Origin of the sequence: Levilactobacillus humaensis (genome assembly GCF_024345185.1) — a bacterium.
In the GTDB taxonomy this organism is placed as follows: domain Bacteria; phylum Bacillota; class Bacilli; order Lactobacillales; family Lactobacillaceae; genus Levilactobacillus; species Levilactobacillus humaensis.
In genome coordinates this window covers 1-115,343 of record NZ_BROB01000003.1, presented here as the reverse complement: position 1 = coordinate 115,343, position 115,343 = coordinate 1, and the positions used below count along the sequence as shown (strand labels likewise).

The window sequence follows — 115,343 nt, the reverse complement described above, 5'->3', positions numbered from 1 at the left end:
AAGATGACCTTTTTCCCTGCTACAGAAAAGTCGATGCTCTCACCACTTACCTGGGGATCACCCTGTGCATCGTGGTCAATGTCATCGCGATACGGCGTCACATCGAGGTCACCCACCGGTACCGTGACATTTTCAAGCTGTTGCAAGCGACTGGCAATCCGCCGCGCCAAATAGACACCGCGCGTCTTAATTCCGAGAATGACCAAGTCATCCACGCCCTTGTTGCGTTCGATTATTTCGTATGTGATTCGGGTCAGGGCCCGTTGCATTGCCATTGCGTCCACAACTACCTTTGCCATCTTTATTTCCTCCTTAAAATTCCCCGGCGTCCGCCTATGTAGAAGGCGGGCGAGTCTCTTCGGCAATACTGGTGAAGAAACCCGCCCGCCGGAACACCGGTAAACCCGCTATTCTCGTACGTTTAGCATAAAAAAACTAGATTGGTTTGTCAACTGGCAAACCGGCCTGTAACCGCAGGTGCTTAACCGCTGCGGCGAAGTTATCTGGAACCGGTGCCGTGAAGACGAGTTGCTCGCCAGTCGTTGGCTGCTTGAAGCCCAGCTCTCTGGCATGTAAGAATTGGCCCGCACCCTTTAAGGTCTTCTTGGGACCGTATAAGGGATCGCCAGCAACGGGATGCTTGATGTAGGCCAAATGAACCCGAATCTGATGGGTCCGTCCCGTTTCCAAGCGACAGGCAATCAACGTGTAATTCCCATAGCGTTCCAAAACTCTAAAGTGCGTGACAGCGGGCCGACCATCGGCGACGACCGCCTGTTTCTTGCGGTCCTTGGGTGAACGCCCTAGTGGGGCACGAATGACCCCTTCTTCTTCTTTAAAGTTACCGTGAACAATCGCCACATATTCCCGCAGGTTGGTCTTAGCCTGGAGCTGTGCCGACAGACTCTGATGTGCGTGGTCGTTCTTGGCGACCATCAAGAGTCCCGAGGTATCCTTGTCAATTCGGTGAACGATTCCTGGTCGCAACGTGCCGTTAATACTGGAGAGTGGACTGTGATACAGGAGCGCGTTCACTAAGGTCTTGTCGGGATGACCCGGTGCAGGATGGACCACCATCCCCTGGGGCTTATTCACGACAATCACATCGTCATCCTCATAAACAATGTCTAGGGGAATATTTTCGGCAACGAGATCCAGCGGTTGTGGATCAGGTAGGCTAATGGTCACCGTGGCCCCGACCGCTGGCTTGTCCTTTGGTCGAGCATCCTGGCCGTCAACCTTAATCTGACCGGCTTCGATGGCACCCTTAGCCTGCGACCGTGAAATTGTCGGCACCGTCTCGGCAACTAATTTGTCTAGCCGGGCACTCGCCGTGACTTTAAATTCTTCATTTTGCATTACTGGGCCTCCCGGCGATCGGCGAGAAAAACCCCGACCGCAATTAGAATCACGCCAACCGTTAAGCAGCTGTCGGCGAAGTTAAAGATTGGAAAATTAATAAAGGTGAGTTGGAACATATCAACCACGTAACCATTCAGCAACCGGTCAATAAAGTTCCCGATCGTCCCGGCCATCATCAAGGCCAGCCCGAGTTCCTCCACCCAGTGTTCCCGCTGGTTGCGGTATTGCCAGAAGAAGAAGCCCATGATCCCTAGGGCAATCACGGCGATGACCGCAAAGAACCACATCTGCCCCTGCAAGATACTCCAGGCCGCCCCGTCATTACGCAGGTGCGTCAGAGACATGATCCCAGGGATAAAGGGCTTCTCACCACCTAACGCGATGTTTAAGACCACCGCGTGCTTGATCCACTGATCGATTCCGACCAGGACCACTATTAAAATAATATTGGCAATCAGCATAAGTTTATGAAACACCTTTCCTATAAGTCGTTGTTGAAAAGTATACCAGAAAACCGGCTGGTTCGGCGGCTTCTGGCCCAGAAAAGTTCGGGAAAAGGACCGATTGGGAAAGTTAGTCGTCAGGCCACCCATTTGTCGGCTGATGCATCCCCGCCGAATACCGGTTTAACGCCGTTTCACCCGATCAAAAATGACGAAACCCTTTTCAGGCCTCGTCATTTATTTTAATCGTTTTGAAAGGTTGGTTAAAAGACTAGAACAACCCGGTAATTTTCCCTTCAGCATCGATATCCATATCGAGAGCCGCGGGATGACTCGGTAGTCCAGGCATCGTCAGGACGTTCCCCGTCATGGCGACGATGAAGCCGGCCCCTAAACGTGGGGCAAACTCACGCACATGAATCGTGAAGTCCGTGGGTGCGCCTAATTGATGGGCGTCATCCGTCAGTGAGTACTGGGTTTTAGCCATGCAGACTGGCAACTTGTCCCAGCCCTGCTTGGCCAACGTCTTCAACTGACGCTGCGCCTTCCCGGACAATTCGACCTTGGCTCCCCCATAAATTTTCTGGGTAATGGCCGTCATCTGCGTCATCAGATCGGCACCTTCTGGCACCAAACGATGGAAGTCCTTGGCCTGTTGTGTGGCCGTGACGACCTTTTCCGCTAAATCAGCGGCACCAGCCCCACCATCGGCCCAAACGGTCGTGGTGGCCACCGGAACGGCCAATGCGGCCACCTCAGCGGTCAGGGCGGCCACTTCAGCATCGGTATCACTGGTGAACCGGTTGATGGCGACGACCACCGGCACACCATACTGCTGCATGCTCGTGATATGACGTTTCAGGTTGGCACTGCCTCGTTTCAAGGCCGTGACATCCTCTTGTTCGAGATCAGCGCGTTTAACGCCACCGTTGTACTTCAAGGCTCTGATCGTCGCCACGATCACTACGGCATCGGGGGTCTTCCCCAACACCGGGGTCTTAATGTCCATAAACTTCTCGCCACCCAGGTCGGCCCCAAAGCCGGCTTCGGTCACCGCAAAATCCCCGAGTTGCAGGGCCGTTTGCGTGGCTAACACGGAGTTACACCCGTGGGCAATGTTGGCAAATGGTCCCCCGTGGATAATGGCAGGATTATGTTCCAACGTCTGGACCAGATTGGGTTTGATGGCATCCTTTAAGAGTAACGTGATGGCGCCACCGACCTGCAGATCGGCCACCGTGACGGGTTCACGGTCATAGGTATACCCAATGAGAATCCGATTCACGCGCCGTTTCAGGTCCGTCAGGTCTTCACTAAGACACAGCACCGCCATCAGTTCACTCGCGACGGTAATGTCAAAGCCGTCTTGACGTGGTGTGCCGGAGGTCCGGCCACCCAAGCCAACGACGGTCTGCCGCAACTCACGGTCATTGATATCCAAGACCCGTTTCCAGACAATCTGGCGGGGATCCAGGTTCAACGCGTTGCCGTGGTGAATGTGGTTGTCGATCAAGGCAGCCAGGGTGTCATGGGCCTCGGTTAAGGCGTGCATGTCCCCAGTAAAGTGCAGGTTAATGTCTTCCATTGGGACAACCTGGGCGTAACCACCCCCGGTGGCGCCCCCCTTCATCCCCATGACGGGCCCCATTGAGGGTTCACGCAGGGCTAAAACAGTCTGGTGACCAGCCCGGTTCAGGGCATCCCCCAAACCGACCACCACCGTGGACTTGCCTTCCCCGGCTGGTGTAGGGTTAATGGACGTCACGAGCACCAGTTTACCCAGATCATGCTTTTCAGGGAGTGGCAAGGTAATCTTGGCCTTGGTGTGGCCGTATGGTTCAATATCGGCAGGACTGAGCCCCACCTTGGCCGCAATCTTTTCGATCGGTTCCAGCGGCGTGGCCTGTGAAATTTCAATATCTTTCAAATTAGTCATCCTCTCGTTCGGCTTGTTCGGGCATGGCCGCACGAATCAAGGCGGCTAACTCGATCACTGAGTTTTGTGGTAATAAGAATTGATAGATCCGCCCTTGGGCCACGATTCCCAAACGAAAACGGGCTACGCGAACCCCCTTAACGTCCGCCAAGGGGATCACCAAGTGATGGTGATTGAGCACCCGACTGACGGTTAACATCCCGTCAGCCATGGTGATATTCCGAAAGTGGATCTCGATCCAGCTGAGTAAGGCAAAGGCCACAAAGAAGGCCAGTGTCATCCAGTTAAAATGCGTCACTTCTAGCCAGAAGATGACCCCGAGTAGAAAAACAATCAGCGTCCAGCTCCAGTTGATGATGCTCCCCAGTGGATAGGGTTGATACAAAAAGCGTCGTTGTTGCGTTATCATTAGCTTCAACACCTCACGAAAAAATTGGAGTGATTCTTGTGTATTCATTATATACGGATGCGGCCACCCAGCCACAAAGTGGACTGAGTGCCGGCGGCATCCTCATCATCCACGATCATCACCAGACACAATTGAAGGTCCCCCTGCTGGCCAAGACCAACCACGCGGCTGAGTTTGAAGTCGCGCGGCTGGGATTTGAAAAACTCAGCCAACTATTGGGACCCGCAAGTGCGTCGACTACCGTTTTATTTTACACCGATAGTCAGATCGTTAACGACAGTTTAACCAAACATTATGCAAAACATTACCAAGACCAGGTCGACCGCTTATTAGCGGCCCAGGCACCCTTTCAACTGGTGCTGACCCAGTGGGTTCCCGAGAAAAAAAACCAGGGCGCCCATACCTTAGCCAATCAGGCGCTTCACTCCGCAGAGGTGGCCAAGTAGGTCGTGAGCGGCTTCTCATAGTCACTCCAGTCGGGGGTCCCGCCATACAGGGCAGATCCGGCGAGTAAGCGACCGATCTGAACCCCGGTTGTCAGGCCCGAAGACCCCAGTCCAGAAGCCACTAAGACGGCTTCATGTTCAGGCACTGGCCCGAAGAATGGGGCGAAGTCCCGCGTATAGGCCCGCGTGCCGACTCGCGTTGCCGCGACGCTTTCGGCGGTTAGCCCACTCATTAGCCGTTGCGCACTGCCCAACAGATCGGCAGTTACTTCTGGCGTCGCCTTCAAATCAAATTTGCCTTCGTCATCATGGGTCGCCCCTACGAGGAGCTTGCCGTGACCGAATGGAATAAAGTCCCGTTCACCCTCGGGCATCACAACCGGCATCCGTTCTTGAGACTCAAAGTCCTTGACGGCCAGTTCAATCAGTTGGCCCTTCTGCGGCCGGACGTCAGCAATCACGCCCAGTGGTGCCAGGAGTTCCTTGACCCAGGCCCCAGCGGCCACGATGACCCGATCAAATTGCTTGAGGCCCACCGAAGTCATGACATTGCCTTGACCATCGAGGGTGACCCGTTCGCGCCGAATCGTTAAGTTCTGTGACGTGGCTTGTTTTAACAACCCATCCACCAGTGCGGCACCATCAACACGGGCACCGCCACTGATAAAGACGCCAGGGTGACTCGTCGTTAACAGCGGCACCTTCGCTTGCACCTCGGCGGCACTGAGCGCACTGACATCCCCCATGGTTGCGGCATCTTGCCGTCGTTCTTGGGCTAGGGCAAACAACGCTTCGAGATCACTGTCATCCGATCGGGTCACGATAGTTCCCGTTTGCTGGTAAACGTCCGTCCCCAACTTAGCATCGTGGATAAGTTCTGGGTAGAGGTCGGCCCCTGCCTTGGCTAAGCGGTACCATTGCTGGTTACGACGCTTAGAAAGCCATGGCGAAATGATGCCGGCGGCGGCACTGGTGGCTTGGCCCACGCCGTCGTCAAACAGCGTCACTTTCACGTTCTGCCCGCCTGGTAACTGACTGAGATAATAAGCTGCGGTGGCGCCGACAATGCCGCCGCCAATAATGGCAATTCGTTTTTGCATGCTGACCTTGACCTCCGATAATTAAAAGATTCTGTTCTAGCCCTCATTTTAGCATACTTGCCCTCAAAACACGTGACCGTCCCTCGACGATTGCCTCAGGAAAAGGGAGCCTGCCCAACACCAAAACGGTGTGGACAGACTCCCTTATTTAACGTGCTTATTTAAAGATTAAGAAGCGTTCATCGTCAGACATGTAATCCTTGTCATCGGCCGGTGCTTCGATGGACCCAAAGTCCATTTCGGCCCGCAAACGCCAGCTAGCTGGAATGTTGAAGGTGCTCCGAACGTCGTCATCGATCAAGGGATTGTAGTGTTGCAGGTTGGCACCAACGCCGTTTTCCGCCAGCGCCGTCCAAACCGCATACTGGGCATTCCCTTGGGATTGTTCTGACCAATCCTGGAAGTTAGCCGCATAAAGTGGGAAGTCGTGTTCGAACTTGGCAACCGTCTTGGTTTCGGTAAAGAACAAGACCGTCCCATAGGCCGCCTTGAAGCCGTTAATCTTGGCTTCGGTCCGCTTGAAGGCGTCCGCGTCGGGCACCTCTTGCTTCAGACGATTGATTACGATGTCCCAAAGTTCTTCGTGTGAATCGCCGAATAGGATGGCGACCCGCGTCGTCTGGTTGTTAAAGGATGATGGCCCCTGCTTTACACTGTTTTTAATCAGCGTGACCAGGTCGTCTTGGCTGAGCTTCATATCGCGACCCAAGGCATAGATGCTACGCCGTTTCTTGGCAAGTTCTACGAATTTAGTTTCCATAATTTAATGACCTCATTTCAAATCCCGGATACCGGGCGTTTAGTTATCGTAACAATGGGCTTTAGTTTATCACTTACTTTTTGAAAGTAAAGTATTTTCCACTGGTCGTTTCGGTTAATTTTCTAGTAAGTGGGTCAACTGTGTGGTCATCCACGCCGCCGTTAGGGTCTGGTCATGAACCAACAAGATCCCCAACAGAAACAACCAGCAGGCCTGGGCTGGGTTCTGAGTGGCCGTCATAGCAGGGTGTTGCGCCGTATAGAGGGTGACGACCGTTTGCAAGCTCTGTGGGACCCCTAATGGCGTTGTGAGGATGAAAGCAATTGCTTGGGGATGTTGAGCCGCATAGGCCAATAGATTGGTCACCATCCGCGTCAACATAGCCGTGGCATCCGCCGAATCCAAGACACCCTCACGTAAAGTTGCCGTCAATTCATCTGTAATCGTCACTCTGAGTTGCGTCAATAGACTCGCCTTATCCGGGTAATGCCGATAAACGGCAGCCGGCGTCACGTCCAGGAAACGTGCAATTTGGCGCAAAGAAAGTTGTCCCGCCCCGTCTTCCTCCAATTGAATTCGGGCTTGTTGTGCGATTGCCGCCGCTAAATTTTCTCGATGATAGGGTCGTTCCGCCATCTGAGTCATCCTCCTTTAAAATCCCGTTAAAACACCGTTCACACTTCATGTTAACACTGATTACTTTAAATGTATACACTGATTACATCACTTATCATCAGTGATCCTTACCTAAACTTTACAGTCAATCCGGTCAAAGTGTTCTACAATATGAGTAAACCTTTATTCTAGAAAAGAGTGTCGCCCATGTCGCGTTCAATTACCTCTCGACGATTGGCCCTCAACCTCATTGGCTTTTGGCTAGTGTGGTTAATCGTTCAGATCGTCCTCAATGTCCCTGTCGAAAATCATCTTGCCGGTTGGCCACAGGAACTCATCTTAGATGCCATCAAACTTTTCGTCTGGTTAGGTGCTGGGGCTTGGTTCCTGCATCAAGCAGCACCCAGCGACCTGTATTTAGCCAACCGTGATCAATGGCGCCCTAACTGGCGATTCATACCTGGTTATCTCGTCTTAGCCTTGGTCATTGTCTACCTGATTGGACAATTCATTCTCGCCCACCACGGCCTACGCATCAGCCACAGCTTTCGCCCCGAATTCTGGGGCCGCTACTTTCTGGTAGTCGGGATCAGTGAAGAATTCGTCTTCCGGGGCTACTTCCTAAACGTTCTGTTGACTCGCTACTCCTTGGCCACGGCCAATACGATTCAGGCTCTGGCCTTCGCCAGTCTACACATCCCCCGTTACCTCACGACGGTCCCCGCCATGAGTCCAATGGCTTGGATCAGCAATTTGGTCTCCGTTGCCGCCCTCGGTGCCCTCTTCGGCTGGCTCTATGCTCGAAGTAAATCGCTCTGGCCCGGAATTGTCGTTCACATGACCTGGGATATTCTGGTGACCCTGTTCGCTTAATTTCAGCAAACCGCCAGTACCTGCCATTAATTAACTACAGTCAAAAAGCGTCGAACAATTATCTTCAAAATAATTGTCGGACGCTTTTATTTTTTATTTACGAATTAAAATGATGACACCTGCTTAAACAAGTGTTAGCCGGAGACACAGGTAACATACAGCTTAAACAAGTCTAGATCAACCGACGCAGGTAGCCCAGAAGCACCACCAAGAATGTCAGTGGCAACAGGAATTCGAGGAAGGTCAGGAACAACGCTGGTGTCATGAGGGCTACGACCAAGTCCAGAAGAATCAGTCCACCACCCACAACAACCAGTGCCAGCCACCAGCCTCGGGCCAATCGGGATTGATAACTAATCCCATAGGCCACTAAGGTTACCGCGGTCGTCAAAATCAAAGCACGTTCCACTAAGGTTAACGGTAGCAGTCCTGCCAAGATCAGGGCAAGCACGCTCAAACCAATGAAGAAATAGCCATACCACCGTTGGGTCTGTCTCGTTGTTTTCATCATCATCGCTTCCTTTACCTCAATTATACACGTTTCCAATAATTGAGAGGTTCAGGGTGCCTGAAAAATTCAGCCTAGGCGTGCCACCCAGCATCCACCGACAGTTCACCATTCCACTCATCACTGACGACCGCTGGGAGTTCGTGGTTAAAGACGCGTAGTAGGGCCATCAGACCAGTCGCACTGTTGCCCGCCGTCAATGCCGCCAAAGGTAGCCACGAGTTAGGGCCCTCGTTACTGTCCCGTAGCTCCCCCGTGAAATCATCACTGCGGTACAACAGACCCAGCTTGCGTTTTTGACGCGTCGGGTCGAACCATTCACAGGTACCGCAGAAGCTCAAACTATGTAAGTGTAGACCCGTTTCTTCGGCCACCTCCCGCATCGCCGCCGTGGCACAGCTTTCACCGACCTCCACGTGACCCCCGGGAAAACTGTGACCAGCCTTCCAGGGAACATTTAATTTGTCTTCCACCAAGACGTGCTTAGTGACAGGATCGGTCACGAGAATCATTGTCACCAGTTCTACCGGTTGCGTTCTGTCCATGGTTGTTTCCTCCATTTAATTAAATCAATACTCTGGGCGATCAAGGCGCTAAAACTAAACGAAACGATCCAGGTCAATCCATAACACACGAGGATGCCCAGACCTAAGTGTGCTCGCGTCAAGGCAGCCCCACCACCTCGCCAGATAAGCTGTAGCCAAAATACATTGGCAAGATACGAGGGATAGGCTAACTGTGCGAGACCATGAACGACTCCCAACGACCGGGATCGCCGCCGTATTTGGTAACCGGCAAACGCCAGAACCAATCCGATAACGCTTAAATCAAAAACAACGGTTGCCGGCAAATAGTAACTCGTATGTGCAAGATCGATCGTCGTTCCCCACTGCCGTAGCGTCCAATTCTGAACCACCCACGCCACACAGGCCATTAGGACCAACAAGCTCCAGTAGCGCGACAACCAGCGTTGCCAGGCCGGCCAATATCGCCAGCACAACACACCTAATATCGCGTACAAGAGAAAGCCCGGGAAAACCCGATCTAAGAGATACCAGTGGGCAAAGTGATCGTTTGGATAGACCCACCGGGTAAAGCCGACTATTGCCAAAACATAGAGGCCCCCGATGCTCCATCCCCAGCGTTTCGCCGCTTGTGGGCGGTTCACCCGACCACGTAGCCACCAGAAAATGGGCATCAACAGGATGAATTGGAGCATCATGGTGTTGTACCACAGATGGGGTGCCGCATTACCACTCACGCCCTGCCAGATAAACGATCCCCAACTGTGAGCCGTCCCATGCTGCTGAACACCAGGCATCAACCACAGGTAGAACACCGTCCAGATCGCCGTCGGTAAAAACAACGTCGGTGTCTGGCGTTTCAGGTAGGTCCCATAGCTAGGAGCTGGATAAGTGGTCCGGCTGGTCGTGAAGAGAATTCCCCAGATAAAGGCCGGGGCGGTGAACTTCACTGCCAAATAAATACCGGCCATCACAGCTTGAAGCTTGACTGTGGGCTGAGCCGTCAGGGCAAGGCTCAACACCGATTGTCCCATGACTGCTGTACAGGCGGCCACCTTCAGGTAGTCGCCGGCATCTACTTTGTCTCCTTGCCAATTCACATCGCGTCATCATCCTTTACTCGTTCATTTTACCAAGTCGCTCGGATAACGTAAACCACGAAAAAAGAGGCTCACTGGCCTCTTTATTTTTACGATTAAGCTTTGCGCTCACTGCGCTGTAATTTTTTGTTTTCGATAATTCCCTCTACGCCGTAACAGACGGCACCCAGAGCGGCAAACGCCAGCGGGAATGCCAGCCATAATGGTGACTTCATTAAAACGAGCACCAGGCTTAAGAACATCACTGCAAAAACGACTAAGGTCGTTAAGACAATCCGATCTTTTTTCATTTTAAACTCCCCCTTAGCTTAATTAAACTCATGTGGCCCCTAACCACAAAGCTAGCTTATCAGTTTACCGTCAAAATAACCACTACTTCGGGGAACCTTAAGAAAGTCACTAACTTTAGTGACCATGCAAACCAGATCGAGTGGCATCATGCGGTGTCAGATGCTGGAGTTGTCCCCGAAACTCGGGTTCGAAACGTTCCTGTTCGGGACGGAAGGCGGCCAACTGGGCCTGACGGGCCACCGTTGAGTCCACCCGTTCGCCGTGCTCACCCAGGTCGAGCCCCGCTTCTTCCTCAGCAATGTCAACGCGCATTGGACAAACCTGTCGGAGGCCCCATACCAAGAGACTGACCCCGGCGGCCACCAACACAATGGTGAAGAGCGTTGCCCCAACCTGAATGCCTAGTAAACGACCGCCACCGCCATATAGAAGGCCATTGGTCGTGACCACCGGATTGACGGTCTTCGTGGCGAAGACTCCTACGAGGACACTGCCAACAATCCCACTCACCCCGTGACAACCGAAGGCATCTAGCGCATCGTCAATTCCCAAACGTGGCTTGATCCGGGTCACAAAGACATAGCTGGTCAAGGTAGCAATGGCGCCAATAGCCACGGCACCCATGATCGTCACGTATCCAGCTCCCGGCGTGATGCCCACCAACCCACAGAGGGTCCCGGTACAGACACCCACCAAGGTTGGTTTCCCGTGACGCCAGATGTCGAGTCCCATCCACACGACCATCGCAGTGGCTGTGGCCACGGTACTGGTCAAGGCTGCCTGTAAGGCAACGTCATTGACCGCCAGCGCACTCCCGGCATTGAAGCCATACCAACCGATCCATAGAATCGCGGTTCCCAGCAGGACCCAGGGTAAATTGTAGTGGGGATTGCCGGTATTACTCTTCAACCGTGGCCCTAACCAGGCCGACAAGACCAAGGCGGTGACCCCGGCATTGATGTGAACCACCGTCCCACCGGCGAAATCCAGCACCCCCCAATGAGCTAGCCAACCGACTGGACTCCACACCAGGTGAACCAGCGGGTAGTACAGGAGTAACGACCACCCGACCAGAAAGAGTAGCAGAAATTTAAAACGAATTCGACCAACCACGGCCCCCACGAATAAAGCAGGAGTAATAATGGCAAACATCATTTGAAATAGGGCATAGGCGCCCACGGGAATCTGCCCCGTCGTCAAGGTTGACAACCGCACGCCGTGGAAAAAGGCCTCTCGCAGATTCCCAATCACTCCGGCAACGTCACCCGAGAAGCTTAGCGAATACCCCACAAATACCCAGAGGAGAATGGCCATCCCCGTCATGATAAACACCGACAACATGGTATTAACCACGTTTTTCTCCGAAACCAGACCCCCGTAAAAGAATGCCAAACCAGGAGTCATGAATAAAACCAAGATACTTGCCACTAACACAAAGGCCGTGTTGGCTAAATTCATTTGCGTCGCCCTCTTCATCTTTTAATGTTATAAATCCTAACACTAAACACTAAATATGTCGATGAAATATGAGTAAATTCGTCAATTAACCTTTTTATCAGAGAATTTCGCCACTAATTGTCCATTTTTACGTCAGATTTTCTAACATGTGCACTATAAAAAAAGAGCCTCAGCAAATTTACTGAGACTCTCATGCGTTTATTTCAGAAGACGTTTGACGGCTGCGGGGATGAGTTTGCGAACCCCACCACGAGGATCAGGTACGTCACCCGTATACCTTGGAATCAAGTGAACATGGGCATGCATGACTGTTTGACCAGCCGCCGCTCCGACATTAATCCCAATGTTATAGCCAGCCGGCTGATAAGTCTGGTCCAATAAGACCTTACCTTCAGCCAACAAGGCATCCATGGCCTGTTTGGTTGGACCAGGGATATCAAAGTACGTGGCATAGTGCTGCTTAGGAACGATCAGCAGATGACCCTTGCGCACTGGATGTAAATCCCAGAAGGCCTTCGCCAGGTCATTTTCCAGAACGATTTCGCTTTTTTGACAGAAAATGCAATCCGCCTTAATCACGTGACCTACTCCTTTGAACGCCGTGGTTGTCGTTGTGCCCAGAACTGGAAGTAATCTGTCCGGAGGGCTCCATTATAGAGTTTCCGCGTCTTCGTGGCCTTCTTGCCATAGAAGTGTTCGAATTCCAAGTCGGCCGTCAGCACATAGGTTGACCAGTCCGTCATTGGCCGGAAGACGTCACCCATTTGCTTGTAAAGTTCCCGGACACTGGCCTGGTCACTCAACCGTTCCCCATAAGGTGGGTTGGCGACGATGACCCCATGCTTGAGGTCAGTTTCAAAGTCTTGAACCGCTAACTGACGGAAGGTAATGTCTTGCGACAACCCAGCCTCTTGCGCGTTCTTCTTGGCAATGGCGACCATGTTCTCGTCGATATCACTCCCAAAAATCTGTAAGGGCGTGTCATAGTCGGCCTTGGCATCGGCCTCGTCACGGACTTGGTCACTCAGTTCTTGTGGCACCCAGTCCCAACTCTCACAGGTAAAGTCCCGGTTGAAGCCAGGCGCCAAATTACGGCCAATCAGAGCGGCTTCAATTGGAATAGTTCCGGACCCACAGACGGGATCCCAGAATGGCATATCCTTGTGCCAGCTCGTCAGGGCAATCAGTGCCGCCGCCATGTTTTCCTTGATGGGCGCGCCACCCTTACCGACCCGGTAGCCACGCTTAAACAAGCTAGGACCAGTGGTATCAAGCGTTAACATGACATGATCTTTGTCGATCATGACTTCCAAAGGATACGTCGCACCCGTTTCTGGCATCCGCGTCCGACGGTGATAGACGGCGGCTAACTTGGTCGCCACGGCCTTCTTCACGATCGCTTGGGCATCGGGCACACTATGTAGCTGAGACTTCTTGGAGCGACCTTCAACGGGGAAAGCGGCATCCATTGGCAATAATTCATCCCAAGCCACGGCCTTGGTGGCTTCGAACAATTCGTCAAACGTCATGGCATCGAATTCAGCCACGATGATCCGAACCCGGTCGGCCGTTCTGAGCCAGAGGTTCGTCCGTAAGATATCTTCGATCGTCCCGTCAAAACGAACCCGACCATTTTCGACTTGGGTCTCATAACCCAGGTCTCGTAATTCGCGCCCAGCGATGGCTTCGATACCACTCGCAGTGGCGGCGTATAAATGAAATTTTTTCATAACATCCTCCTTGTTTCCGACTCAACGGTACAACGCTTTTGTTGGCGAACGCTGTCGACCGCTACCGCGACGAGTCGACTTTACCCTCAGTGTACCACCGAAGGCCTTTCACCCCTTAAATTCGTCCCACTTGAAAATATCTATCTGTTAATTTTTTTAAAAAACCTTTACTAAAATTCCACTCGTGAGATGTGTCAAGTACTAATACCACCTGAATAAGTTTATCTCTAAACTGATCTCTTAAATTAAATAATGTATTTTCAAGAGTTGATTTTCCTGCACTTACAATAATCACCGAAACCTTGTTATTATCGCCCAGCTCCATCATATTTTTTAAGTCCTTTCTTCCAAAAAAAACGGTCAATACAAACAAATACAATAACAAGTAACCAGGTCATAAAGAAATACTGTAAACTCATTTTGCCGGTTATTGCTAATGCACTTGGAGTTGCAATCAAACCTAATGGAATAATTGCCATAAATACAACTTTGCCCACTCCTTTATAGATACTAGAAGGGTATCTACCAACCTGAATTACACTCATGAACAGGTCCGTTCTACCGAAGTTTGATGGAAACCAAAAGGTGGTAATTGTCCATAAAAACCAAATTGAATAGTACAAAACACATCCACCAACTATCATCACAAGAAAAAGTAATAAATTTATGAGCGAGATCGAGCTTTTAGTGCTTGCGTAGAGTACAACCAGAACCCCAAGAAGCGAATTCAACAATTGCGTTGTATCTACTGAACGAAAAATATAAAAAAGCTGAGCATCAATTGGTTTCATCAGTACCATATCAAGATTGCCTTCTCGTATATCATGTTCTAACTTGGGTAAGTTTTGAACTAACAATGACATCATCAAGCCATCGATTGTTGTATAGACGCCCAAAAGCATCAACGTTTCACTCCAGGTCCAGCCTGCAATGGTATCCACATTTAAAAAAATTATCTTAAAAAATAATATTAGAATACCAATCCAAAGACCTGACGAAATAATTCCAAATAGAACATCAGAACTAAAAGAAAGAGTTTCAGTTATTCCTGATTTAAGTAACGCCAGAATAATCCTTTTTTGCTTATTTAATTTAACCCAAGACATCCGAATAATGCCTCAACCCTTTCCTGTTAACATACTCTGAGAACAATAAGAAAATGAAACACCATATTAATTCCGTTAAAAGTCCTTGCTCCCATGAAACTCCCGTCTTATTTCCCAATACTATTTGAACTGGAAAATAATTAAAATATTGAAATGGCAAATACTTTAATAGCTCTTTTGCAACAAATGGAAAAGTTGAAATAGGCAAATAATATCCGGATAAAAATGATACAACGATTTCCTTCACCAATAAGACAAAAAACAGATTCTCAAACCAGTATGCCAAACACCCCACACTATAGGAAAAAAAGAACCATAATAAGGCGGAAACAATAATAACGAGAACGTTTTTTACTAAACCAGTATTGAAATTGATTGATTTCCAATTAGCAAGCAACAATAGCAACAATATTGGCAGAATAACTAAGATGTTAGCAAGTCTATCGCCGACCATTTTAGATATATAATAAAGCATCATATTAATTGGTTTCCTAATAATATTGGCCAATTTCCCTGAATGAATATCATCATTCAGTTCCCAATCTACCGCGTACCAAACGAAAAAGTTTACGACGTTCACTCCAACATAATAGTGAATCATATCTACGGAGTTCATTCCTGAAATTGTACGTCCATTTGCCAGCACATTCGTCCATAAATACCCCATTACCACTGTAGGAATAGTTGCCTGCAGTAAAAGTATCCAAGCACTACTTTTGCTCGATAAAATCGATTTTGCCGTAGCTTTTAAAAATGCGTAGTATACCTTCATTTTCTACCCACTTTCATTTTTCAAAAATTTCCAAAATAATATCATTGAGTTGCAAATCATGAATAGAGAAGTTCGTTCCTATTTTCTCTTTGCTTAACAAGGTTAACAGCCTTTCTACATCGTCTCTGGGTACCTTAAGAGTTATTGAACTATCATCAACATCGACCACTTTTCCAGAAAGAAGCCTTGGATCATACCCCGTTCCCTTTTGAAATTGAACATACTGAAAGCCTGAAAACCTATCCGTTAACTCGCTAACTGTACCATCCCAGATAATCTGCCCATTATCTATCAAAATTATTTGATTACATAATGCTGCAATGTCATCCATATCATGACTCGTTAGTAGGATTGTGATATCTTTTTTTGAAACTAAACTATTCAGAAATTTTCTTATATCACGTTTTGCAAGCACATCCAATCCAATTGTTGGCTCATCCAAAAATAATAGTTTTGGCTCTGTTGCAACAGCAGCTACAAATTCAACCTTCATCCTTTCACCTAAAGAGAGCTTTCTAGCCTGAACATCAATTCTATCGCTTACATTCAACAACGAGCACATTTCAGCCACATTAGTTTCAAACGCAACTTTGTCAACATCGTACATAACCTGAATAAGCTCAAAATAGTCCTTCGGCGTAAGATCAAGCATAATTTGCGGCTTATTGCCCATCACCACTGAAATTTCTTTTCTGAAGACTAATTTTCTTTCCTGAGGAACAAATCCTAATACTCGCACTTCCCCAGAAGTTGGAAACAATGTTCCTGTAAGCATCTTTATCGTTGTCGTCTTCCCGGCCCCATTTTTACCTATAAAACCCGTGATCGTATTATCATGAACAGAGAAGCTAATTCCATTGACGGCCGTGATAGTTTTCTTTTGAGGCCTTATTAACGATCTTAGCGCGGCCGAAATTCCACTTTCACGAGTGGTCACTCGAAACTCTTTTTTTAAATCTTTGACCACAATTACGTCCTTCATACACCAACTAAACTTCCTCTCTGTTTTAACTGCTCTAAAACTTGTGACGGACTTTTTGCGAATAGTAAATCTAAGATTGAATCTCTATCGTACAATGTGGAAAAATTAAACTTAACTTCCTTTAGTGTTGCACTTCAATTGTAAATTCATCCTATAAAAAAAGGCGGGAGCAAGCTCCCACCGACCTGACATGGTGTAAATCCCTGTAAGCCATGTTTTGTACCACCCAACCGTTTCAGGCAAACGATTGACTGGCAGTAATCATCTATCTCGAGAGTTTCCTCTCCCCCCACATTTCGTTCATTTCCATATGTGAAGCGCCCCTACCAAAAGTTTGGGTTGCCCGCTCGAGGGGTTTACCGCGTTCCACCGCCTAGGTTTTCCTAGACGTATCGTCACTGTGGCACTTTTCAGGGATACTCAAGCATAGCCGAAGCCTTAGCCGTTTTTTCCCGCCGTAACGTTATTGCTAACGCTCCCCGGCTTATTTTTTCACCGAGCACGAACACTACAGACATCTCAGTCTGTGCGAGCATGGACTTTCCTCAGCCGACATAAGCCGACCGCGATTACTCAGGATTTACACCAGTCTTTATAATTCTACAAACGATGTGACTCGTTTGGATCATTATCTAATTGTGAACCGAAAACGTGACGTTCCAAGTTGGATAAACGCTTGAGAATATCCATGTTGGTGACACTGGACGTCGGTTGGCTAGTTGTGGAAGCTTGCGGCTGGCTCACGCCAACTTGTACTTGCTTCGTTAATTCATCAACTTTCGCTAACAACCGTTCGTTTTCATCTTGCAGGCGTTGATTTTCCTTAACAAAAGTGTCGTAGTCCTTGATCACGTTGTCTAAGAAAGTATCAACGTCATCTGGATCGTAACCACGCATCTTTTGTCGAAATTGCTTTTGCAAAATTTCTTTTGGAGTGAACTTAATGTTTTCCATCGATTATTTACACCTCGTTGTCATATCAAACCGGCAATATTAATAATACCAGTTTTCATTCAAATTGGGAACCATTATTTAAATTTTCTTGATATTCGTTGGCACTTTCTTGCAACCACTCCATATCAACCATCGTCAGGGGATAAGTATGTTGCTCCTGAAACTTTTCAATCGCTCGGTAATCATACTTAGGTTTGCCTTCAACCTCTAAATCATAAACCATCACGGCTTCATCTGTATGGGTCAACATAAATTCTTGATAGTTTCTTAACTGTTGGGGGTTGTGATAAGGTTGCGCACTGACTGGTTCATGGAAGTCCGTTCGGCTCATGATGCTGGCTAATTGCGCCTGATTGGCCTCATTCCAGTTGTTGCCGAACTCTGCAAACGGCGTCATCATCGCAATCTTCAGCTCTGGGTAGTCGTCCTTTAAGGTCAGGGCTACCTCAATGACCCATTGTTCAACCCCCAGTTGGCCGCCAGTAATCAACCAATCGGTCCCATTTTCAATTTTACCAATGAGAACCTTCTTCAGCGCGTCCTTTAGGACCAGAAGTTTCTTGTCCTCGTTACCGAAGACCCCGAGTTCATAGTTTCGATAACCCGTCACCCACAGTCGACTCACCAGAATTCCCCCTTTGTTCTTCCTATAGTTTAGCGAAGATTTTCGGTGGGAGCAATGAAAAGACGTTAAATTATTGGAAAAGTCTGACGTCCGGTCTGCTTGGGAGTTTTTATTTCTGCCCCACCTTGGTATAATGTCAATAACTGGGCCACAAATGCGAGCCAGCTTTTGACAAGGAGTGTGAGGAGTCGATGACTATTCGGTATCCCAATGGGAATGCCTATCAAACACCAGCGACACCGTCCGGGCCCAAGTTTCCCAGTTCCTATACTAATTACGGGAAACGGGGCATGACGCTAGAGGAAGAGCTCAACCAGAGTAACACGTACTATGAGACCCGTGGCATGGCGGTCGTTCACAAGAAGCCGACCCCCATCCAGATCGTCAAGGTCGATTATCCGAAACGCAGTGCGGCAGTCATTAAGGAAGCCTACTTTAGCACCGCGTCCACGACCGATTACAACGGGGTCTATCGGGGCCATTACCTCGACTTCGACGCGAAGGAAACCAAGAACAAGTCCTCCTTCCCGTTGAAAAACTTTCATCAACACCAGATCGATCACATGCGGGCCTGCACGGCCCAGGGTGGCATTTGTTTTGCTATTATTAAGTTTGTCAATCGTCACGAAACCTACCTGTACCGTGCCGAAGACCTCTTTACCTTCTGGGATCAACAAATTCAAGGTGGCCGTAAGTCCGTGCCCTATGCGGACATCGCTGCCAAGGGAATCCTTTTACCTGCGCAATTGCAGTTACCGGTTCCCTATCTCAAAGCCGTGGATCAGCTGCTTTAGCAGCGAACACGTTTAAAACGCAAAGGAGATTAACATGTCTAGTAACAATTCTACCGGTGGTACGCGGATGAGTCGCCACAGTACGTCCACCCCCGGCCCCAAACGACCGCACAACGGCTGGCGTACCTTCCGCCGAGTGCTGTTCGTTATCGTGGCAATCGGTGTCCTAGGAATCTTGGCTGGTGCCGGGCTTTTCTTCTTCTACGCCCAGAGCGCCCCGAAGATTACCCAGTCCGCCCTGTCCAGTGACACCTCAACACGCGTTTATGACGCCAATGGTAAGGTCATCTCACGGTTGGGTGCCCAAAACCGAAACTACGTTAAGAATAATGGCATTCCCACGACCCTGAAACAAGCCGTGGTTTCCACCGAAGACCGGCGTTTCTACAAGAATAACGGGGTTGACCCCATCCGAATCCTCGGTGCTGCATTTGCTAATGTCACGGGGTCTTCCTTGGGGATGCAAGGTGGGAGTACCTTAACCCAGCAATTGGTTAAGCTGTCCGTCTTCTCGACGGCCGCTGCCGACCGAACCCTGAAACGTAAGGCCCAAGAAGCCTGGTTGGCCCTCAAGGTCGATCACAACTACTCCAAGGACCAGATCCTGGAATACTACATTAACAAGGTTTACATGGGTAACGGGGTCTACGGGATGCAAACGGCCGCAGAATACTACTACGGTAAAGATCTGAAAGACCTTGAATTACCACAGTTGGCCCTCCTTGCCGGGATGCCTCAAGCACCCAACGACTACGACCCAACGACTTATCCCCAATATGCTGAGAAGCGACGCAACCTGGTGTTAGACGCCATGGCTAAGAACAACGCCATCACGTCCGCCCAGGCCGCGCAAGCTAAGGCCACGAACATCAAGACTGGTTTAGTTAAGACGCACCGTTCAACCACGACCGATGCCAAGACCACCAAGGTCATCGACGCCTACCTGAAACAGGTTTACGCCGAGCTTAAGGCCAAGGGTTACAACACCACTACCGGTGGGCTGAAAGTTTACACCAACCTCGATATGGGTGCCCAGAAGAAGCTTTACAGCATCGTCAACTCGGGTAACTACGTCAACTTCCCTTCTAGCAAATTCCAAGTTGGGTCCACGATTGTGAATCCCAACAACGGTCAAGTGGTCGCCATGATTGGTGGCCGGAAGACCGGGAATGTGACTTTCGGGTTAAACCGAGCCGTCCAAAAGGACCGTTCTAGTGCCTCAACGGCTAAGCCTCTGATGGATTATGGGCCCGCCATTGAACACCTCTACTATCCAACTTACGAACCCGTGAAGGATACGGCATTTACGTACCCCGGGACCGACAAGAGCCTCTATGACTGGGATAAGCAATACCAAGGAACCATCACCATGCGTAAGGCTCTCTACGAGTCTCGCAATATTCCGGCCGTTCGGACCTTACAAAACGTCGGGATCTCTAAGGCTACCAAGTTCCTCGAAGGCTTGGGAATGACGTTTGATAAGACGTTGACCTTACAAAACGGGATCGGGTTGTATATCTCCTCCGAACAAGAAGCCGCTGCCTATGCAGCCTTCGCCAACGGTGGGACCTACTACAAGCCTTACCTGGTCTCCAAAGTGGTCACTCAGGATGGTAAGAAGCACAACTACGCCTCTACCGGTAAACGCGCCATGAGCGCCGCTACGGCCTTCATGTTGACCGATATGATGAAGGATGTCATTACCAACGAAAGTGGTTCAGGCCGCTCAGCCGCCATCTCCGGGCTTTACCAAGCCGGGAAGACTGGGACCGACTCCTACCCTGACGACTACGCCGATAAGGTACCAGATGGCGCGACGATGGACTCCTGGTTCACGGGTTACACCAAGAACTACGCGGTCTCCGTCTGGACGGGTTACGATAAACAATTCCAGACCGGCCACTATGTCAGTGAGTCACAAACCACGATTGCCCAAGAGATCTACAAGTACGAAATGAGCTATCTCGCTGGTAAGAGCACCAATACCGACTGGACCGCCCCAAGTACCGTCACGCGTACCACGCAAAATGGAAAGACGGAATACTACGTCACTGGTCACCCTGGTACCGTCACGGATACCACGGCTACTAGCCAATATGGGTCGACGAACAACACAAACTCTTCGGCTTACAGCAGTAATAACCAGGCGACAACCAGTTCCAGCACCTCCAAGACGGAATCCTCAACGACTGAGTCCAGTACCAGTAAGGAATCCTCGAGCACGGAACAAAAGCCTAGCGGTAATGGTAATGGCAACGACGATGATAACAGCACGCAGACGTCATCCACGACTAACACTGACGATAACAAGAATTAACGAGATCATCTAAACCTCCCCGATTCAACCGCTTTGGTTGCTTTGGGGAGGTTTTTTGTAACCTCCTAATTTTAGTGATAACAGGCCACCTGCGGCTGCCAGGGATTACGCCTGCTGTGGGGACGCTTCAGCCCCTTGGGCTTCTCGCTCGACTTTAAGCCCCGCCAGGAGCGCGGGTCTTAAAGGTCGCCCGTACTGTAAGGCCGAGAAAAACACTCGGTCTAACAGTACCACCACGGCCGGCTCCATCCCTGGCCTCCTCCGGCTAAATTGGCTTTTATTGGCCACCTTGACGGAAGCAAAATGGTTCTGAAACATTCAGATTGATAATAATATCGACATGAATCAACAGATCGAATAGGAATTTTCTGTTTAACTTTTTCAAATTGGCAACCATCCATACGTATTTTTCCTAAGAACATACCTCACAACTCGTCACGATAACCTTGTAAGCACACCGCTATACCAGTTAATCCGGTCAGAACACTCAACGTTAGTGCAGTAATCAACAAAAAAATCCCCACCACTCGTCAATTAGAACGATCGATGGGGATTCCTTTAGTCTATCTAATTATCCGTCAGCTTAAAGATTGGCACGTCGGGTACCTCACCACCGGGTGTCGTCGGTTTGGCACTTCGCCGTGGTTGTTGACGTTCCTTGTCGCGCTGGACCTGGACCGCCGTCGTCAGGTTCTTCTTTTCCCAATTCAATAGGATCCGGTCCATATACTTGAGATTGTAGACCTGGTTGAGGACGGCTTCCTTCAAGGCTAACTGAATCAGCTCGGGTTTATAATGGTCGTCATCTAACCAATGGTTGATGCTCTCCATTTCCAAAGGCGAAAGTGGTCGGCCAAATTCGGTTTCGATCTGGCCAAACACGGTCGCCCGATCGGTAGTTTCGGCCTGTTTAGTAGCCTTAGCCACGACCGTCTTCTCCCGGACTGACAATTGACTGAGCTTCTCCACCAACAGTCGGAAGTCATAGGCATCCTGACTCTGACCTTGAGCCGTGGTGACACTCTCAATCGTCATCAGTTTACTTTCAATCATCTCGTGTAACACCTGATAGACACGTTGCTGATTCCAGCCTAGTTTCTTGGCGAGTTCGTCGGCATCAGGCATGAGTACGCCGCGATCCATCTCCCGGCGTAACTGAATATAAACCAACAATTGATCTGTGGTCATCCCCACCGCTCGAAAATTATCGAGGAGGTAATTAGCCACGCTCGTCTGGCCATCCTGAATATAGCGTCGCATAAAATCATCCATTTTTCATGACCCCCTGTCACTGACACATTACGGCTCGCAAGTGGCCGTATAAATGAAACGACCGAACGCCAAAAGGCAGTCCGGTCGTGTGATCCGTTAATTTCTATGGGTAAATACGGTTCAACAACCGTGGGAATGGAATTGCCTCACGGACGTGTTCCTCACCGGTAATCCAGGTCAGGAACCGTTCGAGACCCATCCCGAAGCCAGAGTGAGGCACGGACCCGTACTTCCGCAAGTCAAGGTACCAGCTGTATTCCTCTGGATCGAGACCAGCCTTCTTAACTTGTTCGAGTAACTTGTCGTAGTCCACTTCACGTTCGGACCCACCGATGATTTCCCCGTAGCCTTCTGGAGCTAAGAGGTCGGCACAGATGTACACATCGTCACGTGTTGGATGTGGCTTCATGTAGAATGGCTTGATAGCCTTCGGGTAGTTCAACACAAAGACCGGCTTGTCAAAGTGGTCGGCCAGGAAGGTCTCTTCTGGTGAGCCGAAGTCGACACCCCAGTCCACGTCAAAGCCGTTCCCCTTCAACAGTTCGATGGCTTCATCGTAACTGATACGTGGGTAAGGCAGGTGGGTATACTTCTTCAGCACTTCAACGTCACGATCCAGGGTCTTCAAGTCAGCGGCACAGTTGTCGATAACATTTTGAACCAAGAAAGCCACGTATTGTTCTTGAACTTCAAGGCTTTGTTCTTGGTGCATGAAAGCCATTTCGGGTTCAATCATCCAGAATTCGATCAAGTGACGACGCGTCTTGGACTTTTCAGCCCGGAACGTTGGGCCAAAGGTGAAGACCTTGTTAAAGGCCATGGCCCCAGCCTCGGCGTACAGCTGACCGGATTGTGACAAGTAGGCGTCGCGATCGAAATATTCCGTGTGGAACAAGTCAGTCGTTCCTTCAGGCGCACTCCCAGTCAAAATTGGGGAATCAATCTTGGTGAAGCCTTCCTTATTGTAGAATTCGTAAGTGGCCCGGATGACCTCGTTACGAATCCGCATCAGAGCATGTGGCTTGGATGAACGCAACCAAAGGTGACGGTGGTCCATTAAGAAGTCAACCCCATGTTCCTTAGGCGTAATTGGGTAGTCTTCACTTTCGCCAATAACTTCGATCGTTTCAACTTCGATTTCATAACCAAAGTGTGAGCGATCATCCTGGTGAATGATCCCCGTGATCCACATACTGGTTTCTTGACGAATTTCCTTCGCTAATTCAAAGGTCGCTTCGTCAACGGCTTTTTTAAGAACGACACCTTGGAAAAAGGCAGTTCCGTCTCGTAATTGTAGGAAAGCAATCTTCCCACTGGAACGCTTATTGGTGAGCCAGACACCAATTTTTACTTTTTCATCGACGTGCTTGCTGGCATCAATAATGTTGATCTGTTCCACAATCATTCCTCCATCTCACAATAAATTTTTAATCTTGCATAAACTGTTTTAAGCGGTCCATCGCCGTCAAAAGCACAGGCAGACTGGACGCGTAGCTGAGGCGGATGTGCCCCGGCATACCGAAGGCTTCCCCGGCAACCACCGCCACGTGGGCCTCCTCTAACACCTTAGCGACGAATTCATGGGACGTGGCCACCTGCTTGATGGCCATCGCCGCCGTGACGTCTGGAAAGAAGTAGAAGGCCCCCTGCGGTTTGCCCGCTAAATGAAACCCGGGCAAGGCCGTCAGCAGTGGGTAAATTGCATCACGTCGCTGCTTGAAATCAGCACGCATGCTAGCTACCGAGGCTTGGTCCATGGTCAGTGCCGCCTGGGCAGCCACCTGACTCACGGCCGCCGTATTCCCCGTCATATGGGATAACACGGTCTTCATCGCCTGAATCAAGGCGGGTTGCCCAATCGCATAGCCAATCCGCCAGCCGGTCATCGCGTAGGTCTTGGAGACCCCACCGATCAACACGGTCTGCGCCGTGATGGCCGGGGTAATGCCCACGATTGACGGTGCCACTGCCGAGCCGTCGTAGACGAGTTCGCCATAAATGTCATCGGCAATGACCAGAACATCTCTGGCAACCGCCCATTCGCCAATCGCCTGCAATTCCGCTTGGGTGTAGACCACCCCGCTAGGATTTTGTGGCGAATTGAGAATCAGTGCCCGGGTGCGCGGCGTATAGGCTTGCGCCAGTTGTGCCGGTGTCACCTTCAGATTAGCCTGCGGATCGACCGTCACCGGCCGACCACCCGCTAACCCCACCTGTTCAGCATAACTGACCCAGTAGGGTTTTGGCAAGAGGACTTCGTCGCCAGGATCCAATAAAACCTGACAAAGCGCGTACAGTGCTAATTTGGCCCCAGTCGTCACGACCACCTGATCGGCAGACACGGTAACCCCGTGTAGCCGCTGAACCTGTTGGCTGACGGCCTCGCGCAGCGGCAGAATTCCCGCCGTATCCGTGTAACCGTCGACCGTGCCAGCGTTAATGGCCGCCACGGCCTGGGCCTTGATGGGCGCTGGGGTCGGAAAGTCCGGCTGACCCACGCTCAGGTTGATCACGTCGACCCCCACTGCTTGAAGTTCCCTGGCCCGTTGGCCGGTTGCTAAAGTTGCTGAGGGACGGACTGCTTGTGCTCGCTTAGAAAGTCGCATCGTCATCCTCCTTGCTAAATATTGGCGATCTGCTGGAGAACCTTCCCATTACTGTACTGGAAGGTCACGTAGCAGAGCTTCCCACTCTGATTGAGGTAACCCACCTGCCAGGCTGGCTTGCCGTTAAAGATCCGCAAAGCGGCCGACAACACCTTCTTAGGATTACGTTTCCAGACCTGCTGGAGCGCCGTATTCCGTGACATCCCCGCGCTTTGTTTCAGCACGGTGACATCCTTGCCTGACTCGGAGATAACCGCATAAACAGCCTGTTTCTGCTTGTTTTTACCGGCTACCGTGTAATAGGTGGAATTTAAATTTGTCCAGTAAAAATCACTGGTACTCGTCAGATGACCTGATTTCTTGGCGATTCGTTCCGCCCGAATCTGGTCCTGACTGAGCGGCTTAGTGGCCCGTCGGATCACATAGCCCGCGCTGATTAACAGCACCAGCACAATGACCAGAATGCTCAGGAGCACCCAGTGGCGTGGCCGCCGACGCCGTTGATATTGTTGTCTCATCAATTCTCTTCGTACTCCCTTGTCAGAATTCAATCTTTTCCAATTATATCAAACTTCCGGGGGTGTCACCGGATTGTCCGGCTTTTTTTCAAAAAATTTAACCAAGCCTTGTGAAATGGTGGTAATGTCGCCATCCGTGCGGCTGAGATCGGCAGGTAGGGCCCGTAAGATGCTCTTGCCGTACTGCCGTTCGAGTAACCGTTGATCGAGGATGACGATAGCCCCGCGATCGGTGGGTGTTCGAATCAGTCGACCCACCCCTTGACGCAAGCGTAAGGTGGCTGCCGGCAGTGCCGCATTGTAAAACGGATTCTTCCCTGCGGCCTCCAATCGGGCGTAATTGGCCTTCACAAAGACGCGATCGGGCGAATCGAATGGCAGGCGCGTCACAATCAGGAGTTCCAGCTGTTCTGCGGGCAGGTCAATGCCTTCCCAAAAACTAGCTGCGCCTAACAAGATGGCGCCATGACTGGTTGCGAACCGTTTAGCAATTCGTTCACGGCTCCCACTGATGCCTTGCGCGAAGATCTCCCGATTGGCAAATTCTGGTTGTTTGACCAGTTGCTGGTAGACCTGTTCAATCACACTTAACGAGTTGAAAAGCACCAGCGTTTGTTTGTTCACAGCCCCCGCCAATTGGGTTATTGCAGTAGACAAATAAACAATATAGTCGCGTGTTGACACCTTACTTAGATCTGGACCATCGTCTGCCACAAACAATTCAGCCTGCTCGCTGTAGTCGAAGCTTGACCGCATGCGATGCGTGGTCGTTTCGTCCCGTTCGAGATCGAACTGGTCGAGAATATATTGCGAACGTCCCGAGGAGAATAACGTCGCCCCGGTTAACAGAACCGGCTGGAAATGCGTGTAAATCTGTCGGCGCAAGAAACCTTCCGTCGCCAACAGCCCACTGGCCAGTTGTAGACTATTCCGATCCCCAACGTGGTTGATCGTCAGCCAGAACAGACTAGCCGGCCCCTGTTGGGTCACCTGATCAAAGATATCGACCAGCTGGGCCACGTTCTCATCAATCACGTGAACCCGGGTGTCGACCTGTTCGAAGATGTAGCGTTCCGAAGGGGCAAACCGATCACGGTGCTGTTCAAACTGTTGACGCAACCGCCCCAGCTGAATCAGTAAGGTCGTATTATCCTTCTGAATCGTATCCAAGAGTGGCTGGGTCTGTTGATTCATGGCCGCTAATTTTGCGGTCGGAATGAGTTGTTCGATAACCTGGTTCTGGGTATTCCCCCGTTGACCCGCCAAGAACGTCAAGAAGAGTTGATTTACCAACTGATGAAGCGTCTTCTCTAAGTTTTGACTGGTGACCAACAGGCTATTGAGACTCCGAACCGCCGCAGTATTCCCGCGGAACAACCGCAGAAGACTTGTCCCCATCTCACGACTGATCTCGCGTTGAATATGGTGAAGCTCATTGACGATATTAGCAAATTTCACCTGAGTCCGTCGTTGACGTAGCGTACTGTCGGCCAAGTGTTGGGCCTCATCGATGACCAGGTATGGCCGCGAAAGCTCCTGTCCCAAGTCACTAGCATGTTCGCTCAGATAGGCATGGTTCACAATAATGATCTGTGCCTGAGCGACCCGCTGATCCCGGCGACGCACAAAGTCGTCCTCGTAGAAAGGATTATCGCTAGCCACGGCACCCTCATGGACGATCTCTTGGAAGTATGGCGCACGATACGTTGCCAGATGCAACTCATCAAGATCACCTGTGATTGTCATGGTCAGCCAGACCAACAGTCTCAACTTTAGAAGTTGCGTCTGTTTGGAGCTTTCGGACACCTTGAGGGTCGTCGCAAACCGTTGTAGATCTAGGTAGTGCCGACCACCCTTAACCAGCACGGCATTCATGGTGAAAGGCACGATTTGATTAAGCAGTGGTACCGTTTGGGTCAGTAATTGTTCTTGGAGCAACGTCGTGGCCGTGCTAATCACGACTGGTCGGTTACCCTGCGTCAGGTAAGCCATCGGTAAGAGATACCCGAGACTCTTCCCAATTCCCGTTGGGGCCTCCACGATCATCTGTTTAACTGGGTGAAGGTCGCTATGGGCGTAGTTATTGTAAATGTAATTCATCATCTTGGCTTGTTCCGGACGCCATTCCAGGTTATCCGGCATCAACCGTTGCTTTTGTTTTTTGGTCTTCGGATACGTGCTAGGTTCAGCCAGTGTCGCCGTTGGTAACGGCTGCGTCTGACGCAAAGCCAAGCCGTTCTTCACATAAAGGTAGTCTGGTAACCTACGTGGTGTCGCCGTATTGAGCCGTAACGCCACGTCAAAAAGAGCCGCCGTTTGGAGCGGTAGTTCTGGTCGTAAATCAATCATCTGCTGAAGTGTCACCAGTGGCAAGCCACGTAGTCGACGGAAGAGGAAGATAAATAGTTCCGCCGTCGCCCCAGCATCACTGTCCGCCGAGTGGGGATTGTCGTGTTCGATGTTGAAGTAACTACTCAGATCCCGTAAGCGAAAGCTTGGCGCCGTCGGCAAGAGAATCTGACTGAGAGAAACGGTATCCACCGCCGCAATATTTAATTCTGGATAACCCACTCGCGCGAATTCCGAGTTAATGAAGGGCAAATCAAAATTAACGTTATGGGCCACAAACACCGTATCCGTCAACAGGCTATACAGGGTCCCGGCCACGTCGTCAAAGAGTGGCGCGTGTCGGACCCGTTTGTTGGTGATTCCCGTTAGCCTTGAGATAGCTGCGGGGATCTCTCGAATGGGATTCACATCCGTTTCAAAGTGATTGATCACCTGATTATGCTGGACGAAGACGCACCCAATTTGGATAATGCGGTCGCCATCTTTCACACTGGTCCCGGTAGTTTCGATATCCACCACCGCATAAACCGTGTCTTTATCCATAATATGCTCACCAATTTCTGCACAATTGCGATTATAACTGGCACTATGATACACCACTTAGCCAGGCAACGCTATCGTCGCGTTGCCTCGATCGAACGGTAATTCTATAGAAAGGGTTAATTTTTGACAGATTGGCAGTTTTTCAGGGGCAAAGCTAGCGCAATAGTTATCAGTAGAGTATGATATTCTGGTAGATAATTTCATGAAGAAAGCGAGCGAGTAGACGTGGCTAGAACCGTTACCGGGCAAAGTAATGCCAAAATTATTCTTATTGGTGATCACAGCGTTGTTTATGGACAACCGGCCATTGCCTTACCCCTGCCCTCGGTCCAAACCAATGTGACGATGCGGGCAACCACTACCGGTCAGACGATCTCGAGCCGCTACTTTGACGGTCCGATCGACGAACTAGGACAGAACCTAGCCGGCGTCGCAAAGTTAATTCAGACGCTCTTAGACCGGTTCAACGGCCAGCAAATCCCATTTGCCATGCGGATCGAAAGTGACTTGCCTGCCGAACGTGGCATGGGATCTTCGGCCGCTGTAGCCGTGGCGATCACACGCGCGATGACTGCTTTTTTTGATCGATCAATGACCCGCGACCAACTGTTGGCTACCGCCGCCATTGCCGAGAAAATCACCCACGGGAATCCGAGTGGGATTGACGCGGCCACGGTCAGCTCGGCCGTACCCATTTGGTTCGTGCCACACCAAGCGATTACGCAGATTCCTTTTGCCTTAAATGGCACCTTGGTCATCGCGGACAGCGGTATCAAGGGCCAGACGGGTAAGGCCGTGGCCGCCGTGGCTCAACGAAAAGCCCTATTTCCACAAGAGACTAATCAACAGATCACCACGCTAGGTCGGCTCGCGCAAGAAGCCAGAGTGGCCTTGGCTCAGCCAGACCTCCTGGCACTCGGACACATCATGAGTGCCGCTCAGGAGCAGCTCAGAGGCCTAGGCGTCAGTTCTCCGGAACTGGACCAGCTCACGGCCATCGCCACCGCTAACGGCGCCTTAGGGGCCAAATTAACCGGTGGCGGCATGGGGGGCTGTCTGATTGCCCTGTGTGCCGACCTACCAACCGCTAAACACGTCCAACAAGAATTGACGGCCGCCGGAGCCACGCAGACCTGGCTGGAAAGCTTTAATTTAGAGGAGGAACCCGAATGATGCCCGCTGTTACAGCTCGTGCTCACACCAACATCGCCCTCGTTAAGTATTGGGGGAAAGCCGATACCGAGTTCATCTTGCCCCAGACCAGCAGTCTTTCCCTGACTCTCGACCAGTTTTATACCGACACAACCGTCGAATTTGACGAGCGCCTGGCTGCCGATGAGGTCACGTTAAATAACCAGCGGCTCTCAGAAAAAGCCAGTCAAAAAGTTCATATGTTTCTTAACTTGGTGCGCCAAATGACTGCGGGCACCTCTTTTGCGCGAGTATCCTCAACGAATCACGTGCCAACCGCGGCTGGCCTTGCGTCCTCGGCCTCAGCTTTTGCGGCCTTGGCCGGTGCGGCCAGTAAGGCTGCCGGCCTCAACTTGGATAAACCCGCCCTGTCACGCCTCGCGCGTCGTGGATCCGGATCGGCAACGCGGTCCATTTATGGCGGCTTCGTCGAATGGCAGGCGGGTCACGATGACACCGACTCCTACGCCGTGCCCATTGCCGAACAGGTTGATTGGCCCTTAGCGGTCGTCGCTCTCGTCTTGGACCCGCACCACAAGAAAGTCAGCTCGCGACAAGGGATGCAGAGTAGTGTGACCACGTCGCCCTACTACGCAGCCTGGCGTGACGTGGTGGCCCAGGACCTGGCCGCCATCAAACCGGCCATCCACGACCATGATTTCCAAGCGCTCGGCGAAATTCTCGAGAGCAATGCCATGCGGATGCATGCACTGACTCTGAGTGCCCAGCCACCTTATACTTATTTCAATGGAGACACACTGACGGCCATGGATGCCGTCCGAGAACTACGCGACCAGGGAGTTCCTTGCTATTACACCCTGGATGCCGGCCCTAACCTCAAGATTTTTTGTGAGGAACCGGCCGTCCCCGCCATCAAGCAGCGCTTCGGTGAGCTCTTTGGCACTGACAACGTCATCGTCGCCCACCCGGGCCCCGGTCTGAAATTCTTAGCCTAAACCAACAAATTTATTGAACAGTAACAGAAGGGACCTGATCTTTTGATTTCCGCGCAAGCACCCGGAAAACTTTATATTGCCGGTGAATATGCCGTCGTTGAACCCGGTTACCCGGCAATTATTGTCGCACTTAACCAGTTCGTTACGGTAACCATCACGCCCAGCCACGACTACGGGCGAATTGCCTCCAAGCAGTACCAAGAAAACTCACTCTACTGGCAACGCCAAGGGAACGAGTTAGTCTTTGACAACCGAGACAATCCCTTTCACTACATCTTATCGGCCATCCGACTCACGGAGCAGTACGCCCAATCTCTGGGTAAGCCGTTGGCCATTTATCATTTAAACGTCAACAGTGATCTCGACAGCGCCGATGGTAAAAAGTACGGTCTGGGTTCTTCGGCCGCCGTTACCGTTGCCACGATCAAGGCCCTCTGCCAATTCTACGGTCTCGAGATGAGTAAGGACCGGCTATTTAAGCTGGCCGCCATCGCCCACCTCGACGTTCAAGGCAACGGATCACTGGGTGACATCGCCGCCTCCGTTTATGGCGGCTGGATTGCCTACCAGGCCTTTGACCGCGATTGGTTGGCTTCCGCTCGGCGTGAACTCAGCCTCACGGACCTCTTGAATACCGACTGGCCAGGTCTCCAGATTGAACTGTTGACCCCACCAGAATCGCTACGTTTGATGATTGGGTGGACCGGGACACCGGCCTCCACCTCCCATCTCGTCGACAAGGTCGCCCTCTTCAAGGCCACCCAGCGACACGAGTACCATACCTTCCTGCGGGAAAGTAAGGCTTGCTTGCAACGCATGATTGACGGGTTCCATGACCAGGATCTTCAGGCTATCCAACGTGAGATTGCGGTTAACCGTAACTTGTTGGATCACCTGGCCACCCTGAGTCACGTCACTATTGAAACCAAGTTACTCAAGACGATGTGTGACATCGCCGTGGGTATCGGTGGGGCCGCCAAGTCCTCTGGTGCCGGTGGTGGTGACTGTGGTATCGTCATCATCAATGCCGCTCAAGACCTCGCCAGTCTCCTTCATGAATGGGAACAACGCGGGATCGAACCTTTGAAGTTAAACGTCCATCACGTGATCGAATAAGGAGTTTTATCATGGAAATCTCACGCCACGCCCACCGCAAGGACGAACACCTGTCGCTGGCGGAAAAATTTTATACGCCAGTAGCTGCGAGCCAATTTGACGATCTCCGGTTCATCCACCAGAGTCTCCCAGAAATGGCCGTGGCAGATGTCGACCTGACGACGCACCTCGGCCCCCTGTCCCTGCCAGTGCCCCTGCTGATCGAAGCCATGACCGGTGGTTCACCACGTACGGGCAAGGTTAATGCCAGTCTGGGACGGCTTGCTGCCCAAACCGGTATGGCCGTGGCCAGTGGTTCCCAGAGTATCGCGCTCAAGGATTCGCAAGCCATCGCCACCTTCACACCCTTACGAGAGAACAATCCCGATGGCCTGGTCTTCGCCAATATCGGTGCCGGCCACGGATCACAAGATGCCCGGACCGTGGTGGATATGCTGGCGGCTGACGCCCTAGAAATTCATATCAATACGGCCCAGGAGCTGGTCATGCCCGAGGGTGACCGGACCTTTCATTGGTTAGACAACATTGGTGAGGCCGTGGCGCGCCTCGATGTGCCAGTCATCGTCAAGGAAGTTGGTTTCGGCATGGCCCATGAAACCCTGCAACAATTAGCCGCGGTCGGTGTGACCTTAGTCGACCTGGGTGGTCGTGGCGGCACCAATTTCGCACAGATCGAAAACTTCCGCCGACCAGGCAAGGATCTCGATTATCTGGCCGGTTGGGGCCAGACAACCGTGGAATCCCTGCTAGAAGCGCGACAACAACCTGAGTTACAGGTGATCGCCACCGGCGGGATTCGTCAACCTCTGGATGTTGCTAAGGCATTAGCACTCGGAGCAAACGTGGTCGGCAGCGCGGGACAAATTCTCCACCACCTGATCAAGACGGATGAGGCCGCCACGACCCAGTTCCTCTTGGACTGGCAAACCGGTCTCAAAACCATTATGACGTTGTTGGGAACGACGTCCATCGCCGATCTTCAGCAACAACGCCTCCTGCTCTCTCGAGACCTTCGGGACTATTGTGAGCAACGGCAACTGACTTATTAATCAAAAATCAATCGCTATTATACGAAAAAAGCGTGAACACAATGACTGTGTTCACGCTTTTTGTTAGTTGCAATTAATCATCATAGACCATGAAGCGCAAGCCCTTAGGGAAGAAATTCTTTACCGTACTCCCCACGACCTTACCGAAGCCTACCGGTTGTTCCTGACAGGTCAAGAGGTACCAACCTTTAGCAGGAGCCGTCTCGAGACTAAAGGTATCGCCGTGAACCCATTTGCGCCACTGTTGGTCATCAATAGCCAAAGTGTGAGCCGTGTGCCGTGGATCACTGGCCAAGGCTAAGGCATAAGCCGGTTCGAAGCGATTCTTCTTGAAGGTCCCGAGGTGCAGGCCTGGTCGGAAGACGTGACACCGTTTGAGATCGGGCAGATTAGCCGGCACCGCAAAGAGCTGGTCCTTCACCGTGACAAGATCGGTAAAGTCAGTGTTTCCCAAGACATTCTGGGCAAAATCATCCCACAAATGCCGTTGGTCGGCGGTGAGTGGCGTGCCTAGTTTGGCCTTGCCCCGTGGTTGCCGACTCTCGCCGGCCTCACGTTCAAGCTTAGCGACGAAGTGCCCTTCACCCTTCATCAAGTGTGGGAACAGGCGCGCGGCCTTCTTCAATTCGGGATTGCCGTCGGCCCATTCGGGGATGGCATCAATGACTCCGGCCGTCTTGTCGATGGGCACCAGATGGAAGTCCGGATAGTTGTCCAGTACCCAGGCCATCATCTGTTCATCCTCTTCGGGGGCAAAGGTACAAGTCGAGTAGATCAATTGACCACCCGGTTTAACCATCTTTAACGCCTCCGTAAGGATTTGATGCTGCCGGTCCGCACACTCCTGAACATAAGCCAAGGACCAGTAGTCCATGGCGCCTGGATCCTTCCGGAACATGCCTTCACCGGAACAAGGCGCATCGACGAGTACCTTATCGAAGAAATCCGGGAAAACGGGGCTGAGCTGTTCAGGCGCATTGTTTAAGATCAAGGCGTTCTTGACACCAAAGCGTTCAACATTTTCGGCCAAGACGCTGACTCGTTTGCGATTGATTTCATTGGTAACCAGTAAACCGGTCCCTTCCAGGTAGCTTGCTAGATGCGTGGTCTTACCGCCGGGCGCGGCACACAGATCGAGAACCCGTTCGCCACGCTGAGGCGCAGCGGTTGCACCGACAAACATGGCACTGGGTTCCTGACTGTAGACGGCGCCACTCTGGTGAGCGAGGCTCCGGCCACTGACCGGGCCATAGTAGCCAAACTTGGCATAGGGTACGGCCGGGGCGGCAGTCAATTCTGGCATCTCGGGACGTGACGGATTAACCCGGTAGCCTCCTTCGCTGGTTTCATCGAAACTTGCAAAAAATGCCGGGGCATCTGGTCCCAAGAGGCGCTGATATTTCGTTATAAAATCTTTTGGTAAATCCACCGTTATTCCTCCATCTTGTAGCTTACAAATTGTTATTTTTAAGGGCCAAACTGTCTGTCTTTTCAAACTTCTCCAATCATTATACGCGTTTCACCGGCGATCGACTACCCCCTGGTAAAGAGGTGTTCCGGTCGCTTATTTTCGTCGAATATGATACATTGAATGGGCTAGCTTAATTATCGGTCAACAACCAAAAATATCAATTTACTGTGAGGTGTCCTTTGATGGAACGAAAATTAATTGCGATTGATCTCGACGGTACAACGCTCAATGCGGCCGCTCAAGTCTCGGCCAAAACCAAGGCTGTCCTAACCCAGGCTCGTGAAGCCGGCCATATCGTCAGCATTGTGACGGGGCGGCCCAACCGGATCTCCGCCGACATTTACGATGAACTCAACCTTGACGGCCCCATGATTAACTTCAACGGGAGCCTCGGCCACATTCCCCACCACCAATGGGCAGACGAATATCAGTATACCTTTAATCGGGAGGTCGCCTTCGACCTGTTGGCTCACCGTGAAGAACTGGGTATCAACATGTTAGCGGCGGAAGGTAAGAATCTCTTCTTAGCCGTCCGTGACCACCCCGTTGAACTGGGCTTTTTCCCCTCAATTCTTCAGACGAACCAGATTCTCAATCAAAAAACGTTAACGCAAAATCCCACTAGTCTGACCGTGGCTGTCGACCGGTCACACCAAGAACACCTGTTGAGCTACATTCAGCACCAGTTCAGTGACGAGATCGACGCCGCACCTTGGGGTGGTCCCAACGCCGTGGTTGAACTTGGCGTCAAGGGTGTGCAGAAGGCAACGGGTGTGGAAGTCCTCGCCCATCACTACAATATCAAACGGGAAAACATCATCGCCTTTGGTGACGAACACAATGACACCGCCATGATTGACTACGCCGGCTGGGGAGTCGCCATGCAAAATGCCACCCCACAGATTAAGGCACTCGCCAGTGATGTGACGCCGATGGATAACGATCACGATGGCCTCGCCAATTATCTCAAGGATTATCTAAAATTAGCTGAATAAATCCAAACGAAAACGCCGATCATTACGATCGACGTTTTTTAGTTTACTGGAGATAAGCTTCCAATAGCTGTTCATAAAGCGTGGTAAAGTTCAAATACATCTGGCGGTCAACATGTTCATCGATCTGGTGCGCCGTTTCGTTACCTGGCCCAAAAACGATGAATGGGAACTGGTTGCCCTTTTTCTTTAAGAAATTTGAGGCATCCGTCACCGCTGGCAAGGCCAGACGTGGAATGGCCTGCCCAGAGAAGGTTTCGCCGACCCGGGCGGCGACTCGGCTTAGTGGATTGTCACGCGGTTCTACGACGGGTGACTGGGACATGTAGATGTCCATCACCACGTGACCCCCTTGATCATTTTGCTGGGTCACTAATTGTTGTAACGTCTGAATGACGAGCTGATTGTTAAATTCTGGAATCGTGCGGACGTTAATCTCGGCTACGGCCTGACCCGGAATCGAGTTGACCTGGTCCCCGGCGTTGAAGACCGTCGTGTTGAAGGTCAGGTCACCCAGGAGGTCGTTGTGATGATCCGTGTCTCTGAATGCCACATTAGCCCGACTCAACAACGTCAGCAATGGGTCAATCGCATTGGAACCCAGTTCTGGCATGGAACTGTGGGCGGTCTTCCCCGTTGACGTCAATTTGATATCCATCGACCCCTTGTGCGCGGAGAAGATCCGATAGCCGGTCGGTTCCCCAATTAGTAAGGCATCCACATCGTCCATGTCACCGGCTTCAAAGAAGGCCTCGGAACCCAGTTCCCCGACTTCCTCACCGACAGTGGCCATCAACCGAATGGTCCCATGGGCTGGTTTACCAGCCGCATGGAGCTCGATCATGGCAATCACCAATGCGGCTAGACCGGCTTTCATATCGGTGACCCCGCGACCATACAGACTGCCGTCTTGTTCAGTCAGCCTAAATGGGTCGCTATGCCACGTTGAGACATCACCCGGAGCCACGACATCCATATGCCCGGAAATCCCCAGAACGGGACTTCCTTGGCCAATTTCTGCGATGAGGTTCGAACGAGTAGCGCTTAACGGAATTAACCGTGCCGCAATCCCATGTTCACCCAAGACCCGCTGTAAATATTGGGCGACATCCAACTCGTGATCGTTCACCGATTGAATGGCGACCAGATCTGACAATAACTGTACTTTTTGTTCATCTGTAAACACTGCCATCGTTGATTCCTCCTTCTAAAATAATTGTACCGCTTTTAGGAAGAAAGCTCATTTATTGCGTTTGACTTGGCAAGCAATTATCGGGACCTCATTAAGTCTATTGCTATATACAATAAGCTGATATCATAGGAATATAATTGAACAAAATCATACTCAAAATGACATCATTTTATCCTGTAAGCGCTTAATAGATCGCTAAACTTGTCAGGTTCGACGTCATCACATGATTTTGGCTTAAATTCAGTCAATTTGCATTATACAAAAACCATTTTACTAACAAAAATCGCATCTCAGAATTATTCGAGATGCGATTTTTGTTACAGATTTTATTCAGTTTGGAAAGCTTGCGTTGCCTTGATGGCTGCTTGCCAACCGGCGTAGCACTTCTCCCGACGATCCGCCGCCATGTTTGGCGTGAACTCATCGCGTAAGGCGTGCATCTTCCGAATGGCATCCATATCAGGCCAGAAGCCAACGGCTAGTCCGGCGAGATAAGCCGCCCCGAGCGCCGTGGTTTCATTAATTGCGGCCCGCTTGATTGGCGTGTTCAAAATATCCGCCTGGAATTGCATGAGGAAGTTGTTGTTCGCAGCCCCGCCATCGACACTAAGTGATTGGATGTCCAACCCCGTTTCGTTGGTCATGGTATCCACCACGTCCCGCGTCTGGTAGGCAATGGCCTCCACCGTAGCCCGCACGAATTGTTCTCGTGTCGTCCCCCGGGTCAGACCGAAGACGGCCCCACGAGTTTCTTGGTTCCAGTAAGGCGCCCCGAGTCCCGTAAAGGCTGGGACCACATAGACATTCCCAGTCGTCTTGGCATCGACGGCCATCTTTTCAGATTCGCTGGCGTGTTCGAAGAAACGCATCCCATCACGGAGCCACTGAACGGCAGAACCGGCAACGAAGATCGAGCCTTCCAGCGCGTAGGTTACCTTGCCGTTTAAGCCATAGGCAATGGTGGTTAATAAGCCATTGTGCGACAGCGTTGGTTCTTCCCCGGTATTCATCACGATGAACGCCCCGGTCCCATACGTGTTCTTCACCATCCCTTTGTCAAAGGCCGTTTGCCCGAACAAGGCCGCCTGTTGGTCCCCGGCGATTCCGGCGATGGGTACCTGAACCCCAGAGAACGTGTAGCCTGCGGTGTAACCGTAAATTTCGGATGATGACCGGACGTCTGGCAACATTGCGGCTGGGATATTTAGCCAGCTCAAGATGTCATCGTCCCACTTCAAGTCATGAATGTTGTACAGCATGGTCCGACTGGCATTGGTGTAGTCAGTGGCATGTACTCGGCCGCCCGTAAGCTTCCAGAGGATCCAGGTGTCAATGGTCCCAAAGAGGAGTTCACCGCGTTCAGCGCGTTCCTGGGCCCCATCCACGTGGTCCAGAATCCAACGAATCTTAGTGGCGGAGAAGTAGGAGTCGATGACTAACCCCGTCTTGTCGTGAATGGCGTCGGTGTACCCGTCAGCCTTCAACTGATCCGCAATTTCACTGGTTTGCTTGGATTGCCAAACGATGGCGTGATAGATAGGTTCCCCCGTCTTTTTATCCCAAATAATGGCGGTTTCCCGTTGGTTGGTGATCCCGATCCCACGTACCTTGTAAGGTTGGACGTCGGAATCAATCAGGGCATCGGAAATCACAGATTGAACCGCATTCCAGATCTCGTCTGCGTCATGTTCGACCCAGCCTGGTTGGGGGAAGTATTGGTGAAATTCCCGTTGTGCCTGCCCCGCAATTTGGCCGTGCCGGTCGAATAAAATAGCTCGGGTACTCGTCGTCCCTTCGTCAATTGCCATCATGTATTGTTGATCATTCATTGTCATAGACTCTCCATTCATTCGTTGTTAGCAACGGCCTAAAAACACCGTGATGTTGCACATGGGTCTAGTATACCGAAAAGTGTGCCCCACGCCAAACATTTTTATAAATGAAACCGCCACCAAGCCCGACTTGACGAGCATGGTGGCGGTTTATAAGATTTCGGAAATGTTTTTTACTTTTCGTCGCTCTTTAAAACACCCGCAACCCCGTAACGGTTGGGTTGCATCTCACGTAAGATGACGTGAACGTGTTCGGCTGGGGCTCCGGTATTCTTGGTGACCGCGGCGGTAACGTCCTGTACTAAGGCCTTGAGTTGGTCCTGTGAACGGCCGGCGATTAAGTCGATATTAACGATTGGCATGGTTGGTCCATTCCCTTCTGTTTTTGGATAGGGCTATTATACCGATAACGCCCTGCTAGAACAAGCCTGTCCTATTGTTTGTCTTTCGTGGCTTTCAACGAGGTGGCCTGCTTCAACTTCAGCTGTTCCGTCTCATTATAGAAGTTCCCCTCAATATCCACGGTATTCACCAAGTTCACGAAGGCTTGCGGATCGACGTCCTTCACGGCATGTTCCAATGTATAAAGTTCATAGCGCGAAATGACCGTCATGAGGACGGTACTGGCCTTGCCAGTGTAGGCTCCAAAGGATGGGATCGCCGTGATTCCCCGGATTAATGTCCGGTTTAACTCGGCAATGACCGCTTCTTGATGAGCGGTCACGATAAATGCCGTCAGCTTCTGATGCCGCGTGTGGATGCTGTCCACGACCCTTGACATTGCATAAATTGAAATAATCGTGTATAAAGCACTCTCCCAGCCGAAGAGAAAACCGGCAACTAACACGATACCAAAATTTATCATCAACATCAGCGTCCCAATGGTTCGACCCGTGGTCTTCTCTAAGACGACGGCGATGATGTCCATCCCCCCGGTAGAGAACCCATTCTTCAACGGGTAGGCCACGCCGACTCCGGTCAAAATGCCCCCAAATAAGGCTGCCAACAGTGGATTGTTGGCAATATTATGAACCGGAATCACGATTGCTAAAACGGAGGTCAGAATCGCCACCAGGATAGAATACAGGGTAAACCCACGGCCCACCTTGAACCACCCCAGCAACCCAATCGGCACATTGAACAGCAGGATAAACCAACCGGTACTGAGGTTAATCCCCACGCCCTGTAACAGCATGGCAATAATCTGGGAGATCCCATTGATCCCCGCACTAAATATTTTCCCCGGAACCAAAAATTCATTCAGGGCAATGGCACTAATGACGGCGGATCCCACCATAATTAAGAGGTGCGTCACAACCTCACGGCGATTCTCTAACAGGCTTCTCATCTTGGTACCCCTTTTCTGGCCAATTTCTTTCATCATTTAACCACATCTAGCCGTCATTAGCTAGCCCCAAATAGCCGCCAAACCGCGCATGATGTCGCGGGTCAAGGCAAATTCACCGACAGACAGGCATACAGTGGAATGTATAAATATTTATTTTTATGAGAATTCCCGAGAAAATAATTAAAGTTCCCCGGAAAGACAACCGGTTCGATTATAAAAATGATAAAATAGGATCGTTAATTTATTCAACTTGCGAAAGGAGCGCTCCCATGAATTATTCTGCATGTACCAGTATTTTAATTGGGCCGCGGGCCACCATGGATGGCTCAGTCATCATCGGTCGAAACGAAGATTCCAAGGCTGCTTGGCCAAAGCACTTCGTCGTCCACCCAGCCACCACGGCAACTACCCCGCAGACCTTTGTCAGCAAGGATAAAGATAATGGCTTCACCATGCCTCTACCCCTGCATGCGGCAAAATACACCGCCACACCCGAATGGACCGATGAATACGGCCTGTTTGAAGAGGATGGTTTTAATGAATACGGTGTCGCCATGAGTGCCACCGAAAGTACCTACTCCAACGAACGCGTCCTAGGCGCCGATCCCCTCGTCAAGAACGGCATCGGTGAGGAAGCCATGGTTACCGTGGTCTTACCTTACGTCAAGACTGCTCGTGAAGGGGTCGCCCTACTGGGGAAAATCGTTGAGCTCTATGGAACCAGCGAGTCCAGTGGGATTCTCTTCGCCGACCAGAAGGAAGCTTGGTACCTCGAAACGGGGGCCGGTCATAACTGGGTTGCCCAACGCATCCCCGATAATGGCTATGCCGTCATCGCCAACCAAATGGCCATTCAGACCATCGACTTCAACGATCCCGACAACTTCATGTTTGCCCGTAACCTGCAATCCTTCGTTGCCGAAAACCACTTGAACCCGCATTCCGATCGGTTTAATTGGCGTGAAATCTTCGGGACGCAAGACCAATCGGACCTGTACTACAACACCCCACGGGTCTGGTACGGTCAGAAACAATTTACCCCGGCCGTCGAAGCGCAACCGCAATCATTTGATTTACCATTTATTCAGTACGCCGACCGGCTCTTATCCGTAGACGACGCCCAGGATTACCTGAGCAGTCACTACCAAGAAACCCCTTATGATCCCGTTGGTTCCGGCACCAAGGAACAACGGACCAAGTTCCGGCCAATCAGCTTGGCTAAGACGCAGGAATCTCATGTCTTACAGGTTCGGCCCGACATGGACCCAGCCTTGGCTGGAATTCAGTGGCTCGCCATGGGCGTGGCCGCTGAGAGTGTCTACGTGCCGTTCTACGCCGGTATTGAGAGTACGCCGACCGCCTACCACTCTGGTAAGGTCACCTACGACAGCGAGTCAGCCTACTGGGTTTACAAGCACGTCGGGGTTCTCCTCGATGCCCACTACCACGATGCCCTGCCCGCCGTATCAGCCGTGCAAAAGGAACTACGGATCGCCTTCAAGCAATCCGTCAAGCACACCGATGCCGTTGGGCGGCAACTGTCCGGCCCCGAACTGAACCATTTCTTAACGCAACAAGCCAACGAGAACGCCGCATTGGGAATTCGGCGTTACCGCGAGCTAGCGGCGACCTTGATTACGCAGGCCACCGACCTGGGTCCTCTGAACTATCATCAGGACCTCAACTTATAACACGGTCGGGACTGGTCTGTGACTAGCCCTCACCATTAATGGGAGATTAAATAATGGAAAATCAAAAAAAGATTAAATTATCGAATTTAATCTTGATGATCTTTACGGCCATTTACGGCTTCGCCAACACGACGGTTGCCTATGACCAAATGGGATACGCAAGTATTATTTGGTACGTTTTAGCTGCTTTACTGTTCTTCTTACCGAGTGCCCTGATGCTGGCCGAATACGGGTCAACATTTAAAGAAGCCAAAGGGGGAATCTACTCCTGGTTGGCCGGTTCCATCGGTGAAAAGTGGGCCTTTATTGGGACCTTCATCTGGTTGTCATCCTGGATTATCTGGATGGTTTCCACGTCAACGAAGGTTTGGATTCCACTTTCAACGTTGCTATCCGGTGGCGACAAGACACAGACCTGGAGTTTCTTGGGCCTGTCCTCCACCCAAACGGTGGGTCTCTTAGGGATCTTCTGGATCCTTGCCGTGACCTTCTTCGCCACTCGGGGGATGAATTCCATCGCCAAGATTTCTTCATTGGGGGGAATCTTCGTGATGTTCCTGACTGGCCTGTTCCTGGTGGCCAGTGTCATTATCTTCTTCTTAAACGGTGGTCAACTCGCTGAACCAATCAACGGCGCCCACAGTTTCATCGCCTCACCAAATCCACAATTCTCCTCACCGATGGCCCTGCTCTCCTTCGTCACGTATGCGGTCTTCGCCTACGCGGGGATGGAATCCATGGGGGGGATTACCGATAGTATGGACAAGCCCGAGAAGACCTTCCCTAAGGGATTAATCATCTCAACCATTGCCATCACCATCATGTACTCCCTGTCCATCTTCCTCTGGGGGATCAGTGCCAACTGGCACAGTGTCCTGGGTAAGAGCCAAGTGAACTTGGGGAACATCACCTACGTCTTAATGAACAACCTCGGGGTGGTTTTAGGTCATGGGATGAACCTATCAACAGCTTCTTCCATTGGCTTGGGTCACTTGTTAGCCCGGTTAACTGGACTGAGCATGTTCATGGCCTACTTAGGGTCCTTCTTCGTTCTGGTATACTCCCCATTGAAGTCCTTTATCTTAGGGTCATCACCAAAACTGTGGCCTAAGAAGATGACGCAACTCAACAAGGTGGGCATGCCTGCTTACTCGATGTGGATTCAAGCCATTGTCGTGGCCGTCTTCATCTTCCTCGTTGCCTTCGGGGGCTCGGCCGCTAACGAATTTTACTTAATCTTGACCGACATGGGGAACGTCTCCACGTCCTTCCCTTACCTGTTCTTGATTGGGGCCTTCCCATTCTTCAAGCGTCGTCAAGACTTGGAACGGCCATTCGTTATCTTTAAGAGCCGTCTCTGGACCAACGTTATCGTTGGCCTGGTACTGGTTATCTTGGTCGGTGGGATTGGCTTCACCTGTCTCCAACCAATCTTGGATCACGACTACATGACGGCCTTCTGGACCATCATCGGCCCAATCTTCTTCGGGGCTGTCGCTTGGATCTTCTACTACAACGGTCAGAAGCGGACCGCTGCGGATACGAGCACTAACGAAAACTAATTGCAGCTATTTGAAAAGGTGGTTTACCGAGAGATCGGTGAACCACCTTTTTTTGATTTCTGAAATTTTTCTGGAGAAATCTGCGCGTTAATTTTATCTGGCCGAAACGTGCGCCCAAGGGCAGTCAGCTCCGCTTAACAAAAATAGCCAAATAATCCAAGACCAGGATTATCTGGCTATTTCCGTTAATGCTCACTGACTAACCGCCCTTGGTCACACTCTTCTCTTCAGTGTCCGATCAGGCGCCTGACCAATAAACAATGGCACCCGTTCCTCAACGACATCACTGAAGCCCAGTCCATACCACCGCTGTGGGGACAGACTGATCCGTTGCAACAAAAGTCGCCCACCGATCAGGATCAGGTCGCCGATTGGGATGTTTTCCTGGGCGCCCAGATCCTGGAACTGTTGATTCAACATGATGAATTTGAAGTTGCCGACCTGGCGATTGGGCATACTAGAATACCGTGGCGTCTGGTCTGTCAGGACGCCTTCCTCCAGGAGATCATTAACGATCTGGCGGAGATAAACGTTCAGGCGTTGGGGCTTCTTGAAGCCCAGGTAGAGTTGGACGTCCATAACGTTGTGCGTGCCCAACGTATTGACCGAGTAGGAACACTCATAAGGTGTATCGGTCTCGTTCACCGTCACGAACCAATAGACCGCAGCCCGTTTAGGCTGCTGATCCAAGATGGAGTAAACGATCGCGCGTTTGACCTGATAATCCGGGGTGACCTTACTGATAAACACCAGATTCGTGGCAAACGATGGAATCTGATCATCCTTGCTGAGTGCCATTAACTGCGGTAAGAAATCCAAGAGTGACACGTCTTCCGTGTCCTCCAGGTAGGCATCTCGCCGCAAGTTGCCGTAATACCAGAAGACCATGACCGTCAGAATAACCAGCGTAATCAGGAGCGTCACATACCCACCATGGACAAACTTGGCGAGACTGGCCAATAGAAACAAACTTTCTAGTAAACCGAAACTGACCACGTAAATCTTCGCCAGAACCGGGTGATGACGTTGCACGAGAAAGGCGTGCAACAGGAGCGTCGTCATCAACATGGTCATGGTAATTGCCAACCCGTAGGCCGCCTCCATGTGACTGGACGTTCTGAAGTACCAAACGACACTCAAAGTGACCGCACACAAGAGCCAGTTCACGGCCCCCACGTACAATTGACTCTTAACCTTACCCGGAAACTTAATTCGCAAACGTGGCAGGAGTTTGAGCCCAATCGCTTCGTGAACCAGCGTATAGGATCCAGTGATCAACGCTTGTGACGCAATGATGGCCGCCACCGTAGCGATGATGATGGCAAATAACCGCCACGCCGTCGGTACCATAGCGTAGAAGGGGTTGACCCCTTGCGTCGCCAGCACCTGTTCGGCATGACGGATGACCCAGGCGCCTTGGCCCAGATAACTCAGCATCAGCGTCACGTAGACGAACGGCCAGGTCCCATAAATGTTCTGCTTGCCGACCTGCCCCATGTCCGAGTAAAGCGCCTCAGCCCCGGTCGTTGCCAGGAAGACACTTCCCAAAATGAAGATCCCCTGTTTATTCAGCGGACTCATCAAGAAGGTCACGGCATACGTCGGCGACAAAGCCTTTAGAATCGCCGGATAGGCCCACAGGTTGTGGAGCCCCACTAAGCCGATGAAACTGAACCAGATAAACATCATTGGCCCAAAGGACCAGCCGATTCGTTCGGTCCCGAAGCGTTGGACTAGGAACAGCCCTAACAGAATCCCGGTGACCACCAGTAAGACCCAGCCCTGGCCGTCACTAAAGTGTAGTGGGCCCAGCGTCTGCCCCTTCAGCCCTTCGATGGCCGAGGTCACTGTTACGGCTGGCGTCAGTGTCCCGTCGGCCAGTAACGCCGCCCCACCAATTAAGGCGGGCACAATCAGCCATTTTGCCTGCGGTCGAACCAGGGCATACAGGGCGAAGATTCCGCCTTCATGCCGGTTGTCGGCGCGCATGGCCAGTAAAATGTATTTAATCGTCGTAATCAACATCAGCGTCCAAAAAATCAAGGAGATACTGCCTAACATGATGGGCGCCGTCGCCGCAAGCGAATGCTTCCCAGACTGAACCAGGATGGCATTCATGACATACAATGGCGACGTCCCAATGTCCCCATACACGATCCCCAACGTGATGAGCATCCCCACTGCGGACAATGTCCGTGTCGACTTTTTCATGATTGACCCCCCTCATCTGACGCTACCCCCATCATAGCGGGTCGTCCGCGGAACCCCAAGTAAGGGGGGGCAATTGGTGCGGTGACTAACCCAAGTTGGGCCACAACAAAAAAGGTGACCAATCGTTTAGGCCACCCAACTAATTTATGGCTAATTTGATCGTTGGTGCCGGTCATGCGCCCGGTGACTTTCAATGATGATTCCCGCAATGAGAACCATGCTTCCCAGCCAGGTAATTCCCATCCCTGGATTCAACGTCTGTCCGGTGACACTAGTCGTGACTTTACTGATTCGATAGAAAGCCAGATGCCCCAGTCCCAGGGTTAATTCACTGCGGCCCGTGGCATAGAAGGTCGCGTATCCCAAGAAAATCACCACGGATAGTCCCACCGTCGCGAGTAACAAACTCTCTAGAATCCAAGTTGCCCATTGGAACATCACTTTTTGGCGCATCGTTCCCACCTCCTAGTCGCAGATTACACCCCGACACGAGGCTCGGCAAAACGCCTTGACCCCATAACCGCAGTAAACAAACGAACGCAAAAAAAGCCGCCCCCCATTCCTGCGAATGGGCGAGCGGCTTTTAAAATCTAAGAAACTCCGGCTTGCTAATCAATCTCTCTGAATTACGTTATTAGCATCTCTTAAACTCTAATAAGTAACTATACAGGATAAAGTGGCCATCGTCAAGAGTTATTTTAAATTTCTTTTTCTGCGACGATTAACACCGGATGTGATACCTTACTTATTTCGTTTCTGCAAGGCGCGATTGATCTTGACCACCCGAAAATGCTGATTGAGGCTGACGGCAAGCCAAACAACAACATAAATCAGCACGAAGATGGCCCAGAAGGACCAGTCAATCACCCAGTCATTGAATAGCATGTACCCCATTACCAGCAAGGCGGTCCCAACGAGGTGAATGCCTAGTTCCAACGGCCACGGCAACCCTTGATAATCCTCATCAAAAATCATACTGAGAACACCAATCGCCGCGCTCACTAGGAGCAAACTGATCGCATTTTTGGGGGAGACATGCGCGGGAGCCTCCTGCATGGCCAGCAGAACCAGATAGGACACGGCCCCATAACCCATGCCATTCATGGCATAGTGGAAAATCTTTGTCATATCCACCCCTCCTACAGACCTAATTGGCCCATTAATTATTTGACATATTTGCGACTGACCGGGGCCTTCACCTGATCCGTCAAAATGGCCGTCATGTTCCCAGAAAAACTGTCCTCTAACGATTGGAGGTGATCCAAATTCAAGACGCCATGCTTGGAGACTTGTACGAAGTTCGGATCCCCTAGCCGTTGGACCAGGTGTCGCAACGTTTCATGCGTGGTGACCGTGCCAGTCGTTGTGTACAACAGGAGCGTCTCGTGCTGCACATCGGCGAGAATAATCGTAGCCGTCTTCACCATCACCAGGCGATCGGGCGTCTTCACCGGGATAATTCCCGGATGTGGGGCCTGATAACTATCGAGATAGGCCGAAATAGCCGCAGTAGCGGGACTCTCAGCGGCCGCTTGGACCACCACTAGCGGATCCGTGGGATCGATCGCCGCATTCTCTTCAAATTTATGTCGCACCTGGATCCCCCCATTTTTACTTACCGTTCACGGATGACGCGCCGCCGACGCCGGATTCGCAACCATTCCGGGCCAAACGTCAGGACGGCCGCCCCGATCAACATTAATCCCATTATGTGGTAAGTTTCCTGCTGGGTCAATAAGGTTGACCAGTTTAACCGGATGCCCATCAATTTATCAAAACTGGCCCTGGCCGCCGAATGTCCACCGAAGGCCGCATCCAGTTTAGCTCCCATTAGAAATTCCCGATAGAGTGCTGCCACGTAACTTCCCGGAATGAATTTAACCAGGTTCTGAGCGAAATTAGGCAGAAGGCCAATGGGGATGTAGGTTCCCACCAGAAACCCAGCCGCGGTTCCGATGATGGTGCCCAGCTTACCCAGGCTGTCTACCGAATGGATGCCGCGAATAAAGATAGCGTTGACCACCGTCGCCAAGAGTGAACTGAACACCATGAGCACCAAGGTGTTCAGAATCGCTGTAACTGACAGGGTCAGGCCATCCGTCACGTAGAAGCCTCCCCACATGATGGCAAACATGGCAAGTTGCATCAGAAAGCCAATCACGGCCGCACTACTGAGATAGCTGGCAAACAGTCGCAGTGGCCCGGCATCGGTCAGCTCGAGGTCTTCAGCGATGTGGTCCGCCTTGTCGGTCACCATGAGTGCCAAGCTACTCAACGTCGTGGTAATCCCTGTGATGGCCAACGTGCCGCCAATTAACCAAGTATCCAGGAGCACTTTAGCATCGGGTACCTGGTGCCAACTCGACAGCATATTTTGTTTCAAGAAGACCAGGTACAGGACAAAAGAGATGAGAGCCCCTAAGAGTGAGAAGAAGACCCCACTCCAATCCCGAAAGTATAAGAGCAAGTTACGTTTAATCATGGCTGTCATGCTAACGCATCTCCTTTCCGGTTAAGGCCAGGAAGGCATCATCCATGGTGCCCGGCCGAAATTCAAAGTTACTGATGAGGGCCCGATTGGCTGTCAGAATATCCAGGGCTTCTTTCATGGCCGGGAGGCTAAAGACCACCTGGGTAGCCGTCATTTGCGTTGGCTTCCGGTCAACCTTGGCCGCCAGCTGAGCGACATCCGGGGAAGTTATTGTCAAAAGATCCACCGCATAGCGGTCCTTAATCTCGGCCGCTGTCCCGTGGGCCAACACCTTGCCGTGGTCAATAACAATCACGTTATCCGCGGAGTCAGCCTCGTCCAGGTAATGCGTGGTCAGAATCACCGTCAGGTTTTGTTCACGCTGGAGCTTCTGAACCAGCGTCCAAATGGCCCGTCGTGTTTGAATATCGAGGCCGGTTGTGGGTTCATCCAGAAAGAGAATATCTGGGTCGTTGAGTAAGGCCCGGGCAATGTCGACTCGGCGCCGTTGACCACCAGATAAGGTGCCATAGCGTTGCGTCATGAAGTCCGTCAGGCCCAGTTGATGGCTGAGAACTGTGACGCGATCAGCCGGCACATGACGATATTGCCCTGCCCGAATCTGGAGATTCTCTCGAACCGTTAGCATGCTATCGAGGACACTTCCCTGAAAGACAACCCCTAACTTTGGCTGCTGATCATAGATCACCTGTCCAGCGGTCGGCTGGCTCAATCCAATTAACATGTTCAACGTCGTCGACTTTCCTGCCCCATTTGGCCCGAGTAGTGCCGTAAAACTGCCCTTTTCAATCTGGAAGTCCACCGCGTTCACGGCGACCTTTTCTCCAAAAGTCTTGGTTAAGTGTTGCGCTTCTAATAGCATCTGCCTCATCTCCTATGCCAGGAGAATACACCCCTAATCACCGCACCGTCTCGTTAATCGGGATAAGTGGTTATTTTGGAAGTGTAAGTGGTGCGAATGGCCCCGTAAAATTGCTAACAATAAGCCGAGCTCTTCGCGAATCACCTTTTCTCAACCCATTGTAATCTCGCCCTTTTCTCACTATAATGGTACTTATCCCAAATTAAGAACAGCGTGAGCTATTTTAAACTTAAACCGCCTATATTGGCCACTATAACGCCATAAGTTTAGGTTTTAGCCTTATCATTTTAGGTGTTTTAATGACATAACTACTGGTAATAGCGTGACCGTTGCTTAGGCAAAGTCTCATCAGCCGACCGCAACTTATCGGGGAACACGTCTTTTTTGAAAAGGATCTGGCCAAACAACCGCCAGACCTTTAAGGGTATGAGGAGAGGTTTTCAGTCAAATGGATTTAATTTTGTTAATCATTATTATTAGTTTTGCCGCATCTCTACGTTATCGATCAAGTGGACCGGACGTGGAAGATCTGAACCGCCAAACAACCATTACGATCAATGGTTTATTCTTATTGTTAGTGGTTTTTAGTCACTTCATGACGTACATACCCATGCCCCACGACTTGGCCAAGCTCACCCGAATCTGGATGCTGGTCAAGGGCCAACTCATTGTCACCACGTTTCTCTTTTTCTCCGGTTATGGCATCTACGTCCAATTTGAGAAACGGGGTCGGCAATATTTAAAAACCTTCCCTAAACATCGTCTGTTGTTCTTATGGCTAAAGTTTGCGGTGGCCGTGACCATTTATTTAATCATTGGCTTGCTAGCGCAACGTCCGATGACCTTGCCCCACGTGCTGCTAAGTTACTTGGGACTCGCCACAATTGGTAATAGTGCCTGGTACATCTTTATCATTTTGTTTCTCTATTTACTGACCTACCTGGCATGGGAACTCTTCCCCACCAATAACCGCCGAGCTATTGCCTTTATCATCATCGGTAGCGGCGTCTACATGTTAGTTGCCGGCTGGTTACTCCCAGAGTATTATGCCAATACGGTCTTCTGTTACGTCGCAGGGATGCTCTATGCCCACTATAAAACGGCGATTGAACAGGCCGTTTGTCGCAACTGGTTCCGCTATCTGACCGTTGGCTTAGGCGCGCTCATCGTATTTGCCGCCAGTTATCTGGTCTGTGCCAAAACATCCGGCGTAATTCGCCTCGCCAGCTATCAAATTGCTGGCATCATGTTTGCCTTTTGTTTTGTCTGGTTGGCCATGCGCTTTCGGATTCATAATCCAGTGCTGGCCTACATCGGCGGCCCTGGCATGTTCTCCATTTATATTCTCCAACGAATCCCCATGATGCTCTTAAAACAAACGGGACTGGCTGGTCAGCCCGTGCTCTACTTTATCAGTGTCTTAGTGGCCACCCTGTTGCTAGGCTGGCTATTTGATAAGGCTTATGGGACTGTTTGGTCATATGGGATTGGTCGCCGTAAGACTAGCGTTGCGTCATAAGTTAGTTTCTGAATTTTTTAGATTTTAAAATGGCATGATTCCGATATTTATTCGGAGTCATGCCATTTTTTGCCTATATCCCGAATCTAGAAAAATAATTTCTCATCCAACCTCAACACCCGCTAGTTTTGAACAATTCTTTTATAAATTCGTCTGCCATTCTCCGTTAGATACGGATAGATCAGGCTAAGATTCATTTGAGCTGAATCGGCTGGAAAATCAAAGGTATTCTTTGGCCCGTGCCTTAACTCCCAAGCATAATCCATTGTCAAAAGAACCATGATTAAATGATCATACTGTGGCGTCGTAATATCTTGACGAAAGACCTCAAACTTGACCATCCTAGTAAAGCATTGTTGATAGGCCTCATATAGACGTTTACGAAATAACTGTGTCGAGACCCTGAGCGTTGGATTATCACTCACAATAGCATCAAAATCCTTAAAAAAGAATTCATTTCGGTGCTTCAATTCGGCTGACTTTTTAAAAATTTTAACCAGTTCGTTCAGCGCCGCCTCGCCTGTCTTTGAAGAATTATCCGCAAATTCAACAAAATCCAGTTCAATTTGATGCTCAATAGTAGCTAGTAAATCGGCTTTATGGTGAAAATGATACGTTAGATTACCAATCGTGGTGCCCGCCTCTTTGGCAATATCCCTTAAAGAAACCGCATCATAGCCCTTTTTATTAAAAAGTTCGATAGCTGTTTCAATAATTGTTTCCCGTGTATCCTTCGACATACTTACACCTCTCGAATTGAAGTATAGCATACAAAAAACTATTTGACGTTTTATCCCGTACAGTGTACTGTGAAAGGTGAACTAAACTTAGGAGATGCTACGATGACAAAATACCGATATGATACACAATGTTTAATTGAAGGTAAAGCGCTCGATGAGAATAAAATTAATGCATACTTCCGAAAAAGCTTTGATGGCGACAGTCTAATTGCCGTTGGCGATGAAACGCTCATAAAAATTCATTTCCACACCAACGCCCCCTGGGAAATCTTAGAGTATTGTGCCTCCTTAGGAGAAATCTTTGACATCGTCGTTGAAGATATGGACCGGCAATCGCGCGGACTCAAGGGTTAAAAACAGGTCCTTTTCAAAATTTGGCCAAATAAAAAACACCAATCGCCTAAACGACTGGTGTTTTTTGCTGAAACTACTTGCGACGGCGTTCGGTAATCCGAGCAGCCTTACCATTACGGTCACGTAAGTAGTAGAGCTTAGCACGACGTACCCGACCTTGACGGATAACATCGATTTGAGCAACACGTGGTGAGTGAAGTGGGAAGATACGTTCAACCCCAACACCGTTACTGATCTTACGTACAGTGTAGGTAGCTTGGATACCGGCACCCTTACGCTTGATTACGACACCTTCGAACAATTGGATACGTTCGCGGGTACCTTCGACGATCCGGGCGTGAACCCGAACAGTGTCTCCGGCACGGAAGTTAGGAACATCGTCCCGCAATTGTTCGTTGTTGATCTTAGCAATTAAATTATTTTGGCGCATATTTTATTCTTTCCTTTCGCCAACATTCATTCTCAGTCTCGACAGCGGAATGTTGTTTCTGTGGCTAAACAGCCAAAAGTAAGTGTACCATAATCGAAAATGCCTGTAAAGGTTATTTTCTTGACTCGTTACGGCGCTCCTCTTCCTCGATCCGCACGTCGGCCAACAGATGCTTCTGTTCCTGGGTCAACTTGCTATGGTCGATGAGGTCAGGCCTTCTGAGGTAAGTCCGACGCAGGGCCTCTTTCTGGCGCCATTCGTCGATCTTACCGTGATTCCCGCTAATCAGGACATCTGGTACGGGCATCCCCCGGAAGTCGGCTGGCCGCGTGTATTGCGGGTATTCCAGCAGGCCTGAGGAGAAGGAGTCGCCTGGGGCTGATTCGGCATTGCCGAGCACCCCTGGCAACAGGCGCACCGTAGCATCGATCATGACCATGGCGGCGAGCTCGCCCCCAGTCAAGACAAAGTCTCCCAGAGAGACCTCATCGGTAACCAGACTGCGAATCCGCTCGTCATAGCCCTCGTAATGGCCACACAAGAAGGTTAAGTGATCCTCATGGGCAAACTCTTCGGCCACGTGCTGGTTGAAGGTCACACCAGCTGGATCCATTAGGATCACGCGACCCTTGCCGAGACCTTCCTCAGCGGCTTGTTTCTCGGTAGCAGCGACGGCATCGAAGATTGGTTGGGGCTGCAGCAGCATCCCCGCTCCACCACCAAATGGGTAGTCATCGACATTGCCGTGCTTGTTGGTCGAATAGTCCCGGAAGTTGGTTACAGGCATGGTCAGATGGCCATTCTCAATCGCCTTACCGACGATTGAGTCGTGCATGGGACCCGTAAACATATCTGGAAATAAACTTAGTACATCGATCCGCATTACTCGAGTCCCTCCATTAATTCCACCGTAACCTGGTGCTGATCGAGGTCGACACCCTTGATCACCTGTTTAATCTTCGGTAACAGCAGGTCAGGCTTGTCAGGACGAGCCACGACCCAAACGTCATTGGCCCCGGTCTGCATGATATCCTTGATGGTGCCTAACTTCTCGCCATCTTCCGTGACGGCATCCAACCCGATGATTTGGTGATAGTAGTACTCGCCGGGCTTCAGATCGTCGTCTTCCAACTGGTCGGCGGCAATCTTTAAGGTACTCTGCTTGAGGTACTCCACATCGTTAATGGATGGTTTGCCCTTAAAGCTCAGCAGGATAAAGTTTTTGTGTTGGCGCACGGAGGCAATCTCAAAAACCTCTGGCGTTGGTTGGTCCTTGCGAAAGGCGTAGACCTTGTGCCCCACCACAAACCGTTTTTCGGGGAAATCCGTGGTGGCAATCACCCGAACCTCACCCTTAATACCGTGGGTATTCACAATCGTTCCAACTGTATAGTAGGTCATCTGACCCGCCTCCATTCGTTTTAAATTAATTTTTATTATTTACTTATTTATGAGAACAAAAAAACTCGAGGAAACGTTGCCGCCTCACTCGAGAGTCTTTGTCGGGCGGTCATCAATGATGAGTCGAACCCGTTTATTGCCTTGAACGCGAACGCTATAGACGATCGTACGAATCGCCTGCGCCACGCGGCCTTGTTTACCGATCACCCGGCCGATATCGTCCTGATGCACGGTTAACCGATATTCGTAGAAACGGTCCGTCTCCTGAGGTGTCACCACCAAAGCTTCGGGATGTTCCACGAGTGGGCTAACAATTGCTAGAATTAATGCCTTAAAATCGGTCATGGCTAATCACTACTTTTTAGTGTATTTAGCTTCGTGGTATTGTTTCATGATCCCGGCGTTAGAAAGCAAGTTCTTAACCGTATCTGAAGGTTGAGCACCATTGTTCAACCAGTTCATGATAGATTCTTCTTCTAACGTGATTTGGGCAGGTTGGGTAACTGGATTGTAAGTACCAACTTGTTCGATGAAACGACCATCACGAGGGCTCCGTGAATCGGCAACCACAATTCGGTAGAATGGGCGCTTCTTTGAACCCATCCGCTTTAAACGAATCTTTACTGACATGTAGACACCTCCTGTATTTCTTTCAACGTGTAATAATATACCAGTTTCTCAATGTGATGTAAAGGGTTTTTTCTTTACACCTGCAATTTATTCAAATGGGCGTTGTAACCAGGCCCGATCATCCGGCGTTAAATAGGACCGATTAGCGGCGATCCAGCGCTGCACGGCACCATAGTCGCTAAAGTCCAGTCGACTCTTGAAGAGCCCGGCCTGACTCAGGTCACGGGCAAATTGTAAGTCAGCTACCGTAACCGGTGCCTGAAAGAGCGGATTCTCCGGTGCCCGGGCGCCCCACTCATCGGCGAGGATCGCTTGGGCATTCTTAAACCAGGCCGTTTGGTTAATTAAGGCACGTAATTCCTTACCCGATAATTGGGTTGTCATGACTGGGACCTCCTTAAGGCTTGCCACTGTGGATCGGTACTCAAGCTAATCACCGTTCCCGGTGGATTTTTAACGGAAAACTGGTCCGTGGGACTCGTGAGTAGCCAAATGATAGGAACCGGCAACGTCGGCCGTAAATGTTGCTCGCCATAGCCATCCGTGAGAATCAGAACTAGCTGGCCACTGGTTGTTGTCAGTAGGCGTGGCAAGCAATCCAGCACGGCTTGAAAGGCCGTTCCCCCGCCACCCGTTCGTACGAGGCGCTGCGAACGTCTCTCAAGCGTGAAACGTTGATCGAGATGAACGATAGCATCAAAGGGATAAACGGTCACCTGAGCCGGATAAACGGCCAATAACGCCGCCAATTGGCCTAGGAGGTACGCAACCTCCTGATCACCCATTGAGCCCGACTCATCGACAAAGACTGACAACCGTTGCCAGGTCGCCACAATTTGACCCGGTAATTCCATGCGAGCCGGCTGGCGGCGATTGAACCGGCCATAAGCTGCCTGGCGACCCGCAGGAACCTGTCCTAGACCCCGTTTAAGCAGGGTCCGCCAATCTAATGGGTGAACTACTGCGATCGGTGTCAATGCCGCCTGAATGGCTCCAGGAAGCGTCCCACGTTGCTTCGCGGTCAGACTCTCGGCCGTTTGGGTCAGCACTTGTTGGCGCCACTGTTCCCTGACGGCCTGGGTCGTCACCGATCCTGACCGCCAGGCGTCATGACCATCCAAGACTGTGGCCGTTGTCGGATCAGCCGTCGCATCCCGGGTCACCCGGTCGCCAGTCTGTTGCGGACCACCGGTTCCGTGGGTATGATCCACCGAGTTCTGTTGGGCCTGCCACTCTCTGAGTTGTTGAAAATAGATCGCTGAATCCTGCCGAGACGCGACGGGTTGCCCTAACAAACGCTCCAAGTCGCGGCTGGTGATCGCCCCACTGGGTAAATCCGTTAAATAATCGTTAACGGCGGCATCGGTCGCCCACCGTGCTAGCCCAGCTTGAGCTGAGGTTTTGAGTGCCGTGGCATAACGATCGGGATGTTGCCACAACAGGTGCAATACCGTATGCCGCAACATCGCCAACCACTCAGCGCCGGTCCAATCACGTTTAACGAGCGCGGCTGGATTAACTTGAAGTTGCCACTCACGATCCGTGGGCAACAAGGCCAGTGGGGTGCGCGCAGTCCCCACTTGTACCGTGAGCTGACTTAACACCCGGCCATAGAAGGGATCATCGCGTAATAGCACCATCACAGCCTCCCGGTAGAGCCGTTTGGTTGCCTGATCTTGATCACTCGCGGCCACTGTTGCTAACTGTTTTAAATCATGCGTTAGACTCGTCATACGCTACACCTCAATCTGACTCCCGCGTTGGCCAATCGTCGTCAACGTCTGGTAGAGTTCAGCCACGCCAGGTTCAGCTGCCGTCTGATCGGCCAGTCTCTCAAAGAGGTCGTCGATAGTCGCCATATCCCGAGCCACCGCGTACTGGGCATCGGCTGGACAGAGAGCGAGCAATGCCGCGAATCGCTGAGCATTGGCATCTTGCGTCAATGGCCAAGCCGCCAGGTCATCTAGACACTGACGTAAAATCTGTTGCTGCTGGGCCGGCGTCAGTTTGGCAAAGACCGCCGTCGCATCAGCTGCCGTATAGGCTGCTTCTACCGTTAAACCTGGTCGGCGCTTTTGCACGTAACTGGCAAAGGTGGTCCCAACCGTCGTTCCCAGATTTCCTTGTAAAATGGCGGTCAGAATGGCCGTTTGGCCCATCAAGCGCTGACGGTCTAGCTCACGCAAGGCGTCTGAGACCCGTTCCCAGGCCCGGGGCGTCGGTTGCAAGTCATCATCGGCCATCGCCGTGCCACTCGCCACCAGGTGCAAGTCAGCGGGATTCTCGGCCACGTAGTCCGTGACCAGTGGCGTGAGCCGCGGACTACCTGCAGTTTCAGTTGTCGCCCACTCTAGCCAGCTATCACTATCGGCCGTTAAAATCAGTCGCGTCGTCCGGTCAGCAATCGCCGCATCCCCGGGTGTCACACCGTAGTGACTCTGTTCGAATCCCGCCATGGTGGCATCCGGATTTTCGGCCAGGACCAGGTGAACCTGTTGTGGTAACTTCAGCGTGTTAATTTGCCGCTGTAAGACCAAGTTCATGAGTTCACTCTGAACCGCTTGCGTCCCGCGGTTGAACTCGTCGAGGAACCAAATAATCTCCTGTTGGGGATGTTCTTGGGCATAACGAATCATCGCCACTAGCGTATGCGAGTAGCCAAATTGAACGTCCGCCAGGGACCCATAATCCGCCGTCTGAACGAAGGAATCGCTAGTCAGTGGTGGCACGGGAATCACCAGATCCCCTTTTTCCACCAGGCTGACCACGGTGGTGAAGAGCTTGGCATCACGTTGCCGGGCCAAGTCGGCGACCAGAGCGGATTTCCCGATACCGGCCTCCCCCACAATCGTCGGCACACTGCCACTGGCAATGACCACGTTGACGGCTTGTAAACAGGCTTCATAAGTTAAGGCCAAGCGACTCACTCCATTTCTATGTAAAAGAGGTTGCACCGAAGCTCTACCATTCCAAATTCGGAACGGCCGGCCACGCGCAACCTCTTTTTAAGTTGTGATTAGTTGTCACGCGTCGTCTTATTTTACCACGCGGCGCTGGAAGAATTTAACAATTTCCACAATCACGACCATCATGAACGATGCGGCCAACACGATTGCCCACTGGAAGAGATCCAGGTGAGCCACGTGGAACATGCCGTTAAGTCCCGGAACCAGGATAGTCATGGCCAGTAACGCGAAGGCAATCACGATCGCCCAGTTGAAGAATTTGTTCTTAAACAAACCAACCGAGAAGATAGACCCATGAATCGACTTGGAGTTAAAGGCATGGAACAGTTGAATCAGCCCGAGTGTCGCAAATGCCATGGTTAAGGCATCGGCGTGGGCCATCTGGGTGGCTTGGTGAACCGGGTAGGTAATCGCCAACCAGTAAACGAACAGGGTAATTCCACCTTCAAGTAGTCCCTGGTAGAGAATCCCACCCAACACCCCGCCGGAGAAGAAGTTCGACTTCCGGCCTCGTGGTTTCTGCTTCATGATGTTCTTTTCCATCGGTTCAATTCCCAAGGCAATTGCCGGCAACGTATCGGTCACCAGGTTAATCCAGAGAATGTGGACCGGCGCCAGAATTTGCCAGCCCAACATGGTCATCATGAAGAGCGTCAAGACTTCCCCAAGGTTGGCCGACAACAGGTACTGAATGGCCTTCTGAATGTTAGCGAAGACCTTCCGTCCCTCTTCGACCGCCACCACGATGGTGGAGAAATTATCGTCGGCGAGGACCATGTCACTGGCCCCCTTGGAAACCTCGGTCCCGGTGATCCCCATACCGATCCCGATATCAGCGGCCTTCAACGCTGGCGCATCGTTGACCCCGTCACCGGTCATGGCCACGACCTTACCGCGTTTCTGCCAAGCCTTCACGATCCGAACCTTGTGCTCGGGGGCGACTCGAGCGTAGACCGCGTAGTCACTGACCTTCTTGGCAAAGGTGGCATCGTCCATTGCGTCGAGTTCGGCCCCGGTAATCACGGCATCGGTCTCACCGGCGTCAATGATCCCCAGTCGAACGGCAATGGCCGCCGCCGTGTCGCGGTGGTCCCCGGTGATCATCATCGGGCGAATTCCCGCGGCCTTGGCATCTGCCACGGCTTGGGCCACCTCTGGCCGTTCGGGGTCAATCATCCCCACCATGCCGGCAAGGATTAAGTCATTTTCAACAGTGTCACTGGTCATATCCATTGGCACCTGATCAGTGATCCGGTAGGCAAAGGCCAGCACGCGCAGGGCCTGCGTGGCCATGTCGTGGTTGGTCTCTAAGATTTGTTGTCGGTTGGCGTCGGTCAGGGCCGACACGTCCCCATTTTGGGCCAAACGGGTCACCCGTTTCAGTAATTCATCCGGCGCGCCCTTCACGGCGATCAGGAACCGACCATCCGCCAAGGGATGCACCGTCGACATCAATTTACGTTCGGAATCGAAGGGAATTTCGGCCACTCGCGGCATGGCGGCTAACACCTGGCTAACCGGGTAATTTCGGTCCATTTGATACTGGACTAACGCCGTTTCTGTCGGGTCACCGGCCAAGCCATCGGCCGTAACCTTGGTATCGTTGCTGAGAATCATGACCTGTGCCAAGCGATCCTCACGGTCAAAGTCAACCGTGTGAGCATCGACGAGGTGTAAGTCTTCGTAAACCTTTTCGACCGTCATCTTATTTTGCGTCAGCGTTCCGGTCTTATCCGAAGCAATGATATCGGTACTACCCAGCGTTTCGACAGCCGGTAACTTCCGGACAATCGCATGACGCTTAGCCATCCGCTGGGTCCCTAAGGCCAAGGTGATCGTCACGATGGCCGGTAACCCTTCCGGAATCGCAGCGACGGCTAAGGAAATTGCCGTCAACAGCATGTCAATCAGACTCTCCGCCTGACGCCACATGCCCATCCCAAAGACAATGGCGGCAATTACCAGAATTAAAATGGTTAAGGACTTACCCAACTGGGTCAAATTAGCCTGAAGTGGCGTCGTGGTCTCATCCGCGGCTTCAATCATGCCAGCGATACGACCCACTTCCGTCTGCATCCCCGTGGCCACAACCACCCCGGTTGCCCGGCCATAGGTCACATTGGAATTCATAAACGCCATGTTGTGGCGATCACCAATCGGCAGGTCTTCCCCGGTCAACACGGCCGCGGCCTTTTCGACGGGAACGGACTCCCCGGTCAGCGCGGATTCCTCCACCTTGAGCGAAGCCACATCGAGCAATCGCAGGTCGGCGGGAATAATGTCCCCAGCTTCCAGCAACACGATATCTCCAACCACCAGCTCGTCACTCTTAACGGTCATGACCTGACCGTCGCGGCGAATCGTGGCATTGGGCGCCGACATCTCTTTTAAGGCATTAATGGCTTCCTCGGCTTTCGCCTCCTGGAAGACCCCGAAGATGGCGTTTAACACCACCACGATCAGGATAATCACGGCATCCACGACTTCTCCGGTCAACCCAGCAATCAGGGCCGCCACCATGAGGACGATAATCATGAAATCCTTGAACTGGGCGATAAACTTCTGCAACAGTGACGATGTCTTCTGCTGGTTCAGGGCATTGTGCCCATTGGCTGCGAGTCGTTCACTAGCGGTTGTGCCACTCAGCCCCTGATCACTCGTCTGCAGTCGCTGGTACAGAGCATCTTTTGATTCTTGATATAACGGTATTTTGGCCATTGCCAATTCCTCCTGAGGTGTGCTCGTCAGCCCATCTTTATCCCGTTTGGGGGTAAAAAAAGAGGCTCACGCGTGCACACAAATAAATTTGTGAACACACATAAGTCTCACTATTTAAGGCAATCCCGGATTGGCAACTGACTGACGAACAGTCAATTCCAAAGAAATCTTGCTGACGGGTATTGCCGCAGAGTTGCGCTGCTAGTTACTCCCTTATGGTTGCTTTAGGAACAGTATACCGGAATGATTTCGCCGCGTCTACCTAAAAGCACTTAAAATATTAATGGTATCGGTAAGCTGAGTCCAATCATTATTACGGTGGTGATCCACTTAAACTATCTGGTTATTCAGACAGTGGCCGATAATCAATTGCCACCACGGGACTCGTGATTCGCATGGTATTGTCACCGGATCCCAGAGGTTCTAACAGGATCTGGGCACTCTGACCCACCTGCACATTCACCAGGTCGAGGATCTTGATCGGCTGGTTGTCTTGCCGCAATTTTCCCTCTGGCGTTCTGGGTCGACGCACCAACGTCTTGTTGGCACCATCGAGAACAATCTCATACTGTGACCCCGTGGCCGTTGTGAATTGGTAACGACCCGCTATCGTTGGATTAATGACTTTTACCTGTGTCATATGCCTCACGCTCTCCTTACTATCTCGGATTAACCAAAAGTGACCATCCAAATTTAGAAAAAAGGCCCAAAGCCAACAAATAATTTGTCACCTCTAGACCTTAGGAACAGTCAAAGCTTACTTCCGCTTCTTACGCTTCAGTCGCTTCTTCTTATTTTTCTTCATTTGCCGGGTCATCCGGTTCATGGCCATCTTTTGCATGCGGCCCATACCGGCGCCACCACCCATACCAGAGTTGCCCATGAGTTGTTCCATGCCGGACATGTTTCCCTTCGACATTTGATTCATCATTTTCTTCATTTGGTTGAACTGCTTAATCATCCGGTTCACTTCATGAATCGGCCGACCAGCACCACCGGCAATCCGACGGCGACGGGAAGGGTTCAGCAGTTCGGGATTGGTCCGCTCTTGCGGCGTCATCGAGTAGACAACGGCCTTCAAGTGCGCCATATCCTTGGGATCCATCTGAACGTTCTTCATAGCTGGGTTGTTCGCCATCCCAGGAATCATCTTCATCAGATCTTCCATGGGTCCCATCTTTTGGATCTGTTCGATCTGATCCAAGAAGTCATTGAAGTCAAAGGAGTTTTCCTGAATCTTGGTGGTTAACTCCTCGGCCTGCTTGGCGTCGTATTCCTTCTGGGTCTTTTCGATCAGGGACAGCATGTCCCCCATCCCCAGGATACGGGAAGCCATTCGGTCTGGGTGGAAGATGTCCAGATCGGTCATCTTTTCCCCTTGCCCAACGAACTTGATTGGCTTACCAGTCACGGCCCGAATCGAGAGTGCGGCCCCACCACGGGTGTCCCCATCTAACTTGGTGAGCACAACCCCAGTAACGTCGAGCTTGTCATTAAAACCTTCGGCCGTGGCCACGGCATTTTGCCCCGTCATGGCATCGACGGTCAGGAGGATTTCGTCGGGATGAGCGAGATCCTTGATCTCAGCCAACTCGTTCATGAGTTGTTCGTCGATCTGTAAACGACCGGCGGTATCGATGATCACATAGTCATTGTGATCTTCCTGAGCCTTGGCCAACCCTTGTCGAACAATCTCGACGGGGTTCACGTCTGTGCCTAATTCAAAGACAGGCACGTCAATGCCGGCAGCGACCTGGACCAATTGGTCGATGGCGGCTGGCCGGTAAACGTCTCCGGCAATCATTAATGGCCGGGCGTTCTCTTCATTCTTGAGTTTTAAGGCTAACTTGCCGGCCGTGGTGGTTTTCCCGGCCCCTTGAAGCCCAACCATCATGATGATCGTTGGAATCTTCTCGGACTTGTTCAGCGGAACGGCTTCGTCCCCCATCGTTTTCGTCAGTTCTTCGTCAACAATCTTAACGATTTGTTGGGCGGGGTTTAACCCCTCGAGAACGTCAGCACCCATGGCTCTGTCGCGGACCTGTTTAACGAAGTCCTTAACCACCGTAAAGTTAACGTCGGCTTCCAGTAAAGCGAGCCGAATCTCTCGCATCGTTTCTCGTAAATCACTCTCGGAGACCTTACCTTTTCCCCGAAGCTTGCGCATTGCGTTTTGCAGTCGTTCAGTTAATCCTTCAAACGCCATTCGTTTTGCCACCTAACTTTCATTGTTCTTCTAGATTTTCAAGTCCCGCGACTAGCCGATTTAACTTGGCATCCTGCGGGTAGTTCTGCGCAACATAGGTCTGAATCTCATCGGCCTGCTGGTTGCGCGCGGTAAATTCCTGGTAGAGATGCAACTTACTCTCGTAGTCTTCCAGAATTTTTTCGGTTCGTCTTAAATTGTCATAGACCGCCTGCCGGCTCACATTGAACTCCTCGGCGATTTCTCCTAAAGAGTAGTCATCACCGTAGTAGAGTTGCATGTAATTATTCTGCTTCACCGTCAACAGCGGCTGGTAGAACGCAAATAAGGAATTAATACGATAGTTTTTTTCAATCTCCATGCTTGGTCCTCCAGTTCGTGTTACACTCTACCAGAATACCGATTTTTAGCCGTTTCGTCAATTTTTTCGGCAAGTTCTGGGCTAAAAGCATCGTACCAAAATCCAAGGCGCTGCTTGCGCAAGATAGTTCGTTGGCCAACCTTGGCAGTTGTCCACCTGGACCTAAAACTCAAGACTAGATTATGATGAGCGCAATTACCACTTGAGGAGATGGGCTCATGCACTTATATTTCAACAAGCACTTTTTATCCAGCCGTCATTTCTGGGCTGGGATGGTGGTCTTCTTTGTCTTTTGGCCGATACGCGCGAGTCATAACCCCTTGGCGCTAATTGCAAGTCTGCTATTGCTAGCATTTGCACTAACCGAAATTGGTCTTAGCCTTTTTCAAAATCCCGACAACACCCATTAACCAGCGATTAAAAACGACCACCCCGGCAATTCCCTGGAGTGGTCGTTTTCATCAATTAAGCCTTTTTATCCAACGCCTTGACGTCAATCAAGCCCTTGAACAAGCCATAAACAAACTCGTTCGGGTCAAATGGCCGCAAGTCTGAGATTTGTTCACCCAATCCAATGAACTTCACGGGCACGTGGAGTTCATTACGAATGGCGAGCACAATCCCCCCACGCGCGGTCCCGTCCAACTTAGTGAGGACGATCCCAGTAACGGCGGTGGATTCCTTGAATAATTTAGCCTGCGTCAACGCGTTCTGCCCAGTCGTCGCATCCAACACAAGTAAGACCTCGTGTGGCGCGTCTGGAATCTCACGCGTGATGATCCGCTTCATCTTTTCCAACTCGTTCATCAGGTTAACCTTATTCTGTAAACGACCGGCGGTATCCACGAATAGAATGTCATAATCCTCACGCTTAGCCTTTTGAACGGCGTCAAAGACCACCGCGGCCGGATCCGATTGGGGCTTTCCCTTCACGATATCCACATCGGCACGTTGCGCCCAGACGTTCAGTTGTTCGGTCGCCCCGGCTCTAAAGGTATCGGCCGCGGCCAACAAGACCTTCTTACCGGCCTGGTGATAGCGATTGGCCATCTTGCCAATGGTCGTGGTCTTCCCAACCCCGTTAACCCCGACAAAGAGGATCACGGTTGGGCCTTCCGGTGCCATGTTCATGGACGTGGTTTCGTTGTTGCCAGCGGCCTCGTAAATCTCGACCAGCTTCTCAACGACGACGTTTTGAACATCGGCCGACTTCTTGGCGTTACGTAATTTAACCTCGTCACGAAGCTCATCACTGATCTTCACGGCCATGTCAAAGCCGACATCGGCTCCGATCAAGGTCTCTTCCAAGTCATCGAAGAAGCCCTCATCAACTCGACGGAAGTTCGCCAACAAGGCATTCAGGCGTTCCCCAAAAGTATGCCGGGTCTTCTCCAACCCCTTGTCATAGAGTTGTTCATCACTGACCGGTTGCGCTGGCTGTTCAGTCGTTGGTTCGGTGGTCGCTGTGGATTCAGGGGCAACCTCTTCGGCAGGTTCTGCCTCTGAAGTTGTGGCGGATTCTGGTTCAACCGTAGTTGCGGACTCCGAAGTTGCTTCAGACTCAAGAGTTACTTCAGATTCCGGCTTAACTTCGGATTCAGGAGCAGCTACGGCCTCGGGAGTTGCCTCACTAGCCGGCGTAACCGCCACTTCAGGTTCCTCGGTGGCCTCGGATTTAACGACTGGTTCCGCTGAAGTCGGTTCGGCCGTCGCGTCGCTGGTTGCCTCGGGTTCAGTCGTTACTGCCGCGCTACTCTCGGTTTCGGGAGCGACACTGCTGGCAACGGGCTCTGCCTCTGATGCTGCCTCTACCGGTGCCGCACTCTCGGCTGAACTAGCTACACTCGTTTCAGTGGTGGCACTAGATGCCGCGCTAACGGCTTCGCTGGTGGGTGTCGCACTGGTTGGGGTGACTTCGGCTTCACTGCTAGCTGGCGCCGTGGATTCAGGCGCTTGGCTAGCGGGTTCCTGCTTAGCTCGACGGCGAAAAATATCAAATAATCCCATTAGGATTGCTTCCTTTCCGTAGTGGTTTCTTGGTCCAGATCAACGGCGACCATTTTGGAAACGCCGGACTCTTGCATCGTCACCCCGTAAAGAATATCGGCCTGCACCATTGTTTCCTTCCGGTGGGTAATCACGATGAACTGCGTCTGATCCTGGAACTGATGGATGTAGCGGGCGAACCGGGTCACATTGGCCGGATCCAGCGCCGCCTCCACCTCATCTAAAATACAAAATGGCACGGGTTGTACCTGTAAAATTGCGAATAATAGCGTGATCGCCGTTAAGGCACGCTCACCCCCGGACAGCAATCCCATGTTCTGGAACTTCTTGCCAGGTGGCTGAGCCATAATATCAATTCCCGTTGTCAGGAGATTATCTGGCTCGGTCAGGACTAATTTTGCCGTCCCCCCGCCAAACATCTGGCGGAAGGTCTGGGTAAACTTGGTGGCAATCTGATCGAAGCTGTGCTTGAAACGCCGCTTGACCTGGCCGTCCAATTCAGCCATGGTGGCGGTCAGCTGGTCCTTAGCCGTCAAAAGGTCATCACGTTGCTTCGTTAAGAAGTCGTAACGCTCACGCACCTCTTGATACTCTTCAATTGCACCCACGTTGACTGGACCAATCTCATCCAGTCCCCGCTTCAACAGCTTCAGCTGCACGGCCAACTCATTATCGGGCAGGTCGCTCACGTCTGTTTCCGCGGCGGCTAAACTGAGTTGATATTTCTCAGACAACTGATTCTGTTGCTGATCAATCAGAGCGGCCAGTTGGGTCTGTTGGACCTGAGCCTTCTGTAACTCATCATTCGCCAGTTGTAGGAGGCCATTGGTTCGCTGGTTAGCTGTCTCAGCTGCTTCTAAATCATCATTAACCGTGGTTAAAGTTTCATTCAAGGTCTTGAGTTGCGTTTCAATCTGGTCACGATCGGCTTGTGCCTGGGCCAACTGTTTCTTCGCCGCGGCTGGGGTTAAGGCCTGTTGCTGGTCTAAGCGTTGTTGTTCCGCGTTAAGTGACGCAATCTTTTCTTGAGCCACAGCAATCTGGTCGGCCAAGGCCTCACAGCTGGCTTGCTGTTGTTGTTGACGTTCCAAAGCGCCGGCACGCCAAGTTTGCTTGGCAGTCAATGCGGTCTGGTTCGTTGCCTGTTCGGCGGTGACCATCTTAATTCGTTGCTGAACCGCTTTAACCTGTTCCTCGGTCGCCGTAATCTGCTTCTCACCGGTTAGGATCTGCTCGGCCAAATGGGCATCCTGCTGATCATCCCCAGCGTTCTTCGCCTGGTCAATATCTAACTGGGCCGCCTTAACCTGACGACTGGCCTGTTCCAACGCCGTTTTGGCCCCGGCCAACTGGTCATCCAGTTGGCGACACTTGGGTTGCAGGTCGGTAATACTAGCCTGAAAACGTTGGCTCCGTTGTTCACTAGCCAACAAGGCTTCTCTCGCGGCCTTAATCTTACTTTCTTGTTGGGCTAATTGCTGTTTCATCGTCGTGATCGACGTTTGTAATTGTTGTAAATCTTGTTGTTGCCGCAACACACTGTTGTGGTTTTGTCGAGATTGGCCCCCGGTAATGGCCCCACTGGCACTGACCACGTCCCCAGCCAGACTCACCACCCGATAACGATGATGGATCTGCTGACTAATGGCGACCGCGGCATCCAGATTGGCGGCAAAAATAGTTGTCCCCAAGAGATATCCCAGAATTCCCTGGGCTCGCGAATCAATCTTAACCAGATCACTCCCGATTCCCAGAAAACCACTGAGCGTCGCCAAGGTCTGACGAGTAGCATGATCGATCTGTCGGCCGCGGATCGCGGTCAGGGGCAGAAACGTAGCTCGACCGGCCCGCTGCTGACGCAGGTAAGTAACGGCTGACTTCGCCGTTTGCTCCGAATCGACCACAACTTGTTGAAGCTGCCCACCCAAGGCATACTCCACGGCCGCCGTATAACGTTCCGGCACCTCTAACAGTTCGGAAACGGCTCCTAACAGTCCTGAAAATTGGTCCCGGTGCTTCAAGATCGCACGAACACCTTGATAGAAACCACCGTACTCAGCCGAGGCCGCCTGTTGACTCGTGGCCTTGGTCTGAGCCCGTTGGTAAACTTCGAGGGCGGCCTGCCAGTTGTGTTGTAACTGTTGGTATTGTTGCTGTTGCTTTTGATAATCGCCAGCCTCGGCATCCAGTCCCTGTTCGGCGACATCAAGCTGTTGGCGTTGTCCGGCGGCCTGTTGCTGAATAGCCGTCACCTTGTCCTGAGCGGCTTTTTCGGTCGCCTGGAGATCGGTGAGTTGGCGCGCCACCCGTTGGCCCTTCTGGAGCAGACGTTCCTGATTCTGTTGAATATATTGCCGTTCATTACGCCAATTGGCCACAGCCTGCTTCTGATCGAAGTAGGTCGTCCGCAGTTGTTCCAATTGATCGCGGAGATCGGTAATCGTCTTGGGATCCGTCGCCTGCTTTAACTGTTTGATTTCAGCCTTGGCTGTCACCAATTCGGCATCTAAAGCAGTCAGTCGGTCTTGCGTCGTGGTTAACTTTTCCTGAGTCGTCGCGATCTCTTGCTTGAGCTGAGCCACCTGCTCTTGCGCCTGTTGCTTCTGCTCGGCTTGATGGCGTTGCTGTTCACCGGACAGATTGACCTGCCCTTGGCACTGTTCAACCTTCTGAGTAGCCGTCACCAGCTTGGCTTGAAGGTCGTCCTTCTCGCGCAACAGGTCAGCCTGTCGTTGTTTGAGGCCTTGAACCGTCGTCGTTTGTTGTTTCTCGGCGGCTTGGTGATCGGCTACCTGTTGCTGTTTAGTGTTAACCGCCTCATCCGCAGTGCCCTTCTGATCCAGCTCCGTGTGAAGTTGGCGCACCAACTGAGTTTTCTCCAATTGGGCAAATTTCTTTTGCTGATCGAGGTAATCCTGAGCCAGACTACTCTGCTGTTCCAACGGCTCTAAGCGGCCCTCTAATTCGGCAATAATGTCTTCCACGCGGTGCAGGTACGTCATGGTCTCTTCGAGTTCACGCTGGGCCTTTTCCTTATGCTTGCGGTATTTGTAGACCCCTGCCACTTCTTCGATGATAGTCCGGCGGTCCTCCGGCTTGCTGTTAAAAATAGCTTCAACGCGTCCTTGCGAAATGATCGAAAAGGAATCCTGGCCCATGCCAGAATCCATTAGGAGTTCCGTAATATCCCGGAGACGACAACTCTGTCCGTTGATTTGATAGTCACTTTCCCCAGAGCGATACAGGATCCGACTCAAGGTCAGTTCCGTATAGTCACTCTTCAGGTAGTGGTCGCTGTTATCCAGCGTGATCGCCACCGCCGCTCGATTCAACGGGTGACGGTCGGCAGATCCCGCAAAGATCACATCGGGCATCTTACTTCCCCGCAGACTCTTGGCAGATTGTTCCCCCAAAACCCACCGGACGGCTTCCGAAATGTTGCTCTTCCCACTACCGTTAGGGCCGACGATGCCGGTCATCCCCGGCAAAAATTCAATTCGGGTCTTGTCCGCAAAGGACTTGAACCCGCTAATTTCTAATGTCTTTAGCCGCATCGTTAGTCATCCTTACTCTTCTTTCAAATTCTCCAGGGCGTGGCGTGCCGCGTTCTGTTCGGCGTGCTTCTTGGAATGGCCGTGGCCCTCACCAAGGAGCTTGTCGTCGACGTAAACGGCCACTTTAAAGGCTCGGTCATTGTCTGGTCCCTTTTCGTCCAGTAAACGGTAGTCAATGGTGACCGACCCGTTCTTCTGAACCAATTCTTGAAGTTCGGTCTTGTGATCGAAAAATTCGTCGAACCGGCCCTCGTCGAGTTTCGGAAAGACCACCGTGGTCACAAAGGGCACAACGGCGTCGAGTCCCTGATCCATGTAGAGTGCACCAATGAAGGACTCAAAAATGTCACATAGCAGTGAATCTCGGTGCCGGGCCTGCGCCTTCTCTTCACCACGTCCCAAACGAATATATTGGTCGAAGTGACACTCACGGGCAAAGCTGGCAAAACTCTGCTCGTTAACCATGGCTGCCCGCAGCCGGGTCAACCGACCTTGGGGCATCTTGGGGTAACGCCGGAAGATGTAGTTGGAAACCACCAACTGCATCACAGCATCCCCTAAGAATTCAATCCGTTCGTAGAACTTTAGCCCCTGATTAGGGTGTTCATTGACGTATGACGCCTGTGTGAAGGCCTCATCCAATAAGGATTGGTCCTTGAAATGAATCCCAAAATTATCCTGTAACTCTTGATTTAATCCCGCAATCACGTGTGACCCCTCATTTCTTTGTTGCTTGATCCGCTCACGCCTTTTAAGGGCATGAGATTGAAAAAGCCCGGGACGAAAAGTTGCGGCCCGGACTCGCTCAATCATTATTTTTGTTCTGCTTGATGGGCAACGATGTAATCCACCACTTCACCGATCGTATTTAATTTCTCGGCGTCCTCATCGGAAATTTCAGACCCAAAGGTGTCTTCCAATTCCAGGACAAATTCCACAAAGTCAATGGAATCTGCGTCTAAGTCTTGCTTGAAGTTTAGCTGTTCGTTAATCTGATCGCGTTCGACCTCAAAATGGTCGGCAATAATGTCTGCAACCTGATCAAAAATTTCTGTTCTTGTCATAGTTTACTCCCTCGCTCACAGTATTCAATAAGTAGTCTAACCGTTTTAACGGGCCTTGTCTAGCAAATTAATGACAGGCTACTTAAGCGATTCCTTTAAGGCCGCCATTTCATCGGTATGCTGGTCGAAATAGCTGACCAACTGTTCCGCACTATGAGTTTGAATCAACTCGTGAATCTGGCCGATCGTGTTCTTAATAGTTGGCGCCTTGCTGGACCCGTGGGTCTTGACCACAGGTGCCTTTAAACCCAGCAATACGGCTCCCCCATATTGAGAGTAATCCATAGCGCTTTGAACATTCTTGAAGACGGGTTTCAATAGGCTGGCCCCAATCTTGCCACCAAGACCACCACTCATGATTTCACCCTTGATCAGCTTGAGCATTGACAGCGCCGTGCCTTCAATGGCCTTAAGGGTGGCATTTCCGGTAAACCCGTCGGTCACGACCACATCGGCCGCCCCGTTCAAGAGTTCCCGCGATTCCACGTTCCCAATAAAGTTCAGACCATCAATCCCACTCAGTGCTTGGTAGATCGCCTGATGCGCCTTGTCACCCTTGTCGGCTTCGGTCCCATTGTTCAGGAGACCTACCCGCGGTTGGTCGACGTGCATCACGGACTGGGCGTAGTACTGACCCATGACCGCATACTGCACGACGTTAAACGGCTTGGTGTCCGCGTTGGCACCGACATCTAACATCACAAAGCTCGACTGATCGGGCTTGCGTAAGACAGGTAAGGTCGTCGTCAAACCCGGACGGTCAATCCCCTTGATCCGACCGACAATCAGCAGGCCAGCAGCTAAAACGGCCCCGGAATTTCCGGCGGAGAAGAAGGCATCTGCTTGCCCCTCCTTGACCGCCGTCGCAGCGAGCACGATACTCGACTGTTTCTTGCGTCGAATGGCACGAACCGGTTCGTCCTCCATTGTAATGACTTCACTGGCAGGAACCAGGGTGATCCGCGTGTCATTTTGAATCAGTGGCTGAACCTTGTCCTCCTGACCAAACACTAAAAATTCAATGTCTGGATAGGCGTCACGTGCCTGTTCAATCCCCTTAATAATCTCGGCGGGAGCGTAGTCGCCTCCCATTGCGTCAACGGCAATTTTCATGATTCGTCTCCTTATCTAATCCATGGTGGTGTTCTGATGAGCCGTGGTACTGAGAAAGGCCGCTAATGCCAGATTAGCATCCTTATCGGCCCAATTGGGCGAGGCCACTGTTTCCTTAGCCGCCTCCTGGGCAACGCTCAAGATGTTCAGATCCGCCACCGGGTCGCCAACTTTGAAGTCGGGAACACCGGACTGCTTTTTACCCAGAATATCACCTGGGCCTCGTAATTCCAAATCCTTTTGCGATAAAACGAAGCCATCATTGGTGCTGGTCATCGTAGTCATTCGCTCCACGGCGAGTTCGTTCTTCGGATCGGCGATGAGGATGCAGGCTGAGGCCTTCTTGCCTCGACCAACCCGGCCTCGTAATTGGTGCAACTGGGCCAGACCAAAGTGATCGGCATCGTAAATCATCATCACCGTGGCATTGGGCACGTCCACCCCGACTTCAATCACAGTCGTCGCCACCAACACTTGGAATTCATTCTTTTTAAACGCGTCCATGACGGCGTTCTTTTCATCATTTTTCATGCGGCCATGAAGTAGTCCCACTCGATACGTGGGCTCGAACTGTTCCTTGAACCGCTCATAAATAGCCTCGGCATTCTTCATGTCAACGGCCTCAGATTCTTCAATCAGGGGGGTCACCACGTAAGCCTGAGAGCCACTGCTCAACTCGGCCTTAACCTCACGCAACGTGGAATCCACCTGATTACTGCGAATCCAACTGGTCTTGATCGGTTGCCGACCGGCTGGGAGTTCATTAATCACGGAGACATCCATTTCACCATAGGCGGTAATCGCCAGTGTCCGTGGAATTGGGGTGGCCGTCATGGCCAGTACGTCGGGTTGTTGGCCCTTCTCGCGTAACGCTTGTCGTTGATTAACCCCGAAACGATGTTGCTCGTCAATGACCGCAAGACCAAGATCGGCATAATCGACCTCGGGTTGAATCAGAGCGTGGGTCCCGACAATCAGGTTCACGGTCCCCTTGGCAATCTGTGGCAACAGCGTCTTGCGAGCCGCCGGTTTGGTGGCTCCCGTTAGCAGTGCCACGTTGACGGGGAAATCAGCAAAGAGTTTGGCCAAATTGTCGGCATGTTGCTCCGCTAGAATTTCGGTGGGGGCCATCAGAGCCGCCTGCGCCCCAGCGGTAATCGCGGCATACATGGCGATTGCTGCCACCACCGTTTTCCCACTACCAACATCCCCTTGCAGCAACCGATTCATGTGGATCGGTCGTTTCAAGTCGTAGCAGATCTCGTTGACCACCCGTTTCTGGGCAGCCGTCAACTCGTACGGCAAGGCCGCAATAAAGTCTTTGAGCCGCGGCAAATCATACGTCAGGGCCTGCCCGTGTGAGGTATGGTCCTGTTGCTTGACCACCTGGAGGCGGACTTCAAACAGGTAAAACTCCTCGAATTTCGCTGTTCGGCGGGCCGCCTGCGCTGCCCGATCACTTTCTGGAAAGTGCATGTCGTGAATCATCTCGCGACGATGGAGCAAGCGATATTCGTCACGCAAGGGTTCCGGAATCAAATCCACGATCACCGGAGCGTACGTCTCAAAGGCACTCTCCACGAGTTTCTGAATGGTGCCCTGGCGAACTTCCTTGTTGGCCGGATAAATCGATCCCATACCGCCACCATCGGCACTGGCAATAATTTTCATGCCAGAGAGACTCTGTCGTTTGGCATCGAACCGACCATAAACGGCGAGCTCCTTGCCAACTTCCAGTTTGTCCTTAAGCCACGGTTGGTTGAAGAAGGTTACTGGAATTATCGTGTGTTCGTCCAACAGCAGACGAAAAGTCAGTCGCGTCTTGCGCCGGCCAAAGCGTGAAATCACTGGGGCGGCCGCAACCGTGCCCTTTAACGTCACCTTAGCTTGGTCAGTCAACTCCGTGGGATCTTTGGCTTGTAAGTCCTCGTAACGAAATGGAAAGTATGTCAACAAGTCATTGACATTTTCAATTGCCAACGACCGCAAAGCCTGTGCGCGTTTAGGCCCAACCCCTGCTAACTCACTGACCGGATCACTTAAACTCGTCACACCCAGTACCTCCTCTCTCTTAAAATTGAAAAAAGATTGGACCAACTAGCCCAATCTTCCTGCCGTCAATCGGCTATTCAACGGAAATTAAGAACGGATAGACCGGTTGGCCCCCCGCGTGAATTTCTGTCTCTAATTCGTCATCCATGCCTTCAATGGCCGTCTGTAGCTCTTGCGCTACAGCTTCGGTCGTATCGGCACCGTAAATAATCGTCACAATTTCGCTGTCATCATCCAGCATGGCTTGAACCGTTTCTTCAGCGGTCTTCAGGAGATCGGCGTCGGTAACCTTGATAGTCCCGTCAACGATTCCCATGAAGTTGCCTTCCTTGATATCAAAACCATCGAGCTCAGTATCGCGGATAGCGTGAGTCACTTGACCACTCTTGACTGCCGCCAAGTTTTCTTCCATCGCCGCTTGGTTATCTTCGAGGTCAGCATCTGGATTGTACCCTAGCATGGCCGTCATCCCTTGAGAAACCGTCGTTGAATGCACGATAACCGTTGGGACATCCGTGACCTTAGCCGCTTGTTCGGCAGCCAAGAAGATGTTCTTGTTGTTAGGTAAAACGATTGCCCGCTTGGCCTTGCATTGGTTTACGGCGTCAACGATGTCCTGCGTACTTGGGTTCATCGTCTGACCCCCGTTAACCACGTAGGTCACGCCCAGACTCTTAAAGAGCTTGGCGAGGCCATCGCCAGCGGCGATAGCGATGATGGCCGTATCGGTCTCTTCGCTTTCGGCTGGCAAGGCTTCTGCTTCGGCCGGTTGGTCGTCGTGTTCCATGATGGTTTCCTGTTGCATCCGCATGTTGTCGACCTTGACCTTAGCCAAGTCACCGAACTCTTGTCCCCAGGCAATAACCTTGCCGGGATGTTCAGTATGCACGTGGACCTTCACAATTTCCTCATCGTTAACGACTAACAGGGAGTCACCTAAACCGGCGAGGTACTTGTAGAAGGTATCGTAATCGAAGTCGTGTTGGATTTGCTTCCCACGACCGATACGTACCATGATTTCGGTACAGTAGCCATACTTGATACTGTTGGGATCGAGCTTGCCTTGCACACTTTGGTGGTGAGCAGCATCGATCATTTCATCCATTTCAGCATCGTCTGGCTTGTAGTCGCCCTCTTCAGCAACGCGGCCGTTCAGGGAGTCGTTAAAGGCTTCGAGCACAAAGGTTAACCCTTGGCCACCGGAGTCCACGACACCGACTTGCTTCAGAACTGGCAATAGGTCTGGTGTTGTTGCCAAGGCCGCCTTAGCAGCCTCGTAAATGGCATCCATGACAACCAGGACATCATCGCTGTCCTTAGCGGCGTTTAAACCGGCCTGTGCGCCCTCACGAACCACCGTCAGGATTGTTCCTTCGGTTGGCTTCATAACGGCCTTATACGCCGTCTCTGCACCCGCAGCAAAGCCATCAGCTAAGTCTTGGGCCGTCAACGTCTGGTTATCGGCTAATTTCCGAGAAAACCCGCGGAAAATTTGTGACAGGATAACCCCAGAGTTTCCCCGAGCCCCCATCAAAAGTCCCTTAGCCAGGGCCACAGCTAAGACACCCACAGCCGTGCTGTCGGCATCTCGTTCGTACTTGGCCCCACTCTGCAGTGACAGGCTCATGTTGGTCCCGGTGTCCCCATCAGGAACGGGAAAAACATTCAGTGAGTTAATAAAATCAGCGTTTTGGTTTAGCTTTTGCGAGGCGGCTTGGACCATCTTACCAAACTCAAGATTAGTAATTTCTGTTACTTTCAACTAAGTATCCTCCTTGATTTCAGTACGTCTGGCTAGTCAGCCAACACCCGCACCCCTTGTACAATCACGTTGACTGAGTTTGCGGAAACCCCCAGCATCGTTTCTAGGTTATATTTTACTTTAGATTGGACGTTCCGTGAGACTTCGGAAATCTTGGTTCCGTAGCTCACAATCACGTAAACATCGATTGCCACGCCATTTTCTTCCTGACGAACAACGACGCCGCGGGCATAATTCTCCCGCCGTAAGATATCATTCACGTTATCACGAATCTGATTCTTACTTGCCATACCCACGACACCATAGTTATCAGTCGCGGCACCCCCAACAACGGTCGCAATCACTTCATTGGTAATATCAATTGTTCCGTACTGAGTCTTAATCTTTACGGCCATGGAAATAGCCTCCTTATTCTAGATAGTCAATCTTAACAGAGATTAATCTTACCACAACCACGCCAAAAATAGAAATAGGAACTCCCAAAACCTCATGACGGCGGCAAATAAGTGTCAAGTAGATTTGCTTGAAAGAAACCATTGCGTTCTAGAAAAGATTATGGTAAATTAGTCAGGTGAGCAAAATGCACTGCTTTTTAAAAAAAGTAATGAATGAATCCACAAAGGAGGGTTTTACGCCATGGCAAAGGATTTTCTTAACGGCAAGCGGACACGTTTTGGTAACAAGCGTTCCCACGCCTTGAACTCAAGTCGTCGCGCTTGGAAGCCGAACTTACAAAAGGTTCGCATCTTAGTGGACGGTAAGCCAAAACGAGTTTGGGTTTCCGCTCGGACTTTAAAATCAGGTAAAGTAACCCGCGTCTAGTGATAGATACGGTTAAACAAAAGAATGAGGAGTTCCGGTTTGCCGGGTCTCCTCATTTTTTTGTGAGCAAAGAAAGGCGTCTGACCCCCACGACTAATGTCGTGGCAGTCAGACGCCTTTCTCGTACAGTCCCTACTCGTGGCGGGCTTCAAAAGTATCGCAGCTTTGAATCACACAGAGCAGACCCGTATCGAACTGAAATTCCCCGGTCTCACCGACAAACTCATTGCTGGCAAAGGAGATCGGATAAGGAATGGGTTCGTTGTGGAGCTGATATTTTTCATTCGTTAAACTCAAGTGATCGATTGGCGTCAAAGGGATAAACGCCAGGTAGTTCTTATCGGGTTCCTTGGTCACCGTGTAGTGACCCGGCAAATAGAAAGTAATCGTATTCTGCCGATCAATCAATCGAATCCGTTGGGCGTAGGCCTTGTATTCCGGTTGAAGCACCAGAAATAAGTTAGCCAAGAAATGGTCGAGGCGACCACCCGTTGCCCCGTAAATATCAATTTTTTCTGCACCATAATCGTTGAGGGCCACGGTCACCGCCAGTTGGGTGTCCGTGTAATCCTTCTCCGGTTGTGACTGCCGAATGTCCTTGACGTTACGCCGGACTCGTTGCAGTTCGGGCGCCTGTAGGGAATCGAAATCCCCCACTGCCGCCACGGGCTGAATATTCAGATCAATTAAGCGTAAGGTCCCTCGATCAACGCCAATCCAGGGGCCCGCAATGTTCCGCGTGCTGAGGCCTTCAGGCCAGTTGGCCTTGGGACCGCCCACGAGGAGATTGAAAGTTCCCCCACGTGGCATTACTTAGTGGCGTCCTTTAAGGCTTGCACACGGGATGCAGGGTCTTCGGCGTTGAAGACGTATGAACCTGCAACGGCAACCGTGGCACCAGCCTTGGCACAGTCAACAACCGTTTCGTTGTTAACCCCACCGTCGACTTCGATATCAAAGGTGTAGCCCTTTTCCTTCTTGATAGCTTCCAATTGGGCAATCTTTTCAACGGTGCTGTGTAAGAACTTCTGACCACCGAAACCAGGGTTAACGGTCATAACCAACACTTGGCCAACCATGTCTAAGACGGGTTCGATAGCGACCACTGGAGTCCCAGGGTTGATCACAACTTCTGGGGTCACACCGGCGTTTTGGATCATTTGTAAGGCCCGGTGAATGTGTGGCGTTGCTTCAACGTGAACCCCGATGATGTCGGCACCGGCCTTGGCGAAGTCGTCAACGTAACGTTCTGGGTTTTGAACCATCATGTGCACGTCTAAGACCATCTTGGTAATTGGACGAATAGCCTTAACCCAACCTGGACCATATGACAGGGCTGGGACAAAGTCACCGTCCATAATGTCGATATGTAAAACTTCGGCACCGGCTTGGTCGACCTTTTCGATGTCCTTTTGTAAGTTGACGTAATCCGCACTCAGGATTGATGGCGCTACTTTAATCATAAATTATCTTCCTCATTTCTTTTTATTATAAATTGGTTTTTGATTCTTTAACAACGTGAGTAACTGAAGGTAGTTGTCGTAACGGCTCTGCATCAAGTCGCCACTCTCAACCCCTTCTTTGACCGCACACCCAGGTTCATTCAGGTGCACACAGCCCCGGAAACGACACTGATTGGCCACCGCCAAGAATTCTGGGAAGTAGTGCCCCAGGTCTCGGTAACCAATGGTCAGCGTGTCATATGACGAAAATCCTGGGGTATCAGCCACCAAACCACCGGCGATCGGCATCAGGCTAACTTTACGAGTCGTGTGCTTCCCACGGTTTAACGCCGTCGAAATCTCCCCAGTTGCCAATTCCAGGTCGGGCGCGATGTGGTTCAACAACGTGGACTTTCCGGCCCCCGTTTGCCCCATGATCACCGTGACGCGATCGGCCAGAGTGGCCTTGACTTGGTCCAACCCGTCCGCCGAGAATGGCTCGCGAGTCAGAACGACCGGATAACCGATCTGACGATAGCCGGCTGCCAACGTTTCAAACGTCTGGTAACGATCGTCGTCAATCAGGTCAGTCTTCGTGAAGACGATGACCGGTTTGATTCCGCTAATCTCTAACGCAATCAGTTGCCGGTCCAGCAGGTTCGTCGAGAACTCCGGCGCCGCCACTGCCGTAACCACGATTCCCTGATCAATATTGGCCACAGGTGGCCGGGTCAGGGCGTTGGTTCTTGGGAGAATCTCGAGAATGTAGCCTTCCTTTGGTGTCGAGCTCTCAAACTGCACACGATCTCCCACGAGTGGCGTGATGCGCCGCTTGCGAAAGTTACCCCGTGCCCGGGTTCGATACATCTTCCCGTCACTAAAGACGTCGTAAAAGCCGCTTAATGACTGGCGAATCTGTCCCTCTGACATGCAGCACCTCCTTTGTTTCTGTTGATCTAAAAAACTCAGTTCTCTTTTATTATAAAAGAACTGAGCCGTAAATGCAGGTTTTTTATTAATTTTTCGTCACATGACTGTCCGATGCAATGACATGGCCATCGCGAACGACCTTATAGGCCCCCGCCTTGCCCGATGCCACGGTAAACGGTAAGGTGACCGAAGTATCCGCAGTGATTGTCATTTGCTTGTAGATGGTGCTGAGCGAATGGTCCTGATCCTTTAAATAAATCTGAATCAAGTTACTCTTGTTTGTCCCACTAGATGCACCACTATCGTCGCTGGTGTCATCGCTATCGCCATCGTCAAAAGGAATCTTAACGTCCACATTGAACTCATCGGTGTCCGAGCTACTATCGGTCTGTTCACCGCGTGACAGGGTCAACGTGATTTCGTCACCCTCTTGAACCACAGCCCCTTCACCTGGTGACTGACGAATGACCTTGCCCTTGGCGACGTCATTGGAATAGGCGTACCGAAAGGCCAGATTCAAGTTGTGATCCGTGGCATAACGCTGGGCTTGCGCCTTGGTCTTATTCGTCAGATCGGCCAACGTGACCGTTTCCGATCCCGTCGACACGGTAAAGGTCAGGTCCGTCTTGGCCGGCACAACTCGTTTACCGGCGACCACACTCTGCTGAATGATTCGGCCGGAGGGCACACTGGTCGAGTGCACGGACTCACGGTGAACCGTGAAGCCCATGGCCTCGAGCTTGGCCGCGGTGCTGGCATACGAGTCACCCTGATAGTCCGCCAATTTCACGCGGCGAGGGCCGGTGCTAACCCAGAGATCCACCACCGTATTTTCCTTGAGCTGTGTCCCTGAGCGCGGTTCCGTCCGGGCAACGCGATTGGTCTTCACCTTAGAACTCGTGGTCTTCCGGATCTTACCAACCTTTAAATGCGAAGACACCAGTGCCTGTCGTGCCAAGGTTTCCTGTTGACCAATCACATTTGGCACGTTGGTCATCTTCGGCCGGAAAAGGGCCATCCCAATCAAGATACCCACGATGAGGAGGAAGATGGTTCCCCCTGCCAACATGAATTTCCGCCGCCGGGGATGACGATCCTTATACTTCAAGCGTTTCTTCTTTGGCTCGGTTTCCGCCGCCGACGCATCATCGGCCTTGGCCGCAGCTTTCGCCGCTTCCGGGGTCACCACAACATGGGGGATCGGCATCTCCTTTAAAGCACTGATCGGCAAGACCTTGGTCTCACCATTATCATTGTTTTCCGGAATGAACCGGGCCTCATCTGCTCGCGTTGGGGATAATGCCGTCTTCAGGTCATCGGCCATACTGGCAATATCACTGTACCGGTCCGCCGGGCGCTTGGCCGTCGCCTGTAACACGACGTTCTCCAAGGCTTGGGGAATCCGAGGATCGATGTCTCTGACGGATGGAATCTCCGTTTGATAATGTTTTAAGGCAATCGACACCGCCGTTTCCCCTTCAAAGGGCACGGTGCCGGTCAACATTTCATAAAGAATAATCCCAAGGGAATAGATGTCGGACTGCTTCGTCGCCATCCCCCCACGAGCCTGTTCTGGTGACAGGTAATGGACGGAACCCAAAACCGTATTGGTCTGGGTCAGACTGTGCTCCGACAACGCCACCGCAATCCCAAAGTCTGTAATCTTAGCAACCTGATGATGGTCGATCAGAATATTTTGTGGTTTCAGGTCACGGTGAATGATGTCGTGATCATGTGCCGTCTTCACGGCCTTGAGAATTTGTTCCATGATCTGAATGACTTCCTGGTAAGGAATCGGAAAGTGATCCTTGATGTAAGCCTTCAGATCGGTTCCCTCAACGTACTCCATGACCAGATACTGCATGCCATTTTCTTCGCCGACATCGTAGACCTGGACAATGTTTTCCTGAACCAATTCCGTTGCTGCTAAGGCCTCGCGTTGGAATCGCCGAATCGTCCCCGGATCATCGCGCAGATCCAATCGAAGCAATTTGACTGACACATCACGATCTAAGATCAGATCGTGAGCCAGGTAAACGTTGGCCATGCCGCCCTCGCCCAAAGCACGGACGATGCGGTAGCGGCCGTTAAGCGTATATCCCGCACGCATCAGCTCACCTCCCCAGCCGACTTCGCCAACAGGAGAACGGTAATGTTATCCAATCCCCCGGCGTCGTTGGCCAGTTCGACCAACCGGTCACACTTTTCGGTCACCGTTCGGTCACTCAGAAGGACTTCTTGAATCCGATCATCATCCACCATGTTGGTGAGGCCATCCGTACAGAGTAACAGCTGGTCACCACCCACTAGTGGATAGGTATTCAGGTCAAAACGCGCGTCATCCGAAATCCCTAATGAACGAATGATCACGTTCTTTTGGGGATGGTGCCGCGCGGCCTGACGGCTAATTTCACCACGTTTAACCAGTTCATTTACCAGCGAGTGGTCCTCGGTAAGCTGCCGCAACAGGTTATCCCGTAGCAGGTAGGCCCGAGAATCCCCAATGTTCGCAATGACAACCTCTTCATCATAGTAGAGTGCGGCCACCAGCGTGGTTCCCATCCCATTGAGATCGGCAAACTGATTCGATTTATCAATGATCGATTGATTTTCGGCAGTGATTTCGGTAGTAATCCATTGGCGTGCCGCCGCTGGCGTTGGCAGGGTGGTCTGTTGAAACTCATGACCCAAGTGGGATACCGCCATGGCACTGGCCACGTCGCCCCCCTGATTGCCGCCGATACCGTCGGCAATGATAGCCAGGTGTTGCTTGGCCTGATTCGTGAAAACATCCACGTAATCTTCATTATCGACCCGTTGCTTCCCAATTGATGTTCGATAGGCCACTTCCATGACCGTCACCCCCTACTTCTTACGACGAAAGGCACTGACGAAGAACCCATCCGAATCATAGTCATCGGGGTAAATTGCCAGGGTGTCCGTCGTTCGGTCATCCTTAAGGTTTAATTTGGTGGTTACACGAAGCGCTTCGAAATCGGGGTGTTCGGCCAAGAATCTCTCGGCAACTTCGTTATTTTCTGTCTTTAAAATGGTGCAGGTACTGTAGACCAAGATTCCATCGGCCTTGAGCTTAGGGACCACGGCATCCAAAATGCCTAATTGGACTTTTTGCAGTTGTTGAATGTCTTGTGGGGTCTTTTCGTAACGAATCTCAGGCTTCCGACGAATCAGTCCCAATCCGGAACATGGCGCATCGACTAGGATGCGGTCAAACTTGCCATCCTTGAACTTGTCGTCCACCTTACGGGCGTCTAAGGCCATGGCATCAACGCGATCGGCCACGTGCATCCGTTCGGCGTTCCGTTCGATAACCTGAATCTTCTTTTCGTGGAGATCCAAGGCCGTCACTTTACCACCGGAATGGGGGTCGAGTAAGGCAGCGATCTGGGTCGTCTTGCCCCCTGGTGCGGCACAAGCATCTAAGACTTGGTCACCAGGACGGACTTGTAAGGCTTCAACGGGTAACATGGCACTCTCGTCTTGAATCGTCACCTTGCCGTCTTCAAAGACGCGGCTTTCGCTCGCTGGATGGTCGTCTAAACGAAAGGCTCCGGCAGCGACGACACTTGGGGTCACTTCATAGCCTTCGGATTCTAGAGATTGTTTAACAGCTTCCGGTGTCGTCACCAGTGGGTTGACCCGGACGGATTGTGCGGCCGGCTGGTTGATGGTTTCTAAGATGCTGACCGTTTTTTCTTCACCGACTTGTTCCTGAAGGGCCGTAATTAACCATTCTGGAACGGAGTAGGTTATGCTGAGCCGTTTCAACGGATCCTTAATCTTGGACACGTCGGGCAAGCCCTGACGATCCATGGCATGCAAGACCCCAGTCACGAAACGCCGAATCCCTTCATGGCCCCGATCCTTAGCCAATTGAATGGCTTCGTTAAAGATTGCCCGCTTAGGCACCCGATCCAGATAGATTTCCTGGTAAAGAGCAACTAACAGGGTCATCTTAACCCATGGTAAAACCTTTTGATTAGGCTTTACGAAACCTTCCAAATAGTATTCCAACGTCAATTGATGTTGGATAGTCCCGTAAACCAAGTTGGTTACGAAACGCCGATCGACATCACTGAGGTTGTGGCTGCTTAAGGTCTGTTCCAATTGTAAGTTTGAGTATGCCCCATTGGCAACTCGGGTCAGTGCTTCAACCGCTAACGCTCTAGGCGTTACATTTCTCGTCATTATTCAACCACCTGTTCGCCCACATTAAGGGCATCTTGAGTTCCGTTTAGAAAATCGGTAATACTTAACTTTGGTTTGCCAGCCGGTTGAAGTGTCTCGATTGCGAGCACCCCATGATCTCCGGTGGCAATCGCCAAGTGATGCTTGTCATGACTCACTAATTGACCGGGCTTGAGGTCCGTCGTCTGATCGAGCACCTTCACCTGCCACAACTTGGTCCGCACGCCATTGAGATAGACGTGGGCCGTTGGTAATGGCCGCAGGGCACGAACCTTGCAGTCGATCAGGTGGGCACTCAGTGTGATGTCCACGCGTTCTTCCTCCGGCTTGATCGTTGGGGAGAATGTGACCTGACTCTCATCTTGTGGCACCGGCGTAATTTCATTTGCCAGGAGCTTAGGTAACGTGGCCAGTAAGAGGTCGCGACCCAACAGGCTCAGCTTATCAAACATACTCCCCACATCATCTTGGTCCGTGATTGGCATGGCTTCTTGCGCGATGACATCCCCTGCATCCATCTTCTTTTCCATGTACATGATGGAAACCCCGGTCTCCTTGTCACCATTCATGATGGCATAGTGTACGGGTGCGCCACCACGGTACTTGGGCAACAATGAGGCATGGACATTAACTGCCGCCACCTTGGCCGCCTTCAGTAGCTTGGTTGGCAGAAATTGACCAAAGGCTGCCGTCACAATGAGGTCTGGGGCCAGTTCAATGGCTCGAGCCATCTCGGGACTCCCGGAGATCTTTTCGGGTTGTAAGACCTCGATATCGTGGTCCACGGCCACCTGCTTGACGGGTGACGCCGTTAAAACATGCTTCCGGCCGACACGACGGTCTGGCTGGGTTACCACGGCCAGGACATTGTAGCCATGGTCAATCAAACTACTCAGGATCGGCGCAGAAAACTGCGGCGTTCCCATAAAAATAACTGAAGTCATTGGACACCATACTTTCCATAGTTAAGTTTCAATTTTATTTGGCTAATCGCCTACATAAAGGACATTGGTTCCGAATCGATCGTCACGGCCAACCCGTGCCTTGCTGGCACCTGAGCTGCCTGACGAATCTGTTCGAGCACCTCCCGTAATTTCGGCTCGTGTTTATATTTAATCACAACTTGATAATAATACTTCCGCTTGACCCGCGCAATCGCCTTAGGCGTGGGACCGAGGATAATCGCTTGGGGACTGAGCCCCTGCTTTAAGGCATCGACAATCTGAAACATTGCCTTGGCCGCTACCGCCTCTTCTTCATGACTGGCTGTCAGCTGAACCGCAAAGTAATATGGCGGATAGCTTCCTTGATGCCGCATGTGCATCTCGGTCACGAAGAACCGTTCGTAATCCTGTTGCTGCGCCAACTGAATGGCATAGTGGTCCGGATTAAACGTCTGGATATACACCTCACCTGGCTTGCTGGCGCGACCGGCGCGACCACTGACCTGCGTCAGCAGTTGGAAAGTCCGTTCGCTCGCCCGAAAGTCCGGTAAGCCTAGCGCCGTATCGGCGTTCAGAACACCGACCAACGTGACGTTGGGAAAGTCCAGACCCTTAGCAATCATTTGGGTTCCCAGTAAAATATCTGCCTTGTGCTCGCCAAATTGACGTAACAGACGTTCATGGGCGCCCTTCCGACGGGTAGAATCCACATCCATCCGCAAGATTTTTGCATCTGGCAAGCGCTGCTCTAAGGCTTGTTGCACCTTCTGCGTCCCGGTTCCATAATAGCGAATCTTCTTGCTATGACAGTTGGGACAAACGTGAGGAATGGCCTCCTCATGCCCACAGTAGTGACACTTCATGCTGTGCGTATCCATGTGCAACGTCAGTGAGATGTCACAATTGGGACACTTCAGCACGAACCCACAGTCCCGACACATGACAAATGACGAGTAACCCCGTCGATTCAGCATCAAGACAATCTGTTCATGCCGATCCAAGCGTTCTTGAATGGCCGTCATGAGCGGTTCCGAGAAGTCGCTGTCCCCTTGTAATTTCATCTGCTCGCGCATATCAACCACGTGAACCGTGGGCATCATCGCCTGCGTCTTCGCCCGTTTGGGTAGGACCAACCGCGTGTAGAGGCCCTTGGCAGCCCGCGCACGCGTCTCCAAGGACGGTGTGGCACTTCCCAGCACGACCGGACAGTGATTGTATTCACCGCGCCACAACGCCACGTCACGGGCGTGATAACGTGGATTCTCATCTTGCTTATAACTGCTTTCGTGTTCCTCATCCATGATGATAATGCCGAGATTCTCCACAGGTGCGAAGACTGCGGACCGGGCACCGACAACCACTGTTGCCTCGCCGCGATCGATCCGCCGCCATTCGTCATACTGTTCTCCCTTGGATAACCCACTATGCAGAACCGCCACCCGCTGGCCAAACCGAGCTTTCACCCGATTGACCATCTGGGGCGTCAAGGCAATTTCAGGCACCAGCATGAGAGCTGTCCGTCCTTGATCCAGAGCTACGGCAATACTTTGCAGGTAGACTTCGGTTTTCCCACTCCCGGTGACCCCTTCAACCAAGAAATTTTCGGTCTGTTGCTCATCAACAGCGGTAGTAATGGCACTAACCGCCACCTGCTGTTCCGCATTCAAATGCAGGGGTTTCGTAGGTGTAACGGGTTGATGGAACGGATCACGGTAGACCTCCAGTGTCGACCGGGTCAACCACCCTTTCTCGGCAGCGGTCGTCATGACTGCCGCACTCACGTTGGCCTGCTTCCGGGCTTCGCTCTGAGCGATGACCTTATCAGCTGGCATCTGAGCGAGATAGGCCAAGAGATCCGCTTGTTTCGGGGCCCGTTGACTGACGGCCTCCCGAATCTCGTTTAATTTGGTTGGAGGCAATGCCGGGGTAATCCCGGTCGTCGTCTTCGCCGTGGCCTGGTTCTTCACCTGGTAAACGACTTCAACCTTGCCCGCCCGTTGGAGCTTGAGTAGACCAGCCACCGTTTCTTCATCGAGCTTGGTGGCATCGAAGTCCCTGGGTGCCCCCTCTGGAAAATAAGTCGCCATTTTGGCGTCACTCAGCGTGGTCGTCGGCCGCACCTGGCGCTTCGGTTGCGTCTTGAGTAAGTTAGGTAACATCGTTTGAATACACGTAATTCGAAAGGCGTAGGTCTTGGTCGCCAGCCAATCCGCCAACTGGCGTAATTCACTGTTGAGGACCGGGGCCAAATCAAGCACCGTTTCAATCGGCTTTAACTGACCATCAAAACTGGTGACATCACTGAGTCCCACGACCACACCATCTACCAGACGGTGACCACGGCCAAATGGCACAATTACCCGCATCCCCACCTGAACCTGATGCTCTAACTCAGCGGGGATCGCATAGGAATATGGGTCATTTGTCTGCATCGTGGGCACATCTACTAAAATTTGGCCAATTTGGGCCATGGTTGTCACCTCACTTCGTTGCTAAAATTTTGGCTAATTGATCAACCAGTAGCGTCGCAATCTGCGTCTTGCTGGTCTTCGGTGTCTGGATCTCTTCACCGTTGGCGTCAATCAAAGTCACCTGATTGTCATCACTGTTGAATCCAATATCAGTCCGCGAGACATCATTGGCAGCCAATAAGTCTAACGACTTGCTGTGTAGCTTGTGTTGCGCGTTAGCTAATAAGTTCTGTGTCTCCGCAGCAAAACCCACGGTCACCTGGTGCGGCTGTTTGATCTTGGCCACTTCTGCCAGGATATCCGGGGTCTTTCTTAACTTCAAAATTAAGCCATCATTATCGGCGCTCTTCTTAATCTTCTGGTCGGCCACATCTAATGGTTGAAAATCAGCCACGGCGGCGGCCATGACGAGCGCATCGGCTTGTGGAAAACGGTCTAAGACCGCCTGGGCGAGGTCACTGGTACTCTGAATCGGCACGACCGTCACGCCGGCCGGCGGCGTCAATCGTGTTGGCGCCGTGATCAGAGTAACCGTTGCCCCTGCCTGTTGTGCGGCTTCAGCCACGGCATAACCCATCTTACCGGAAGAATCATTGGTCAGAAAACGCACGGGATCGAGCCGCTCACGGGTTCCCCCAGCGGTCACAATGACCGACTTACCTTGCAAAGTTTGCTGCCCAAAAAGTGGTAGCTCTTGAAGTTGGCGGGTAATCTCGGCGGGTTCTAGGAAACGTCCCGTGCCACTGTAGCCTTCGGCCAAGGCACCCGTCGCCGGGGTCAACACCGTTACGCCATCGGCAATTAATGTCTGCCGGTTGCGTTGGGTGGCCGGAGCCTGCCACATGTGCGTATTCATGGCTGGCACGATTACCTTAGGGGCCGCTGTCGCTAGCCAAGTGGCACTGGCAACATCATCGGCTAACCCGTTGGCTAATTGGGCCATGAGGTTCGCCGAGGCGGGTGCCGCAATGGCTAAGTCTGTCCAGTCGGCCAAGTCAATGTGGGGAATTTGACCGTCCGCTCGCCACCACTGATCATCGGTCAGCACCGGCTGCTTGGTTAATGCGGCAAAGGTTGCCGGCGTCACAAACTTAGCGGCCGCAGCCGTCAAGACAACGCGGACAGTTGCGCCGAGTCGTTGTAAGTCTCGAGCCAAAATTGCCGCCTTATAGGCCGCCACACTCCCGCTTACCGTTAACGTCACGTGTTTTCCTTCAAACATAGTAGCCCTCCCAATTTAACAGCAATTGCGTCCCTTTCGTGATAAAAAAAGCCAGATCACCCAATGGCAACCTGGTCTTTCCTGAAATGCCCGCGTTAGGCGTTCAAATCCTTTTCGTCCGGATCAATCATTAGTGCGCCGGCTGCAATTTCTTCCAGGGCACGACCAATGGTCTTAGGCGACTTGTAATCGGTCAAGAGTGGCTTGGCACCGGCGTCCAACTCGTGGGCCCGCTTGCTAGCCAACATGATCAATGAGTAACGTGAATCAACTTGTGCTAATAAATCATCAACTGAGGGATAAAGTAGCATCTTCTATTCGTCTCCAATCATTTGTTCGTAATCCGGCATGACCCGGGTTACCCGTAACCGTTCACTGCGAATAATCATTTGAATCCGCTCAACTGCTTTGTTGACTTCGTCGTTGACCACGGCATAGTCATAGTTGCGCATCATTTGAATTTCACCAACAGCCTTCTTGATCCGTTTATTAATAACGTCCATGGCGTCAGTTCCCCGACCAATCAGGCGGTGCTTTAATTCCATTAAGTCTGGCGGCGTCAAGAACACAAAGACGGCATCGGGACAATTAGCCCGAACCTGCATGGCACCGTTGACTTCAATTTCCAAAAAGACATCCTTACCTTGGTCAAGGGTCTCATTAACATATTTTAACGGGGTTCCATAGTAGTTGTCAACATACTTGGCATATTCCAGCATCTGACCCGTCCGAATATTTTCTTCGAATTCCTCTTTAGAAACAAAATAATAGTCGACCCCATTGACTTCACCTTCACGGGGTTGCCGCGTTGTCATCGAAATCGAATATGAAAAATCGGTTGCGCCTGTTTCAAAAAGAGCCTTGCGCACGGTTCCTTTACCTACTCCGGAAGGACCCGAGAGCACAATGAGCATTCCACGTTTAGCCATCGTTTAAAAATCCCTTCATCCAAAAAAATTTATTTAAGCGCCGGTCACCACCGAGTTGGTCTTACCTCACAACTCTGGCAGTCTCTGCTATTAATCTATAGGTAACTATATTACCACTATTTACCCGCGAATAGGTTGAATCCCACCCGAAAAACCAGAAAAAGTCTGGATCACTGGTAATTTCGACCACCCGATAAAAAAGTCTTGCCTTTTCAAACGTATGTTCGTATAATAAAGACACAAACAAACGTTCGAGGTGATCAGCATGCAAAACTTAAATCTTAATCGCGCAGCCCTTTCCGATCGGGTTGCCACTGCATACAAAGAATTATTTAGTTCCCGTCCCGTTGTTCAGGGACAAGTCGTTGACGCACAGATGCCAGAATCGCAACTGACCTATTTTATCCGTCAGGCGCTAGACCGACACTACTTTGTTCGCTTACAGTTTAAGAGTTCAAATCCAGACATTGCCCCCGCAGTGGCTATGGGTCATTTGAAAGAAGATACCGCTGGTCACCTCGTCCTGAAGCAAGACCATCGGTTAACGACAATCGTTGCTCCCCGACTTTTGCGTTCAATCCAACGATTCTAACAAAAATAACGTCCCCTAGACCATAGACTAGGAGGCGTTATTTTTTTTGACGAAATTAATGTTTCAGTGAACGTAACCAGGCACGGTTCCATTCCCAAAGGCTCAGGCTAATCCCAAAGATTGCCAGGCCAATAATCATGGCAGCCAGACTCTTCTGTTCATTCGTCTTTGGCAAGTAACGTTGCAGGCCAGGTTTGGCAGCAGAACTCCCGCTCTTAGGCCCGTGGCTACTGCTCGTTGACGTTACGGCGCCATTGGCATTATTGCCAGAGGTCATTGAAGAGGTAGAGCTACTGGTCGAACTGACCTTGTTAGGCTTGCTTGAAGGTGTGGACGTCGAGCTTGAGCTGGAACTCGTGCTGGAGCTGTAACTACTGGTAGAGTCTGAACTCGAACCGGAGTTATGACTTGAGTGCGAACTAGAACCGGAAGTAGAACTTGAATCAGAGCTTGAACTGGAGCTTGAACTGGAACTACTTTCTTTAGGCGCATCCTGCTGTTCTACTGTTTCCACAGCTGTATCTGTGTTTTTAATGGTCACTGGAACCGGCGTGTCATTTATATCGTATCCCTCAGGAGCTTTCGTTTCTTCAAAGTAATAAATCCCAGGGGCCAGCGGACTGACAGTAACTTGACCACTTTTATCCGTAACTAAATCACTCTTTACAACAGCGGTATCGTCGGGACCAGCATCGGTCCCCTTGACCAATCGATACGTCGCCCCTTCAAGGACTACTTTATTATTTGCAGCATCCCTCTTAATTAAAGTCGCCCCATTTGGACTATCACTCTGTGTTAGCATGTTAACTTTATCCCCATCGGTAGCAGAAACGGTAAACTGCTGAGGCGTGACTGCCGTACTTGCTGGACTATCAGTACTATTCAAAAGGTACCCGTCTGGAGCAGCCGTTTCGTGCAATCGATATGTACCAACCTCAAGGGTTGTATCCTTCAGAATACCATCAGCACCGGTCACTAATCCTGTCTGGTAGTTCTCCCAATCCCCAGTATCAGACAGTTTTTGTAGGTCATACGTTGCACCAGCCAGCCCCTTCTTTTCAGGGTCGCCAAAGGCTGTCTTCGTTAATTCAAATGAACCTGTATACCAACCATTAATATCGGCCGCCGCACCCCAGCTATAGTTTTTCATAACGCTTTCGTTAGCTGGAACGCCATCTGCCGTCCCAGGATCTGTGGTGGTATCTCCACCTCCAGAAGTACTGCTCAATCCAACTGAGTTACTGAAATTCCCCCACTTGTAGGTATTAAAGTAATTAGCATCAATCTTTGCATAGTAAAGAATGTCAATCTTCTGTGTTACATGCTTTAATTTTATGTTGATTGTTGAACCTGATGCCGTCGTCTCGACATCATCTGATGGAAGTGAATTACTGTCTACCTTTGCTGTCAAATTGTGTGGGTCGTCCACATCGTCAGCATTCTGATAAAACGTCATGTGAGGACCAATTTGATCCGTTAGCGTCACATCACCTAAATTCTTGCCATCCGGATTGACAACGATTTGCCACGCAATATATTGCGGATTTCCGTTTTTATCCAAATCGTAAGTATCTATCGGCCAGCCATTCTTTCTTATCAATGAAGCACTCGTACCACCAGTTCCTGAACCACCAGATTCGCTTCCATGAACATGAATGTCGATTGTCCCTTTTCGTCCTGTATTAGTGTTTTCCAGAACATTATTAAAAGTAATAATCATCTGTTGTTTATTCGTTGGGTCAAGGGCCATCGTCCCGACGGCGTCACTACTTCCAGAAAGCTTGACGTCAATAGGCTTGGTAACGAACTGATCATAAACAGCTGTTTTAGGTAATTGAACCTTAACATAGTCTCCGCTGTGAATAACAATTCCATCCTTAATCCCCCAGTCGTAAGTCAACATATAGTCTTGACTACTGAGCAAAGCCGTATTAAGCGAGATTGGATCAGTCACACCACTTTCCATAATTTTAGCCGGTGCCGAGACACTTCCACTCACATATCCAGTCAAATCATTAACGTCAGCGTGCACTCTTGTCTGGCCAACACCCATCAAAATAAGTAGCCCAACTAACAAACTAAATCCTAGGACGCCAATTCTCTTCCACATGACACACACCTCTACACCGTTTTTGTTTGCTGATCTAATTATATATCAATCTTCGATCTAATTTAAGGGGTAATCTGTAATAGTATTAAACTAGGCTAGCTCTAATAATAAAAGCCGTTATCAATCACCTGATAACGACTTAATTATACACTTATTCACTTTTACTATTAGGCTGAGAGTTCTTGACTTCATCAGCTAACTTCAATAATTCATACGCGTGTTCCAACGCTAACTTCGTCACCTGAGTTCCGGCTGACATTCGGGCCAATTCATCCACTCGGTTGGATTCGTCTAACCGTCTCAAAGAAGTTTCAGTCCGTTCACCCACGATCTTCTTCGCAATGAAGTAGTGGTGATCGGCCATAGCCGCCACCTGTGGTAAATGGGTGATACACAAGACCTGAGATTCTCGAGCGATACCACTGATTTTCTCGGCAATCGCCTGGGCCACTCGGCCACTGACCCCCGTGTCGACTTCATCAAAGATAATGGACGTAATCCCCTGAGATTCAGAGAAGATGGTCTTGAGCGCCAACATAATCCGGGACAGTTCCCCACCGGAGGCAATCTTCGCCAAGGGCCGCATTGCCTCTCCAGGATTGGTCCGCAGGTAAAATTCCATGTGGTCGAGTCCAGTGCTTAGTAGCCCCTCATTCTTGGGCCGGGAGAAACGAACGGCAAAGACCGTTTTGGCCATATAGAGATCCGCAAGTTCCGCGTGAATGGCCTTTTCCAACTTCTCAGATGCATGGTGCCGGGCCTCACTCAGCTGTTCACCCACCTCGTGAAGTTTGGTTTCCTGCGCGGCTACCTGTTCTTCCAGGTCGTCGGCTTGTTCGTCGGTCGCCTGCATCTGTTTTAATTCCGCCGCAATTTTATCGTAGTATTTGAGCACCTGTGACTCGGAGTCGCCATACTTACGTTTGAGTTGATTGATCACGTCCAAACGCTGTTCGATGGCATCTAGCCGGCCTTCATCCCACTCGAGTAAGTCCAGTTGCGAAGATACAGCACCCACGGCATCCGTCAGCGCGTAGTAAGCCGTTTCTAAGCTATCACTGATCTGTTTGAAGGCCGCGTCAAAGTCGGCAATGCCCTGCATGGCTTGCAGAGCACTACTCAGTTGGTCGGTCACGCCCGGTGCGGTCTCCTCACCCGTCAACGTCATCTGACTCCGTTGCAGGGCATCGTTGATCCGTTGATAATTATCCAAGCGGTCCCGTTCGGCCACCAGCTTATCCTCTTCCCCGGGTTGGAGGTTGGCAGATTCAATTTCGTTGACTTGGAAGGTCAACATGTCTAAATGTTGCGCCCATTCTTTTTCATTCGTCCGCCGATTCTCCAGTGTCGATTGGAGTTGGGTGTAGCGCCGATAGATCTGCCCATAATTTTCACGGAGTTTAGCCACCTTGGCCCCGGCAAATTCGTCGAGCATCCCCAGGTGCTTCTCCGGCTGCATCAGTTCCTGATGCTCATTTTGCCCGTGAATATCTACGGCCGTCTCGCCAATCCGTTTCAGGGTGCTGGTATTGACCAGCATGCCATTGACCCGACAGGTATTGCGACCATTGGCGTGAATCTCTCTTTGGAGGATCACACTGCCATCATCATGATCGATCCCCAGTTCGTCCAAGACGCGGTAGGTCGTCCCGCCAGTAGGAAAGATAAAACTCCCCTGGATGATCGCCTTATCGGTCCCGGTCCGCACGAAGTTGGCCGAACCCCGACCACCGGCAAGTAAGCCCACGGCATCAATGATGATCGACTTCCCCGCCCCGGTTTCCCCGGTTAAAACGGTCATGCCATTCTTAAAGGCCACGTCGAGGTGGTCGATAATTGCAAAATTTTTAATCGACAGTTCTTGTAACACGTGTTGACCCCCTAAATAAAACGACCACCGCTGCTTATCAGCTTGTGCTGGTTAGTCAGTCGTGGTCGATCTCTAATCCGCAATCATGCGGTTAATCGTCTTTTCCAATTGTAAGGCACCCTGATGGGAAACACAAATGGTGAGTACCGAGCTATCGTCACCCAGCGCACCAAATACAAATTCATAGCGCATCTGTGTCAGTAACGACGCAATGACTGGACCGTTACCCGGTAACACTTTCAGGATCGTTAGGTCGCCCTGAATGGCGAAGGAAACGTAGGCATTCTGTAGGGTGCGTTGTAATTTTTTCTGCGTATCAATCTTTTTCTGAACGGGGAGACTGTAGCGATAACCGCCGGACTCCGCGGGGAGCTTGACCAGTTGCATCTCTTTAATATCCCGTGAGATGGTGGCCTGGGTCACGTGAATCCCATCCTCGGCTAGGAGGTGGACAAAATCCTCTTGTCGTTCAATTTCTCGCGCAGTTAATAAACGTTTTAATAACTGTTGGCGTTCCTGTTTCTTCATACTTGGCCCCCCTTATACGGATAAAATGCATAATCTTATCATATACCAGAGCTTAGTATTTGGAAAGCAAATTCTCATAAATTTCTCATAATCTATTTATTTAGGCCTTCGTAACCCGCGTCAAGCGTGTCTTCAACGGAAACTGAACTTACACAGACTGCATTTTTATCAACTGATTTGAGATGCACCAGGAACTCAATATTTCCTTCGCCACCCTTAATTGGTGAATAATCCAGTCCCAGGACGCTGTAGCCGGTGGCCACGGCAAAATCAATGATGCTCTGGACCACCTTGGCGTGAACGGCGCGGTCGCGGATAATCCCGTGGGCCCCGACGTCCTCACGATCGGCTTCAAATTGCGGCTTAATGAGGGCAACCACGTCACCACCAGTTGCTAGAATGCCCTTCAATGGTGGCAGGATGAGCTTCAATGAAATAAAGGACACGTCGATCGAGCTGAAGGTTGGCTGACCATGGGTAAAATCAGCCAACTGGCTGTACCGGAAGTTCGTGTGTTCCATGACCACGACTCTTGGATCCTCGCGGAGCTTCCAGACCAACTGATTACTGCCAACGTCTAAGGCATAGCTGAGCTTCGCGCCGTTTTGAAGCATCACATCTGTAAATCCTCCGGTCGAAGACCCAATGTCCAGAACCACCCGGTCGGTCACATCGATGTCAAAGACCTCGAGAGCCTTAGCCAATTTGAACCCACCACGTGACACGTAAGGTAAGGGGTGCCCCTTTAAATGCAATTCGGTATCGGCTGGTATTAACGTTCCCGGCTTATCCAAGCGTTCTTCATTGGTCCCTAGAATTTCTCCGGCCATGACCGCCCGTTTCGCCTCATCGAGCTCGTCAAATAACCCTTGTTCCACTAATAACTCCGCGACTCGCTTTTTCTTCATGCGTTCACCCGTTTCGTGTCAAAATAACTAAAGAATGCCCGTAATAATGAGGCATCGGTACCGTCTGGGAGATCGTCCAACGCCGCTTGTCCGGCCGCAATGGTCTGAATGAGGGCCTGATTGGCCCCCTGCAGTCCGAGCTTGCCCGGATAGGTATTCTTGGCTTCCCCGGCATCCTTCTGGGTGGCCTTACCTAATTCCGCTGCCGTACCCACGACATCTAAGATATCGTCGTAGATCTGAAAGGCCAGACCAAAGGCATCGGCAAACCGCAAGTAAGCCGCACGTGCTGCTGTTGGAACGCCACCCATGATGAGTCCCGCGGCGACCGCATAGTGCAGCAAGGCCCCGGTCTTTTCCTTATGTAGCACCCGCAGATCGGCTAACGGTAAATCGACGGCCTCGGATTGAATGTCCTTGGCCTGACCCGCGACCATGCCCGCCGGACCGGCCGCCTGGGCCAGTGAGGTCACTAGCTCCGCCTGAACTGAAGCGTCGAGATCGGTGGCCGTCAGCCATTGAAAGGCCAGCGTCAACAGACCATCCCCAGCCAGTGTGGCCATCCCGGCCCCAAATTTCACGTGGTTGGTCGGTTCGCCTCGCCGCAGATCATCATTATCCATGGCCGGTAAATCATCGTGAATCAGCGAGTAGGTATGCAACAACTCCAACGCCATGATCGGTCGCCACATCCGTTTAAGGTCGACGGCCTGCCCTAGCGTCTGTACGGTTGCCACCGTCAGTAAGGGCCGCAAGCGTTTGCCCCCAGCCAAAACCGAATACTGCATGGCCGCAGCTAAACGATCGTCACCTGTGTCCTGCGCGATGGCGTCGGCCAATGGTTCATTCAGTTGCGGTAACCAGGCAGCCTCAAACGTTGCCAACTGAGTCTCAATCGGCATTGTCAGAGCCTCCTTGAGGGGTCTCAAAGGCCTGTTCTTGATCGTTGTCGTTCATCATGGTTGCCAGGGTCTTCTCGGCACCTTGCAGCGTTGTCTGGAGGGTCTTACTGAGGTCGACCCCCTTCTTGAATTGGGCGAGGGCTTCTTCCAACGGCACGTCGCCTTGTTCCAATTGGGTCACGATCTGTTCAAGCGTAGTTAAATTTTCTTCAAAGGTTGGTTGCTTTTCTTCAGTCATCTTGTTGGGTCTCCTTATCTGGTGTGATGCCCATAATCTCTGCGGAAGCGGTCCCGCCATCCAAATGAATGGTGGCCGTCTCCTGCTTCAAGTCTGTAATGTGACGAACCACGTGATCGTCTTGGACCACGTATCCGTAGCCTCTACCCATGATCTTCAGTGGACTCAGATAGTCCAGACCATTGGCTAATCGGCCGACTTTTTCCTGTTGGGCCGCCAAGTAGCGGGTAGCCGCGGCCGTCAAACGCGTGCGCAATTGTGCCACGTCCTGTTGTCCACGTTGAACCCGAGTTAACGGATTACGGCTACGTAGCCCTTGTTGGGCCAGCGCCACGCGTTGCCCCTGTTGGCGTAACTGGGCCTGCATGTTACGTTGTAAGCCTTGTTGGGCGTGGTCTAAGCGCTGGACGTAGGTCTCGTAGAGCCGTTGCGGTTGCTGGAACACGTAGGCCTTCAGGAGCTTATTCAGGCGTTCCTGCTGGAAATTAATCCGGTTGGCCATGGCATTGTATAGCCGGGTGCGTTGCTGCTGGAGTTTTAGAATCTCGTCATTTAAGACGGGAACCGCCAGTTCGGCCGCAGCCGTCGGCGTCGCCGCTCTAACATCGGCGACCAGGTCGGCGATCGTGGTATCCGTTTCGTGACCCACTGAGGAGATAATCGGCAGGCGACTGCCCGCAATGTCCCGCGCTACCGACTCTTCATTGAACGGCCAGAGGTCTTCAATTGAACCCCCACCACGACCAATAATCAGCGTGTCATAACTGCCATTAGCGTTCACCCGCTGAATCTGGCGGACCAGATCCGGGGCCGCGCCATCCCCTTGAACCACGGCAGGATACAACACGATCTGTGCGATCGGGTAACGTCGGCGAGTCGTCGTAATAATATCGCGGATGACCGCTCCACTGGGACTGGTAATCACCGCAATCCGTTTGGGGAAGCGTGGCAACGGTCGTTTAGGGGCACTAAATAAACCTTCTGCCTCTAGCTTTTTCTTCAATTGTTCATAAGCCTGGTAAAGCTGACCGATCCCGTCTGGTTCCATACGTTCGACGTAGATCTGGTAGCTCCCACTAGGTTCATACAGCGAGATGCGGCCGGTCACCAGGACCTTCATCCCAGTTTCCGGCGTGAATTTTAGTTTTTCGAAGGCCGACCGAAACATAATCGCATTAATCTTAGCGTGATCGTCCTTCAGGCTGAAGTATTGGTGCGCATGCGGCCGTAACCGGAAATTCGAAATTTCACCGGTCAGATAGATCTTTCCCAGATAGGGGTCGACGTCAAATTTACGTTTTAAGTATTGCGTTAAGGCCGTTACCGTTAAATAATCATTGGTTGCCACGTTGTTCACTCCACTCACAAATATCCACGGTTTGTTGCATCAAAGTCGCGATTGTCATCGGACCCACGCCACCGGGAACCGGCGTGATGGCCCCGACACGGTCAAAGACCCCATCAAAGTCAACATCCCCCGTCAGTTTTCCTTGGTCGTCGCGGTCCATCCCCACGTCAATCACGATGGCGCCCGGCTTCACGTCGTTGGCCTTGATCAGGTGAGCGACACCAGTTGCCACGACCAAGACATCAGCCTCACGGGTCACATCACTCAGATGTTTGGTATACACATGGGCCGTAGTGACCGTCATGTCGGCATTCAGTAGCATGGCTGCCATGGGCCGGCCGACGATGCGGCTACGGCCCACCACTACGGCGCGCTTTCCTCTTAAATGAATGTGGAGAGAATCCAACATCGTCATGATTCCCCGTGGGGTACAGGATACAGGATAGTTACCTGGTAAATTGTTGAAGAGGCGGCCCACATTAACGGGATGGAAGCCATCCACATCCTTTTTAGGATCGATGGCGGCGACCACGGCTTGTTCGTCGAGTCCCCGCGGTAATGGTGACTGCACGAGAATCCCGTTAATGGTCGGGTCCTGATTGTACTCGGTCACGACACCCATCAGATCGGCCTGGCTAACCGTTGCGGGTAGTTCCCGCACAACGGACTTGATCCCTAGCTTCACGGCCTTACGATGCTTGTTACGCACGTATAAGGCACTGGCCGGGTCATCCCCCACGATAATCACGGCAAGCCCAGGCGTAATTCCCCGTTCCGCTAGCTTAGCGACGCGTTGCTGGGTCTGTGCGTTCAGGTCCTTGGCCAATTGTCTGCCATCAATAATGGTCGTCATAAATTCTCATCCTCCCCAAAATCTTGCAAAGTTTAACTTCCATTTTAGCATATCTTTTCTGAAAACGGGGTGTCGATTCCCCCGGACTTTCAGATCGGATGACGCGAGACCTGGGCCAAATAAAAAGACGTTTGGGACGGCATCCCAGACGCCTTATTTCTAGCTTATATCGTCGAAACGTGCGCCAAAAGGTAGCTGGTTTCGGTTATCAGCCTTAATGCTCACCAGCTAACCGCCTTCGGTCCCACTCTCATAAAAAAAGCCCAAGACATAAGGTCTCAGGCTTCTCAATTAATCTTCTTGGTTGGGCTCATTGTCCAGTGTGTGGGCCAATACCCCATTGATGAACCGTCGTGAACGGTCGTCACTAAACATCTTGGCTAATTCCAAGGCTTCGTTGACGGCCACTCGGTCGGGCACCTCATCCACGTGGTCAATTTCAAAGAATGCAAGTCGCATGATCACAAGATCAGTCTTTGCAATTCGTTTTAATTGCCACCCGGTACTCAGATACTGGTCGATTTGGGCATCCAGTTCTGTTTGGTACTGGAGAACACCGTTAACCAGCGTCGACAAGTACTCCGGCACGGGGACGATTTGGTTGGGATCATCGGTCAGAACACGCTGGTAGAGCGCGTCATGATCGGCTTCAGGGTTGGCATTTAATGCAAATAGCATTTGGAATGCACGTTCCCGAATCTGATGTCGTGTAAGTGTCACTATTGGTCACTGTCTCCTTCGTCGCTCTGGTTAAACAGGTGATCGGGATCGACCTGCTGCGCCGTCTTTTCGGGAATGACGCCTTCCACGTGAACGTTAACTTCACGTAAATCAAGGTCGGTCATGAACAACAATTGTTGTTTTACGCTGTCTTGAATGGCTAAGGCAACCTTAGGAACCGCTACCCCGTAATCCAAGTAAACGTACACGTCAACTGCTAATTCATCGCCGTCAAACACCAACTTGACACCCTTGCCGTGTTGTTCCTTACGGCCAAGGAGTTCTGTCACGCTGTTTGCCAGTGAACCACGCATCCGCGCAACGCCTTCGGTTTGGCTGGCCGCAATGCCCACGATAATTTCGAGGACTTGTGGGGCCACCTCAATTCTGCCGAGTGCGGGTTCCTTTGATTCTAAAATGATATTAGTATCTTCTGCCATTCATTGACCCTCCCTTACTGATTAAACGTTGGACTAATTAAGCACGGGAAATGTAGGTCCCATCGGTCGTGTTGATCGAAAGCTTGTCCCCTTCGTTAACAAAGAAAGGCACTTGAACAACTAAACCAGTGTCCATCGTAGCAGGCTTGGAACCACCAGAAGCAGTGTTCCCCTTGATACCAGGTTCAGTAGCCTTAACTTCCAAGACAACCGTGTTTGGTACTTCGATTCCCAAGACTTCGGAACCGTATTGAATCAAGTTCACATCCATGTTTTCTTGTAAGTACAAGAGTTGTTCCTTGATGGATTCTGAAGGTACTTCGATTTGTTCGAAGTTATCCGTGTCCATGAAGACACGACTGTCACCATCTTCGTAAAGGTATTGCATGCTACGAGTTTGGATGTCAGCTAATTCCATCTTGGCACCAGAACGGAACGTCTTTTCTTGAACGGCACCTGTCCGTAAGTTCTTAAGCTTTGAACGTACGAAAGCGCCACCCTTACCGGGCTTGACGTGTTGGAACTCAACGATCCGCCAGATAGCGTGATCAACTTCGATAGTTAAACCATTTTTAAAATCAGCAGTAGAAATTGCCATAATCTTGTAGCCTCCTAAAATATGTCCTCTTTATAATATCAATTCTTACCCATAAAAAGCAAGACAGTAGCCGACTTACAGAATAATTAAATTCCGTGGGGCAGTCGTGAGGATCTCGTGCCCAGTCGCCGTGACCAAGATATCGTCTTCAATTCGCAAGCCACCCTCGTTGGCGAAGTATACCCCGGGTTCAACCGTGATGACTTCGTTAGCGGCCATCACATCCGGCCAATTACGCCCGATGTTTGGTCCCTCGTGGATGTCCAGTCCGATCCCATGACCGGTCCCATGGATAAAGGCCTCGCCAAAGCCGCGGTCCGTCAGTAAGTCTCGACCAATCCGATCGAGCTCACCGCCGGTAACGCCCGGCTTGACTGCCGCAATGATTGCCTGTTGGGCATCTGCCACCGCCTGATAGGCTGATCGCAAGTGTTCACCAGGGTCGCCCAGCGCGACGGTCCGAGTCACGTCAGACGTGTAGCCGTCAACGTAGAACCCACAATCGATGGTGACCATCTCGTGGTCGGCCAGAACCTTGTCACTCGCCGATCCATGAGGCCAAGCGGCGCGTTTGCCACTTGCCACGATCGTCTCGAAACTGGTCCCAGTCGCACCATGATCCAACATCCATTCACCGAGCCAGTTGGCCACCTGCCGCTCCGTCTGACCGACCTTAATCTGATCAAACAGCGCGGTTAAACCTTGACTCGTCAGCGCAGTTGCTCGGCGAATCGCAGCCAATTCAGTAGCGTCCTTAATCTGGCGGAGATTATCAACCACGCCAGCCATCGGCACGATGTCTGTCAACAGGTGCTCGTCTAACCACTGATACTCGTTGAGCGGTAAACTATCCTCAATCCCGAGCACCGTGGCTCCAGCGGCCTGTAAGCGGTCATTAACGGCCTGCAGGTAGTCACGGGTAATCACCAGTGGCATCTGTGGCACCGTCGTCTGAAACTCCGTCTGATAACGAGCATCCGTGATGAATACCGCCTCATGTGCCGTGACGAGCAGATACCCGTCACCGCCCTCCAAGCTAGCTCCCGCGAGGTACTGTTGGTTGCTGGCATTGGAAACCAAGAAACTATCGATACTTAACCGGTCAAATTGCGCTTGTAAACGTTCAATTCGAGTTGTCATGGACCGAACCTCCCTTGCTTTCTAAGAGAAAAAAGAAGAACTCAAAGCGAATTGGTCTCGCCTCAAGCTCTTCAGTCGTACGAGGAAAACCTCGTGTTATTTAGCTGCTTCTTCTGCAACTGGGTAAACGGATACTTGTCGCTTGTCGCGGCCGAGTCGTTCAAATTTAACAACACCGGCAACCTTAGCGAACAAAGTATCGTCACCACCGCGGCCAACGTTTACGCCAGGGTAAATGTGCGTCCCACGTTGACGGTAAAGGATTGAGCCACCGGTAACGATAGAGCCGTCAGCAGCCTTCGTACCAAGACGACGACCAGCTGAGTCCCGACCGTTGGCAGTGGACCCACCCCCTTTATGGTGAGAGAAGAATTGTAAGTTCATGTTCATCAGCATCTGTTTCACCTCCGCAATTTTAATCTTTTATTTGAGCGAATTTAACAAAATCCGCGTAATTTTCGGCTACATCCTTTAATCCATCCTCAAAACTCTGGAGGAGAGTCTGTCCCTTTAATTCGGCCGTTGCTTCCAGCTTTGGTGGTAGGGTAACTTCCAGAAAGCCCCCTGCCTGATCTCGATTGTCGACTTGCACCGGAATCGAAGCGACCCGTTGTAAGCCATTGACAGTACTGATCGCAAGCACCGATACCGCAGCACAAACAATGTCTTGACCGTACTCACCTGAGTCAGCATGGCCAGTGATTTGAAATGAATTGATTCGGTTGGTTCCATGATGGAACGTCGCATGAATCACGGCAATCGCCTCTTTAATCTTTGAGCTTAAGCGTTGATAGCATCAACGACAACCTTGGTATATGGTTGACGGTGACCTACCTTCGTGTGTTGGCCCTTCTTAGGCTTGTACTTGTAAGAAACAACCTTCTTTTCCAGACCCTGCTTTTCAACAGTTCCAGTTACGGTTGCGCCTGCAACAGTTGGCGTCCCGATCTTAGGCTTGTCACCACCGACAAAGACAACTTGGTCAAAAGTAACCTTTTCACCAGCTTCAACGTTCAACTTTTCGACGTAAACAGCTTGGCCTGCTTCGACCTTGTACTGCTTGCCGCCAGTTACGATAATTGCGTACATGGATGTGCACCTCCTTATATAGTTAGACTTAGACTCGCCGAAAACAAGTGCTCCGCAAGCGGAAAACTTAATGACTCGTCCCGAGCGGTTGCAGCTGTGGAAGTCCACAAATACAACATGAAAATTATACTTGATGGGGTTCTCTACGTCAAGCCTTTTCTGTAACCAACGCGGAATCCAAGCCGACTAACGAGAACCAATCGGCCAGAAGCGTGACTTCACTGGCGGCCAACTGTCGAAAGGATTGGGCTAAAAAGTCGGGTCGATAACGACGATTATCTGCCAGCCAGGCCTCAACCAGCCCTAGGAAGCTGGCCGTTAAAAAGGTAATTTGAACGTCCAGTGGTGGATTTGACGTGACCGGCACGTGCTGGCTATAGGTCTGCAACTCCTGAGAGAAGCGTTGCCGCAACCGTGGCCGGAATTGTGAAAATTGTGGGTCAAACAACACCGACAAGATTTGATGATTGGTATCCACGTAACGTAGTGCGGGGCCCAGAGCAAAACCGCGGGTCAGCTCGCCGTCTGGGGCCAAGGTGGTCTTCGCTGCGTCGAACCACTCTGTAATCACCTGCTGTTCGGTCTGTGCCAATAAGTCCGCCTTGTCCTTATAGTGAAGATAGAAGGTTCCTCGGGTGATCTCAGCAGTTTTGGTGAGTTGCTGGACTGAGATCTGCCGAAAGGCCTTGTGTTGGAGAAGCTGGCTGAGCGCCTGTCGTAACCGATCATTGGTCCGTACGACACGCGGGTCTTGTTGTCCGATAATGATGACCTCCCTTCCCATGAGTCGCAAAAAGGAATCGAAACTTGCGCCACGATTCCTTCAGTATCTATCAGTAATTATGAGCCTGTCGGTCGAGATTGACCTGACGTTTGGCCTCATAGGCTGCTTGAATCTCGTCTTGACTGAAGCCGAAATCCACGAAACCCCATTTCAGAAAGAGCCGCCAAGCATGACGGAAATCTTCCTGGCGATGCGCAAAGTGACTGTTAAACACCATGCGTTTCAAAATTAAGTACTGCTGATCCAGATCCTTGGCTGGACGACTCTTCTCAAGTCCGGCCAGATCCTCCTCGGTCGTCATGATCAGATGCGTCCAGGTCTTCTTGGCCGCAACCAGGAAGAAGAAGTCCATGGCATCGGTATACTCGGTCAATAGCGTTTCTCGCGCCGTCTGACCATCCGTTGCCTTGCCACGGTGAGTCTTCCAGACCTTGAACCACTCCGAGGTATTGGCGATCTCAGCGAGTTCAACATCTAACGCCACATAGGCGTTCTCAATCTGCGACTGACGGGACATCTCAATGTCCTTGTCCGCCGTAATTTGTTCGTCCAAGGCAATGGATTGTTGGACCAATTTGGCTAACTCTAACACGCTGTCTTACCTCCTAGCCGAAGATCAACGGATCGGATTTAATCTCCAAGTCCGTCAGGTTTTCTAAGTACCAGTCACGCATGAATGGGTATTTCAGGAGCACATCAAACCAGGAAGTCTTCTGGTCATCGTCGTGAACCGTCAGGACCCATTCCGGTTGACCGGACAACTGGTTGTTAAAGATGTCGACAACCACGCCCTCATCCAAAATAATCTCCGCCCCGTTTCCGTTGACGCCGTTCGTTAACATGTAATCATTTTGAGCGGCGACCACGAACAAGCGATCGACAATCCCAGCTGGCAAGTCGGCGGCACGTACCGCGTAATTTTGCCGGTTAGCGGCATCCAGAATGTTGAAGTCCACGGAGTAGCCGTAGTCTTCCTTCAGGTAGCGCGCGAAGTCAATCAAGACCTGAACGGAGGTCTTGACCGTCTCGGCTGGGACTGTTTCGTGTAAATCAATCACGAAGAGTTGCGTCAAAGCATGACTGTTAAACCGCAACATCTTACGTTCAAGGTTGAGATAGAACAAAGATTGTCCTGTGGCCCGTTCCCGGTAGAACACCCCGCCGTTCGCAGAAGGTTCAACCCGGAAGTTAAACGTGCCCCGGTCACCCAAAGACGTCAATTGTTGGGTCAACTCCTCACGGTGATCCCGTGATTGTAAGATGACCTGGTTGCCTTGGTCGTGTAATTCCAACATCCGTGACATGAATAATAAGTAATAATCGGCATTACTGTATTGGTGAGGGAACGTCACGTAATCCGAGTCAAGTTGAAAATCAGCTAGCTGGGTGGCCGCACTAACCAACTCGTCAGGATTTGTGGTCCGAATCAACTGGTCCATTAACTTGGTGAAGGTCAACCCGGTCTCGAGGCCCGTCTTGATAGCTTCGTTATAGTTCAGGAGCCGGCCACTGGTGGTCAGCGTCGATGGGTCATTTTCATTAATCATCGACCGTCACCTCACCCTCGCTCTTGCCTAACAGGCTATTCAAGTAGTCTGCATATAGGCTGGCGTTGTGCGCTTCGAAGTGTTCGAAGTCATCGAAGGCGTCACGAATGCTCTGCTTTTCGTAATTCAAAATCGTGTCTTCCTTAGACAAGACCAGGATCCGATCATCGTTGGCTTTGATCGACTTGTGGGCATTTAAGGCCTTTTCGTCCTCATCGGCTAACTTGGTCAATTGGTCAATAATCGTTTGCCGTTCTTCCTTAACCTTCCCGGATTCCCATGGCATACTGCTCTTGCCACTGTTTTCCTTGAGTTGGTCACGGAGTTCGGCCTTTTGGCTATCCCGGTCGTCTTGGGCGTCCACTAACTGTTGGAGGCGTTCACTTTCAGCAGAGACGGCTTCAATCTTGGCCGTGTTGAGGCGTTGGTTCTGGCTCTCCAAGGCAAAGGAATCACGTAACTTTTGGTACTCGGCCTTGTCGAAATCGAAGCGGACGTTCACCACGTCCAAATCGCCGAACAAGCGCCGGTCCCACCAATTTCCAAAGTAGATGTGGAACAGGCCGGTCGTATATTCTTCGTAGTAGAAGAATGGGTAAATGCGCCCTAAGTAATCGATTAAATTGTCACTCAAATAATGGCTAATCTGGGGATGAATGTTATCGACCAGTTCGGCTAAATGATTCACGGCGCGCTTGGTCCGCGTCTTCTTTACTTCTTGGTAATAGCGAACTTGATCAAGCAGTTCGTAGATTTTTCGGTCATCGCCGTGTTGAACCGCTGCTTGCATGGTACTCAAGTAGTCTAGTTTGTTTGCAATCGCTTGCGTCAAAATATCGGCTGCACTAGCTTGTTGTTCTTGGTTTTCCATGGATTATCCCTCATTCTCATGTTCCCTAGCCGTTGCTGAAAACATTTGGTTATACCTTCATGTTACCAAAAATGGGAACAGAATAAAGCAGTTTGGCCGAATTTCACTTGAAAACAAGGAATTTTTTAACCGCTTCCCTCCTCATCCCCTCTTAAACGGCAAAAAGGACCGACCCGGCAAGGTCGATCCTTTGTTAGTTTGGCAGTCAAGCCGTCAAACACAATTTTTAGTAGAGTTCCAGGTACTGATCACGTTCCCATTGGGAAACTTGGGTTCGGTAGGAATCGTATTCTAAGGTCTTGGCTTCGATGAAGCTCTGGAAGAGGTGTTCACCCATGGCCCCGCGCATCACATCGTCGGCCGCTAGGTCCTTCAAGGCGTTGTGCAAGGTATCTGGCAGGTTCGTAATGTGGTTTTCCTGTCGTTCGGAAGCATCCATGCGGTAAATGTTACGGTCAACCGCCTCACGAGGGGCTAATTGGTTCCGTAAGCCATCCAAGCCGGCTTCCAAGACGGCAGCGATGGCCAGGTAAGGGTTGGCAGCGGGGTCAACACTCCGCAATTCCAACCGGGTAGACAACCCGCGAGAATTTGGTACCCGAATCAATGGGGAACGGTTAGAACCAGACCAAGCCACGTAAACGGGGGCTTCGTAGCCAGGAACCAGACGCTTGTAACTGTTGACGATTGGATTGCAGATAGCGGTAAAGCTCCGTGCATGCTTGAGTAACCCACCTAAGAAGTGGAAGGCATCCTCAGACAGTTCCATGTTGCCCTTGGCATCGTAGAAGGCATTGCCTTGGTCATGGAAAAGAGACATATTCAAATGCATCCCTGATCCGTTGATACCAGCCAAAGGCTTTGGCATGAAGGTTGCATACAAGCCATACTTCCGGGCAATGGTCTTCACGACCAACTTAAACGTTTGGATGTTGTCGGCAGCGGTCAAGGCATCGGCATACTTGAAGTCAATTTCATGTTGGCCGGGTGCCACTTCATGGTGCGCTGCTTCAACGTCAAAGCCCATGTCTTCCATGGTCAAGACGATTTCACGACGACAATTTTCCCCCAAGTCCATTGGGGCCATATCGAAGTAACTCCCCTTGTCATTGAGCTCCGTGGTTGGCTTGCCATTTTCGTCCATCTTGAACAGGAAGAATTCTGGTTCTGGTCCGATGTTGAAGTCGGTAAAACCAGCCTTACGCATGTCATCTAGGACCCGAATCAGGTTGTTCCGTGGGTCGCCTTCGAAAGGCTTGCCATCGGTGGTGTAGACCTCACAAATGACTCGCGCAATCTTGCCTCGTTCGGTACTCCAAGGGAAGATCATCCAAGTCGAAAGGTCTGGATATAAGTACATGTCACTTTCTTCAATCCGGACAAACCCGTCGATTGAAGACCCATCAAACATCAACTTATTATCGAGCAACTTGTCCATTTGACTGATTGGAACTTCAACATTCTTGATCGTGCCGAATAAATCCGTAAACATTAACCGTAAAAACTTAACGTTTTCTTCCTTCGCCATGCGGCGAATATCGTCCTTCGTATTGGTTGCTTTTACCATCCAAAATCGCTCCCTGTCAGTTATCTTGTCGTCTAATGTCGGTCGGGTTAAAAGGGTCGCTGAATCCCAGAATTGGGATGACCCAGGCCCCCCTGACGAATGAACTCATCCTGCAAGATTCGCCGGACATCTTCATCAGTCAGAGGCTGTTGCTGGGCCGACTGCTTGGCCATCGTGGCCGCGCTCTGCTGGTCATAGATTGCCTTAATGCCGGCGATATTCACACCATCTGCCAGGTAATCTCGAATTTCCAGTAAGCGATCCACGTCGTTGAGTGAATACAAACGCCGATTCCCGTCACTCCGTTCAGGCGTAATTAACCCCTGTGCTTCGTAATAGCGAATCTGCCGAGCAGTCAGGCTCGTCAGTTTCATGACAGTTCCCATCGGCAAAACGGCTAACGAACGCCGTAATTCCTTCTCTTTCATTCGACTGGCCCCCTTAACTTATGATGCCATCATACCACCTGGACAACGCGAGTCAAGCTTTCATGTTAGCTTTTCTAACATGAAAGTAAAAGATTTTATTAACTCTTCAACCATTGGCCCACTTGATCGTCAATAACCGGGCGTTGTTCGGGATGTTGAACCAAGTCATACCAAGTTGCCGTCGTCTGATTACGGAACCACGTCAGCTGGCGTTTAGCATAGTGCCGGGAGTCCTGCTTAATCTGGTCGACCGCTGCCGGCCAGGCATCCGGTTGGTCGATGACCGGTAATAGTTCCCGATAACCGATTCCAGTGGCCGCTGGGAGTGCTGTGCCCCCCTGAGCAGCCAACCAGGCAACTTCATCCGTCAGGCCCGCTGTCATCATCAGATCTACCCGTTGATTAATGCGCTCGTATAGCAAGGTTCGGTCGGTGTTCAACGCCAGATAGAGCTCGTCGTATTGGGCGCCGCTATCTGCTTGCTGGGAGAACGGACGTCCCGTCACAGCGATCACTTCCAGGGCCCGTACCGTACGACGGACGTTGGTGACTGGAATCTTACTAGCCGCCAAAGGATCCTGGTCCGCCAGTCGTTGCCACAGTGCTTGTGGTCCCTCTTCAGCGGCGATGGCGCGAAAGGTTTCTCGCACCGCCGGATCGCCGGGTGCCGACGATCCCAACCGCAGGCCGTCAAACAACGCCTGGAGGTAAAAACCTGTCCCACCGGCAATGATTGGCAAATGCCCTCGGCCACGAATCTCTGCGATCAGTCGTTGCGCAGCCGCTACGAACTTGGCAACTGTGAATTGTTCATCGACATCACAAACATCGACCAGATGATGAGTTGCCTGGGCCTGTTCTGCCGGCGTCGCTTTCGCCGTGCCAATATCGAGATGCCGATAGACCTGCATCGAGTCCCCTGAGATAATTTCACCATTGAATTTTTGCGCTAACGCAATCGCTAGTGTCGTCTTGCCCACCGCGGTGGGACCGACAATTGCTAAAACCTTTTCCATGACTCTAGCCTCCTTGTATGTGACGTCGTAACTGGACCGCCCGCGCCGGATAGTCCGTGATGATGCCACGAAAATGATGGCGAAAACAATAGCTCATGTCTGCCGGCCGATTGACCGTCCAGGGACGCAATTGCACCCGCGGCAACCAGAAACGATGAGCTTTAACCCAGCGAATATCTGGATGCCACTCGACTACCTGATGCCGCCGTAGCAGGCGTTTGGCCCAGTGACTGTTCGTCTGAAAAAGCTGGGCATATTCCGCCTGCGGGTACAGCCGTTGCAGGCTAACTAATGATTGTGGCCGAAAGCTAGAGAAAACCAGCTTGAATGACCGCGAACGTTGTGCAAAGTACGTGGCCACCCGTTCCTCAATACCTGGATAGGGATACCTATTCGTTTTTAATTCAAGATTGAGGCTTCCCGTGAAGTGCCGGTCGTTCAACAGATCCACCACCTCGTCTAGCGTGGGAATGGTTGCCGTTAACTGTCGCTGCGGGTCACCCGCATCCAGCTTCCGTAATTGGGCCAACGTGAGATCCTTCACCGCACCGGAACCATTCGTGGTTCGATCGACCGTCTCATCGTGAATGATGACGAGCTGGCCATCTCGGGACAACTGAACATCCGTCTCGATACCATCGGCACCGGCGGTCAAGGCCGCTTCAAAAGCCATCAGGGTATTTTCCGGTAAAGTCCCGGCACTCCCGCGATGTGCGAAGACCTGTGTCCATTGGGTTTGTCCCATCTCGTCACCCCCTCATTTTCTTTCCACTAGCAAGGTTACCACAAAATTCCAGTCATTTTGCGAAATTTTTACCGCTTGACTTCCGCTAATCGCTAGCAATTTTAGCCGATAAACGGCATAATGGAAGCGGATAACTTAAATTCTACGATGATGGGAGTCGAGTTATGATGAAGCATTTTACCAAGGGATTTATCTTTGGCGTTGTGGCAACTGCTAGTGCCGTTGCCGGTGCCGTCTTCTCTTTCAAGAAGACTGTTGTTGAACCAATTGAGGATCAAGAATCCCGGTTTGAAGAAAACCGGAAGCGCGCTAATCGGAAGAGCCATTCAGCTCACAACGGTTAATCAGTCGCAATAAAATGGACGTCCCGGTTAATTACCGAGACGCCCATTTTGTGTTTAATACTTCGTTTTCTTGGTCTTACCTTGCCACCGAGCGTAACCCGATTTCAAGATGTAGATTTCCTTGTAGTCGTCCTTACCCAAAATCAAGGCGGCCCGTGTGCTCAAGGCCTTGCTTTGGTCATACAAGTAAATGGGAAGATCATCCCGCAATTGCTTGTAGTAGGCCTTAAACGTTGAATAAGGGATGTTCCGTGCGCCTAAGATATGGCCCGCGTCGAATTCCTTCTTTTCACGTAAATCCACGACCTGGGCCTTACGCATACCCGCTTGGAAAGTCGCTTCATCGATGACCTTGGCCACGCGATTACGCCGAATGACCGTTGACCATTGCCAAGCGCCCCAAACCGCGACGAGAACGATAAGGATAATCAAGTAGATCGTCCATACTGAAATTGTACCTGCTGCTCCAATAACCAAAACTAATTCGCCCTTCCTAATTCCACAGACTCGTTAAGTCTTTTATTAATTTGTTTTTTGAAAACGCAGTGCTAAGGATGCGGCACCGATGATCCCGGCGTCGTTACCCAATTGTGCCAACCGTAGCTTGGTTGAATCCCGAACTGAAGGGAAGGCATTTTCTTGGAAGTAACGGGTCGTTGGTTGTAACAAGGTGTTCCCGGCATTTGACACACCCCCACCGATGATGATATTGGCAGGATTCAAAATGTTGGCCACGTTGGCCAAAGCCAAGCCAAGATAGAAGGTCACTCGGTCAACCACTTGGTTAGCCAAGATGTCCCCGTTATCAGCTAGGTAGAAGACCATCTTAGACGTCACACTCTCTTGATTGTCTTCCATTTCCTTTAAGCGAGAAGTGCCCATGAAGTCCTTGGCCATGTCGGCAGCAACATGAACCACACCCGTTGCGGAGGCGTACTGTTCGAGACAGCCGCGCTTGCCACAGGTACACAGGTACCCATTAGGTTGAACGGTCACGTGGCCAAGTTCACCAGCGCCACCATTTACCCCATGAAGGAGGTGTCCACCGGCAATGACTCCGCCACCGACACCGGTCCCTAAGGTGACAAAGACAACATCGTCGTCCTTTTCCCCGGCACCCTTCCAGTATTCACCCAATGATGCCACATTGGCATCATTGTCCAGAATGAACTGTAAACCGACACCGGCCTGAATCTGGTCACGAACGCGTTGACGTTTCGTCCAGTTCAGGTTGAAGGCGCCAATAACCGTTCCGTTTTCAATGTCGACGGAACCTGGCGTTCCCATCCCGATGCCAATAAAGTCGTTCTTACTGAATTCTGAATTACTGATGTGTTGATTGATGGACGTCACAATGTTTGGCACAATGTGGCTTCCTTCATCGGTGATATCTGTAGGAATGCTCCACTTTGCAAGGACTTCGCCCGCAACGGACAAGAAGGCCATCTTGGTGGTTGTTCCACCCAAGTCAATTCCGATTAAATTACGTGCCATAACTCTAAATCCCTCCAATGGATTGGTGTTGATCTCTTGCTTTTTCGACTTCAATACGGTGTTCATGGCGCAAAACGAGTTTGGCCGCGATGAAGGTCTTGGTGTCAACAACCCCTGCTTTTCGCAGATTGTTCAACTCCAAGGCCATCACCTCGATGTCCCACATTCGCTTGCCCACGTACACGTAAATATCAAATTTTTTAAGTAGCTGCTGAACATCATATAACGTTTTCATTGTCCCACAACCTCCATGAAATTGCACGAGCCATTTTGGCCGTTTAGCGGCTTAGCCCGCTCATATACAACCAGACCAATCCAACGATTAGGACCACGGTCGCTACGATGCGTTTAACTGTGCTTACTCGACCAATTCTTGGAACACCTAATGTATACGCTACCAAGAATCCGGCAGCTAGCCCTCCGATATGCCCAGCGAGATCAATCCCTGGCGCAAAGAGGTCAAACAAGATGTTCATCACAACGAACCCCAGAAAGGTCTGTGATAACTGCCGAATATTGGGATTTTGCCAGAAGGACTCCCCAAGCATCAGGAAGGCCCCAAACAGCCCAAAAATAGCGGTACTAGCCCCGGCAGACAAACTATCTGAGAAACAGAAACTTGCAATGTTCCCGCCAATTCCCGAAATCAGGAAGATTCCCAGGAACCGAGCATGTCCGAAGGCTGCCTCAATTTGAATCCCCACAAAGTATAACGTAATCATGTTCATTAGGATATGGGTAAATCCAATGTGTAAGAAGATTGGCGTGACTAACCGCCACCACTCACCCTGCTGGATGAGGGCATTTACCTTTGCCCCATACGTAATCAGGACGTTAACGTTGGTGCTTCCCCCGCTGACAGTCATGGCCAGATAGACCACGACCATGATCGCGATTAAGCCCACGGTCATAAAGGGTTGGTTATCCAAACGATTCAAGCGATATTTGAATTTTTGTGCCACCTTGCCGCTCCCTTTCTACTTGGTTGATGCGACGAGCACGCGATCGAGAATGACGTCGAAGGGGTCAACTTGCCAGGTTGGCGCACTCACCTGCTGAACAGAAAATGCTAACGCAACCTTGGTTCCTGTGGTACGTGGTAGATAGCGGTCATAATAGCCGCCCCCAAACCCGACCCGTTCGCCACTCTGAGCGTACAGCAAGCCGGGCACCACAAGCAAGTCAAAGTTGGCTGGCAAGATAATCTCCCCATCTTCCGGTTCCATCAGGCCAAATGCGGTCTTGACCAGGTGCGTATCGGCAGTCAGCGTATGAAACGCCATCTGCCGGGCTGGCAGCGTCTGCGGTACAGCCACCGTCTTACCGGCTTGCTGAGCGGCAGCAATAATTGCGGCCGTAGACAGCTCTAAATCGGTACTGATGGTCGTTGCAATGGTCGTTGCTTGTTGCCACTCGGGCAAGGCAAACAACTGCTCATAGAGGCTCTGAGCACCCATTTCACGTTTCGCAGGAGAAAGCTGCTTCAAAGCCTGGATCGTCTGCTGACGCAGATTTGCTTTAGTCGCCATGATAGTTGACCCCCTTTAAGAAAATTTCAATAAAAAAAGGTGCGGGCTCCCGCCCGTACCCTTACTTAGTTTCGCGATGCAAAGTTACTTTCCGGTCACGTGGGCAGTACTTCTTAAATTCAACCCGGTCCGGATTATTACGCCGGTTCTTGCTGGATAAGTAGTTGCGTTCGTGGCATTCAGTACATTCTAAAGTGATGTGTACACGCATTGTGGGTAACCTCCCAACTTTTTCAGAATTACAGGCTAGAGCCTTAACTTGTAATATATTACCATTATCCCGGGATAATTACCAGTCAAAATTCTAAATATGTTAAGGGAAAATACTTAACAGCTGAATTGTCGGGCCCTGAGCGGGTTCTCTTATCCCTTGCGGCGAGGAACGTGATGCCGATGACCATTTTCCTTCAACATTTCCGCCTCAGTCCATAATTTTAACGCATCAGAATAAAAAAGGGTTCTGACCGTATGACTGGTCAGAACCCTTCTAAAATCTTATTGATTAATTGTTGAAGTCGATTGCACGGACTTCCAATAAGCCGCGTAAATCTTCTTCGCTAACGTCATATTGTTACTCTCGGCGTTAACCCCAAGGTTAGGCATGGCCAAGGCCACCACCACCTGTGGATGCGTCGAGGGCGCATAAGATGCCAGACTCAACGTGACTGTTTCCGTTCCCTTGTAGAACGTTTGTGCAGTCCCCGTCTTAGCCGAAATCTTTGGGGTAATTGATGACATGGCACCACCAGTCTTGTAGGTATTGCTCCCATGAACCACGTCATAGAGTCCTTCCTTGACCAGGCGCTTCTGCGCAGCCGTCATGTCAATCGTGTTCAAGACCTTAGGTTCAACCGTTGACTTCACGGCACCCAACGTTCCATCAGACTTCGTTCCCCGAATGGATTGAACCACATGAGGCGCGATCCGCGTCCCACCATTGGCGATTGTCGACATGTACTGGGCCACTTGCAGCACCGTGTACGCGTCGTAGTTCCCGAAGGACAAGTCCAAAGCATTCCCAATGTGGGCAAAACTGCTAGACCCTTCCAACCCGGAACTTTCACCGGGCAGATCAATCCCTGTTTTAACCCCGAGACCGAACTGTTTGAAGTAACCCCGTTCGATATCGAAGGCCTTGGTGCTCATGGTCAGAGCGGCACCGGATGAATAGTTAAATCCAGCTTCCTTCATGGCCAATTGCATCATGTAGGAGTTAGACGACACTTCCAATGCCCCGGCAGCGTTAACCGCGATGTTCGAACTCCCGCCATGGTTAAACCAGGAGGACTTCTTAACCCCACCGACGTTGATCGGCATATCGGTTAACGTACTGTTCGTTGGGGTAATCACACCCTTCATCAAGGCACCAGAAACCATGGCACCCTTGACCACGGACCCCATAACAATATCACTATTGAGGGTTCCCAAAGCGTTGTTGGTAATCTTACCCGAAGATGGATTGCGGTCGACCCCGGCCATCCCAATCACGCCCCCGGTATTCGGATTCATGACAACGGCATAGGTCCCAGTTGAGTAGCCACCAGCACCTTGTTCGGCCGACTTCACTAACGACTGCAGCTGACTCTGGAACTTCGAGTTGATGGTCAGTTGAAGGTTGTCCCCCTTCTGGCCTCCATACTTCTGAACTTCCTTCGTCACCGTGTTGTTACCCGCAACCTCAACCTGTTTTTCGGCCTTGGTTCCGCGTAATACGGACTCGTATTCCTTTTCCAGGTATGATTGCCCGACACTGTCATTTCGTGAATAGCCTTGGGCCAAGAGTTCGTTGATCCGATCACTTGGTAACCCGGTCTTTTCCGAAGAAACGGTCCCGATGATGGAATTCATCGATGTCCCATTCGGATAGTCACGCGACCAGCTTGTCCCAACCTTAATCCCAGGCATCTCGGATAAATGTTCCCCAATCTCAGCGATTTCACGATTGGAAACGCCAGAATCCTTGATGTAGGTCGTGGACAGAGCATAGGCCCCACTCATCTTCGCAAAGATTGTCGCCGCATTTTGCTGAGACTTCGTCAATTTGAAGGATGAGTCATTTTCGAGATAACTATGCGCCTTGTCATAGAGCTGTGTGACGGTCATCCCCTTGGTCCCGGATAGTTTACCCTCCACGGCCTTAAGGTTCTTGGAATCCGTTAAGTAGTAATCAATCGCCTGACGTGGCGTCAAACTACTCGTCGAAACTGTTAAGTAATCGCCTAACGTATTGGCAATCTGGTACATGTTGGTCGATAACACATTGACCCCTTTAGTATAGGAGATCGCTTGATGCGCTTTGTTCCCCACTAAAACTTTCCCGGTGGAATCGTAAACCATCCCCCGTTGAACGTTAGTGGTTTCAATCGTGGTGTCGGTTGAGTTCACCTCAGCCTTGAATTTTGCCCCATAGAAGACTTGCAGATACGCTAACTGACCAATCAGCGCCGCAAATAATAGGGCAACAATGATGAAAAGAAAGTTTAACCGAAACGGAATCTCCGACTTTTTAGGGCCGCCAGATCGCTGACTTCGGTTGCTTACTCGATTATAGAAATTCTTCACAACAGTTCTGCTCCTTATTGTACAGCTACTATTTTACCAAACTTCACCGCGTGCCACTATCCCGCTACCGAAATTTAATGTTTCTATGCTATTCTAGAGACCATAATCAAAAATGTACAGGATCACGTGCAACTTTTATAATTTCTAAAGATTGAGGTGGCTTTTTTGCAAGATCGAAAACAGCGTCAACGGCTTTCACCACGCCAATTAACTCTGATCGGGGCTTTCCTGACGCCCTTCATTTTAATGACGGCCTATTTTATTTACCGGCAAATGGCGCCCTTTGGGTCGAGTAGCCTCCTGACCGTCGACTTAGGGCAACAATATATCGACTTCTTTGCGTACATGCGGCGCGCCTTGCTTCACGATCCCGGCAGTATCTTCTACTCCTTTGCCAATGGTTTGGGCGGCGAAATGTTGGGAACCTGGGCCTACTACCTGTTGAGTCCCCTGAATTGGGTTCTCCTGTTCTTCCCTGGGTCATCGCTCACCAGCGGAGTCTTCATCATCACCGTCCTCAAATACGGTCTGGCCGGCTTGACCTTCGCCTGGCTACTATTAAAGACGACGAAACAACGCGGCTTGTTCGTGATCACCTTTGCCACGGCCTATGCCCTCATGGGGTGGTCCGTTGCCAATCAGTTGAACGTCATGTGGCTCGATGCCGCCTACCTGTTACCCCTGGTATTCTATGGGCTCTACCAGCTCATGCACACTGGTGAATGGCGCTCCTACGTGATTTGGCTGGCGATTACGTTGATCGTGAACTACTATATGGCCTACATGATCTGTCTCTTCATGATCCTCAGTTTCATCTTTCTTGCCGTCGATCGTTATACCGGTTGGCGTCAATTAGCTAAACAGGCAGGTCAATTCGCGGTGACTTCAATCACGGCTGGCCTGCTTTCGGCGGTCGTTCTTCTGCCAACCTGGTGGTCACTCTCCCAAAGTAAGGCGCAGTACACCGTCACGTCGTTTAAATGGAAGTTTGAGTTCTTTCCACCAAAAATGTTGGCGAAGTTCTTCCTGGGTTCCTTTAACTTTGATCAGATGCCATCTGGTACAGCGAACCTTTTCATCGGGGCAATTGCCTTGATTGGCGCCCTCTTCTACTTCGGCGATCGCCGCATTCACCTGCGAACCCGGATTACCGCCGGGCTGATTACGGTCTTTTTGGCACTATCACTCTGTGTTCAGCCATTGGATCTGTTGTGGCACGCCGGCCAATTTCCAGTCTGGTACCCTTACCGTTTCTCCTTTGTTGTGAGCTTCTGGCTCATCTGGTTGGCGGCCCAGACGTTGACCCTCGACTTTCAGCCGAGTGCCTTGGCCATTGCCCTAGTCACCCTGATTGTCGTAGCCGGCAGTACCTACGTCGCCATCTTCCTCAAACAATTTAAATTTCTTCAACTCAATCAAGTTCTCTTAGGTTTACTTTTCGTCATTCTTGCACTGGCATTAACACCCCTGCCGGTCAAACATCACTGGATCTATCCGATCACCTTCTTCGTGATCGGAGTCACCGAGGTCACAGCCAATGCCTTCATCTCCTTAAATAACATTAGCTACGTCTCTCAGGGCGAGTACGGCAACTACACCGACGAGCTCCAACGCTTAGTCAACGGCGTTGAGAAGACCGATAGCGGCTTCTACCGCATGGGTAAAACCTTCATGCGAACCAAGGGCGATGCCTTCCAAACTGGCTTCAATGGTGGGGGCGTCTTCTCCTCCGTTCTGCCCAAAGCGGTTCCCGCCTTCTATGGCAACACTGGGAACCCTGACGGCGACGGTTTCGTGGCCTACAGCAACGGAACATTGGTCACCGACTCCTTGCTAAACATGAAATACTACTTCCAAAACAAGACCCTTTCCGGCGCATTGAGCGGGTCAAGCATGCTTCCCGCCACCAGCAATAAAGCTGATCTGGCAGATTACCGTGCGCTGAGTCAGGATCAATGGGCCACGACCTATCAGAATCCTTACGCCTTACCACTCGGTTATGCGGCAAGTTCAAAGATTCTATCCTTGAAAGACACGACCGCCGATCCCGCGCAGTATCAGGCCAACTGGCTGTCTGCGTTGACCGGTCGTTCAGCCGATCGGCACTTATACCAGGCCGAGAATTTCGATCAGGTCACCTTCGATAATATTAACCAACAAACCAAGATCACCGGCGCCGTTCTCCAAAAGAAGAACCTCCTGAAGCCTGGTAGTATCACGTTAACGATTAAACCGAAGACCAACGATGCCATCTACATGACCTTTGGTTCGACGGTTAATCCAGACAACGCCACCTTCGTTCTAAACGGGAAGCCCTTGAATCAGTACAAGACCTACCGTCACACCATCCTGGTCAGTGTGGCCGATCATGCCAAAGGCAAAACCATCAAACTCACGGTCCAACTGAAAAAGGGATCGTTGTGGCTGGAAAACTTCACCCTTTACCGGTTGAACACCGCACAGTTCAAGTCTGCGGTCACCCAGCTTAAGACGAGTCCCTGGCAGGTAACCAAGCACAGCAGCCGATCATTTAGCGGCACCATCACGACGAAGAAGGACAACCAAGTCCTCAACACGTCAATTCCGTATTCCGCTGGCTGGCGGGCAACCGTTAACGGCCATCGCGTCAAAACCTACAAGACCGTGGGGATGTTTACGGCACTTAAATTACCACGTGGCACTAGTCGCGTCACCCTATCTTACTGGCCACCCTTGTTTAATGCAGGGCTCATAATTAGTGGTATAACCGCATTGGGCCTCATCGGCGGCAGTTGGTTCTGGCATCGGCGTCACTAATTTCGGACAAACGAAACGGGCCTGAGACTTTTCTCTCAGACCCGTTCCTACGTTTAGTCAAGCTCTGTAAATAAAGAGACTTTATTTTAGGGTACACCAAACAGTATCTCACTAAGAACAG

General features: G+C 51.1%; 115 protein-coding genes, 1 other RNA gene and 1 other annotated feature (1 of these 117 running past the window's edge). Of the genes, 17 read left to right on the top strand and 99 right to left on the bottom strand.

Going from position 1 to position 115,343, the window contains the following annotated elements:
• From pyrR to OCU14_RS01700, 5 genes are all read right to left on the bottom strand, one after another.
• On the bottom strand, nucleotides 1-299 hold the 5' portion of the coding sequence (pyrR, locus tag OCU14_RS01720) for a bifunctional pyr operon transcriptional regulator/uracil phosphoribosyltransferase PyrR (protein ID WP_261809506.1). Its footprint begins 235 nt before the window's first position; only the first 299 of its 534 coding nucleotides appear in the window; it begins with the start codon at nucleotides 297-299; its stop codon lies off the left edge, out of view.
• A 136-nt stretch (nucleotides 300-435) separates the two neighbouring features.
• Nucleotides 436-1,359, bottom strand: a complete 924-nt coding sequence (locus OCU14_RS01715) for an RluA family pseudouridine synthase (RefSeq protein WP_261809505.1) — start codon at nucleotides 1,357-1,359, stop codon at nucleotides 436-438.
• Nucleotides 1,359-1,823, bottom strand: coding sequence for a signal peptidase II (gene lspA, locus OCU14_RS01710; RefSeq protein WP_057878497.1), 465 nt, complete (start codon nucleotides 1,821-1,823; stop codon nucleotides 1,359-1,361). The genes OCU14_RS01715 and lspA overlap by 1 nt, the downstream gene beginning before the upstream one ends.
• Nucleotides 1,824-2,076: 253 nt before the next feature.
• Nucleotides 2,077-3,732, bottom strand: coding sequence for a formate--tetrahydrofolate ligase (locus tag OCU14_RS01705; protein ID WP_261809504.1), 1,656 nt, complete (start codon nucleotides 3,730-3,732; stop codon nucleotides 2,077-2,079).
• 1 nt (nucleotide 3,733) lies between these two features.
• A complete protein-coding gene (locus OCU14_RS01700) occupies nucleotides 3,734-4,150 on the bottom strand; it encodes an EbsA family protein (protein WP_261809503.1) in 417 nt (138 codons plus the stop codon).
• A 38-nt stretch (nucleotides 4,151-4,188) separates the two neighbouring features.
• Between OCU14_RS01700 and OCU14_RS01695 the strand changes: the two genes are divergently transcribed.
• Nucleotides 4,189-4,596 (top strand): ribonuclease HI family protein, encoded by a 408-nt coding sequence (locus tag OCU14_RS01695; RefSeq protein WP_261809502.1) that lies wholly within the window; start codon nucleotides 4,189-4,191, stop codon nucleotides 4,594-4,596.
• On the opposite strand, the gene OCU14_RS01690 is transcribed toward OCU14_RS01695, so the two are convergent.
• The 3 genes from OCU14_RS01690 to OCU14_RS01680 form a co-directional block, all read right to left on the bottom strand.
• On the bottom strand, nucleotides 4,572-5,696 hold the full coding sequence (locus OCU14_RS01690) for an NAD(P)/FAD-dependent oxidoreductase (protein ID WP_261809501.1): 1,125 nt from the start codon (nucleotides 5,694-5,696) through the stop codon (nucleotides 4,572-4,574). The two genes, OCU14_RS01695 and OCU14_RS01690, sit on opposite strands and share 25 nt — an antisense overlap.
• A gap of 157 nt (nucleotides 5,697-5,853) precedes the next feature.
• Nucleotides 5,854-6,456 (bottom strand): nitroreductase family protein, encoded by a 603-nt coding sequence (locus tag OCU14_RS01685; protein ID WP_261809500.1) that lies wholly within the window; start codon nucleotides 6,454-6,456, stop codon nucleotides 5,854-5,856.
• 114 nt (nucleotides 6,457-6,570) lie between these two features.
• A complete protein-coding gene (locus OCU14_RS01680) occupies nucleotides 6,571-7,092 on the bottom strand; it encodes a TetR/AcrR family transcriptional regulator (RefSeq protein WP_261809499.1) in 522 nt (173 codons plus the stop codon).
• Between the two features lie 186 nt (nucleotides 7,093-7,278).
• Between OCU14_RS01680 and OCU14_RS01675 the strand changes: the two genes are divergently transcribed.
• The gene (locus tag OCU14_RS01675) at nucleotides 7,279-7,944 is read left to right on the top strand and encodes a CPBP family intramembrane glutamic endopeptidase (protein WP_261809498.1); all 666 of its coding nucleotides are present in this window, start codon (nucleotides 7,279-7,281) and stop codon (nucleotides 7,942-7,944) included.
• Between the two features lie 172 nt (nucleotides 7,945-8,116).
• Here the strand turns inward: OCU14_RS01675 and OCU14_RS01670 are convergent, their stop codons facing one another.
• The 13 genes from OCU14_RS01670 to OCU14_RS01610 all read right to left on the bottom strand — a co-directional run bounded on the left by OCU14_RS01670 (nucleotide 8,117) and on the right by OCU14_RS01610 (nucleotide 17,994).
• Complete coding sequence (locus OCU14_RS01670) at nucleotides 8,117-8,452, bottom strand: hypothetical protein (protein WP_261809497.1); 336 nt, start codon at nucleotides 8,450-8,452, stop codon at nucleotides 8,117-8,119.
• Nucleotides 8,453-8,526: 74 nt separating this feature from the next.
• Nucleotides 8,527-8,997 carry an 8-oxo-dGTP diphosphatase gene (locus tag OCU14_RS01665; RefSeq protein ID WP_261809496.1) on the bottom strand — a complete coding sequence of 157 codons (471 nt, stop codon included), beginning with the start codon at nucleotides 8,995-8,997 and terminating at the stop codon, nucleotides 8,527-8,529.
• Entirely contained in the window at nucleotides 8,976-10,076 is a 1,101-nt protein-coding gene (locus OCU14_RS01660; protein WP_261809495.1) for an acyltransferase family protein, read from the bottom strand. Before OCU14_RS01660 ends, OCU14_RS01665 begins: the two co-directional genes overlap by 22 nt.
• 95 nt (nucleotides 10,077-10,171) lie before the next feature.
• Nucleotides 10,172-10,366: a hypothetical protein gene (locus tag OCU14_RS01655; RefSeq protein WP_261809494.1), complete on the bottom strand. Its 195-nt coding sequence runs from the start codon at nucleotides 10,364-10,366 to the stop codon at nucleotides 10,172-10,174.
• 115 nt (nucleotides 10,367-10,481) lie between these two features.
• Nucleotides 10,482-11,825, bottom strand: coding sequence for an ammonium transporter (locus tag OCU14_RS01650; protein ID WP_261809493.1), 1,344 nt, complete (start codon nucleotides 11,823-11,825; stop codon nucleotides 10,482-10,484).
• 198 nt (nucleotides 11,826-12,023) lie between these two features.
• Nucleotides 12,024-12,404, bottom strand: coding sequence for an HIT family protein (locus tag OCU14_RS01645; RefSeq protein WP_261809492.1), 381 nt, complete (start codon nucleotides 12,402-12,404; stop codon nucleotides 12,024-12,026).
• Nucleotides 12,405-12,409: 5 nt separating this feature from the next.
• Complete coding sequence (locus OCU14_RS01640) at nucleotides 12,410-13,555, bottom strand: THUMP domain-containing class I SAM-dependent RNA methyltransferase (protein WP_261809491.1); 1,146 nt, start codon at nucleotides 13,553-13,555, stop codon at nucleotides 12,410-12,412.
• A gap of 308 nt (nucleotides 13,556-13,863) precedes the next feature.
• Complete coding sequence (locus OCU14_RS01635) at nucleotides 13,864-14,661, bottom strand: ABC transporter permease (protein WP_261809490.1); 798 nt, start codon at nucleotides 14,659-14,661, stop codon at nucleotides 13,864-13,866.
• Nucleotides 14,648-15,433 (bottom strand): ABC transporter permease, encoded by a 786-nt coding sequence (locus OCU14_RS01630; RefSeq protein WP_261809489.1) that lies wholly within the window; start codon nucleotides 15,431-15,433, stop codon nucleotides 14,648-14,650. The genes OCU14_RS01635 and OCU14_RS01630 overlap by 14 nt, the downstream gene beginning before the upstream one ends.
• 13 nt (nucleotides 15,434-15,446) lie before the next feature.
• The gene (locus OCU14_RS01625) at nucleotides 15,447-16,415 is read right to left on the bottom strand and encodes an ABC transporter ATP-binding protein (protein WP_261809488.1); all 969 of its coding nucleotides are present in this window, start codon (nucleotides 16,413-16,415) and stop codon (nucleotides 15,447-15,449) included.
• 201 nt (nucleotides 16,416-16,616) lie between these two features.
• Nucleotides 16,617-16,996, bottom strand: an RNA gene (gene rnpB / locus OCU14_RS01620) — RNase P RNA component class B.
• Between the two features lie 19 nt (nucleotides 16,997-17,015).
• Nucleotides 17,016-17,369, bottom strand: a complete 354-nt coding sequence (gpsB, locus tag OCU14_RS01615) for a cell division regulator GpsB (protein ID WP_057878778.1) — start codon at nucleotides 17,367-17,369, stop codon at nucleotides 17,016-17,018.
• 55 nt (nucleotides 17,370-17,424) lie between these two features.
• Nucleotides 17,425-17,994: an SLOG family protein gene (locus tag OCU14_RS01610; protein ID WP_261809487.1), complete on the bottom strand. Its 570-nt coding sequence runs from the start codon at nucleotides 17,992-17,994 to the stop codon at nucleotides 17,425-17,427.
• 191 nt (nucleotides 17,995-18,185) lie between these two features.
• On the opposite strand from OCU14_RS01610, the gene recU reads away from it, so the two are divergent.
• Together recU and OCU14_RS01600 are read left to right on the top strand one after the other, a co-directional pair.
• Nucleotides 18,186-18,788: a Holliday junction resolvase RecU gene (gene recU, locus OCU14_RS01605; protein ID WP_057878780.1), complete on the top strand. Its 603-nt coding sequence runs from the start codon at nucleotides 18,186-18,188 to the stop codon at nucleotides 18,786-18,788.
• 34 nt (nucleotides 18,789-18,822) lie between these two features.
• A complete protein-coding gene (locus OCU14_RS01600) occupies nucleotides 18,823-21,105 on the top strand; it encodes a transglycosylase domain-containing protein (protein ID WP_261809486.1) in 2,283 nt (760 codons plus the stop codon).
• 567 nt (nucleotides 21,106-21,672) lie between these two features.
• On the opposite strand, the gene OCU14_RS01595 is transcribed toward OCU14_RS01600, so the two are convergent.
• From OCU14_RS01595 to dinG, 5 genes are all read right to left on the bottom strand, one after another.
• Nucleotides 21,673-22,377, bottom strand: coding sequence for a DnaD domain-containing protein (locus tag OCU14_RS01595; protein WP_261809485.1), 705 nt, complete (start codon nucleotides 22,375-22,377; stop codon nucleotides 21,673-21,675).
• Nucleotides 22,378-22,480: 103 nt separating this feature from the next.
• A complete protein-coding gene (gene asnS, locus OCU14_RS01590) occupies nucleotides 22,481-23,776 on the bottom strand; it encodes an asparagine--tRNA ligase (protein WP_261809484.1) in 1,296 nt (431 codons plus the stop codon).
• A gap of 28 nt (nucleotides 23,777-23,804) precedes the next feature.
• Nucleotides 23,805-24,983, bottom strand: coding sequence for a pyridoxal phosphate-dependent aminotransferase (locus tag OCU14_RS01585; RefSeq protein WP_261809483.1), 1,179 nt, complete (start codon nucleotides 24,981-24,983; stop codon nucleotides 23,805-23,807).
• Nucleotides 24,984-24,997: 14 nt separating this feature from the next.
• Nucleotides 24,998-25,501: a cell wall elongation regulator TseB-like domain-containing protein gene (locus OCU14_RS01580; RefSeq protein WP_261809482.1), complete on the bottom strand. Its 504-nt coding sequence runs from the start codon at nucleotides 25,499-25,501 to the stop codon at nucleotides 24,998-25,000.
• Between the two features lie 48 nt (nucleotides 25,502-25,549).
• Nucleotides 25,550-28,393, bottom strand: a complete 2,844-nt coding sequence (gene dinG / locus OCU14_RS01575; RefSeq protein ID WP_261809481.1) for a helicase C-terminal domain-containing protein — start codon at nucleotides 28,391-28,393, stop codon at nucleotides 25,550-25,552.
• A 225-nt stretch (nucleotides 28,394-28,618) separates the two neighbouring features.
• On the opposite strand from dinG, the gene mvk reads away from it, so the two are divergent.
• The 4 genes from mvk to fni are packed head-to-tail and all read left to right on the top strand — an operon-like array spanning nucleotide 28,619 to nucleotide 32,705.
• Nucleotides 28,619-29,566: a mevalonate kinase gene (gene mvk, locus OCU14_RS01570; RefSeq protein ID WP_261809480.1), complete on the top strand. Its 948-nt coding sequence runs from the start codon at nucleotides 28,619-28,621 to the stop codon at nucleotides 29,564-29,566.
• Nucleotides 29,563-30,540, top strand: a complete 978-nt coding sequence (gene mvaD / locus OCU14_RS01565) for a diphosphomevalonate decarboxylase (RefSeq protein ID WP_261809479.1) — start codon at nucleotides 29,563-29,565, stop codon at nucleotides 30,538-30,540. The genes mvk and mvaD overlap by 4 nt, the downstream gene beginning before the upstream one ends.
• Before the next feature lie 42 nt (nucleotides 30,541-30,582).
• A complete protein-coding gene (locus tag OCU14_RS01560) occupies nucleotides 30,583-31,656 on the top strand; it encodes a phosphomevalonate kinase (RefSeq protein WP_261809478.1) in 1,074 nt (357 codons plus the stop codon).
• A gap of 11 nt (nucleotides 31,657-31,667) precedes the next feature.
• Nucleotides 31,668-32,705, top strand: coding sequence for a type 2 isopentenyl-diphosphate Delta-isomerase (gene fni / locus OCU14_RS01555; protein ID WP_261809477.1), 1,038 nt, complete (start codon nucleotides 31,668-31,670; stop codon nucleotides 32,703-32,705).
• 73 nt (nucleotides 32,706-32,778) lie between these two features.
• Here the strand turns inward: fni and OCU14_RS01550 are convergent, their stop codons facing one another.
• Entirely contained in the window at nucleotides 32,779-34,134 is a 1,356-nt protein-coding gene (locus tag OCU14_RS01550) for an RsmF rRNA methyltransferase first C-terminal domain-containing protein (protein ID WP_261809476.1), read from the bottom strand.
• A 224-nt stretch (nucleotides 34,135-34,358) separates the two neighbouring features.
• Here OCU14_RS01550 and OCU14_RS01545 point away from each other — a divergent pair, with 224 nt between their 5' ends.
• A complete protein-coding gene (locus OCU14_RS01545; RefSeq protein WP_261809475.1) occupies nucleotides 34,359-35,171 on the top strand; it encodes a Cof-type HAD-IIB family hydrolase in 813 nt (270 codons plus the stop codon).
• A 43-nt stretch (nucleotides 35,172-35,214) separates the two neighbouring features.
• Here the strand turns inward: OCU14_RS01545 and OCU14_RS01540 are convergent, their stop codons facing one another.
• The 4 genes from OCU14_RS01540 to OCU14_RS01525 form a co-directional block, all read right to left on the bottom strand.
• On the bottom strand, nucleotides 35,215-36,360 hold the full coding sequence (locus OCU14_RS01540) for an ArgE/DapE family deacylase (RefSeq protein WP_261809474.1): 1,146 nt from the start codon (nucleotides 36,358-36,360) through the stop codon (nucleotides 35,215-35,217).
• Nucleotides 36,361-36,686: 326 nt separating this feature from the next.
• Complete coding sequence (gene glpK, locus OCU14_RS01535; RefSeq protein WP_261809473.1) at nucleotides 36,687-38,189, bottom strand: glycerol kinase GlpK; 1,503 nt, start codon at nucleotides 38,187-38,189, stop codon at nucleotides 36,687-36,689.
• Nucleotides 38,190-38,365: 176 nt separating this feature from the next.
• The gene (gene thmT, locus OCU14_RS01530; protein ID WP_048736130.1) at nucleotides 38,366-38,554 is read right to left on the bottom strand and encodes a 2-hydroxymuconate tautomerase; all 189 of its coding nucleotides are present in this window, start codon (nucleotides 38,552-38,554) and stop codon (nucleotides 38,366-38,368) included.
• 71 nt (nucleotides 38,555-38,625) lie between these two features.
• Nucleotides 38,626-39,540: a YitT family protein gene (locus OCU14_RS01525; protein WP_261809472.1), complete on the bottom strand. Its 915-nt coding sequence runs from the start codon at nucleotides 39,538-39,540 to the stop codon at nucleotides 38,626-38,628.
• Between the two features lie 269 nt (nucleotides 39,541-39,809).
• Here OCU14_RS01525 and OCU14_RS01520 point away from each other — a divergent pair, with 269 nt between their 5' ends.
• Nucleotides 39,810-41,231, top strand: coding sequence for a C69 family dipeptidase (locus tag OCU14_RS01520; protein WP_261809471.1), 1,422 nt, complete (start codon nucleotides 39,810-39,812; stop codon nucleotides 41,229-41,231).
• 53 nt (nucleotides 41,232-41,284) lie between these two features.
• On the top strand, nucleotides 41,285-42,793 hold the full coding sequence (gene yjeM / locus OCU14_RS01515) for a glutamate/gamma-aminobutyrate family transporter YjeM (protein ID WP_261809470.1): 1,509 nt from the start codon (nucleotides 41,285-41,287) through the stop codon (nucleotides 42,791-42,793).
• 213 nt (nucleotides 42,794-43,006) lie between these two features.
• On the opposite strand, the gene OCU14_RS01510 is transcribed toward yjeM, so the two are convergent.
• The 6 genes from OCU14_RS01510 to OCU14_RS01485 form a co-directional block, all read right to left on the bottom strand.
• On the bottom strand, nucleotides 43,007-45,004 hold the full coding sequence (locus OCU14_RS01510) for a KUP/HAK/KT family potassium transporter (protein ID WP_261809469.1): 1,998 nt from the start codon (nucleotides 45,002-45,004) through the stop codon (nucleotides 43,007-43,009).
• 150 nt (nucleotides 45,005-45,154) lie between these two features.
• Complete coding sequence (locus OCU14_RS01505) at nucleotides 45,155-45,457, bottom strand: LlsX family protein (RefSeq protein WP_261809468.1); 303 nt, start codon at nucleotides 45,455-45,457, stop codon at nucleotides 45,155-45,157.
• Between the two features lie 288 nt (nucleotides 45,458-45,745).
• Nucleotides 45,746-46,132 carry a DUF3021 domain-containing protein gene (locus OCU14_RS01500; protein ID WP_261809467.1) on the bottom strand — a complete coding sequence of 129 codons (387 nt, stop codon included), beginning with the start codon at nucleotides 46,130-46,132 and terminating at the stop codon, nucleotides 45,746-45,748.
• A 35-nt stretch (nucleotides 46,133-46,167) separates the two neighbouring features.
• On the bottom strand, nucleotides 46,168-46,599 hold the full coding sequence (locus tag OCU14_RS01495) for a LytTR family DNA-binding domain-containing protein (protein WP_261809466.1): 432 nt from the start codon (nucleotides 46,597-46,599) through the stop codon (nucleotides 46,168-46,170).
• 20 nt (nucleotides 46,600-46,619) lie between these two features.
• A complete protein-coding gene (locus OCU14_RS01490) occupies nucleotides 46,620-47,495 on the bottom strand; it encodes an ABC transporter permease (RefSeq protein ID WP_261809465.1) in 876 nt (291 codons plus the stop codon).
• Nucleotide 47,496: 1 nt separating this feature from the next.
• Entirely contained in the window at nucleotides 47,497-48,357 is an 861-nt protein-coding gene (locus tag OCU14_RS01485; RefSeq protein ID WP_261809464.1) for an ABC transporter ATP-binding protein, read from the bottom strand.
• Between the two features lie 448 nt (nucleotides 48,358-48,805).
• Here OCU14_RS01485 and OCU14_RS01480 point away from each other — a divergent pair, with 448 nt between their 5' ends.
• Nucleotides 48,806-49,876: an acyltransferase family protein gene (locus tag OCU14_RS01480; RefSeq protein WP_261809463.1), complete on the top strand. Its 1,071-nt coding sequence runs from the start codon at nucleotides 48,806-48,808 to the stop codon at nucleotides 49,874-49,876.
• A 122-nt stretch (nucleotides 49,877-49,998) separates the two neighbouring features.
• Here OCU14_RS01480 and OCU14_RS01475 read toward each other — a convergent pair whose 3' ends face one another.
• Nucleotides 49,999-50,616 carry a TetR/AcrR family transcriptional regulator gene (locus OCU14_RS01475; protein ID WP_261809462.1) on the bottom strand — a complete coding sequence of 206 codons (618 nt, stop codon included), beginning with the start codon at nucleotides 50,614-50,616 and terminating at the stop codon, nucleotides 49,999-50,001.
• Between the two features lie 102 nt (nucleotides 50,617-50,718).
• Here OCU14_RS01475 and OCU14_RS01470 point away from each other — a divergent pair, with 102 nt between their 5' ends.
• On the top strand, nucleotides 50,719-50,970 hold the full coding sequence (locus OCU14_RS01470) for a fatty acid kinase subunit FakA-related protein (RefSeq protein ID WP_261809461.1): 252 nt from the start codon (nucleotides 50,719-50,721) through the stop codon (nucleotides 50,968-50,970).
• A 73-nt stretch (nucleotides 50,971-51,043) separates the two neighbouring features.
• On the opposite strand, the gene rplS is transcribed toward OCU14_RS01470, so the two are convergent.
• The 20 genes from rplS to OCU14_RS01370 all read right to left on the bottom strand — a co-directional run bounded on the left by rplS (nucleotide 51,044) and on the right by OCU14_RS01370 (nucleotide 73,629).
• Nucleotides 51,044-51,400, bottom strand: a complete 357-nt coding sequence (gene rplS, locus OCU14_RS01465) for a 50S ribosomal protein L19 (protein ID WP_261809460.1) — start codon at nucleotides 51,398-51,400, stop codon at nucleotides 51,044-51,046.
• 112 nt (nucleotides 51,401-51,512) lie between these two features.
• The gene (trmD, locus tag OCU14_RS01460; protein WP_261809459.1) at nucleotides 51,513-52,283 is read right to left on the bottom strand and encodes a tRNA (guanosine(37)-N1)-methyltransferase TrmD; all 771 of its coding nucleotides are present in this window, start codon (nucleotides 52,281-52,283) and stop codon (nucleotides 51,513-51,515) included.
• On the bottom strand, nucleotides 52,283-52,801 hold the full coding sequence (gene rimM, locus OCU14_RS01455) for a ribosome maturation factor RimM (protein WP_261809458.1): 519 nt from the start codon (nucleotides 52,799-52,801) through the stop codon (nucleotides 52,283-52,285). Before rimM ends, trmD begins: the two co-directional genes overlap by 1 nt.
• An 84-nt stretch (nucleotides 52,802-52,885) precedes the next feature.
• Nucleotides 52,886-53,146 carry a KH domain-containing protein gene (locus OCU14_RS01450; protein WP_261809457.1) on the bottom strand — a complete coding sequence of 87 codons (261 nt, stop codon included), beginning with the start codon at nucleotides 53,144-53,146 and terminating at the stop codon, nucleotides 52,886-52,888.
• A gap of 9 nt (nucleotides 53,147-53,155) precedes the next feature.
• Nucleotides 53,156-53,431, bottom strand: a complete 276-nt coding sequence (gene rpsP / locus OCU14_RS01445) for a 30S ribosomal protein S16 (RefSeq protein WP_057879184.1) — start codon at nucleotides 53,429-53,431, stop codon at nucleotides 53,156-53,158.
• An 87-nt stretch (nucleotides 53,432-53,518) separates the two neighbouring features.
• Nucleotides 53,519-53,815 (bottom strand): hypothetical protein, encoded by a 297-nt coding sequence (locus OCU14_RS01440; RefSeq protein ID WP_261809456.1) that lies wholly within the window; start codon nucleotides 53,813-53,815, stop codon nucleotides 53,519-53,521.
• Nucleotides 53,812-55,164: a vWA domain-containing protein gene (locus OCU14_RS01435; RefSeq protein ID WP_261809455.1), complete on the bottom strand. Its 1,353-nt coding sequence runs from the start codon at nucleotides 55,162-55,164 to the stop codon at nucleotides 53,812-53,814. Before OCU14_RS01435 ends, OCU14_RS01440 begins: the two co-directional genes overlap by 4 nt.
• Before the next feature lie 3 nt (nucleotides 55,165-55,167).
• Entirely contained in the window at nucleotides 55,168-56,349 is a 1,182-nt protein-coding gene (locus OCU14_RS01430) for an ATP-binding protein (RefSeq protein WP_309296912.1), read from the bottom strand.
• A 117-nt stretch (nucleotides 56,350-56,466) separates the two neighbouring features.
• Nucleotides 56,467-59,115 carry a cation-translocating P-type ATPase gene (locus tag OCU14_RS01425; RefSeq protein WP_261809454.1) on the bottom strand — a complete coding sequence of 883 codons (2,649 nt, stop codon included), beginning with the start codon at nucleotides 59,113-59,115 and terminating at the stop codon, nucleotides 56,467-56,469.
• Between the two features lie 343 nt (nucleotides 59,116-59,458).
• A complete protein-coding gene (locus OCU14_RS01420) occupies nucleotides 59,459-59,755 on the bottom strand; it encodes a hypothetical protein (protein WP_261809453.1) in 297 nt (98 codons plus the stop codon).
• A 117-nt stretch (nucleotides 59,756-59,872) separates the two neighbouring features.
• The gene (gene ffh, locus OCU14_RS01415; RefSeq protein WP_261809452.1) at nucleotides 59,873-61,321 is read right to left on the bottom strand and encodes a signal recognition particle protein; all 1,449 of its coding nucleotides are present in this window, start codon (nucleotides 61,319-61,321) and stop codon (nucleotides 59,873-59,875) included.
• A 19-nt stretch (nucleotides 61,322-61,340) separates the two neighbouring features.
• On the bottom strand, nucleotides 61,341-61,682 hold the full coding sequence (locus OCU14_RS01410; protein ID WP_057879191.1) for a putative DNA-binding protein: 342 nt from the start codon (nucleotides 61,680-61,682) through the stop codon (nucleotides 61,341-61,343).
• A 465-nt stretch (nucleotides 61,683-62,147) separates the two neighbouring features.
• Nucleotides 62,148-63,689, bottom strand: a complete 1,542-nt coding sequence (gene ftsY, locus OCU14_RS01405; protein WP_261809451.1) for a signal recognition particle-docking protein FtsY — start codon at nucleotides 63,687-63,689, stop codon at nucleotides 62,148-62,150.
• Entirely contained in the window at nucleotides 63,689-67,243 is a 3,555-nt protein-coding gene (smc, locus tag OCU14_RS01400) for a chromosome segregation protein SMC (protein ID WP_261809450.1), read from the bottom strand. The genes ftsY and smc overlap by 1 nt, the downstream gene beginning before the upstream one ends.
• Nucleotides 67,244-67,255: 12 nt before the next feature.
• Nucleotides 67,256-67,951, bottom strand: a complete 696-nt coding sequence (rnc, locus tag OCU14_RS01395) for a ribonuclease III (protein ID WP_057879195.1) — start codon at nucleotides 67,949-67,951, stop codon at nucleotides 67,256-67,258.
• Nucleotides 67,952-68,055: 104 nt separating this feature from the next.
• Nucleotides 68,056-68,307 (bottom strand): acyl carrier protein, encoded by a 252-nt coding sequence (gene acpP / locus OCU14_RS01390; protein ID WP_057879196.1) that lies wholly within the window; start codon nucleotides 68,305-68,307, stop codon nucleotides 68,056-68,058.
• Nucleotides 68,308-68,385: 78 nt separating this feature from the next.
• The gene (gene plsX, locus OCU14_RS01385) at nucleotides 68,386-69,420 is read right to left on the bottom strand and encodes a phosphate acyltransferase PlsX (RefSeq protein ID WP_261809449.1); all 1,035 of its coding nucleotides are present in this window, start codon (nucleotides 69,418-69,420) and stop codon (nucleotides 68,386-68,388) included.
• A gap of 15 nt (nucleotides 69,421-69,435) precedes the next feature.
• Entirely contained in the window at nucleotides 69,436-71,472 is a 2,037-nt protein-coding gene (gene recG / locus OCU14_RS01380) for an ATP-dependent DNA helicase RecG (RefSeq protein WP_261809448.1), read from the bottom strand.
• 73 nt (nucleotides 71,473-71,545) lie between these two features.
• Entirely contained in the window at nucleotides 71,546-73,234 is a 1,689-nt protein-coding gene (fakA, locus tag OCU14_RS01375; RefSeq protein WP_261809447.1) for a DAK2 domain-containing protein, read from the bottom strand.
• Between the two features lie 32 nt (nucleotides 73,235-73,266).
• The gene (locus OCU14_RS01370) at nucleotides 73,267-73,629 is read right to left on the bottom strand and encodes an Asp23/Gls24 family envelope stress response protein (RefSeq protein ID WP_057879200.1); all 363 of its coding nucleotides are present in this window, start codon (nucleotides 73,627-73,629) and stop codon (nucleotides 73,267-73,269) included.
• 241 nt (nucleotides 73,630-73,870) lie between these two features.
• On the opposite strand from OCU14_RS01370, the gene rpmB reads away from it, so the two are divergent.
• Nucleotides 73,871-74,056, top strand: coding sequence for a 50S ribosomal protein L28 (rpmB, locus tag OCU14_RS01365; RefSeq protein ID WP_057879201.1), 186 nt, complete (start codon nucleotides 73,871-73,873; stop codon nucleotides 74,054-74,056).
• A gap of 132 nt (nucleotides 74,057-74,188) precedes the next feature.
• On the opposite strand, the gene OCU14_RS01360 is transcribed toward rpmB, so the two are convergent.
• From OCU14_RS01360 to gmk, 11 genes are all read right to left on the bottom strand, one after another.
• Nucleotides 74,189-74,866 carry a thiamine diphosphokinase gene (locus tag OCU14_RS01360; protein WP_261809446.1) on the bottom strand — a complete coding sequence of 226 codons (678 nt, stop codon included), beginning with the start codon at nucleotides 74,864-74,866 and terminating at the stop codon, nucleotides 74,189-74,191.
• The gene (rpe, locus tag OCU14_RS01355; protein ID WP_261809445.1) at nucleotides 74,866-75,519 is read right to left on the bottom strand and encodes a ribulose-phosphate 3-epimerase; all 654 of its coding nucleotides are present in this window, start codon (nucleotides 75,517-75,519) and stop codon (nucleotides 74,866-74,868) included. Before rpe ends, OCU14_RS01360 begins: the two co-directional genes overlap by 1 nt.
• Before the next feature lie 12 nt (nucleotides 75,520-75,531).
• Complete coding sequence (gene rsgA, locus OCU14_RS01350) at nucleotides 75,532-76,428, bottom strand: ribosome small subunit-dependent GTPase A (RefSeq protein WP_261809444.1); 897 nt, start codon at nucleotides 76,426-76,428, stop codon at nucleotides 75,532-75,534.
• Between the two features lie 85 nt (nucleotides 76,429-76,513).
• Entirely contained in the window at nucleotides 76,514-78,538 is a 2,025-nt protein-coding gene (pknB, locus tag OCU14_RS01345; RefSeq protein WP_261809443.1) for a Stk1 family PASTA domain-containing Ser/Thr kinase, read from the bottom strand.
• Nucleotides 78,538-79,281: a Stp1/IreP family PP2C-type Ser/Thr phosphatase gene (locus tag OCU14_RS01340; protein ID WP_261809442.1), complete on the bottom strand. Its 744-nt coding sequence runs from the start codon at nucleotides 79,279-79,281 to the stop codon at nucleotides 78,538-78,540. Before OCU14_RS01340 ends, pknB begins: the two co-directional genes overlap by 1 nt.
• 12 nt (nucleotides 79,282-79,293) lie before the next feature.
• Complete coding sequence (gene rsmB, locus OCU14_RS01335; RefSeq protein ID WP_261809441.1) at nucleotides 79,294-80,637, bottom strand: 16S rRNA (cytosine(967)-C(5))-methyltransferase RsmB; 1,344 nt, start codon at nucleotides 80,635-80,637, stop codon at nucleotides 79,294-79,296.
• Entirely contained in the window at nucleotides 80,637-81,581 is a 945-nt protein-coding gene (gene fmt / locus OCU14_RS01330; protein ID WP_261809440.1) for a methionyl-tRNA formyltransferase, read from the bottom strand. Before fmt ends, rsmB begins: the two co-directional genes overlap by 1 nt.
• 50 nt (nucleotides 81,582-81,631) lie before the next feature.
• A complete protein-coding gene (gene priA / locus OCU14_RS01325) occupies nucleotides 81,632-84,052 on the bottom strand; it encodes a primosomal protein N' (protein ID WP_261809439.1) in 2,421 nt (806 codons plus the stop codon).
• Between the two features lie 10 nt (nucleotides 84,053-84,062).
• Complete coding sequence (coaBC, locus tag OCU14_RS01320; protein WP_261809438.1) at nucleotides 84,063-85,274, bottom strand: bifunctional phosphopantothenoylcysteine decarboxylase/phosphopantothenate--cysteine ligase CoaBC; 1,212 nt, start codon at nucleotides 85,272-85,274, stop codon at nucleotides 84,063-84,065.
• A gap of 95 nt (nucleotides 85,275-85,369) precedes the next feature.
• Nucleotides 85,370-85,585 (bottom strand): DNA-directed RNA polymerase subunit omega, encoded by a 216-nt coding sequence (gene rpoZ / locus OCU14_RS01315; RefSeq protein WP_020089007.1) that lies wholly within the window; start codon nucleotides 85,583-85,585, stop codon nucleotides 85,370-85,372.
• A 3-nt stretch (nucleotides 85,586-85,588) separates the two neighbouring features.
• Nucleotides 85,589-86,203, bottom strand: a complete 615-nt coding sequence (gene gmk, locus OCU14_RS01310; protein ID WP_057877920.1) for a guanylate kinase — start codon at nucleotides 86,201-86,203, stop codon at nucleotides 85,589-85,591.
• A 265-nt stretch (nucleotides 86,204-86,468) separates the two neighbouring features.
• Between gmk and OCU14_RS01305 the strand changes: the two genes are divergently transcribed.
• Nucleotides 86,469-86,795 carry a hypothetical protein gene (locus tag OCU14_RS01305; protein ID WP_057877921.1) on the top strand — a complete coding sequence of 109 codons (327 nt, stop codon included), beginning with the start codon at nucleotides 86,469-86,471 and terminating at the stop codon, nucleotides 86,793-86,795.
• A gap of 55 nt (nucleotides 86,796-86,850) precedes the next feature.
• On the opposite strand, the gene OCU14_RS01300 is transcribed toward OCU14_RS01305, so the two are convergent.
• The 23 genes from OCU14_RS01300 to OCU14_RS01190 all read right to left on the bottom strand — a co-directional run bounded on the left by OCU14_RS01300 (nucleotide 86,851) and on the right by OCU14_RS01190 (nucleotide 106,497).
• Nucleotides 86,851-88,905 carry a SpaA isopeptide-forming pilin-related protein gene (locus OCU14_RS01300; protein ID WP_261809437.1) on the bottom strand — a complete coding sequence of 685 codons (2,055 nt, stop codon included), beginning with the start codon at nucleotides 88,903-88,905 and terminating at the stop codon, nucleotides 86,851-86,853.
• Nucleotides 88,906-89,056: 151 nt separating this feature from the next.
• Nucleotides 89,057-90,775 carry a DNA repair protein RecN gene (gene recN, locus OCU14_RS01295; protein ID WP_261809436.1) on the bottom strand — a complete coding sequence of 573 codons (1,719 nt, stop codon included), beginning with the start codon at nucleotides 90,773-90,775 and terminating at the stop codon, nucleotides 89,057-89,059.
• A gap of 72 nt (nucleotides 90,776-90,847) precedes the next feature.
• Entirely contained in the window at nucleotides 90,848-91,303 is a 456-nt protein-coding gene (locus OCU14_RS01290; RefSeq protein WP_057877924.1) for an arginine repressor, read from the bottom strand.
• Nucleotides 91,304-91,395: 92 nt separating this feature from the next.
• On the bottom strand, nucleotides 91,396-92,211 hold the full coding sequence (locus OCU14_RS01285) for a TlyA family RNA methyltransferase (protein ID WP_261809435.1): 816 nt from the start codon (nucleotides 92,209-92,211) through the stop codon (nucleotides 91,396-91,398).
• Complete coding sequence (locus OCU14_RS01280) at nucleotides 92,208-93,113, bottom strand: polyprenyl synthetase family protein (protein ID WP_261809434.1); 906 nt, start codon at nucleotides 93,111-93,113, stop codon at nucleotides 92,208-92,210. Before OCU14_RS01280 ends, OCU14_RS01285 begins: the two co-directional genes overlap by 4 nt.
• Nucleotides 93,103-93,351, bottom strand: a complete 249-nt coding sequence (locus tag OCU14_RS01275) for an exodeoxyribonuclease VII small subunit (RefSeq protein ID WP_057877926.1) — start codon at nucleotides 93,349-93,351, stop codon at nucleotides 93,103-93,105. Before OCU14_RS01275 ends, OCU14_RS01280 begins: the two co-directional genes overlap by 11 nt.
• Entirely contained in the window at nucleotides 93,344-94,699 is a 1,356-nt protein-coding gene (gene xseA, locus OCU14_RS01270; protein WP_261809433.1) for an exodeoxyribonuclease VII large subunit, read from the bottom strand. Before xseA ends, OCU14_RS01275 begins: the two co-directional genes overlap by 8 nt.
• A complete protein-coding gene (gene folD / locus OCU14_RS01265) occupies nucleotides 94,686-95,552 on the bottom strand; it encodes a bifunctional methylenetetrahydrofolate dehydrogenase/methenyltetrahydrofolate cyclohydrolase FolD (protein WP_261809432.1) in 867 nt (288 codons plus the stop codon). The genes xseA and folD overlap by 14 nt, the downstream gene beginning before the upstream one ends.
• 291 nt (nucleotides 95,553-95,843) lie before the next feature.
• Nucleotides 95,844-96,272 carry a transcription antitermination factor NusB gene (gene nusB, locus OCU14_RS01260; RefSeq protein ID WP_125546161.1) on the bottom strand — a complete coding sequence of 143 codons (429 nt, stop codon included), beginning with the start codon at nucleotides 96,270-96,272 and terminating at the stop codon, nucleotides 95,844-95,846.
• Nucleotides 96,272-96,712 carry an Asp23/Gls24 family envelope stress response protein gene (locus OCU14_RS01255; protein ID WP_057877930.1) on the bottom strand — a complete coding sequence of 147 codons (441 nt, stop codon included), beginning with the start codon at nucleotides 96,710-96,712 and terminating at the stop codon, nucleotides 96,272-96,274. The genes nusB and OCU14_RS01255 overlap by 1 nt, the downstream gene beginning before the upstream one ends.
• Before the next feature lie 37 nt (nucleotides 96,713-96,749).
• Nucleotides 96,750-97,310, bottom strand: a complete 561-nt coding sequence (gene efp, locus OCU14_RS01250) for an elongation factor P (protein WP_261809431.1) — start codon at nucleotides 97,308-97,310, stop codon at nucleotides 96,750-96,752.
• Between the two features lie 75 nt (nucleotides 97,311-97,385).
• Entirely contained in the window at nucleotides 97,386-98,450 is a 1,065-nt protein-coding gene (locus OCU14_RS01245) for a M24 family metallopeptidase (RefSeq protein ID WP_261809430.1), read from the bottom strand.
• Between the two features lie 96 nt (nucleotides 98,451-98,546).
• Nucleotides 98,547-98,840, bottom strand: a complete 294-nt coding sequence (rpmA, locus tag OCU14_RS01240) for a 50S ribosomal protein L27 (protein WP_057878009.1) — start codon at nucleotides 98,838-98,840, stop codon at nucleotides 98,547-98,549.
• A 25-nt stretch (nucleotides 98,841-98,865) separates the two neighbouring features.
• On the bottom strand, nucleotides 98,866-99,204 hold the full coding sequence (locus tag OCU14_RS01235; protein WP_057877933.1) for a ribosomal-processing cysteine protease Prp: 339 nt from the start codon (nucleotides 99,202-99,204) through the stop codon (nucleotides 98,866-98,868).
• 26 nt (nucleotides 99,205-99,230) lie between these two features.
• A complete protein-coding gene (gene rplU, locus OCU14_RS01230; protein WP_125574539.1) occupies nucleotides 99,231-99,539 on the bottom strand; it encodes a 50S ribosomal protein L21 in 309 nt (102 codons plus the stop codon).
• A gap of 20 nt (nucleotides 99,540-99,559) precedes the next feature.
• Nucleotides 99,560-99,639: a sequence feature (ribosomal protein L21 leader region), on the bottom strand.
• Between the two features lie 48 nt (nucleotides 99,640-99,687).
• Nucleotides 99,688-100,323, bottom strand: coding sequence for a TetR/AcrR family transcriptional regulator (locus OCU14_RS01225; protein WP_261809511.1), 636 nt, complete (start codon nucleotides 100,321-100,323; stop codon nucleotides 99,688-99,690).
• A 49-nt stretch (nucleotides 100,324-100,372) separates the two neighbouring features.
• A complete protein-coding gene (locus OCU14_RS01220) occupies nucleotides 100,373-100,915 on the bottom strand; it encodes a dUTPase (RefSeq protein ID WP_261809429.1) in 543 nt (180 codons plus the stop codon).
• 13 nt (nucleotides 100,916-100,928) lie between these two features.
• A complete protein-coding gene (locus tag OCU14_RS01215; protein ID WP_261809428.1) occupies nucleotides 100,929-101,870 on the bottom strand; it encodes a hypothetical protein in 942 nt (313 codons plus the stop codon).
• On the bottom strand, nucleotides 101,863-102,741 hold the full coding sequence (locus OCU14_RS01210) for an exonuclease SbcC (RefSeq protein WP_261809427.1): 879 nt from the start codon (nucleotides 102,739-102,741) through the stop codon (nucleotides 101,863-101,865). Before OCU14_RS01210 ends, OCU14_RS01215 begins: the two co-directional genes overlap by 8 nt.
• A 226-nt stretch (nucleotides 102,742-102,967) precedes the next feature.
• Nucleotides 102,968-104,308, bottom strand: a complete 1,341-nt coding sequence (gene glnA / locus OCU14_RS01205; protein WP_261809426.1) for a type I glutamate--ammonia ligase — start codon at nucleotides 104,306-104,308, stop codon at nucleotides 102,968-102,970.
• Between the two features lie 47 nt (nucleotides 104,309-104,355).
• The gene (locus OCU14_RS01200; RefSeq protein WP_261809425.1) at nucleotides 104,356-104,736 is read right to left on the bottom strand and encodes a MerR family transcriptional regulator; all 381 of its coding nucleotides are present in this window, start codon (nucleotides 104,734-104,736) and stop codon (nucleotides 104,356-104,358) included.
• A gap of 98 nt (nucleotides 104,737-104,834) precedes the next feature.
• Nucleotides 104,835-105,752, bottom strand: a complete 918-nt coding sequence (miaA, locus tag OCU14_RS01195) for a tRNA (adenosine(37)-N6)-dimethylallyltransferase MiaA (RefSeq protein WP_261809424.1) — start codon at nucleotides 105,750-105,752, stop codon at nucleotides 104,835-104,837.
• Nucleotides 105,753-105,756: 4 nt separating this feature from the next.
• On the bottom strand, nucleotides 105,757-106,497 hold the full coding sequence (locus OCU14_RS01190) for a glycerophosphodiester phosphodiesterase (RefSeq protein WP_261809423.1): 741 nt from the start codon (nucleotides 106,495-106,497) through the stop codon (nucleotides 105,757-105,759).
• Nucleotides 106,498-106,664: 167 nt separating this feature from the next.
• Between OCU14_RS01190 and OCU14_RS01185 the strand changes: the two genes are divergently transcribed.
• On the top strand, nucleotides 106,665-106,841 hold the full coding sequence (locus OCU14_RS01185) for a DUF3042 family protein (RefSeq protein WP_125574555.1): 177 nt from the start codon (nucleotides 106,665-106,667) through the stop codon (nucleotides 106,839-106,841).
• A 54-nt stretch (nucleotides 106,842-106,895) separates the two neighbouring features.
• Here OCU14_RS01185 and OCU14_RS01180 read toward each other — a convergent pair whose 3' ends face one another.
• From OCU14_RS01180 to OCU14_RS01150, 7 genes are all read right to left on the bottom strand, one after another.
• Nucleotides 106,896-107,318, bottom strand: coding sequence for a rhodanese-like domain-containing protein (locus OCU14_RS01180; RefSeq protein ID WP_261809422.1), 423 nt, complete (start codon nucleotides 107,316-107,318; stop codon nucleotides 106,896-106,898).
• Nucleotides 107,319-107,363: 45 nt separating this feature from the next.
• The gene (locus OCU14_RS01175) at nucleotides 107,364-108,335 is read right to left on the bottom strand and encodes an ROK family glucokinase (protein WP_057877944.1); all 972 of its coding nucleotides are present in this window, start codon (nucleotides 108,333-108,335) and stop codon (nucleotides 107,364-107,366) included.
• A gap of 4 nt (nucleotides 108,336-108,339) precedes the next feature.
• On the bottom strand, nucleotides 108,340-108,570 hold the full coding sequence (locus OCU14_RS01170; RefSeq protein ID WP_057877945.1) for a YqgQ family protein: 231 nt from the start codon (nucleotides 108,568-108,570) through the stop codon (nucleotides 108,340-108,342).
• 43 nt (nucleotides 108,571-108,613) lie between these two features.
• Complete coding sequence (locus OCU14_RS01165; RefSeq protein WP_261809510.1) at nucleotides 108,614-109,246, bottom strand: rhomboid family intramembrane serine protease; 633 nt, start codon at nucleotides 109,244-109,246, stop codon at nucleotides 108,614-108,616.
• A 66-nt stretch (nucleotides 109,247-109,312) separates the two neighbouring features.
• Entirely contained in the window at nucleotides 109,313-109,864 is a 552-nt protein-coding gene (locus OCU14_RS01160) for a 5-formyltetrahydrofolate cyclo-ligase (RefSeq protein WP_261809421.1), read from the bottom strand.
• Between the two features lie 61 nt (nucleotides 109,865-109,925).
• A complete protein-coding gene (gene rpmG, locus OCU14_RS01155) occupies nucleotides 109,926-110,075 on the bottom strand; it encodes a 50S ribosomal protein L33 (protein ID WP_011667723.1) in 150 nt (49 codons plus the stop codon).
• Nucleotides 110,076-110,359: 284 nt separating this feature from the next.
• The gene (locus OCU14_RS01150) at nucleotides 110,360-112,426 is read right to left on the bottom strand and encodes a peptidoglycan D,D-transpeptidase FtsI family protein (RefSeq protein ID WP_261809420.1); all 2,067 of its coding nucleotides are present in this window, start codon (nucleotides 112,424-112,426) and stop codon (nucleotides 110,360-110,362) included.
• Between the two features lie 165 nt (nucleotides 112,427-112,591).
• On the opposite strand from OCU14_RS01150, the gene OCU14_RS01145 reads away from it, so the two are divergent.
• Entirely contained in the window at nucleotides 112,592-115,222 is a 2,631-nt protein-coding gene (locus OCU14_RS01145; protein ID WP_261809419.1) for a YfhO family protein, read from the top strand.
• The last annotated feature ends 121 nt before the right edge of the window (nucleotides 115,223-115,343 follow it).

Excerpts from the sequence above, each read along its gene's own strand:
- OCU14_RS01255 (WP_057877930.1), bottom strand. The coding sequence starts at position 96,712 with ATGGCAGAAGATACTAATATCATTTTAGAATCAAAGGAACCCGCACTC.
- OCU14_RS01225 (WP_261809511.1), bottom strand. The coding sequence starts at position 100,323 with ATGGGAAGGGAGGTCATCATTATCGGACAACAAGACCCGCGTGTCGTA.
- OCU14_RS01715 (WP_261809505.1), bottom strand. The coding sequence starts at position 1,359 with ATGCAAAATGAAGAATTTAAAGTCACGGCGAGTGCCCGGCTAGACAAA.
- dinG (WP_261809481.1), bottom strand. The coding sequence starts at position 28,393 with ATGGATAAAGACACGGTTTATGCGGTGGTGGATATCGAAACTACCGGG.
- rpoZ (WP_020089007.1), bottom strand. The coding sequence starts at position 85,585 with ATGCTACTTTATCCCTCAGTTGATGATTTATTAGCACAAGTTGATTCA.
- coaBC (WP_261809438.1), bottom strand. The coding sequence starts at position 85,274 with ATGTTTGAAGGAAAACACGTGACGTTAACGGTAAGCGGGAGTGTGGCG.
- OCU14_RS01635 (WP_261809490.1), bottom strand. The coding sequence starts at position 14,661 with ATGTCTTGGGTTAAATTAAATAAGCAAAAAAGGATTATTCTGGCGTTA.
- fmt (WP_261809440.1), bottom strand. The coding sequence starts at position 81,581 with ATGACTTCAGTTATTTTTATGGGAACGCCGCAGTTTTCTGCGCCGATC.
- rpmB (WP_057879201.1), top strand. The coding sequence starts at position 73,871 with ATGGCAAAGGATTTTCTTAACGGCAAGCGGACACGTTTTGGTAACAAG.
- OCU14_RS01170 (WP_057877945.1), bottom strand. The coding sequence starts at position 108,570 with ATGAAAACGTTATATGATGTTCAGCAGCTACTTAAAAAATTTGATATT.
- glnA (WP_261809426.1), bottom strand. The coding sequence starts at position 104,308 with ATGGTAAAAGCAACCAATACGAAGGACGATATTCGCCGCATGGCGAAG.
- OCU14_RS01700 (WP_261809503.1), bottom strand. The coding sequence starts at position 4,150 with ATGATAACGCAACAACGACGCTTTTTGTATCAACCCTATCCACTGGGG.
- OCU14_RS01625 (WP_261809488.1), bottom strand. The coding sequence starts at position 16,415 with ATGAAGGACGTAATTGTGGTCAAAGATTTAAAAAAAGAGTTTCGAGTG.
- rsgA (WP_261809444.1), bottom strand. The coding sequence starts at position 76,428 with ATGTCAGAGGGACAGATTCGCCAGTCATTAAGCGGCTTTTACGACGTC.
- OCU14_RS01285 (WP_261809435.1), bottom strand. The coding sequence starts at position 92,211 with ATGAAGAAAAAGCGAGTCGCGGAGTTATTAGTGGAACAAGGGTTATTT.
- gmk (WP_057877920.1), bottom strand. The coding sequence starts at position 86,203 with ATGGCTAAACGTGGAATGCTCATTGTGCTCTCGGGTCCTTCCGGAGTA.
- OCU14_RS01450 (WP_261809457.1), bottom strand. The coding sequence starts at position 53,146 with ATGACCGATTTTAAGGCATTAATTCTAGCAATTGTTAGCCCACTCGTG.
- glpK (WP_261809473.1), bottom strand. The coding sequence starts at position 38,189 with ATGAATGATCAACAATACATGATGGCAATTGACGAAGGGACGACGAGT.
- OCU14_RS01360 (WP_261809446.1), bottom strand. The coding sequence starts at position 74,866 with ATGCCACGTGGGGGAACTTTCAATCTCCTCGTGGGCGGTCCCAAGGCC.
- OCU14_RS01525 (WP_261809472.1), bottom strand. The coding sequence starts at position 39,540 with ATGAGAAGCCTGTTAGAGAATCGCCGTGAGGTTGTGACGCACCTCTTA.
- OCU14_RS01485 (WP_261809464.1), bottom strand. The coding sequence starts at position 48,357 with ATGCTATTAGAAGCGCAACACTTAACCAAGACTTTTGGAGAAAAGGTC.
- OCU14_RS01370 (WP_057879200.1), bottom strand. The coding sequence starts at position 73,629 with ATGGCCGTAAAGATTAAGACTCAGTACGGAACAATTGATATTACCAAT.
- priA (WP_261809439.1), bottom strand. The coding sequence starts at position 84,052 with ATGGCCCAAATTGGCCAAATTTTAGTAGATGTGCCCACGATGCAGACA.
- OCU14_RS01340 (WP_261809442.1), bottom strand. The coding sequence starts at position 79,281 with ATGGAAGTGGCCTATCGAACATCAATTGGGAAGCAACGGGTCGATAAT.
- ffh (WP_261809452.1), bottom strand. The coding sequence starts at position 61,321 with ATGGCGTTTGAAGGATTAACTGAACGACTGCAAAACGCAATGCGCAAG.
- thmT (WP_048736130.1), bottom strand. The coding sequence starts at position 38,554 with ATGCCAATCGTTAATATCGACTTAATCGCCGGCCGTTCACAGGACCAA.
- OCU14_RS01245 (WP_261809430.1), bottom strand. The coding sequence starts at position 98,450 with ATGACAACTCGAATTGAACGTTTACAAGCGCAATTTGACCGGTTAAGT.
- OCU14_RS01190 (WP_261809423.1), bottom strand. The coding sequence starts at position 106,497 with ATGGGACAAACCCAATGGACACAGGTCTTCGCACATCGCGGGAGTGCC.
- OCU14_RS01215 (WP_261809428.1), bottom strand. The coding sequence starts at position 101,870 with ATGATTAATGAAAATGACCCATCGACGCTGACCACCAGTGGCCGGCTC.
- miaA (WP_261809424.1), bottom strand. The coding sequence starts at position 105,752 with ATGGAAAAGGTTTTAGCAATTGTCGGTCCCACCGCGGTGGGCAAGACG.
- OCU14_RS01595 (WP_261809485.1), bottom strand. The coding sequence starts at position 22,377 with ATGGATGATTTTATGCGACGCTATATTCAGGATGGCCAGACGAGCGTG.
- ftsY (WP_261809451.1), bottom strand. The coding sequence starts at position 63,689 with ATGGGATTATTTGATATTTTTCGCCGTCGAGCTAAGCAGGAACCCGCT.
- rplU (WP_125574539.1), bottom strand. The coding sequence starts at position 99,539 with ATGTACGCAATTATCGTAACTGGCGGCAAGCAGTACAAGGTCGAAGCA.
- folD (WP_261809432.1), bottom strand. The coding sequence starts at position 95,552 with ATGACGACCATTATTGATGGCAGACAATTGGCCAAGGACCTGAACGCA.
- acpP (WP_057879196.1), bottom strand. The coding sequence starts at position 68,307 with ATGACAAGAACAGAAATTTTTGATCAGGTTGCAGACATTATTGCCGAC.
- trmD (WP_261809459.1), bottom strand. The coding sequence starts at position 52,283 with ATGCGGATCGATGTACTAAGTTTATTTCCAGATATGTTTACGGGTCCC.
- rimM (WP_261809458.1), bottom strand. The coding sequence starts at position 52,801 with ATGACCTACTATACAGTTGGAACGATTGTGAATACCCACGGTATTAAG.
- OCU14_RS01520 (WP_261809471.1), top strand. The coding sequence starts at position 39,810 with ATGAATTATTCTGCATGTACCAGTATTTTAATTGGGCCGCGGGCCACC.
- rpsP (WP_057879184.1), bottom strand. The coding sequence starts at position 53,431 with ATGTCAGTAAAGATTCGTTTAAAGCGGATGGGTTCAAAGAAGCGCCCA.
- OCU14_RS01630 (WP_261809489.1), bottom strand. The coding sequence starts at position 15,433 with ATGAAGGTATACTACGCATTTTTAAAAGCTACGGCAAAATCGATTTTA.
- OCU14_RS01640 (WP_261809491.1), bottom strand. The coding sequence starts at position 13,555 with ATGAAAAAATTTCATTTATACGCCGCCACTGCGAGTGGTATCGAAGCC.
- yjeM (WP_261809470.1), top strand. The coding sequence starts at position 41,285 with ATGGAAAATCAAAAAAAGATTAAATTATCGAATTTAATCTTGATGATC.
- OCU14_RS01425 (WP_261809454.1), bottom strand. The coding sequence starts at position 59,115 with ATGGCCAAAATACCGTTATATCAAGAATCAAAAGATGCTCTGTACCAG.
- rplS (WP_261809460.1), bottom strand. The coding sequence starts at position 51,400 with ATGCGCCAAAATAATTTAATTGCTAAGATCAACAACGAACAATTGCGG.
- pknB (WP_261809443.1), bottom strand. The coding sequence starts at position 78,538 with ATGCGTGCGGGATATACGCTTAACGGCCGCTACCGCATCGTCCGTGCT.
- smc (WP_261809450.1), bottom strand. The coding sequence starts at position 67,243 with ATGCGGCTAAAGACATTAGAAATTAGCGGGTTCAAGTCCTTTGCGGAC.
- lspA (WP_057878497.1), bottom strand. The coding sequence starts at position 1,823 with ATGCTGATTGCCAATATTATTTTAATAGTGGTCCTGGTCGGAATCGAT.
- plsX (WP_261809449.1), bottom strand. The coding sequence starts at position 69,420 with ATGAAAATTGCCGTTGACGCAATGGGAGGCGACTACGCTCCCGCCGAG.
- OCU14_RS01505 (WP_261809468.1), bottom strand. The coding sequence starts at position 45,457 with ATGCGCCAAAAAGTGATGTTCCAATGGGCAACTTGGATTCTAGAGAGT.
- OCU14_RS01545 (WP_261809475.1), top strand. The coding sequence starts at position 34,359 with ATGGAACGAAAATTAATTGCGATTGATCTCGACGGTACAACGCTCAAT.
- OCU14_RS01410 (WP_057879191.1), bottom strand. The coding sequence starts at position 61,682 with ATGGAGATTGAAAAAAACTATCGTATTAATTCCTTATTTGCGTTCTAC.
- OCU14_RS01165 (WP_261809510.1), bottom strand. The coding sequence starts at position 109,246 with ATGACCGTGGGCTTAATCGCGATCATGGTCGTGGTCTATCTGGCCATG.
- OCU14_RS01510 (WP_261809469.1), bottom strand. The coding sequence starts at position 45,004 with ATGAAAAAGTCGACACGGACATTGTCCGCAGTGGGGATGCTCATCACG.
- OCU14_RS01650 (WP_261809493.1), bottom strand. The coding sequence starts at position 11,825 with ATGAATTTAGCCAACACGGCCTTTGTGTTAGTGGCAAGTATCTTGGTT.
- OCU14_RS01175 (WP_057877944.1), bottom strand. The coding sequence starts at position 108,335 with ATGGCACGTAATTTAATCGGAATTGACTTGGGTGGAACAACCACCAAG.
- OCU14_RS01440 (WP_261809456.1), bottom strand. The coding sequence starts at position 53,815 with ATGACAACCCAATTATCGGGTAAGGAATTACGTGCCTTAATTAACCAA.
- OCU14_RS01420 (WP_261809453.1), bottom strand. The coding sequence starts at position 59,755 with ATGACACAGGTAAAAGTCATTAATCCAACGATAGCGGGTCGTTACCAA.
- OCU14_RS01580 (WP_261809482.1), bottom strand. The coding sequence starts at position 25,501 with ATGAGACAACAATATCAACGGCGTCGGCGGCCACGCCACTGGGTGCTC.
- rpmA (WP_057878009.1), bottom strand. The coding sequence starts at position 98,840 with ATGAACATGAACTTACAATTCTTCTCTCACCATAAAGGGGGTGGGTCC.
- rsmB (WP_261809441.1), bottom strand. The coding sequence starts at position 80,637 with ATGACGAGAAATGTAACGCCTAGAGCGTTAGCGGTTGAAGCACTGACC.
- OCU14_RS01655 (WP_261809494.1), bottom strand. The coding sequence starts at position 10,366 with ATGAAAAAAGATCGGATTGTCTTAACGACCTTAGTCGTTTTTGCAGTG.
- OCU14_RS01585 (WP_261809483.1), bottom strand. The coding sequence starts at position 24,983 with ATGCGACTTTCTAAGCGAGCACAAGCAGTCCGTCCCTCAGCAACTTTA.
- OCU14_RS01540 (WP_261809474.1), bottom strand. The coding sequence starts at position 36,360 with ATGGCAGTGTTTACAGATGAACAAAAAGTACAGTTATTGTCAGATCTG.
- OCU14_RS01305 (WP_057877921.1), top strand. The coding sequence starts at position 86,469 with ATGCAAAACTTAAATCTTAATCGCGCAGCCCTTTCCGATCGGGTTGCC.
- rpe (WP_261809445.1), bottom strand. The coding sequence starts at position 75,519 with ATGATTAAAGTAGCGCCATCAATCCTGAGTGCGGATTACGTCAACTTA.
- OCU14_RS01470 (WP_261809461.1), top strand. The coding sequence starts at position 50,719 with ATGACAAAATACCGATATGATACACAATGTTTAATTGAAGGTAAAGCG.
- OCU14_RS01685 (WP_261809500.1), bottom strand. The coding sequence starts at position 6,456 with ATGGAAACTAAATTCGTAGAACTTGCCAAGAAACGGCGTAGCATCTAT.
- OCU14_RS01600 (WP_261809486.1), top strand. The coding sequence starts at position 18,823 with ATGTCTAGTAACAATTCTACCGGTGGTACGCGGATGAGTCGCCACAGT.
- OCU14_RS01280 (WP_261809434.1), bottom strand. The coding sequence starts at position 93,113 with ATGCCGATTGAGACTCAGTTGGCAACGTTTGAGGCTGCCTGGTTACCG.
- OCU14_RS01185 (WP_125574555.1), top strand. The coding sequence starts at position 106,665 with ATGAAGCATTTTACCAAGGGATTTATCTTTGGCGTTGTGGCAACTGCT.
- efp (WP_261809431.1), bottom strand. The coding sequence starts at position 97,310 with ATGGCAATTTCTACTGCTGATTTTAAAAATGGTTTAACTATCGAAGTT.
- OCU14_RS01160 (WP_261809421.1), bottom strand. The coding sequence starts at position 109,864 with ATGGCGACTAAAGCAAATCTGCGTCAGCAGACGATCCAGGCTTTGAAG.
- OCU14_RS01490 (WP_261809465.1), bottom strand. The coding sequence starts at position 47,495 with ATGACAGCCATGATTAAACGTAACTTGCTCTTATACTTTCGGGATTGG.
- OCU14_RS01200 (WP_261809425.1), bottom strand. The coding sequence starts at position 104,736 with ATGAAAGAGAAGGAATTACGGCGTTCGTTAGCCGTTTTGCCGATGGGA.
- gpsB (WP_057878778.1), bottom strand. The coding sequence starts at position 17,369 with ATGGAAAACATTAAGTTCACTCCAAAAGAAATTTTGCAAAAGCAATTT.
- recU (WP_057878780.1), top strand. The coding sequence starts at position 18,186 with ATGACTATTCGGTATCCCAATGGGAATGCCTATCAAACACCAGCGACA.
- OCU14_RS01210 (WP_261809427.1), bottom strand. The coding sequence starts at position 102,741 with ATGGAAAACCAAGAACAACAAGCTAGTGCAGCCGATATTTTGACGCAA.
- OCU14_RS01290 (WP_057877924.1), bottom strand. The coding sequence starts at position 91,303 with ATGAAGAAACAGGAACGCCAACAGTTATTAAAACGTTTATTAACTGCG.
- rpmG (WP_011667723.1), bottom strand. The coding sequence starts at position 110,075 with ATGCGTGTACACATCACTTTAGAATGTACTGAATGCCACGAACGCAAC.
- OCU14_RS01435 (WP_261809455.1), bottom strand. The coding sequence starts at position 55,164 with ATGACGAGTCTAACGCATGATTTAAAACAGTTAGCAACAGTGGCCGCG.
- OCU14_RS01500 (WP_261809467.1), bottom strand. The coding sequence starts at position 46,132 with ATGACAAAGATTTTCCACTATGCCATGAATGGCATGGGTTATGGGGCC.
- OCU14_RS01665 (WP_261809496.1), bottom strand. The coding sequence starts at position 8,997 with ATGGACAGAACGCAACCGGTAGAACTGGTGACAATGATTCTCGTGACC.
- OCU14_RS01475 (WP_261809462.1), bottom strand. The coding sequence starts at position 50,616 with ATGTCGAAGGATACACGGGAAACAATTATTGAAACAGCTATCGAACTT.
- OCU14_RS01480 (WP_261809463.1), top strand. The coding sequence starts at position 48,806 with ATGGATTTAATTTTGTTAATCATTATTATTAGTTTTGCCGCATCTCTA.
- OCU14_RS01690 (WP_261809501.1), bottom strand. The coding sequence starts at position 5,696 with ATGCAAAAACGAATTGCCATTATTGGCGGCGGCATTGTCGGCGCCACC.
- OCU14_RS01275 (WP_057877926.1), bottom strand. The coding sequence starts at position 93,351 with ATGACTGAAGAAAAGCAACCAACCTTTGAAGAAAATTTAACTACGCTT.
- OCU14_RS01670 (WP_261809497.1), bottom strand. The coding sequence starts at position 8,452 with ATGAAAACAACGAGACAGACCCAACGGTGGTATGGCTATTTCTTCATT.
- OCU14_RS01300 (WP_261809437.1), bottom strand. The coding sequence starts at position 88,905 with ATGTGGAAGAGAATTGGCGTCCTAGGATTTAGTTTGTTAGTTGGGCTA.
- OCU14_RS01680 (WP_261809499.1), bottom strand. The coding sequence starts at position 7,092 with ATGGCGGAACGACCCTATCATCGAGAAAATTTAGCGGCGGCAATCGCA.
- OCU14_RS01675 (WP_261809498.1), top strand. The coding sequence starts at position 7,279 with ATGTCGCGTTCAATTACCTCTCGACGATTGGCCCTCAACCTCATTGGC.
- fni (WP_261809477.1), top strand. The coding sequence starts at position 31,668 with ATGGAAATCTCACGCCACGCCCACCGCAAGGACGAACACCTGTCGCTG.
- mvaD (WP_261809479.1), top strand. The coding sequence starts at position 29,563 with ATGATGCCCGCTGTTACAGCTCGTGCTCACACCAACATCGCCCTCGTT.